The organism is Pseudomonas triclosanedens (genome assembly GCF_026686735.1).
Classification (GTDB): domain Bacteria; phylum Pseudomonadota; class Gammaproteobacteria; order Pseudomonadales; family Pseudomonadaceae; genus Pseudomonas; species Pseudomonas triclosanedens.
This window is the reverse complement of record NZ_CP113432.1, coordinates 4433799-4549141: the sequence shown is the minus strand read 5'-3', so window position 1 is coordinate 4549141 and position 115343 is coordinate 4433799. Positions and strand designations below refer to the sequence as shown.

Here is a 115343-nt window from a genome sequence, read left to right as displayed (position 1 = left end):
GGACCGCCTGGACGAGGGATCGCTTCCGCTGCCGCTGTTCATCGGCAGCATCCGTTCGCAGCCGCCGCATCGCGTACAGGGCACTGCCGTATTCCTCACCGCGCGCTCCGACGCCGTTCCCCACGCGCTGTTGCACAACCTGCTGCATAACCAGGTACTGCATGAGCAGGTGGTGCTGCTCACCGTGGTCAACGAAGACAGTCCGCGGGTTTCCCCGGACCGCCGCTTCGAGGTGGATGCCTACGGCGAAGGGTTCTTCCGCGTGGTGCTGCACTTTGGCTTCATGGAAGACCCGGACATTCCACAGGCGCTCAAGCTGTGCCACCTGAACGAACTGGACTTCAGCCCGATGCGCACCACCTATTTCCTCAGCCGCGAGACGGTGATCCCATCCAAGCTGATCGGCATGGCACGCTGGCGCGAAGCGCTGTTCGCCTTCCTGCTGAAGAACGCCAACGGCAACCTGCGCTACTTCAACCTGCCGCTGAACCGGGTGATCGAGCTGGGGACGCAGGTGGAAATCTGACCGTCCTCCGCGTGGACATGAAAAGGCGCGCCAATTGGCGCGCTTTTTCATTGGAGGCCGAGTGGTTTATTCGGGCCGCGCCTCGCCCTTGCCAGGCAGCATGCGCACCAGTGTGTTATCGCGGCTGATGTAGTGGTGGAACAGCGCGGCGACGGCATGCAGGCCGATCAGCCAGTAGCCGAGCACGGCGATGGTCTCGTGCCATTCCTTGACCTGCTTGGCCAGGTCCGGGTTCTTGCCCACCAGATGCGGCAGCTCCAGCCCCCAGAACGGCACGGGCTTGTCGGCGGCGCTGAGGATCACCCAGCCGGCCAGTGGCAGGCCGATCATCATCGCATAGAGCGCCAGGTGCATCAGTTTGGCGAGCGCCATCTGCCAGCTCGGCGGGGCGGGAACGATCGGCGGGGTGCGATAGATGAAGCGCGCGATAACACGCAACCAGACCAGCACGAAGACGCTCAGGCCAAGAATGAAGTGCCACTGCTTGAGTAGCTCGCGGGTCTCGCTGCCCTTCGGGAAGTTACCGCGCAGTTCGATGCAGGCGTACACCGCTGCGATCAGCAGGAGCATGATCCAGTGCATTGCGATCGACAGGCTTCCATAGCGGGAGGGGGTGTTGGTCGGGCTCATGACGGTTCCTTGTTCAGCTTCTCACGGTCCCCGCTCTGGCGACGGGGCTGACAGTGTCAGCATAGAGCCTTAAGCCAGCCTGAAGCAGCACGGGCGTGAAACGAGCGGGCCGCGATATGCGCCCCTGTTGATGGGGGTCAACCCTCGTCGTCGGCCGTCTGCCGCGAGCGGATGGCGTTCACCAGGCGCTTGGCCAGTGCCGGGTAGTTTTCGTCGAAGTGATGGCCGCCGGGGAGCTGGAGGTTCTCGCCCACCGATTGTGGCTGGGTGCAGCCGCTCTCGTCCTTCTCCTCGATGCCGTACACACAAAGCACCTTCGGAGCCGGCAGACGGGCCATTTCCGGGCCGGTGGCCGCTTCCTGGCCGGCCTTGCCCAGCCAGCCTTGCACTTCGATTTCGAAGCTGCCGCTACGGGCGAAGGCCAGCAGGATCACCGCGCTGACGTCCTTCTTGGCATCCGCCGGCAGGCGGTTGTAGATCGCCGGCAGTACATCGGCGCCGAACGAGTAGCCGGCCAGCACGAAGTGCTTGGCGCCCCACTTCTCGCGGTAGTGCTGCATCAGCACGGCGAGGTCGGCGGCGCTCTGCTCGGGGCTCTTGTGCTCCCAGAAGTAGCGCAGCGCGTCGACGCCCACCACCGGATAGCCCAGCTCGGCCATCTGCGCGGCAACATCGCGGTCCAGGTCACGCCAGCCGCCGTCGCCGGAGTAGAAGAGGGTGACGGTTTCCGAAGGCTTGGCGGCGGGTACTTCCACCACCGGTACGTTGTCGCTGCCGCCCTGCAGGAGGTGGCGCAACTGGTCGGCGAGGACCTTGGGCAGCGGAGTGTCGTAGTCGGTGATCACCGTCTCGGCATTCTTCAGGCCGCGGGCGAAGCGGGCGCTGGCGTCGTCCGGGTTGTCGTTCCAGGCTGCCATCCAACTGCCATGTGCAGCGCTTTGCGGCAGCGGCGGCGCCGCGCAGTCGGGTTTTTCCAGGGAGAAACCGACCGAGAGTGCCTTGGCCTTGTCGTCGCCCTGGCCGGCGAGCCAGCGCCACGCCCATGCGCCACCCGGGCCGATGCCGGCAACCAGGCTTGGCTGGCCGTCGAGCAGGTCGGTGGCGGCCTTGATACGCGCTTGCTGAGCTGCGCAATCCTTGTCCGGGAAGACGAACTGCACCACGCGGGCGCCGCTGTCATGAGCCAGCGCCAGCAGTTGGCCGTCGTCCAGCTTCTGGTCGGGTTGTACCGCCAGGAGGACCCGCGCGTTGGGCTGCTTGCCGGGAGTGGCCAGGCTGGCGGCGCTGCCGTCGGGCAACTGGCGGTGTTCGAGTGCCGCCTGGGAGGCGGGGCGGCTCCACAACAGCAGGCCCATGGCGATGATGACCAGCAGAAGGAGGGCGAGCAGGTGCCGCCAGCGACGTTTCAACATATCAGCGTTTCACCAATCCACTCAGGCCGCCGGCGATCAGCGCGGCGGTGTCGGCCAGTGCCACCAGCGGATCCAGTCCGGCGGGCACTGCCAGGTAACGGGGTTCCCAGTCGGGCTGGAACTTGTCCTTGAAGCGGCGCAGCCCCTGGAAATTGTAGAATTGCTCACCCCGGCGGAATACCAGTGCTCCCAGGCGCTGGGTCAGCGGTGCTCCACGGCGCGGCTGCAAGCCGGCCAGCGGCACCATGCCGAGGCTGAAGCGGGTGTGCCCGCTTTCCTTGTAATGCAGGATGAGACCGAGCATGAGAAATTCCATCGTCAGCTTCGGCGCATCGGGCGTCACGCGCATCAGGTCGATGCTGGCCAGCTCCTTGCTGCCGGTTTCCAGCAGGTTGGCGAAGGCCACGGCGCGGCCCTGGAAACGGACCACCACGACGCGGAAGTAGCGCAGGTATTCCGGGGTGAAGCGGCCAAGGGAAAACCCCTTTTCGCGGACATTCTTGCCGCCCAGCCAGGCGTCGGAGATCGCGCGCAGTTCGTCCATCGGCGCCTGGCCCGCGTCGTGGAACTCCAGGCTCAGGCCGTCGCGCTGGCCGCGGTTCCAGGTGTAACGCAGGTCCTTCATCTCCTTGCCCTTGCTCTCCAGGTCGAAGCGGCGCAGATCGACTCGCGCCTCCTCGCCGAGCTTGAGCGCGGTCAGTCCGATGTCCATGTACAGCGGCAGGTTTTCCGCGCGTACCTGGTAGAACACCGGGCGGGCATGATGCAGGTCGCAGAGGTCGCGGAACTGCCAGATCAGCTCGGCGCGGGCCTGGGGCGGTCCGACCGGGTCGAACAGCGCGACCAGGCTGCGGCCGCGGCGCGCATACATCAGGAAGGCGTCGTTGCCGGCATGGAACAGCAGGGCCTTATCGCCCGAGAGCGCCAGCCCGCCGTCGGGCTGGGATGACCGGGCGAGGATGGCCGCAGCGGTGTCCAGCTCCTCGCGAGTGGGTTCGAGGATCGCCGGGGGCTCGGTGCGCAGCAGCCAGTAAAGCGCCAGGGCCGCCAGCAACAGGCTGCTGCCCAGGGCGGCACGCAGGCCTCGCGGCGCATCTGCGTCCAGGGCGAATTGCCACCACAGTTCCTGGCTGTAAGGCACGTCCTGGTAGGCGAACAGCAGCAGCCAGATCGAAGCGGCTATGACGCAGGCCGCGGCGCCCAGGTATAGCGGCGAGAACGGCAGCTCCATGAGCCGGCTGCGGCGATAGAAGGCACTGCGGAATATCACCAGAAGTGCCGCGGTGAAGCTGAGGATCAGTGCCTCTTCCCAGTCGAACCCCTTGAGCAGCGACAACACGGCGCCGGAGATCAGCAATCCAAGGGTCAGCGCCCAGGCGGCGGAAAGGCGTCGGCGCAGGCCGTAGGCGAGCAGCAGGCAGAGCACGCCGATCAGGCTTGCGGCCAGGTGCGAGGCGTCGATCAGGCGGTGCGGGACGAGGAAGCCGATTTCTTCCAGGCGGGTATCGATGGAGGGCGTGGCGCCTGAGAACAGCAGCACCACGCCGGAAATGAACACCAGCAGCGAAAGAATCTGCGCAGCGAAGCCCGAGGCGACCCTGACCGCCTGCCTGGCGACGAGCACGCGGCGTGCTTCCAGGAACAGCAACAGCAGGCAGGCGACGATCAGCGGCAGGATGACGTAGATCAGCCGGTACAGCAGCAGTGCGGCGGCCAGCGGCGCGGCGCCCAGTTGACCGGCGAACGCGGCCAGCAGCACCGCCTCGAAAACCCCTACGCCGCCAGGCACATGGCTGAGCACTCCGGCGGCCAGGGCGATCAGGTAGACCAGCAGGAAGGCCCCGAAGGGCGGGGCCTCCGGCAGCAGCAGGTAGAGCACGGTGGCAGCGCAAGCGACGTCCAGGGCGGTGATCAGCAGTTGCAGCAGCGACAGGCGCAGGCCCGGCAGTCGCAGGGTGCGGCGGCCGATGCGGACCAGATGGCTGTCTGGAGACGGCTGTTCCGGCAGGCGGCGGCGTTCGATTCCCACCACCAGGAGAATGCACAAGGCGATGATGGCCAGGGCCATTACCGTCACCAGCCATTCCGGCAGGTGCAGTGCCAGCGAAGCATCGGACAGGTCGCTCAGGGCCGCGAGCGCCGCCAGTACCGGCAGCGCGCAGCCGAGCGACAGGCTGGCGAACAGTGTCATGCGCGCGACTTCTGCGGCCCCCAGGCCCTGGCGGGCATACAGACGGTAGCGCACCGAGCCGCCCGAGAGCATCGACAGGCCGACGGCGTTGCCGATGGCGAAGGCCGAGAAACCGCCGGTGAGCAGCGCCGAGGGCGATAGCTTCACGCCGGCGAAGCGGGTGGCGGACCACTCGTACCCCAGCAGGGTGATGAAACCGGCGATGGTGGCTGCGAACGCGCCTGCCAGCGAAGCGCTCGGCACGTCGAGAATGGCGTCGTGCAGCGAGTAGGCGTCGATATCGCGCAGCAAGTGATAGCAGGCGATCAACGCGAGGCTGAACAGCAGCAGCGTGACACCCAGGCCGAGGGCCTGACGATTGGCGTTGACCCAGTTGAGCCAGCCCGCACGTGGTGCGGCGGGCTCGGTGACAAGCTTATCGGATCCAGGTGGAGTGGCGCTCATCGGGCACCTCTAATGAGTCTGCGCGACAGAGTAGGGGCACTACCGCGAATTCCCAAGTCCCTGGAGAGTATTTTCGTCATTCGGCTGGCGCCACCCGTACGTGGTTTTTGCGCACAACGAAAAAAGCCACTCCTAAGAGTGGCTTTCTTCTTGATGTCTGGTTGCGGGAGCAGGATTTGAACCTACGACCTTCGGGTTATGAGCCCGACGAGCTACCAGACTGCTCCATCCCGCGGCGGCCATTCTACGCAGGCGAAGGCTCTTGTCAATCGATATTTCGTTTCCGATCAATAATTTAAAATTACGCGCAAACGAAAAAGGCCACTCCGAAGAGTGGCCTTTTTCATGTCTGGTTGCGGGAGCAGGATTTGAACCTACGACCTTCGGGTTATGAGCCCGACGAGCTACCAGACTGCTCCATCCCGCGGCGGCCATTCTACGCAGATGAAAGCTCTTGTCAATCGAAATTTCATTTTCGATCAATTATTTAAATCGTGTGCAAACGAAAAAGGCCACTCCGAAGAGTGGCCTTTTTCATGTGTCTGGTTGCGGGAGCAGGATTTGAACCTACGACCTTCGGGTTATGAGCCCGACGAGCTACCAGACTGCTCCATCCCGCGAAGGCCATTCTACGCCGATGGGGCCGCGTGTCAAATCCAAGGGGCGGAAAAGTCATTTCCAATCAGTTGGTTAGATGAGCCCAGGGAGCTGTGGCGTGTGCGTATCGTCGAGCTGGGCGGTTGGTCGCCGGGCCTGGTTCCTGGCGGGCAGTAGTCATCGAGCGGGGCGAGCGGCGGCCATTGGCTTCCTTGTTCGGCGCCCACGGTAAGGAAGTGCTCGGCATTCTGGAGCGAATCGGTCGATTGGCGGGGATGGCTCCGGGGGATTGGCCCAGACGCTGCATCCCGACGGATGGCAAGCCTGTGGATCGGGCCTGTTAATTGCGGCTTGTCACTGGCAGCCGACCTGCTCCGGTCACGGGCGCAGGAAGGCAGGGCCGCATTCTTCCTGATTCCGACGATGGAACCCCAGTGAACATGCGTCTCGAAATGGGACGCCGGAAATGCTGGAGGCCCATGACCGGGACGTGCTCTGGCAGGCGTGGCGAACAGTGGCGTTGGACCTTCCTTGAAGGCTGTATCATGGCGGGTCTCCTTCATCGAGATGGCAGGCGCGTCCGGTCAGCAGGCACTATGCGGCAACGAAAGATCATCCATATCGATTGCGATTGCTTCTATGCCGCCATCGAAATGCGCGACGACCCGGGCCTGGTGGGCAAGCCGCTGGCTGTGGGCGGCTCGCCGGACAAGCGCGGGGTGGTCGCTACCTGCAACTACGAGGCGCGCGCCTATGGCCTGCATTCGGCGATGGCGATGCGCACTGCCGTGAAGCTGTGCCCGGACCTGACCATCGTGCGCCCGCGCATGGATGTGTACCGCGAGACTTCTCGCGAGATCCACGCGATCTTCCGCGACTACACCGAGCAGATCGAACCGCTGTCGCTGGATGAGGCCTATTTGGATGTCACCGACAGCGAACGCTGCGGTGGCAGCGCCACGCGCATCGCCCAGGAAATCCGCCGGCGGGTCTGGGAAACCTTGCATATCACGGTGTCCGCCGGAGTGGCTCCGAACAAGTTCATCGCCAAGATCGCCAGTGACTGGCGCAAGCCCAACGGCCTGTTCGTGGTGACGCCGGAGGAGGTGGACGGTTTCGTTGCCGAACTGCCGGTCAAGAAACTGCACGGGGTGGGCAAGGTGACGGCGGAGAAGCTGGCGCGCCTGGGCATTCGCACCTGTGGCGATCTGCGCGAATGGTCGAAGCTGCAACTGGTGAAGGAGTTCGGCAGTTTCGGCGAGCGCCTCTGGGGGCTGGCGCGGGGAATCGATGAGCGCCCGGTACAAGTGGACAGCCGGCGCCAGTCGATCAGTGTGGAGAACACTTTCGACCGCGACCTGCCTGACCTGGCGGCCTGTCAGGACGAATTGCCGGCATTGCTGGGCGAGCTGGAGCGGCGCATGGCGCGGCTGGACGCCAGCTACCGGCCGGGCAAGCCGTTCATCAAGCTGAAGTTCCACGATTTCACCCAGACCACCCTGGAGCAGGCCGGCGCGGCGCGTGACCTGGAGAGTTATCGCCTGCTGCTGGGACAAGCGTTCCAGCGCGGCAACAAGGCGGTGCGGCTGATCGGCGTGGGCGTGCGTCTGATCGATCAGCGCGGCGCCCACGAGCAGCTCAGCCTGTTCTAGGGCTCAGCCCTCGGGCCACATGCGCATGGCGCGGCCGCTGACAGGCCAGAGGCGCAGCTCGCCTTCGTCGGTGAGGTCCCAGCGCTGGATCTCGCCGAGCATCTTGAGGAAGCGTCCTTCCTGTTCCATCAGCGCGTCGGCGCACATCTTGCGGGTGGAGCCGGCCGGGCCGAAGGTGAGTGTGTCGCCGTCGAGCGTGTAGCTGGCGAACCAGTGGTTGCAGCCGGCACTGCCGTACGCGCGGCCGTTGCCGTCGAGGGTCAGCGTGATATGGCTGTAGTCGATCAGCGGGCGTTCGCCGATCCACTCGACGCGGTAGGTCTGCTCGGCCTCGGGTACCGGCTTGCTGGCGCAACCGGCCAGGGCCAGCGCCACGCAGGCGCCGGCAATCAGGGCTTTCATGCGGTCTCCTTGCTCTGGCAGTTCGGGCAGAGGTGGCGGTCACCGACCTTCGCCCAACCCAGTTCGCCGATGCGCGCCTCGGCGGCCGGCTGCTGGGCGGCCTTGCCGAGCGTGGCGTCGACGGCGAATTCGAATTCCAGTGTAGCCGCGCAGCCGTCGCAGTTGACCTTCCATTCGTGAATCGCCAGTTCGCGGAACGCAGGGCCGCGGGCAACGGCCATCCACTGCCCCGGCGGGTTGATCAGATGGCGGACCTTTTCCACTTCCAGCGTCATGCTCAGGCTGCGGCTGCCCTTGAGGCTGACCAACAGCGTGTCGCCGGCCTGGATCGAGCCGCCAACGCCGGTGACCTGGTAGCGGCCCGGGGCCAGCGCGCGGCATTCGTTGAGGGTGAACTGCGGGTTGAGCAGGGTGTAGCGGAAATCGTGCTGAGCCATGAATCCTCCGGGAAAGCGCGGCATTCTAGGCCCGTCGAGGCCCCGATGCGAGTCAGCCGTCGACCAGGTTGGCCGGATTGCCTGAGTGCCACGCGGCGATGTTGGCCAGGGTGGTGTCGGCGATGGCGGCCAGCGCTTCGCGGGTGAGGAAGGCCTGGTGGGCGGTGATGATGACGTTGGGGAAGGTCAGCAGGCGCGCGAGAACGTCGTCCTGCAGCGGCAGGTCGGAGCGGTCGGCGAAGAAGATTTCCGACTCCTCCTCGTAGACGTCCAGGCCCAGATAGCCGAGCTGGCCGCTCTTGAGCGCCTCGATCAGCGCCGGGGTATCGACCAGCGCGCCGCGTCCGGTATTGATCAGCATCGCGCCATGCTTCATCTGCTGCAGGCTGCGTGGGTTGATCAGGTGCCGGGTGGCGTCGTTCAGTGGGCAGTGCAGGCTGATGATGTCCGACTCGGCGAGCAGTCGGTCCAGTTCGACGAAGCTTCCACCGAGCGCCTCGACGGCCGGGTTGGGGTACGGATCGTAGGCGAGGATATGGCAACCGAAGCCGCTCATGATGCGTGCGAATACCTCGCCGATCTGGCCGCTGCCGATCACGCCGACCGTGCGTCCGTGCAGGTCGAAGCCGGTCAGGCCATGTAGCGAGAAGTCTCCGTCGCGGGTACGGTTGTAGGCGCGATGCAGATGTCGGCACAGCGCCAGCACCAGGCCAACCGCGTGTTCCGCCACCGCGTGCGGTGAGTAGGCCGGGACGCGAACCACGGACAGCCCGAGCGCGTGGGCCGCGGCGAGGTCGACATGGTTGTAGCCGGCCGAGCGCAGAGCGATCAGGCGTGTGCCGCCGGCGGCGAGATGTTCGAGCACCGGGCGCGACAGGTCGTCGTTGACGAAGGCGCAGACCACCTCGAAGCCCATTGCCAGCGCCACCGTATCCAGCCGCAGTTGCGCCTGCTGGAAGTGCAGCTCGAAACCGTGGGAGCGGTTGGCGGCGAGGAAGCTGTCGCGGTCGTAGGTCTGGTTGCTGAAGAGGATGATGCGCATCGTCTGGCGGCCTCAGTGCGTGTCTTGCGGAAGCTCCGCGTCCGCCTCGGTGTCGCGGTTTTCCGTGGCCTTGGCCAGTGCGGCCATTGCCATGTCGAGCTCATCCAGGGCCGCCGGAGCATCGGGGTCGCCCTGCTTGATCGCGGTTTCCGCTCGCAGGCAGGCGACACGCAGCATGGGCACGCCACAGTAGCGGGTCGCGCCGTGCAGGCGGTGGATGCGTTCGAGCAGGGTGTTGCGGTCTTTGCGCTCGCGGGCCTGGCGGATCACCTGGCGGTCGGACGACAGCGATGCGAGCAGCATGCCGAGCATGTCGGCGGCCAGCTCCGGCTTGCCCGCGGCAAGGCGCAGGCCCTCGGCGGGATCGAGCACGCTCAGTGTTTCCAGGCCTGGTTCGGTGTCACGGTGATCCTCGATCGGCCCACCGAGGCGCATCCCGGTCCACTTCAGCAGTACCTGCGCCAGTTGGCGCTCGTCGATGGGTTTGGTCAGATAGTCGTCCAGGCCGCTTTGCATCAGCGCGCGCTTTTCGTTGGCCAGGGCATGCGCGGTGAGCGCGACCACCGGCACTGGGCTGACCTGGCGGTCGATCTCCCAGGCGCGGATCGCGTCGGTGGCCTGGCGGCCATCCATGCCAGGCATCTGCACATCCATGAATACCAGGTCGAAGCGCTCGCGCTGAACCCTCTCCACGGCCGCCTGGCCGTTGTCGACTGCGACGACTTCTGCGCCCATGTCGCCCAGCAGGGTCGTCACCAGCAGCAGGTTGGCCGGATTGTCGTCTACACACAAAATGCGCGGCGGACGCTCCAGCGGCGGGGGTGGCGGCTTGTCCTTGCGCGGTATCGGGCGCAACTGCAACAGTTCGGTGATCGCCAGTTGCAACTTGCGCGTGCAGACCGGCTTGCTCTGTACCTGATGGTCGGGCAGCACCGCGTTGTACAACGACTGCTCGATGGTGGGGCAGAACACCAGGGCCTTGCAGCCATACTGCTCCAGCTCGCGGATGGATTGCCGGAGCAGTTCCGGCGGGTGCGTGGCGGCAGTTACGCCCAGCATGGCCAGGGCGATCGGCGGCTTGTCCTTGGGGGCATCGGCCAGCGCCCGCGCCAGCGAGGCGAGATCGCGGAATTCGCTGACTTCCAGGCCGCAGTCCTCCAACTGATGGTGCAGGGCGGTGCGGGTCAGCTCGTGCGGCTCGTAAAGCGCCACGTGCTGGCCGACGGCCAATTCGGCCAGCAGGTTTTCTTCTTCGCCGCGGGCCTTGGGCAGGTTGAGGCTGATCCAGAATTCGGAGCCTTCGTCGGTGGTGCTGTCGACGCCGATCTCGCCACCCATCTGCTCTATCAGCCGCTTGGAGATGACCAGTCCCATGCCGGTGCCGCCGGCCTGGCGCGACAGCGAGTTGTCGGCCTGGCTGAATGCCTGGAACAGAGCGCGCAGGTCCTCGTCGGAGAGGCCGACGCCGGTATCCTTCACGCTGATGCGCAACTGCGCGCGGTCGTCGCTCTCGTCTTCGAGCATGGCGCGCACGGCGATACTGCCGTCCTGGGTGAACTTGATGGCGTTGCTCACCAGGTTGGTCAGCACCTGCTTGAGGCGCTGCGGGTCGCCGATCAGTTGCAGTGGGGTGTCGCGGTAGATCAGGCTGACCAGTTCCAACTGCTTTTCATGGGCGGAGGGGGCCAGGATGGTCAGGGTGTCCTGGATCAGCTCGCGCAGGTTGAACGGGATGTTCTCCAGGATCAGCTTGCCGGCCTCTATCTTCGAGAAGTCGAGAATCTCATTGATGATTCCCAGCAGGCTTTCGGCGGACTTGTGGATGGTGGCGAGGTAGTCCTTCTGGCGTGTGCTGAGGTCACTCTTGTTCAGCAGATTGGTGAAGCCGATGATGCCGTTGAGGGGCGTGCGGATCTCGTGGCTCATGTTGGCGAGGAATTCGGACTTGATCCGGCTGGCCTCCAGGGCCTCCTTGCGTGCCAGGTCCAGTTCGATGTTCTGGATCTCGATGGTCTCCAGGTTCTGCCGCACATCCTCGGTGGCCTGGTCGATGTTGTGCTGCATTTCCTCCTGGGCGCTCTGCAGGGCCTCGGCCATGCGGTTGATGCCGCCGGCCAGTTCGTCCAGTTCATGGCTGCCGAGGGAGGGCAGGCGGGTTTCCAGACGGCCCTCCTTTAACTGCGCCACGCCCTGGGCGATCTGCGCCAGCGGCGCATTGATCGCCCTGCTCATGCGCAATGCGAGCAGAGCGGTGACGACCAGGCCAGTAATGATCAGCATCAGGCTGGTGAACAGGCTGCGGTAGCTGCGCAGCAGTGTGCCGTGGTGGGAAAGTTCCAGTTCGACCCAACCCAGCAGTTTCTCGCCATCGGCGTCGGGATCGCCGGACAGGCTGCGGTGCTTGCCCAGCACCGGGAGGAGGAAATGGGTGGTGTCCAGGCTGCTGGCCATGCTCAGGTGAGCGCCGTCGCCACTGGGCATGGGCGTGAGGATGCTGGGGCCGGCGTGAACCAGTTTTTCCCGGTCGGCATCGAGGAAGGTGACGGCGCGCACGTCGGGCTGGTCCAGCGCTTCGTTGGCGATGCGTGCGAGCAGGCCGGTGTTGTTCTGCGCCAGCGCCGGGGCGGAAAGCGGCGCCAGTTGCTCGGCGATCAGTTGGCCGCGCTCGATCAACTGGGCACGCATGTCCGACAACTGCACCCAGGTGAAATAGCCGCCCAGCACCAGCGCCAACAGGCTGGTGGGCAGCAGGGTGAGCAGCAGTACTCGTCCCTTGATGCCGAGATCCTTGAACACGCGATTCCTCCGATGCGTTTATCCCCGGCAGTGTAGCGGTTCGGCCCTTCATCGTGAGCCTTTGCCTTGCCGAGATTGCATGGAATCGGGAATACTTCGCGCAATTGCTAATCACTCTTATTTGATATGAACGCATTTTCTTCCTCGGGGTTGCGCCTGCTCGCCATCGAGGACGATCCAACCCTGGGCGCCCACCTGTCCGCACACCTGAGCGGGCGCGGCTTCGACGTGACCTGGTGCCAGGACGGCGGCGAGGGCCTCGCCCAGGCCCGTGGCGGTGGTTTCGACCTGGTGCTGATGGACATCATGCTGCCGGGCATCGGTGGCCTGGATATCCTGCGCACCCTGCGCCGTGAGCGGGCGGTGCCGGTGATCCTGATGTCCGCGCTGGGCGCCGAGCAGGACCGCATCGCCGGTTTCTCCCAGGGGGCCGACGACTACTTGCCGAAGCCGTTCAGCCTCGCCGAACTCAGCGTACGGATCGATGCCGTGCTGCGCCGGGTGGCGCTGGAGCGTGGCCAGCAGGTGCCGGTGAGTGCCAGCGGCGGCCTGCAACTGGACGCCGACAGGACCGACGCCAGCCTGGACGGTCAGTGTGCGGGGCTGACCGCTACCGAGTTCCGCCTGCTGGAAACCTTCCTCGCCAGCCAGGGCGAAACCCTGAGCAAGCCGTTCCTCTATCAGCACGTCCTGCATCGCCCCTTTACCAGCCACGACCGCGCCCTGGACATGCACGTCAGCCACCTGCGCCGCAAACTGCAAGCCATCGGCTACCTGCGCCACCAGTTGCACACAGTGTGGGGCAAGGGCTACGTCTTCGCCGAAAGCGATGGCTAAGGTGCCTGGCCGTCATTCGCTGTTCTGGAAGCTGGCCGTCTCGCTGGTGGCCTTCTGCGTGCTGCTGATCTGGCTGTCCTGGTACTGGGGCAAGCAGGTCGAGCGCGACAGCTACTACCTCTCCGCCGAAGCCCGTGCGGTGCTCGGTGGCTATGCCGAGGAAGCCGAGCACGCCTGGCTTGCCGGCGGTGCCGCTGGCGTCGATGCCTGGCTGGCGAGCATGCGCCAGCGCGAACCTCAGAGCTGGATGACTGTCGTGGACGCTCGCCTGCAGGCCCTGGGCAGCGCGCCGCTGACGGTGCAAGAGGTCACTCGCCTGACCTTCCAGCGCGGGCTCGACTGGCCGGTGAGTTCGCGCTCGGTGAGCCTGCCCTACATCGGCATACCGTTCCCCGCCGACCCGCTTGCCGGTCGTCTGGTACTGCAATTGCCGGCGCGCTACCTGCCTGGCGGCTTCACCCTGATGCGCCAGTCGGTAACCCACGTGCTGGTGCCCGCCGTGCTGGCGCTGCTGCTCTGCGCCATGCTCTACCGGCATCTGGTGCGCCCGCTCGGGCGGCTGCGCGAGCACGCCAATGCGCTGCAGGCCGACGACCTTGGCTCGATGGCGGGGCAGGAACTCAGCCGCCGCCGCGACGAACTGGGCGAACTGGGGCGGGCGCTGGACCATATGGCCGAACGCCTGCGCGGTTACGTAGGCTTCCAGCGGCAGTTGCTGCGCGACCTGTCCCACGAACTGCGTACGCCGCTCAGCCGCCTGCGCGTGGCCGGTGAAAGCCCCATCGACGAAGCGGCATTGCGCCAGCGGGTCGAGCGCGAAGTAGAGGTAATGCAACGGCTGGTTGCCGACACCCTGGAACTGGCCTGGCTGGATACCGAACGGCCCCATCCGGCGCTGGAAGACATCGAGCTGCAACCGCTGTGGGAGCTGCTGGTGGAAGACGCCCGTTTCGAGGCCGGCTGGCCGGCGCAGCGCTTCCTTTATCAGGTGCCGGAAGGCTGCCGGGTACGCGGTCACCTCAATGGCCTGGCCCAGGCCCTGGAAAACCTGCTGCGCAACGCCATCCGCCATTCGCCCGAAGGTGGCCGCATTCGCCTGGGCGGGCATCTGGAGGACGCCGCTTGGCACCTGTGGCTGGAAGATGACGGCCCCGGCGTTCCCGAGGCTGATCTCGAACGCATCTTCCTGCCCTTCACCCGCCTTTCCGATGCGCGTAGCGGCGAAGGTTTCGGCCTGGGTCTGAGCATCGCCCGCAGTTCGGTGTGCATGCAGGGCGGCGAGCTGTGGGCCGACCGCGCGGGAGCGGGCCTGCGTGTGCATCTGCGTCTTCCCGCAGCGACAGGCGCCTAAGACTTTGCACACGGCTTGTTAGGAACTTTCGTATGGCATGTCGTGGTTTGCCGCTATCATAGGTGGCCTTTCCACTGTGTGCCCGAACCGAGTGCCTCCATGACTGTGCAGTACCCGACTATCGCCGATTGCGTCGGCAATACCCCGCTGGTGCGCCTGCAGCGCCTGCCTGGGGAAACTTCCAACACCCTGCTGGTGAAGCTCGAGGGCAACAACCCCGCGGGCTCGGTGAAGGATCGCCCGGCGCTGTCGATGATCACCCGTGCCGAACTGCGGGGCGACATCAAGCCCGGCGACACGCTGATCGAAGCCACCTCCGGCAATACCGGCATCGCCCTGGCGATGGCTGCGGCGATCAAGGGCTACCGCATGATCCTGATCATGCCGGACAACTCCACCGCCGAGCGCAAGGCCGCCATGACCGCCTACGGCGCCGAGCTGATCCTGGTGACCAAGGAGCAGGGCATGGAAGGCGCCCGCGATCTCGCCGACCAGATGGCGCGCGAAGGACAGGGCAAGGTACTGGACCAGTTCGCCAATGGCGACAACCCTGTGGCTCACTACGATTCCACTGGCCCGGAAATCTGGCGCCAGACTGACGGACGGATCACCCACTTCGTCAGCTCGATGGGCACCACCGGCACCATCATGGGCGTTTCGCGCTACCTCAAGGAGCAGAACCCCGATGTGCAGATCGTCGGCCTGCAGCCGATGGAAGGCTCGGCCATCCCCGGCATCCGCCGCTGGCCGCAGGAATACATGCCGAAGATCTTCGACTCCGCCCGCGTCGACCGCGTGGTCGACATGCAGCAAAGCGAGGCCGAGGACGTAATGCACCGCATGGCCCGCGAGGAAGGCATCTTCTGTGGCGTGTCTTCCGGCGGTGCGGTGGCGGCCATGCTGCGCCTGTCCCGCGAGCTGGAAAACGCGACCCTGGTGGCGATCGTCTGCGACCGGGGCGACCGTTATCTCTCCTCGGGCGTGTTCGATCCCCGCTGACATGGCCAAGCAGAGATCCGGCCTGCGCTTCCAGCCCAGCGGCGGAGCACGGAGCCCGGCGGTGCCGGTGGGCAAGAAGCAACGCCTGGCGATCGAGCGCCTGGCACATGATGGACGCGGGATCGCCCATGTCGACGGTCGTACCTGGTTCGTAACCGGTGCCTTGCCGGGCGAGTCGGTGGAAGCCCGGGTGCTGTCCGCCCGCAGCCAGGTGATCGAGGCGCGCAGCGAGCGCATTCTCACGGCCGCCGAAAACCGCCGCGCCGAGCCCTGCCCGGTGGCCGGCACCTGCGGCGGTTGCAGCCTGCAGCATCTGCCCCATGCAGAACAACTGGCGCTCAAGCAGCGCACCCTCGCCGAACAACTGGAACGCTTCTCCGGCATCGCCCCGCAAGCCTGGGCTGCGCCGCTGGTCGGCCCGGAGTTCGGCTACCGCCGCCGCGCGCGCATCGCCGTGCGCTGGGATGTCAGGAGCAAGCGCCTGGACGTTGGCTTTCGCGCCGTCGCCAGCCAGGCCATCGTCGCCTTCGACGACTGCCTGGTGCTGGTGCCCGCGTTGCAATCCATTGCCCGTGAACTGCCCGACCTGCTGCGTGGCTTCGCCAAGCCGCAGGCCCTGGGCCATGTCGAGCTGTTCCACGGCACCGCCAGCGCCTTGCTGCTGCGCCATGTAGAACCTTTGGCCGATAGCGACCTGGCGCGACTGCTGGAATTCTGTTCGGCACGCGATGTGCAACTGTGGTTGCAGGGCGACGGAGAACCGGCAGCGCATCCAGGTGCGCAGCATGGCGGGCTCGGTTACCGGCTCGAAGCCTGGGACCTGACGCTGGCCTACCAGCCGGGCGACTTCGTCCAGGTCAACGAACCGGTCAACGACGCGATGGTCGCGCAGGCGCTGGACTGGCTGCAGCCCAAGGCCGACGAGCGCGTGCTGGACCTGTTCTGCGGCCTGGGCAACTTCGCCCTGCCGCTGGCGCGCCAGGTGCGCGAAGTGGTCGGGGTAGAGGGCGTGCAGGCGATGGTAGACCGCGCCGCAGCCAATGCCCGGGCCAATGGCTTGGCGAATACTCGGTTCCACCAGGCGGACCTTTCGAAACCGCTTGCCGGCGCCTCCTGGGCGGCGGAGGATTTCACCGCCGTGCTGCTCGACCCTCCGCGAGACGGAGCCTTCGAAGCGGCGCGGCAGATGCGTGCACTGGGCGCGGAGCGGGTACTCTATGTTTCCTGCAACCCGGCGACCCTGGCGCGCGATGCGGGCGAACTGGCCAGACAAGGCTATCGCCTGACGCGCGCCGGCATCCTCGACATGTTCCCGCAGACGGCGCATGTGGAGGCCATGGCTTTGTTCGAGGCAGACTAGGACGGTTTGCGCAATCCGACCGGCTCAAGCAAGAAAGGCCGGCGCTGTGAGCGGTGCACTGTGGGGCACCGTGGGGAAGGGTAGACACGATGGTACAGGTGAGAGCGCACCAGCCGGTCAACACCGACGGCAGCATCAACCTCGAGGCCTGGCTGGACCATGTCCAGACCCTGGTTCCGGGACTGGATCGCAAGGTCCTGCTGGAAGCCTGCGAATTCGCCCGCGAGGTCGAAAACAAGGCGGTCAGCACGGCCGACAACTTGTGGGCGGAAGGCACCTCAAGCTTCCAGACAGGGCTTGAGATCGCCGAAATCCTGGCCGACCTCAAGCTTGACCAGGAGTCCCTGGTCGCCGCGGTGATCTACCGAGGCGTGCGCGAGGGCAAGGTCAAGCTGGAAGACGTCCAGCAGCGCTTCGGCCCGGTGGTCGCCAAGCTGATCGAAGGCGTGCTGCGCATGGCCGCCATCAGCACCAGCCTCAACCCGCGCCAGTCCCTGGTGCTCGGCACCCAGGCGCAGATCGAAAACCTGCGCAAGATGCTCGTCGCGATGGTCGACGACGTGCGCGTCGCGCTGATCAAGCTGGCCGAACGCACCTGCGCCATTCGCGCGGTGAAGAACGCCGACGAGGAAAAGCGCCACCGCGTCGCCCGCGAAGTCTTCGACATCTATGCCCCGCTGGCGCACCGCCTCGGCATCGGTCACATCAAGTGGGAGCTGGAAGACCTGTCCTTCCGCTACCTGGAGCCCGACCAGTACAAACAGATCGCCAAGCTGCTGCACGAGCGCCGGCTCGACCGCGAGCAATACATCGCCACCGTGATGCAGCAGCTCAAGGACGCCCTGGCCGCCACCGGCATCAAGGCCGACCTCTCCGGGCGCGCCAAGCACATCTACTCCATCTGGCGGAAGATGCAGCGCAAGGGCCTGGACTTCAGCCAGATCTACGACGTGCGCGCCGTGCGTGTGCTGGTGCCGGAAATGCGCGACTGCTACACCGCGCTGGGCATCGTGCACACCCTTTGGCGGCACATCCCCAAGGAATTCGACGACTACATCGCCAACCCCAAGGAAAACGGCTATCGCTCGCTGCACACGGCGGTGATCGGCCCCGAGGGCAAGGTGCTGGAAGTGCAGATCCGCACCCACGCCATGCACGAGGAAGCCGAGCTGGGCGTCTGCGCGCACTGGCGCTACAAGGGCACCGACGTCAAGGCCAGCTCCAACCACTACGAAGAGAAGATTTCCTGGCTGCGCCAGGTGCTCGAGTGGCATGAGGAACTGGGCGACATCGGTGGCCTCGCCGAACAGTTGCGTGTCGATATCGAGCCCGACCGGGTCTACGTCTTCACCCCCGACGGCCACGCCATCGACCTGCCCAAGGGCGCAACCCCGCTGGACTTCGCCTACCGCGTGCACACCGAAGTGGGGCACAACTGCCGTGGCGCCAAGATCAACGGCCGCATCGTGCCGCTGAACTACAGCCTGCAGACCGGCGAGCAGGTCGAGATCATCACCGGCAAGCAGAGCGGGCCGAGCCGCGACTGGCTGAACCAGAACCTTGGCTACGTCACCACCTCGCGGGCGCGGGCGAAGATCGTCCACTGGTTCAAGCTGCAGGCGCGCGACCAGAACGTTGCCGCCGGCAAATCCATGCTCGAACGCGAACTGGGCCGCCTGGCGCTGCCGCCGGTGGACTTCGAGAAGCTCGCCGAGAAGGCCAACTACAAGACCGGCGAAGACCTGTTCGCCGCACTGGGCGCCGGCGACCTGCGCCTGGCCCATGTGGTCAACTACGCGCAGCAACTGGTCGAGCCGGAACGCGGCACGGAGCAGCTCGAACTCATCCCGCGCAAGCCGAGCAAGATCGGCCACGGCAAGCGCGGCGACATCCAGATTCAGGGCGTCGGCAACCTGCTCACGCAGATGGCCGGCTGCTGCCAGCCGCTGCCGGGCGACCCGATCGTCGGCTATATCACCCTCGGCCGCGGCGTGACCATTCACCGCCAGGACTGCGCCACCGCGCTGCAACTGGCTGGCCGCGAGCCGGAACGGATCATCCAGGTGAGCTGGGGCCCGGTGCCGGTCAGCACCTATCCGGTGGATATCGTCATCCGCGCCTACGATCGCTCCGGCCTGCTGCGCGACGTCTCCCAGGTGTTGCTCAACGAGCGGATCAACGTCCTGGCGGTGAACACCCGCTCCGACAAGGAAGACAACACCGCCGTCATGCGCCTGACCATCGAGATTCCCGGCCTGGACGCGCTCGGCCGGTTGCTGGCGCGGATATCGCAACTGCCCAACATCATCGAGGCGCGCCGTGACCGCGCGAGTGGCAAGGATGTATAAGCTCGACGACCTGCTGCACCTCATGGCCCGCCTGCGCGACCCGCAGAACGGCTGCCCGTGGGACCTGAAGCAGAGCTACGCAACCATCGTCCCCTACACACTCGAAGAAGCCTACGAAGTCGCCGACGCCATCGAGCGCGGCGACTTCGACCACCTGCGCGAGGAGCTGGGCGACCTGCTCTTCCAGGTCGTCTACTACGCGCAGTTGGCGCGGGAAGAGGGGCGCTTCGAGTTCGACGCGGTGGTCGATGGCATCACCCGCAAGCTGGTGCGCCGCCATCCCCACGTGTTCCCCGATGGCGACCTGTACGGCGAGCCGGACCCGGCGAAGCTGGAAGAGGCCGCCGTCAAGCAGCGCTGGGAAGAACTCAAGGCCGAAGAGCGCGCCGCCAAGGCCGCCGAGCCGGTGCAACTGTCGCTGCTGGACGACGTGCCGGCTGCCCTGCCTGCGTTGAGCCGCGCCGCCAAGCTGCAGAAGCGCGCCTCCCAGGTGGGTTTCGACTGGGCCGATGCGCTGCCGGTGGTGGACAAGGTCCGCGAGGAACTGGACGAAGTCCTGGAAGCGATGGCCAACGACGACGAGCAGGCCCAGGCCGAGGAGGTGGGCGACCTGCTGTTCGTCGTGGTCAACCTTGCGCGCAAGCTCAAGGTCGACCCGGAAACCGCCCTGCGCGCCGCCAACGGCAAGTTCGAACGGCGCTTCCGCTATATCGAGACAGCCCTGCGCGAACAGGGCCGCAACCTCGAAGGCTGCAGCCTGGACGACATGGATGAACTCTGGGGCGAGGCCAAGCGCGCGGAGAAGAATTCGCTCGGCTGCGGCTGACCCAGGCTCGCATCGTTACCAGCCCGAGAGCGTGGGGCACCGCGCTTATTCAGGTATCACAGCGCCTTGCAACGAGGCGTTGTCCCACATGTCCGGTGTCTGGCCCGCCGCATCGCTGGCGAGGCAGTGCTTGGTTTCTTCATGCGCATGCTTCGTTTCTGTATGCGATCGACGTAATGGCTGTCGTTAGATTTTTCTTACTTCCATTCAGGATTCTACTTGGTTATTGAGTCGTAACGACTTCGTAACCTCCTCTGCGTTCCTAGCAGAAGTAATGATGTTTTTCCTTTCCTGCCCGGCTGCGCTGCATTGATAAGGTCCATGCAGGCTGTCCCGCTGCCTTTTGCTTCGAACAACTCCCGTAGTGAGGATTCGAGGCACTGTCATGAACAAGGTCTACAGCATTGTCTGGAACGCCAGCATTAGTGCCTGGGTTCCCGCTCCTGAGTTCGCCAAATCCCACGGAAAGCCTGGCCAGGGTGGTTGCAAGCGCAAGCTGCTGGTGGCGGCCATCGCCCTGGCATCCTCTCCCGCCTTCGCCAACACCGTGACCATCGGCGCCTACGACCCCAGGGTGAACGACAATATGGTAGGGGCCGTTACGGTGGCCAACGGGGGTTCCACCACGCTTACAGGGCCGGCGCGTTTTGTTCAGGGGCAGGTGGTCAACCCAACATTCATGACCATCCAGCAACTGCAGAGCGCCGGGCGGGTCACCTCCGGGGCGCCGGTAGGGCCTGGCCAGACTCCTCTTTCCTTTGGCCTCTCCACCCGCACTATCACTTACACTGACCCGATCACCGGCGATCCGCGTACCTTGCGGGTGCGCGCCGACAGCGACATCACGCTGGGCGCGGACGACTACAGCCGCCCGTTGACGAGCGGGTATCTGCCGGTTGGCAACAACCAGTACATCAATGCCCGTCTGGGGACGGTGGCCGCAACGGGCGGCAACCTGGACGTCAGCATTGGCAGCATCGGCAGTGCTGCCGCAGCGGCGGGCAATGCCATCTCCATCGTTGCCAAGCAAACCACCCTGGTGGTGGTGGATGGCAGTGGCAGCGCCGCGAGTACCGCCCACTGGCAAGGCCGCAACCGCATCGAGTTTGTCGACCCAGGCCCGCAAGGTTCGAGTACTGGCGGTTTCACGTTCCAGCGGGCAGCTTTCCCGGGCACGTTCAGCACCCCGGACGGCAACAGCCATACGGTCGTCGACCTGGCGAGTTTGCGTGCCTACAACAACTGGATTGTCGGCCAGATCGTTGCCGGAACCCTTTCTCCCGATCAGTACGGCACCTATCTCAACCTGGGGGGCAGCAATACATCGAACTATGTCTATTGGACGAATACGCCGCTTGGTACGAACGACGATGGCTCCAAAATTGGCTCTTGGGGAAGCGGTGCGCTGATTGAGGCCATCGGACCGCATGCCACTGGCTATGTGGATGCCCAGAGCCGGGTGGATGTGTCTGGTTTGGGATTCGGGTTGTACGCGCACGACGGTGCGACTGTGGTGAACAACGGCCGCATTGGGGGTGGATTCCATACCGGGGAGGCATTGATGTACTTGCAGGGTGGCGCCCACGGCATCAACAACGGCGTGTTGAGCTCCTTTGAAACTGCGGATATCGAGTCACCCCCGGCAATCGGCGCTCTCTTGCCCAGCGCTTACGTGCCTGTCTTGGTAAAACTCTATTACCCGGCGTCCTCGGCGCCTGATTTCAAGAACAACGGCATCATGAACGCCGCTGTCGGCGCTCCTAATGTCGGTGGCAGCTCAGCCATCGATGTATATGTTGGATCAGCCGAAAACGCCGGCATCATCAACGTGGGGATTGTGGACTCATCCGCAGCGGATACCTATCTCGCTGCCGTTCGAAACAGCGACCGCGGCACTTTCATCAATACTGGCGAAATCTACCTGGGGCGCTCGGCCCAGTTCAACGTGGCGAACCCGGAGAGCACGGTGGATACCGCCATCCTGCTGGGCGGGGCCATTGGCGTGTCTACCGGCGGAACAAGCGTCACTGAAAACAAGGGCGATATCACTATCGGCTCCCGGGCCGAGAACTCGATTGCGCTGAGAGCTCGCGGTACCGCCCAAGTAACCAACAGCGGCACCATCCACATCAACGGTCATGCCAGCGCAACGCCGCTGGTCAACATTGGCATGGATGGCAGTAACAGTGCTCAATTGAGCAACAGCGGCACCATCAGCGTGGCCGGGGTGAACGGCATCGGCATCCGCGTCACCGATAGTGCAACCGCCACCTCCACCGGCATCATTGATGTCGTCCGCGGCGTCGACGCCACCTCCGGCATCCGCAACTGGGGCGTGTACGTCGACGGCGCCGCAGCCAGGGCCAACCTCAACGGCGGAGGGGTGAACCTGATCGGCGACGGTGCCATCGGCCTGCATGCCCGCAACGGTGGCGAACTCAATGTGAATGGCACGTCGCTGGTGGCCTCAGGGGCCAACACTACCGCCATTCAGGCCGTGGGCAGCGGCACCAGGGTAAACCTGAACGGTATCGATATCACCGCTTCCGGCGCCGGCGCCAAGGCGGTGCGTATCGAGGGCGGGGCCGACGGCAGCATGGCGGGTGTGGGCAATATCACGCTCAACAATGGCGGCACGGCCGTGGTGGTCGATAACAACCGCTATGACCTGTCGGGCAGGGTCAGCGGCACGGGGCAGTCTTCCTTCACCAACAACGCAGCGCTGAATTTCAGCAGCGGCACGGGCGTGACCGCTTTCGGCGTGCAGAACGGTGCGCGATTGCAGAACAACGGCACGCTTCACGTTGCCAATGGTACGGGCATCGATCTTTCCGGCAGGGCTTCCGTGCTCGGTGGCACCGGGGCGCTGACGGTGGACGACGGCTTGGCGGCGCTTTACGTTCATGATGGCGCCGCGGCCAACGTGAACGGCAACATTACTGTGGATGGTTCGGCGGCTGGCGTGCTGGTGGATACCGATGCAGGCCGGGTGGTCGTTGGCCCGACTGGGCATATCACCGGGCGCGCATCCAGTTTTGGCAACCTGGTGGTGAACAGGGGCGCTCCGGGCAACCTGCTGGTGGACGGTGCAACCCTGGAGATGGCCGGTTCGGGCGCGGCCCTGTTGGCCGAACAGAACATCGATGCTGCCTCCCACGGCGCCGTTCTGGTGTCGAGCCAGACAAGTGGCAAGGGCATCGCGCTGTCCAAGGACGACGGTACGCAAACCAACGCAGACCTGAGCCTGGTCGGCATCTGGAGCATCGATGTCACCGGCAATGGCTCGGGGGTTTATGCCAACACAACCGGCGATGTCTCCGTTGCGGACGCTGATCTGACGGTCTCCGGGCCGGGCAAGGGTATCGAGGTGGCGGCGGCTGATACCGTGGCCATCCAGAGCGGTGCGGCGTTGACCGCAACCGATGCCGCAGCGGTGCTGGTCAGCGGTAATCCGAAAACCCTGATCAACCAGGGCACGCTAGCCGGGTTGGTGGGCTCGGATGCGGTGAGCCTGGATGATTCCGGGCATGATTTCCAGAATACCGGCGGTGGCTCCATCACCGGCAATGTGATCCTGGGTAACGGCACCAACACCGCTTTGCTGGAAGACAGCAGTATCGATGGCGATCTTGTCGGCGGCGCGGCCACCGATACGGTGACGATCCAGGGCAACGCCGTGCAGGTCACCGGCTTGATCGATGGCGGGGTAGGGGCCGGCAATGACACGCTGGTCTTCGATGGCGCGCAGTACGCTCTGGGCGTCGACGCCAACTTTGCACACTTCGAGAACATCAACCTGCAGAATCACTCGACACTCATAATGCAGCAGGCGATGGCACTGGGTGACGCAGGCGATGACCAGGGTTATGTGACGATCGATGCAGGCAGCACGCTGGAGGTGGCGCCCGGCAGCGCTTTCAGCCTGAACGACAAGTTGGCGGGCAACGGCACGGTACAGACCCACACTGGCGGTGAGGCCTTTGATTTCACTGCGAATGTTGGCAGTGCGTTTACTGGCACCGTTCAGCTCAATGACAGTACCTTTGCTCTGCAAGGAGCGAACACTGCCGCGTTGACCCACGCCACCCTGGAACTGGCGCAGGGCAGCGTGACGACCGTTGGCGCCGGGGTGCAGCAGATTGGCGGCCTGCGGTTCAATGGCGGTACAGCGCTGTTCGATGCAACGCTCCCGGCCGACACGATCGCTAACGGCAGCATCCAGGCCAATGCGCTGGACGCCAGCGGAACCGGCACCGTGGGCATCAATATTCCAAAGCCCTACGATGCCGTTACGCCGGCCGCTGGTACCCAGGCTTCGCTGCTGGAGCAGGACGACGGCAATATCGGCGTCAAGCTGATCGATGCACAGACGGTGACAGGCAGTGGCGGTGGCCTGGCGCTGGTGGATCAGGATGGCAACGCCATCAGCCAGCAGCAACAGGCGGACATCGCGCAGAACGGCCAGACCGTGGCGAAGGGCACCTATGACTACGGGCTGACTACTGCGCCGGGCGACGGTCTGTATGTGAACTACGGGCTGCGCCAGGTAGACCTGCTGGCCGGCCAGAGCCTCGATCTTGCGCCGCGCGCAGGCGCAACCGGCGCCGCCGCCGACCTGGCGGCGAAGGTAACGGGGGCGGGCAGCCTGTCGATCCACGCGGGCACCGGTGTTGCTTCTCTCTCCAACGCAACAAACGACTACACCGGCTCCACTTCGGTGGTCAGCGGGACGCTGCGCTCCGAGGCCGACAACGCGCTGGGTAATACCAGTGAGCTCGACCTGACAGCCAATACCACCTTCGATCTGAACGGCATGAAGCAGACCATCGGTACGCTGGACGGTGCGGCGGATTCGCAGTTGGATCTCAAGGGAGGTGAACTGACCATCCTCCAGGGCGGTACTTCTGCAGGTACTCTGCTGGGGAGCGGTCACTTGAATGTGGTGGGGGACACTCTGGATATCCAGGGCGCCAATACTGCCTTGAGCGCCACCACGTCTATTGCCTCCAATGCCACCGTGCATCTGAATAACCTGCAAGGGCTGGGTAGCGGTGCCATCACCGATAGCGGAACGCTGGAGCTGGATGCCGCGACGGGGACATTGGCGAATGCCGTCAGTGGCATAGGAGGGGTGGCGCTGTCCAATGGCGCCGATGTGCTGGCCGAGGGCGACAACAGCGGTTTCTCCGGCGCATACATTGTGGCGGGTGGAACCAGGCTGACCGTCGCCGCAGCGAGAAACCTGGGCTCGGCCAGGGTGGATGACGCCGGCCAACTGATCATCGACAGCCCTTCCGGCTGGACGCTCGATAATGCGGTTTCCGGCGTGGGCGAGCTGATCAAGAAGGGCGCTGGTGTGCTGACGGCAGGGCGTTCGCTGACCTACACCGGTGGTACGGATGTCCAGGCGGGCACGTTGATCGTCGGTGATGTGGCCAAACCGGGGGTTACCCTTGGTGGAGCGGCGGCCGGCCCTGTGAACGTTGCCAGTGGCGCGACGTTGGCAGGCCAGGGCACGGTGAGCGGGAGGGTCATGAACAGTGGCACCGTTGCCGCACTGAACGCCCTGCCCGGGCATGAAGGCGAACCGGTCAGCACCTTCACTCTTGCCAACGGCCTGAGCAACGCCGGTACCGTGAACCTGGCCGGTGGCCTGGCAGGCAATCAGTTGGTGGTCAAGGGCGACTATGTTGGTGATCACGGTGAGGTCGTACTGAGTACCTTCCACGGTGATGACCGCTCCGCCACTGACAAACTGGTGATCGATGGCGGTCGTGCCAGCGGTACCACTGACCTGATCATCCGGCATGCTGGCGGTAGCGGCGCCCAGACCGACAAGGGCATCCGCGTGGTGGAAACCCGCAACGGCGGTACGACTGGTATCGATGCCTTCGCTCTGTCGAACAAGTCCGATGGTTATCGCGCCGGTGCAGGGACCATCGCTTGCGGTGCCTACGACTATTCTTTGCGGCGCGGTGGCAATGGTGGCGTAGCGAACGACTGGTACCTGAGTTCGTCGACCAGAAGCGTTCCGGTCAATCCAATCGATCCGGTGACCCCGCCCGATCCTGCTGGCCCGGTCGATCCCGTAAAGCCGCCCGATCCGGTAAAGCCGTCCGATCCGGTAAAACCATCCGAGCCGGTAAGACCATCCAACCCTGTAAAGCCGTCCGGTCCGGTAAAACCTTCCAATCCGGTAAGACCAGCCAGGCCCGAGGTGCGTCCGGAAGTGCAGAGCTACATGGACAATCGAGTGTTTGCGCAGAACATGCAGTTTCATAGCCTGCAGGATCGCCATACGCAGATATCCGGCCAGATGGGCGACGATACCAACGGCTGGCTGCGCATCGTCGACAAGAACAGCAGTCGCGATGGCGTGCTACCTACCTCCGAGGACAGCTATCTGATTCATGGCGGTGCTGATTTCGCCGGCTTCAGCGATGGTGGCGACGGCAGCGTGCGTATTGGGGCGATGGGCTCGTACGGCAGGGGTAAGAGCCATGCGCATAACAGCCGACTGGGTTCGAAGGGCGAGGTGGATGGCTATAGCCTCGGGCTGTACGGCACCTGGTATGGCAACCAGGACATCCTTTCCGGCCCGTATGTGGATAGCTGGCTGATGTATGGCCACTTCGACAACACCGTGAAGGGACAAGGTCTGGCGAAGGAGCACTACGATTCGAACAACCTGGCGGCGTCGCTGGAGACGGGCTACTCGTTCCCGGTGTACGAGAGCAAGACTGGCCGGGCTTTCGTGGAGCCGCAGGCCCAGGTGATCGTCTCGGACTACCATGCAGATCGCCATACCGAAGGCAACGGTACCCGGGTCGGTGGGTTGTCCAGCCGCGATGTGACGACTCGTCTGGGCCTGCGTGTCCACGGCGACAGCAAGACGGCCGGAGGCCAGGGCCTGCATCCGTTCGCCGAGGTTGACTGGTGGCACGGGCCTGACTCGCAGGGTGCGTCGTTCGATGGCGTCAGGGTACACGACAAGCTGCCGGGCGACCGCATGGCGAGCAAGGTGGGTATCCAGGGCGACGTGAGCCGGCAGGTGAGCGTCTGGACCTCGGCAGGCTTCGAACTGGGCGGCCAGGACTACCACTCCAGCACGGTTCAGTTGGGCGTCAAGGTTTCCTGGTGAGGCCGGGCGGCGCGTCGCACGTTTCGACGCGCTGCAATCGCCGGATCGGAAATGAAAAAAGGCGCCGTGCGGCGCCTTTTTTCGTGCGTGGGGTTCAGCCGAACAGCCAGCGCAGAATCACTACCAGCAGCAGTACCGCCAGGATCGGGCGGCCGATACGGTAGGCCTTGGGATAGCGGCGCTTGAACACCTTCACTTTGCTGCCTATGGCATTGCCGAGACGGATCAGCACCGAGTAGGCCTGGTTGATGCCGCCAACGCGCTCGCCTTCGACGTTCTGCGGGGCGGTGGCGCGGCCGAGGAAGGCGCTTACGCTGCGGTTGATGCGGGTCAGCAGCGGCGACTTGAGCGGACGCTCGATGTCGCAGAAGAGGATCAGGCGCGATTCGTCGGTTTCGTTCTTCACCCAGTGCACGAAGGTTTCATCGAACATCACGTCCTGGCCGTCGCGCCAGGCATAGGGCTGGCCGTCGACGAAGATGCGGCACTCGTCCGAATTCGGTGTGGCCAGGCCCAGGTGATAGCGCAGCGAACCTGCGTAGGGGTCGCGGTGTTTGTTCAGGTGGCTGTGCGGCGGCAGGCGGGTGAACATTGCGCCCTTGACGTTGGGAATGCTGCTGACCAGTTCGACGGTCTTGGGGCAGAGCTGTTGGGCGGAGGGCAGGGGGCCGTCGTACCAGGTGAGGTAGAAGCGCGTCCAGCCCTTCTTGAAGAAGGAGCCGAAGCCGGCTTCGTTGTTGTTCAGGGCGTCGCGAATGTAGCCTTCGTCGAACAGCTTCTCGGCTTCCTCGCGGATCATTTCCCAGTTGTCGCGCAGCTTGTCCAGTTCCGGGAAGCGCTCGCGGTCCAGGTAGGGCTTGGACGGCACGCTGGAGTTCAGGTACATCAGCGAGTTGTACGGAGCGAACCAGGCGGAGTGGTTCACGACCTGGCGCAGGAACGGCAGGCGAACCTTGCCGCGCAGGTGTACATAGAGGATGGCCATGAGGAAGATGGCAAGGATCGCGAAGACGATGAGCTTGATCATGGGGGCCCTGGATGAGTGAAATCGAGCCGGGCACTTGCGCAGCGCCGGCACAGGCCCGAGGATTATACCCCCGTGGGGGCGAGTGCGGAGCCTTGTGCCCATCAGGAAATTTGTCCCGCGTCAATCAAGGGCTGTCGAGAGTCTTATCGAATGAGCATGTCGTTACGTGACCAGTTGCTGAAAGCCGGGCTGGTCAGCGAGAAGCAGGCCAAGCAGGCCGGCAAGCAGAAGCAGAAGCAGCAGCGCCTGGAGCACAAGAACCAGGTGCAGAAGGATGACAGCCAGCGGCAGGCGGCCTTGCAGGCGCAGGCTGAAAAGCAGGCTCGCGATCAGGAACTGAACCGTCAGCAACAGGAAAAGGCCGAGAAAAAGGCCAGGGCGGCGCAGATCAAGCAGTTGATCGAAGGTACCCGCTTGCCGAAGCTGGAGTCCGACGATTACTACAACTTCGTCGATGCCAAGAAGGTCAAGCGCATCGCCGTCAACGATCTGATTCGCGACAAGCTCAGCCGCGGCAGCCTGGCCATCGTCAGCTACGACGGTCGTTACGAGATCGTGCCGCGCGACGCCGCGCTGCGCATCCAGGAGCGTGACGAGCGCCGGGTGGTCCTGCTCAATGAGCCGAGCGGCGAGCCGGACGAGGACGACCCGTACAAGGATTACGTGGTGCCCGACGACCTCATGTGGTGAGGCCGTCGAGCGGGTAGAGCACTTTCCTGCCGAACTGCGCCGTTGTTTCCAGCGGCGTGACCGCATGCAGACGATCCAGCCGGAGTTCCCGGCTGGCGTCGTCCACGCGAACCTCCAGATATTCCTCCTGTTGCCCATCGGCGTCGCGTCGGGTGTGGGTGGTGAATGCCTGTGCGTCGAACGTCAGTCCGTCGCGCAGTTCGATGCGCAGCCAGTAGCGGTGGAGGCAGGCGATCTCCAGATAGTCGTGGAGATCGCACTGCAGTGGATGGTAGGCAGCCATGCCGTCAGTGGCCTTGCAGTTCGATGATGGCGTAGCCCTGCTGGCGCAGCGCCTCCTCCACCGGCGGCGAGGCGAACTCGCTGTGGCAGAAGTCGCAACGGCTCTGCTGTATGTCCTGGGCGCGTATGCCGCGCGCTTCCAGCCAGCGCAGGGTATACGCCGGGGCCTGGTCGGCATCGGCTGGCTCGACCAGCACGTCGAAGTGCAGGTAGCGGCCGTCCTGGGTGCGCACGTGGGTGTCGTAGACGCGGACCTGCATGGAGTCCTCCTTACTGCAGGTCGCCGATCGCGGCGCCAAAGTTCAGGTGCAGCACCTGGCCATCGACGACCAGCGCGGGAACCGAGCGAACGCCGGCCGCCTTGGCTTCGGCAATGCGTGGCGATTGTTCGCCCAGATGCACCACTTCGACTTTCAGAGTGCTATCGAGCAACGGCAGCAGGGCGCGTTCGGCTTCCACGCAGACAGGGCAGCCGGCGTGGTAGTAGGTGGCTTTGCTCATGGTGATCTCCTTGTGATTTAAGTATCGAATCGATACCGTTTCAGTCTGCTCGCGCGGTTGCACTTCTGTCAATCTGGTTTTTGATCGATACTATCTATCGGGAGGATTACCCATGACCGATACGACGCTGTACGACTACCTCGAACGCCTGACCAGCCTGATGCGCGCCTGGGCGAGGGAACAGCCGCTGATGGCCGATCTGCAGCCGATCCAGTTCAGCGCGTTGAGTTATCTGGCGCGCTGCAACCGCTATTCGAACACGCCGCTGGGTGTGACCGACTTCCTCGGTCTGACCAAGGGCACGGTGTCGCAGTCGCTCAAGGCGCTGGAGGCGAAAGGGTTGATCGATAAGCGCCCCGATCCACTGGACCGGCGCAGTGTCCATCTGGAATTGACGGATGAGGGGCGGGCGCTGGTTGAGGCGTTGGTGCCGCCGGCTTTCCTGCGTCGTGCCGAGGAGCGCATGGGCGAGCGAGGCGCGCAGTTGCAGGTATTGCTGCGCGAGCTGTTGAGCATGATCCAGCGCGAGGAAGATGTACCGGGGTTCGGGCTGTGCCGGACCTGCCGGTTCCATCAGCCCGGAGAAGACGGCGCGCTCTGCGGGCTGACGGGCGAGGCGCTGGCGCCAGCGGATGGAGATCTGATCTGCCGGGAACATCGCGATCCCGACGAGCAGGCATGAAAAAGCCGAGCATCGGCTCGGCTTTTTCATGTCGCGCAGATCGGCTATCAGAAGCGATAGGTCATCTGGGCGGTCAGGCCGTGGGCGCTGTTGTCGTACTTGGCGCTGTAGGCCGGCTGCAGGTTGACCGGGCCGAAGGTCTTGCCATCGGGCTGGTTCACGCTGGTGGTGCTTTCCCACAGGTAGGCGTAGGCCACGTCGATGGTCATGTCGGCGTTCGGCGAGTAACCGGCACCCAGGGTGAAGATCTTGCGATCGCCAACCGGGATACGCACGGTACGGTGCTCGTTGGTGGTCGGCGACGGGTCGTAGGCGAAACCGGTACGCAGGACCCACTGGTCGTTGAACTGGTAGGAGGTACCGATGGCGGCGGACCAGGTGTCATGCCATTTCAGCTCTTCGCCAATGGTGTCGAAGCTGGCCAGCGGCGCGCCGCTGTTGCGAACTTCGATTTCCTGCAGGCGGCTCCAGCGCGTCCAGGTGGTGCCGCCGTAGACGGTCCAGCGGTCATCCAGCTTCTGGGTGATGGACATGTCCAGGGATTCCGGCAGGGTGATGTCCAGCTTGGCGTTCATGCGCGAGTCGAACATGCCCAGCGGCGAGTCGGAAATGTTGGTGTGGCCGCTCAGCTTGTAGTCGACCTTGGAGTGGTAGGTCATACCCAGCGAGGTGCTGTCGGTCGGGGTGACCAGCACGCCGACGTTGTAGCCGACCGCGGTGTCATCACCCTTGATGCTGACCTTGGTGTCCTGCTTGGCGCCCGCCACGCCGGTGGTGGCCAGGTAGTTTTCCAGCTTGCCGTCGATGCGGTTGATGGTCGGGCCGAAGCCTACCGAGACCACGTCGTTGAACTTGTAGCTGATGGTCGGCTGGACGGTGATCACCTGGACCTTGCTGTAGGAGCCGTGGGAACGGCCCTGGAAGCCACCTTCATAGTCGTTGATGATGCCGTAGGGCACGTAGATGCCCAGGCCGACGCTGACCTTGTCGTCCAGCGGGGTGGCGAAGTAGCCGAACGGCACGGCGGCCAGCGGTACGGAGTCGCCCTTGTTGCTGCCGGTGGCGCTACTGTGGGCCTGGCTGATGTCGTCCTTGGCATCGACTACGGCGAGACCGCCGCTGATTTCGGTGCGCTTGAGCTTGGACAGACCTGCCGGGTTGCCATAGATGGTGCTGGCGTCGAGTGCGGAAGAGGCACGGCCTGCATAGGCGGTACCGGCGCCGCTGGCGCTTTGCTCGTTGATAGCGATGCCGTTGGCGAAAGCCTGGGCAGAGGCGGCGCCAATGGTCAGTGCGAGCGTGGTCTTAAGCCATGTTGTTTTCATTGTAAGAGCAACTCCTGTGTTTAACGGCGCGCACGCTATCAAGATTCCCAGGTCTTGGGTAGTACCACGAAAGCGCTCTAACTAGGGCTTCAAAGCTCAAACGATCGTTCCACGGGGCGTTTGCCGTTCGTCGCTGTATGTAAACAAAAGCTGACCGATCAGTCATCCACGGCTCGATGGTTCAGGCGACCTGGCTGAGATTGCCGATGTAGCTGTGCCACGCATCGACGAAATCGTGCAGGCGCCCGTGGGGCTGGAATACGCGTCGCCAGACCCGGGCGAGGCCCAGCGGATCGTCCGCGTGAGGCAGGGGAATGCGTTCGGCCTCTACCATCATCCAGGCGATGGCTGTGCTGTAGCGCAGGTTTACGGTCAGTTCCAGGTGTGGCGCACCAAGGAAGGCATGCTGGCTGGCCAGCCCGCGAACCCGGCTGGCCAGCTCCGGGTCGCAGGCAAGGTAGCAGTCCCAGAGGCTCTGGTGACGGCTTTCACCGATGCGATACAGCCCGTGGCCATGACTGTCTTCCAGCGCGCTCCCCAGCGCCGACTGACAGGCTGCTGCCCCCAGCAGCAGCGCTTCCGCTGCGACGCTGTGCCGCTCCAGGTAATGCAGGGTGGGGCGGATTACGTACTGGCACAGGTCGTTGGCGGCAATTCCCATGACGTCCTCGTCCTCGGTGACCGGCGGGGCGGGGCGACTTGGCAGCTTCTAATGATGTTCCTGGCCCCGCCGGAAGCGGACTTAGCCGCTCGATTTGAAGTGTAGTGCGACAAATCTGCTGTAAAGGACTGTTTTTAAATTGTTTTGATGGCGTAGCTATAATCCATATTCCGTATGGCAATTAGATGCTGGGCGGCAGTTCCGGCATTTCCGAGAGTCGCTCCTCGGCTTCCTCATGCCCCTGGTCCGCCGCCCGTTGGTACCAAATGCGCGCCTGGGCGGGGTTCTTCGCCACGCCACGGCCCTTGGCGTAGCTTTCGGCCACGGCGAACTGCGCGTCTGCGTCGCCCTGTTCGGCAGACTTGCGATACAGCGCGAAAGCCTTCTTGTAGCTGCGAGTCACCCCGGTTCCGTTCTCGTACATGATCGCCAGGTTGTACTCGGCGTCCTTGTCGCCCTGGTCGACGGCCTTCTGGTACCAGTACACGGCCTTTACCGGGTCCTGTTCGACGCCGTCGCCGCTGTCGTAGGCGTTGCCCAGGTTGTATTGGGCGCAGGCGTGCCCCTGTTCCGCGGCCTTGCGGTACCACTGTGCGGCCAGCTCGTAGCTCTGTTCGAACTCGTCGCTGCCGGAGTCGTATTCCAGGCCGAGGCTGTACTGGGCGGTGGCATGGCCGGCGTTAGCCGCGGCCACCAGCTCGTCGCCGTACAGGTCGGACCACTGATCCACGATGGCGCAGGGGGTGGCTTCGAGCGTAGCGGCCTGGGCCGGTGAAGCGACCCACAGGCACAGCAGTGTGCCTACGATCAGGGTGCGGCGGATGTTGGCGGGCATGGCAATCACTCCTGTGAAAAATGGGCATGAGTCTGATACATGCCCGGCTACCTATCCATCGGAACGCAAGCGCCCGGTGTGACGTACCTTGGGTTTTCGTGGGCTCAGTCGCCGGTGGCCACAGGACGCTCCGCATCGGTGATCCATTCGCTCCAGGACCCGGCGTACAGGCGGCCCAGCGGATAGCCGGCGAGGCTCATGGCGAACAGGTTGTGGCAGGCGGTGACGCCGGAGCCGCAGTAGGCCACCAGGTCTTCGGCCGGACGCCCGCGCAGCAGGCTGGCGAAGCGCTGGTGCAGGTGCTCCGGGCGCAGGAAGCGGCCATCGCTGCCGAGGTTGTCGGTGAAGGCCGCGCACTGGGCTCCGGGAATGTGGCCGGCCACCGGGTCGATGGGCTCCACTTCGCCACGGAAGCGTGGCAGGCCGCGGGCATCGATGAGTGGCAGGTCAGGCTCGCCGAGTCGCGCGCGGAGTTGGCGGGCGTCGATCAGCAGGCTGTCGTCCGGCTCGCCTTGGAAGTCGCCCAGGCGCTGCGGCGTCTCGGCAGTGGTCAGGCTCAGTCCGGCAGCCCGCCAGGCGCCGAGGCCGCCGTCGAGCAGGTAGACGCCCTCGCTCTTGCCCAGCCACAGCAGCAACCACCAGGCGCGGGCGGCGAACGCTCCGGGGCCGTCGTCGTACAGCACCACTTCGCTTTCCGCCTTCAGGCCCCAGCCGCGCAGGCGCTCCAGCAACTGCTGCGGATCGGGAAGCGGATGACGCCCGGTGACGCCGGGAACGACGGGGGAGGAGAGGTCCTGGTTGAGGTCGGCGTAGTGTGCGCCGGGAATGTGGTTCTCCTGGTAGCTGCGTGCCCCGTAGGCGGGGTCATCGAGTGAGAAGCGGCAGTCGAGCAGTACGAGGTTCGGGTCATCGAGGCGGGCGGCCAGTTGCTCGGGGGTGAGCAGGCGGGCATGAGTCATGGGCGCATTCCTGTGTCGTGACGGGGTTATGGCGCATCATAAGGCTTGTATCGCGAACAAGTTACTGTTGGTGGGAGTTGGCGAAGATGCTCAACCTGCAATCGGAACCGCGCAAGGCGGGCCCGCTCCGCGTCGCCCTGGTAGGCGTCGCGACCGTCCTGATTACCCTGGGCTACAGTGTTCGGGTGCTGGCGCTAGGGGCCATTGGCCGGCTGCGCCGCAGCAAGGTGGATGGCTTTACCCGTGACTGGTCGAGCCGGCTGCTGCGCCTGACCGGCATGCGTCTGAGCCGTCACGGCGAGGTGCCGGATTTCGGCGACGGCCGCCGTTACATGATCCTTTGCACTCATTCGAGTTTTTACGATATCCCGGCGATCTTCGTGACCATGCCCGGCTCGATCCGCATGCTGGCCAAGAAGGAGTTGTTCGCCGTACCGGTGTGGGGAGCGGCGATGCGTGCGGCGGAATTCCCGTCCATCGACCGGCACAACCGCCACCAGGCCATGAGCGACCTGGCAAAGGCCCGGGAAATGATGGAGAGCGGCATCGTGCTGTGGGCCGCGCCGGAAGGCACGCGTTCCAAGGATGGGCGTTTGCAGCCGTTCAAGAAGGGCTGCTTCCGCCTGGCCCAGCAGACTGACGCGGTAATCGTTCCGGTGGCGATCCGGGGTATTCAGCAGGTGTTGCCGGCCGGAGGGCTGAACCTCAACCTGGGGATGCCGGTAGAGGTGCATGTGGGCAAACCCATCGACTCGACCGACTACGCAGAGCAGGGCGTGGATGCTCTGATGGATGAGGTGCGCGGACGCATGCTCGACCTGCTGGAGGCCGACGCCGCGCTCGGCCAGGCGACCACCCGCGAGGAGCGGTCGCTGGCGTGAGCGATCAGTGCAGTTGGAGCCGGCCGATGCGGTCGTTCTCCAGGCTGCCCAGGTAGAGCGAGTCACCCACCGGTTTCACCGAGGTGATCATGCGCAGATGCTGGCCGCTGGTGTCGTGCAGGCTGCGCACGATCTCGCCTTTCTCGTTCACCGCGACTACCAGCCCATAGGGTACCGGTTTGGGCAGGAAGCTGCGCGGCAGCTTGGTCAACTGGCGCTTGAGCCAGGGGAACTGCTGGATCAGGTCGGCATCGGCTTTGCGCGGCGATGGCAGGGCTACCCAGAACGTCCCCTTGCGGTCGCTGGCGAGATTGTCCGGCAGGCCCGGCAGGTTATCGATGAAGACATCGCTCTGGCCGGCTTTCGGGCCTTTGAGCCAGTAGCGGGTGATGCGATAGCGGTAGGTCTCGTTGACCAGCACGAAGTCTTCCTGCGCCGACAGTGCGACGCCATTGGCGAAGTACAGATCCTTGAGCAGCACCTCGGTCTTGCCGTTCGCCGGGTCGTAGCGCAGCAGGCGGCCATGTGGACGCGCTTCGAGCAGGTCGAGGACGTAGTCCGGCTGATGGAAGCGGCTGGAGGCGTCGCTGAAATAGATGCGTCCGTCGCTGGCGATGTCCAGATCGTCGGTGAAGGCGAAGGGCACCCCGTCGGCGGAGTCTGTGAGTGCGCGGATGCTGCCCTGCGGGTCGATCTGCAGCAGCCCCTTCCAGGCATCGGCGACGATCAGGTTGCCGTGGGCGTCGAACGCCATGCCCAGCGGCCGGCCGCCGGTTTCGACGAAGGTTTGCGCCTGGCCATCGCTGTCGATGCGGACGATACGGCCGTCATCCAGCCCAGCGAACACGCGGCCCTGGGCATCCACCGTGGTGTCTTCCGGGCCGCGAATCTGGCCCTGGGCGAGCAGTTCGGCCTTCATCAGGGTGTCGTTGGGTTCCATCACCCCGGTCATTGGCGGCGCCTTGGCTGGCGTCCAGGCCAGCGGGTCGATGGGGCTGGGCGTGAGCGCCAGGTAGATCGCCAGCGCTGCGACAAGCAGGGCGAGCAAGCCGAATAGCTTCTTCATGAAGAGCTGCCTTGTTGTTGTTATGAGGGGCGGGCACAGACTAGTCGCTGCGTGCGGCAGGACACAGAGCAATGGCCGAGTGGAATGCTCGCACATCAAGCATCTCTATATAATGCGCGGCACCGAAACGAAGGAGATGTTCGTGAGCGCACTCGATATTCAGTGGATTCGCGACGATGCCAGCCTGGCTAGCAAGTGCCAGTACTGGAAAGAACTGCCGTACCTCGCGCTCGATACCGAGTTCATGCGTGTCGATACCTTCTACCCCGAAGCCGGCCTCGTGCAGGTGGGCGACGGCAATGCCGTGTGGCTGATCGACCCGCTGCTGATTCGCGACTGGTCGTCGTTCGCCGAAGTGCTGGAGGCGCCTCATGTAGTCAAGGTCTTCCACGCCTGCGGTGAAGACCTGGAGGTCTTCCTGCGCCTGACCGGCAGCCTGCCGCAGCCGCTGTTCGACACCCAGCTGGCGGCCGCCTACCTGGGCATGCCGCACTCGATGGGGTATTCCAGGCTGGTACTGGAGATTCTCGGCCTGGACCTGCCCAAGGACGAGACCCGCTCTGACTGGCTACAGCGCCCGCTGACCGACATGCAGGTGCGCTATGCCGCCGAAGATGTGCAGCATCTCGCCGAAGTCTACGTGAAGCTGGCTCCGCGTCTGAGCGAGCGCAAGCTCGAATGGCTGCTGGCCGATGGCGCCGACCTGGCCAACAACCAGACCCGCATCAGCGATCCGCAGGAGGCTTACCTCGACGTGAAGCTGGCGTGGAAGCTCGGGCGCCAGCAACTGGCGGTGCTGCGCGAACTCTGCGCCTGGCGCGAGCAGCAGGCGCGCCTGCGCAACCAGCCGCGCAACCGTGTGCTGCGCGAACACACCCTGTGGCCGCTGGCGCGCTTCCAGCCGACGGACAAGGTGGCCCTGGCGCGCATCGACGACATGCACCCGCGCACCGTGCGCCAGGACGGCGACACGTTGATCGCGCTGATCGCCCACGCGGCGAAGCAGCCCCAGGAGCAGTGGCCGCAGACGCTGCCGGAGCCATTGCCCCGGGAAGTCACGCCGTTGCTCAAGAAGCTGCGCGAAGTCGGCCAGAAGGAAGCCGAGCGCCAGGGCATGGCGCCAGAGCTGATGGTGCGCAAGAAAGTCCTCGAAGCCCTGCTCAAGACCGGCTATCCCGATGGCCCCTACGAATTGCCCGAATCGCTGCAAGGCTGGCGCCGTGAACTGATGGGGCAGGCCCTGCTGGACTGCCTTGCCGTCCAGCCCAACGAATAACGCGGAGACCCCATGAAACGCATCTGCTCCATCTACAAGAGCCCGCGCAAGAATGAGATGTACCTATACGTCGACAAGCGCGAAGCCCTGACCCGTGTGCCCGAGGCGCTTATCGCCGTGTTCGGCCCACCGCAGCATACCTTCGACCTGGTGCTCAGCCCCGAGCGCCAACTGGCGCGCGAGGACATCAACAAGGTGCTGGAGAACATCGAGAAGCAGGGCTTCCACCTTCAGATGCCGCCGACCGAGGAGGAGTACATCGAACACCTTCCCGAAGAACTGCTGCGGATGAACGATCCGCTCTGATCTCCGGCATCGCGCCACACTTCTCAGGCCGCGGATCTGTATCAGTGCTGGCACTGTGCAAGTTCGCGGCTTGAGCGCATTATGCGCGGAGAAAAAGGGTTCAACGGAGCGGAACGCTTGGTCTTTGGCTGTGTCTATAGCCGCCTGTCTTCCCACGAACTGATGCCGATAGCCTCGGGAAGCACACTTGAAGCGAGCCCAGATGCGCCAGCCGCAAACGTTCCACCGATCGACGCGAAGGTCCTGACTCATGCGCCTACTCGTTCTCGATCGAGACCACGCCCTCTACGCTGCCCTGATCATGGCGGCGGAGCCCCGGATTTCCGTAGTGTCGGGTGACGACCCGGAAAAGCTCCGCGAAGCTGCCGCCGATTGCCCTGTATGGCTTGCCCAGCCTGATTTCGCCGCGCAACTGTTGCGCCTGGGCGTCCACCCGGTGTGGATCCAGTCCAGTTGGGCCGGTATCACGCCGCTGCTGGCCGACGGCCTTCCCAGGGATTACGCACTGACCCGCGCCGTGGGCATCTTCGGCCAGGTCATGACTGAATACCTGCTCACCTACATGCTTGCCCACGAACGGCAGATGCTCGGCCGGCTGGCCAGCCAGGTCGGCGTACAGTGGGATGACCGGCTGCCGGGCAGCCTGCATGGCCGCCAGGTGTTGATCGTCGGTACCGGCGAGATCGGCCAGGCCGTGGCGCACATGCTGGCGCCGTTCGGCGTGGAGCTGCTGGGTGTGGCGAAGAATCCGCGTTCGCTGCTGCCGTTCAGCCGTGTGGGCTCGCTGGATAACCTGCCGCGGCTGGTTCAGACCGCCGATTACGTGGTGAACCTGTTGCCCGATACCACGGAAACCCGCGATATCTACAACTTGCCGCTGTTCAACCGGATGAAGCCAACGGCGTTGTTCATCAACGCCGGCCGTGGCACCTCGGTAGTCGACGACGATCTGGTGTCGGCGCTGGAGGCCAACCAGATCGCCGGCGCGGTGATCGATGTCTGCCGCGTGGAACCGCTGCCGCCGCAACATGCGTTCTGGCATACCCCGCGTTTGCTGCTGACCGGGCATACCGCCGCGCCGACATTGCCGGGAGCGCTGATCGACCTGTTCCGCGATAACCTGACCCGCTTCTGGGCCGGCCAGGAAATGCGTGGTGAAGTGGACTTCGAGCGGGGTTACTGATCACGCCGCCGAACATGAAAAGGCCCCGCAAGGGGCCTTTTTCGTTGGCGGCATCGCTTACAGCGAGAAATCGCCCTCGGCGACGATTTCCGCCAGCGGGCGGCGTGCGTTGGGGACTTCGCGGGTCTGCAGGCTTTCCGGAAGGATCGACTTGTCGCCAAGCTTGCCCACGGCGATCACCGCGTGGATCTCGTGGTCCGCTGGCACCTTCAGTTCGCTGCGCGCCAGTTCGCGATCGAAGCCGGCCATGCCGTGGGTATGCCAGCCTGCGAGGCTCGCCTGCAACGCCAGGAAGCCCCAGGCCGAACCGGTGTCGAAGCTGTGCCAGAGGGCGGGCTTCTCTTCGCTGGAACCGGGCGGTGCGAAGGTAGTCTTGGACAGCACCACCACCAGCGCCGAGGCGTGTTGCGCCCAGCCGCGATTGAACTCGCCCAGCAGGTTCAGGTAGCGCTGCCAGTTCGGCGTGTCGCGGCGCGCATAGAGGAAGCGCCAGGGTTGCGAGTTGAATGACGAGGGCGCCCAGCGCGCCGCCTCGATGAAACTCAGCAGGGTGGTTTCCGGGATGCTCTCGCTGTTGAAGGCGCGGGGCGACCAGCGATTGATGAACTGCGGGTCGATCGGGTGCTCGGCAACGCGGGGGTTGGCGCTCATGAAAGCTCCTGTGGCTAGGGGGAATGCCGATGGTGCCGTGGACGGCCGGGCATCGAGGATGCGAAGGGCTCGGCTGCTGGTGGCAGTTGGCGAGTGAATTGCGAGCGCTCTGGAATCGGCCCGCAGGTGGGCAAAGCTACCCAGCGTGGCTCGCTCTGGCAAGCATCGCGCGGTCAATGGTCGCCTGCGCTTGGCCCCGGAGCGCACCGGGCTTAGACTTGGCGCCCCGTGAAATAGCCCCTGTACAAAAAATGGCCGCCAAAGTCGAACCCTTCTGGAAACGCAAGACCCTCGACCAGCTCGATCAGGACGAGTGGGAATCGCTGTGCGACGGCTGCGGCCTGTGCTGCCTGCAGAAGCTGGAAGACGAGGACGACGGCGCGGTGTACTACACCCGTATCGCCTGCAAGTTACTGGACCTCAAGACCTGCCGCTGCACCGACTACGCCAACCGCCGCGCGACGGTGCCCGACTGCATCCAACTGACCCCGGCCCAGGCCGACGAATTCCAGTGGCTGCCGCCGACCTGCGCCTATCGCCTGGTGGCGGAGGGCAAGGACCTGCCGTTGTGGCACCATCTCGTCTGCGGCGATCCCGACGCCGTGCACCATGAGCGTATCTCGCAGTCTGGCCGGATGCTCAGCGAGAACTCTGTCGCCGAAGACGACTGGGAAGAGCACCTGATCTTCCGTGCCGGCTGATCCTTCCAGCCCATACTCAGCGCGACGTCCGCAACCAGTAGCAGGCTTCCTCGCCGTACAGCGGCGCTTCGTCATCCGGCAACTTCACGCGTTTCTCCCATAGCGGGAACCAGCGGTCGTCCTTCACATCGTCGATGGTCGGCGGACGAGCCTGGGTGCGGAAGCGCCGCTCGCAGGCGCCCCATTGCACGTAGTTGACCTGCGCTTCGATCAGGCTTACCGCGTTGGCGCCGCCGCGCGCGTCGGGGAAGCAGAGTTGCAGGTGGTCGTCTTCCCAAAGGCAAATTTCACAGATTTCGTATGACCCCGGAGGGTCGCCGAAACTGAAATGGCCACAGCAGGGGCAGGTGTAGAGCATCAGCCGTGGGTTTCCTGGCCCAGCACCTTGAGCAGGAAGGCGTACTCCAGCGCCACGTCCTTGAGCCCCTGGTAGCGCCCGCTCATGCCGCCGTGGCCGGCACCCAGGTCGGTCTTGAGCAGCAGCAGGTTGCCGTCGGTCTTGCTTACCCGCAGCTTGGCGACCCACTTGGCGGCCTCCCAGTACTGTACGCGGCTGTCGTTGTAGCCTGCGACTACCAGCAGCGCGGGGTAGTCCTGGGCACTGACGTTCTCGTAGGGCGCGTAGGCGCGGATGCGTTCGTAGACCTCCGGTTCCTGCGGGTTGCCCCATTCGTCGTACTCGGTGACGGTCAGCGGCAGGTCGGGGTTGAGCATGCTGTTCAGCACATCGACGAAGGGGACCTCGGCGATGGCCGCGGCGAAGAGTTGCGGACGCTGGTTGAGTACTGCACCGATCAGCAGGCCGCCGGCGCTGCCACCGCTGATCGCCAGGCGCTCCGGTGTGCTGTAGCCGTGGGCCAGCAGGTGTTCGGCGCAGGCGATGAAGTCGCTGAAAGTGTTCTGCTTGTGTTCCAGTTTGCCGGCGCGATACCAGGCTTCGCCCAGCTCGCCGCCGCCACGCACGTGAGCGATGGCGAAGACGAAGCCGCGCTCCAGCAGGCTCAGGCGCGCATGGGAGAACCACGGATCTAGGCTTTCGCCATAGGCACCGTAGCCGTACAGATAGAGCGGCGCGGGTTCGCCACGGGCGATGCTCTCCAGCACATCGCGGCGGCCTACCAGGCTGATCGGCACCTGCACGCCGTCCTCGGCGTCGGCCCAGAGGCGGCGGCTTTCGTAGGCATCGGCGTCGAACGGGCCTTCCACCGGGGTTTCCTTGAGCACTTTCTGCTCGCCGCCGGAGAGCTCCAACTGGCGAATCTGCGCCGGGCGGTTAAGGGCTTCGTAGCGCAGACGTATGACTGGGCTGTCGAATTCCAGGCTGTCCTGCACATAGAGGTTGTAGGCGGCATCCGGCAGATCGACGCGATGCGCCGGCTGTCCGTGCGGATGTACCTCGATGATCGGCAGGCCGCCTTCGCGCAGGCTCAGGGTCAGAGCCTCGGCATTGAGGGTGACGCCTTCGAGCATCACTTCATCGCGGTGCGCCACCAGTTGCCGCCAGTGCGGGCGAGTGGGGTGCGCCTGGTCGACGAGGAACAGGGCGAAGTTGATGCCGGTCTGGTTGCTGCGGATAAGCCAGGCCCAGTCGCCGTTCAGGCGGCCGTGATCCGGGTAGTACTCGTGGCCTTCCTCGCGCGGCGCCAGGCACTGGAACTCGCCTTGCGGCGTGTCGGCATCGAGCACCCAGGCTTCGCTGGTGGTCTTGCTGTTCAGCAGCAGGATCAACTGGCGTTCCGAGCTTGAGCGATAGCAGTGCAGGAAGAAGCGGCCGTCGCGCTCCTCGAAGACCTGCTCGGCGCCCGTTTCGCCCAGGCGATGGCGGTAGAGCTTGTGGGGGCGATGGGTGTCGTCCAGCTCGCCGAAGAACAGCGTGCGGTTGTCGTTGGCCCAGGTCAGGCTGCCATCGCAGCCTTCGAAGGGCAGGGTGCGGACGCTGCCGTCGGCGAGGTCCTTGACGTACAGCGTGTAGATCTCGTCGCCACTGGTGTCCAGGCTGTAGGCGAGCTTCGAATGGTCGGGGCTGATGCTGAAGGCGCCGACGGAGAGGAAGTCGCCGCCGGCCAGGGCGTTGGGATCGAGCAGCAGTTGTTCCGCACTCTGATCCACCGCCAGCGACCCGTCCGCCGGCCGCGGGCAGCGATAGTGGCGCGGATATTCGTCGCCGGCGGTGGTGCGCTGGTAGTACAGCCACGGGCCCCACGGCGTGGGCAGGGACAGGTCGGTTTCGCGGATGCGTCCCTTGATCTCCAGGAACAGTGCCTCGCGCAATGCGGCTTGCGGGGCGAGCTGCTCTTCCAGGTAGGCGTTCTCCGCCTTCAGGTAGTCGAGGACATCCTCGGCGTCGCGGTTCTCCAGCCAGGCGTAGGGATCGGCGGCGGCTTCGCGGCGGGCGATGGGGGGCTGACGGTCGGACATGGCGGCTCCTCGGCACGGCATGGATGACGCCCGGCTGCGCACCCATGAGTAAAAGCGGCTATCATAAGCCCCCCTCCGCCGCCACCGCACGCACGCGCATGAACGAACACGATTACATGATCGCCTGGGGCGCCTATCTCGGCGCCGGCCTCGGCCTCACGCTGGTTTGGTTCCTGATGACCGGCTGGATGTGGCGGTGGCTGCGCGAGCCGCTGCGAGTCATCGTCGTCGTGCTGCTGTTCACCCCGACGCCGGTGGACCCGGCCAACAATCTGTACGCTCCAGCTATCGCCATCACCGCGCTGGACGTAGTGTTCAAGGTTGGCAACAACGCCTGGCGCGCGGTGTCGGACCTGGCCCTGGTGCTGCTGGCAGCGTTTGGCGTGTACCTGCTGTTCGTGCTCGTCCGTTGGCCCATCGAGCGCTCGATGAAGAAGCGCCGCAAGGAGCCGGACCCGGAAGACGAGCCGACCCTGCGCCAACTGATGCAGCCGGAGCTGATGCCTGGCGTGGACAGCCGTACCGACGAGCGTGGCGACCGTCGCATGCGCATCGAGCCGCGTCTCTGATTCGCGCCTTGCATCGCGACCAACACGCGTCCAGCATGAACTGAACGGCCTTTCGAGGAGTTCTCATGGACTGCGTGTTCTGTGCCATAGCGGCCGGTCGCGTGCCGGCTCACGTCCTCTACGAAGACGATCGATTCATCGTGCTGCTGGATATCTATCCGCTGCGTCCCGCTCATCTGCTGGTGGTGGCACGGGAGCATGCGCCGTTCCTGCACCAGTTGTCGGAGGACGCACAGGCCGGGCTGATGCCACTGGCCGAGCGTATGCAGCGCGTGTTGCGCCGGGCTGGCTATGGCCGGGTCGGTATCAATCTGCTGGTCAACGACGGCCCTGCCGCCAACCAGCACGTACCGCATTTTCATCTGCACCTGATTCCGCGAGAGTTGAGCGACCTGCCGGCACTGCTGGTGCGCGTGCTCACGCGGTTTCTGCCGCTGGGCCGGCGGAGGATGCAGGACCGCCTGTCGCGCGAGCTGCACCAGTTGCGCGAGGCACTGATGGAGGAGAACTGATTCATGTGCGAGTTGCTCGGCATGAGCGCCAACGTCCCCACGGACATCGTGTTCAGCTTCACCGGGCTGATGCAGCGTGGTGGTGGCACCGGTCCGCACCGCGATGGCTGGGGGATCGCATTCTATGAAGGACGGGGCGTGCGGCTGTTCCAGGACCCGTCGGCGAGCATAGATTCGGAGGTCGCGCGCCTGGTGCAGCGCTACCCGATCAAGAGCGAGACGGTGATTGGACACATCCGCCAGGCCAACGTCGGCAAGGTCTGCCTGTCCAATACGCATCCCTTCGTACGCGAGATGGGCGGGCGCTACTGGACCTTCGCCCACAATGGCCAACTGGCCGACTTCCACCCCGAGCCGGGGCTGTACCGCCCGGTGGGCGATACCGACAGCGAGGCGGCCTTCTGCGACCTGCTCAACCGTGTGCGCCGGGCCTTTCCCGAGCCGGTTCCGGTCGAGGTACTGCTACCGACGCTGGTAGGCGCCTGCGCCGCGTTCCGCGAGAAGGGGGTGTTCAACTGCCTGCTCAGCGATGGCGACTGGCTGTTCTCGTTCTGTACCACCAAGCTGGCCTGGATCACCCGGCGCGCGCCGTTCGGCCCGGCGCGGCTGAAGGATGCCGACCTGATCGTGGACTTCCAGTCAGAGACCACGCCGGACGACGTGGTCACGGTGATCGCCACCGAGCCGCTGACCGACAACGAGAACTGGACCCTGATGCAGGGCGGCGAGTGGATGCTCTGGTGGCGCGGCGAGATCGTCGACCAGGGAAGGATCTGACGTCTCTCTTCGCCCGGCCGCCCTGGGAGGCTGTCGCTGGGCGATTTCATCACGACAAGAACCAAGGGGGAGAAAATGCTGCGCAGCTACATTCGCATGGTGTTGTTTGCGCTGGGCCTGATGGTGGCGGTACAGGTGCCCGGTTTCATCAAGGATTACGCGCAGCGCGTGGATGCTCACCGCATCGAGGCGGCGCAGGCCCTGCAGGGCTTCAGGGACACCGCAGGACAGTTCTTCAAGGGCGACCTGAATGCCCTGGTGGCGCACTATCGCGGCAGTGCCGACCCCGTGTTCCAGCGCGACGCCGACAACATCGAGCGCCTGTTGCGCCGTGCGCAACTCTTCGAGAGCCAATGGCTGGCGCTACAGGGCAACTGGTACCAGCGCGCCTTGCACATGGTCAGTGCGCCGAACCATGAACTCTTGCAGGAAACCTACGAAAACTACCGGTACCAGGTGGTTCTTGAACCGGAGGCCATCGGCTGGGCGCTGGCCGGCGGGCTGCTGCTGGCGTGGATTGCCGAGGTGCTGATGACTTCGGTGGCGGCGCTGGTCGGCTTCGGTGACAACCGCCGCGCCTCGCGTCGGCACTGGAACTGATGCTTTCGCATGCCGGATCTGACGCCAGACCCTTCGAGGCGGCAGCTCCTGCGAAAGCATTGCGTGCCGGGATCTGCGCCATCGGACAGCCGTTCCCGCGCGGCGAACCAGTCGGCTTACCGCGCTAGCGCCTCTTCCGGCGACTCGTGGCGCCGGTACGGGAACACGTCGATCACCTTGCCCGCGCGAATCTGCGCCTGCAGGCCCTTCCAGTAATCCGCGTCGAACAGGTTGCCGTGCAGTTTGGCGAACTGCCTGCGCAGCTTCAGGTCGACGAACAGGAAACGCGGAAACTCCTCCGGGAACACGTCCATCGGCCCCACCGAGTACCACGGCTCGGAAGACATCTCGTCCTCCTCGTAGCGCGGTGGCGGGATGTGCCGGAAATTCACCTCGGTGAGATAGCTGATTTCGTCGTAGTCGTAGAACACCACGCGGCCGTGACGGGTGACGCCGAAGTTCTTCAGCAGCATGTCGCCGGGAAAGATATTCGCGGCAGCCAGTTGCTTGATCGCCAGGCCGTAGTCGTTCAGTGCTTCGGCCACCTGCGCCTCGGTGGCGTGTTCCAGGTAGATGTTCAGCGGCGTCATCCGGCGCTCGGTCCAGCAATGGCGGATCAGCACCACGTCGCCCTCCTGCACCACGGTGGAGGGAGCTACCTCCAGCAATTCGCTCAGGCAGTCCGGATCGAATTTGCTCACCGGGAAGCGGAAGTCGGCGAACTGCTGGGTGTCCGCCAGGCGGCCGACGCGGTCGTGGTTCTTCACCAACTGGTACTTCTGGATCACCGTGGCGTGGTCCACGGTCTTGGCCGGGTTGAAATTGTCCTTGATGATCTTGAACACGGTGTTGAAGCCGGGCAGCGTGAACACGCTCATCACCATGCCGCGTACGCCGGGGGCCATCACGAAGCGGTCGTCGGTGGTCGCCAGGTGGTTGATCAGCGCGCGGTAGAACTCACTCTTGCCCTGCTTGTAGAAGCCTATGGAGGTGTACAGCTCGGCGATGTGCTTGCCCGGCAGCAGGCGTTTCAGAAACGCCACCATTTCCGCCGGCACCGGCGCATCCACCATGAAGTAGGAGCGGGTGAAGGAGAAGATGATCGAGACTTCCGCTTCGTCGGTGATCACCGTGTCGAACTGGATGCCGCGCCCTTCGTGGTGGACCAGCGGGAAGACCAGCGGCCATTGTTCGTCCGGGGTGAACAGGCGTCCCACCAGATAGGCGCCCTTGTTGCGGTAGAACACCGAGCCGATCAGTTCGATGGCCAGTGTCGGATCCTTGCAGACCCAGTCGGGCAGGCTGGCGCGCAACAGGCTGTCGATGCGCTCCAGATCGCGCTCGCGGTCGTCGTAGTCCACGGCGAAGCGGTAGTCGTCGAAGATACTTTCCAATGCCCGGCGCAGGTTGCCGCCGGGCCGGTACAGCCGCGTGTGCGGGTCCCGCGAATGGGCGCGCAGCGATGGTCGGGTGGTGTGCACGAACATCGTGCCATCACTGATGTTGTCGTGGCTGAACAGCCCGCAGAAGATCGAGTTGAACCAGGTTTCCGCCAGTTCGTCGTCCAGGCGCGGATCGATCAGGGTGATGTATGCGCTCTTGGCGATCGGCCAGCGCTCCACGTCCACCAGGTCGATATGGGACATGGTGCGGGTGAGACGCTCCACGGTCTCGGCGACCATCTCCTCGTACAGGTTGATCCGCTGGGCGGAAGCAGCCTGGGCTTCCTGCCAGAGCGCCTGCTCGAAGCGCGCCGGGGCGCCGGCGGTGATCTGGTGGAACTTCGCACGGTAATCGTCGAAGCCTTCGAGTATCTGCGTTGCGATCTCGGTCGCCGGCCAGTGCTGAGTCATGGGAGCGCCCCTGCGCAGTCGTTGTGCAGCGAGCTTAGCCACGGCGCACGGGGAGGGAAAGAGCGAGTCGCCGCAGGTTTCGTGCGGGCCTCCGGCCTATGCTGGTCGGCCTCGCGGGTGTGGCGGTGCTGACTGGCGCGGGACCGGTGCCGCTGGACGCCGCTGTATTGTGGGGTGCCGCCGCCTGCCTGGTGGCGACCACCTGCTATGGCTTCGCCGGCTTTGCCACCAGGCGCTGGATCAACGATCGGGGTGGCATGGACTCCGGCGTCTCGGCCCTGGGCAGCCAGACGGGGGCGACGATGTGCATGCTGCCGGTATTTCTCGGCAGCAGCCTGGACATGCCGCTGGCGCCGCTGGCCGAGCCGAAGATACTGTTGGCGCTGGCCGGGCTGGGCCTGCTCTGCACGTCGTTCGCCTATGTTCTTTACTTCCGCCTGCTGGCCAGCATCGGCCCGCTCAAGACCATGACCGTGACCTTCCTCATCCCGCCGTTCGGTGTGCTCTGGGGCGTGCTGCTGCTGGACGAGTCGCTGTCCTGGGCGCACCTGCAGGGTGGCCTGCTGATTGCTCTGGCTCTCTGGCTGGTGCTCAAGCCAGCGCCGCTGCCGAAGGCGGAAGCGGCCAACTGAAAACGCGCAGGCGAGGCTCCCCCCCGCCTGCGTGCTTTCACCCTCCGATCAGTTGTCCACAACCCGCGCGGGCGACTCGTCGCGTGCCGTGCTGCCGGGCTTGCGGAACACCAGCATCAGGCCGAGCACGATCAGCCCCATGCCCAGCAGGCCGAGGGCGGACAGGCGATTGCCGAACACCAGGTAGTCCATCAGCGCAGTGACCGCCGGTACCAGGTAGAACAGGCTGGTGACGTTCACCAGATTACCGGCTGCGATCATCCGGTAGAGCAGCACGGTAGCCAGCACCGAGACCATCAGCCCCATCCACAGCGCACTGAGGATGAACTCGGCGTTCCATTCCACATGCAGCGGCTGGAAGGGCGCGACCGCCAGGCATAGCGCGAGGCCGGCGATGTATTGCAGAGGCAGGGTGCCCAGCGGGTTCTCGCGGATGTTCTTCTGCAGAATCGAGCCGCCGGTGATCGACAGCAGCGCCAGCAGGCAGCAGGCCAGTCCGGCGAAGGTCAGGCCCGCCAGCCCGATGCTCTGGTACACCACCATCACCAACCCGGCCAGACCTAGCGCCAGGCCGCCCAGGCGCGGCGCGGAGTGCCGGCGCTCCAGCAGAAAACTGGTGAGCATCGGCTGCACGCCGAGCACCGTGGCGATGACGCCGGGGGTGACGTGCAGGTCCAGCGCCAGCAGGTAGAAGATCGGGTAGATGCCCAGCATCACCAGCCCGGTGAGCACCGCCTGGCGGATCTGCCGGGGTTCGCGGGGCCAGCGCAGGCCGATCAGAGGCGAGAGGACCAGCAGGGCGGCCAGCGCGGTGCCGAAGCGCGCGATGAGGAAAATCATCGGCGATGCGTGGGCCAGGCCCCATTTGCTGATGATTGCGGCACTGCTCCACAGCAGTACGAAGAGGGAAGTGCTGGCCAGGCCGACCAGCGTGGAACGGTTGAACGAAATCATGGAATACACCTGTCGTCAGGCAGATCACGACCGGCCTTCTGTTGGCCGGCCACACGCCGGGTGCCGCGTCAGATGAGCGCGGAAAACCGGATGCAGGGAAACGCGTTGGGCGTCAGTGGCGCACGCCGGGCGGCGGATAGGCCGCGCCGGGAGGCGGAGGCGACGCGATGGCGACGACAGGCGGAGGAGGGCAGGCCGCACCCGCGCCGCGTGCCGGGAAGGCTGCAGCGATGATTGCCGGATTGGGCAATGGGTGTCGGGACATGAAGGCGAACCTGTTAAGTGAGGCAGCGAAGGGCTGCGTGGACAGACTATAACTGCTGTGGCCGGCCGAGGCGAGCGCTGCGCGAGTCGGACGGCAAAGCGGGAGCCCCACGACAATCGGGGCGTACCAACGAAAACGCGCGGCCGGGGCCGCGCGTCGTCAGGCAAGGATGGTGCTTACTTGCCGGTCTTGATGGTATTCCAGGTGCGGGTACGCACACGGTCGATCTTCATCGGCATGGATTCGAGGGCGAACAGCTTGGCCATCTTGTCCTGCGGCGGGTAGATCGCCGGGTCTGCCTTGATTTCCTTGTCCACCAGCGCGTCGGCTGCCAGGTTGCCGTTGGCGTAGTGCACGTAGTTGCTGACGTTGGCCATCACTTCCGGGCGCAGCAGGTAGTTCATGAAGGCATAGGCGGCCTTCTCGTCCGGCGCGTCGTTCGGCATGGCGATCATGTCGAACCACAGCGGCGAGCCTTCCTTCGGAGTGGAGTAGTGGATTTCCACGCCGTTCTTGGCTTCCTTGGCGCGGGTGGCGGCCTGCAGGATGTCGCCGGAGAAGCCGACGGCTACGCAGATCTCGCCGTTGGCCAGGTCGCTGACGTACTTGGAGGAGTGGAAGTAGCGGATGTACGGACGCACCTTCATCAGCGCTTCCTCGGCCTTCTTGTAGTCATCCAGCTTCTGGCTGTGATGCGGCAGGCCCAGGTAGTTCAGGGTGATCGGCAGCAGCTCCGGACCGTTGTCCAGCACTGCTACGCCGCACTTGGACAGCTTCTCCATGTACTCGGGCTTGAAGAAAATGTCCCAGGAGTCGATCGGCGCGTTGTCGCCCAGCACTTCCTTGATCTTCGCCGGGTTGTAGCCGATGCCGGTGGTGCCCCACAGGTAGGGGAAGCCGTGCTCGTTGCCCGGGTCGTTCACTTCCAGCGCCTTCATCAGCACCGGGTTGAGGTTCTTCCAGTTCGGCAACTGGCTCTTGTCCAGTTTCTTCAGGGCGCCGGCCTGGATCTGCTTGGCCATGAAATGGTTGGACGGCACCACGATGTCGTAACCGGATTTGCCGGTCATCAGCTTGCCGTCGAGGGTCTCGTTACTGTCGTAGACGTCGTAGGTCGCCTGGATGCCGGTTTCCTTGGTGAAGGTCGGCACGGTGTCCGGGGCGATGTAGTCGGACCAGTTGTAGATCTTGACGGAATCGGCCTTGGCGGCGCCGGCGGCCACGGCGAGGGAGAGTGCAAGTGTGGAGAGCAACGGGGCGGAAATTTTCATTCTTGTGTTCCTGACATCGGTGCGGGGTGCCCGGTCATCTTCGACGAGATGGCGACGCGCGGTCGTGGGCTGCGCAAGAATTAACCATTTTGCCGGAACATGGCCAGTCGCGGTGGCTGCCTGCGGGTCCGCAGACAGCGCACATGAGCGACGTCGCACCTGATCTGTGCGGCCATTGGGGAAGCGCCCCGCAAGGGGGCGGGAGGAAGTCTTACTGAACCAGTTCCTGATCGTCGAACAGGCCGTCGAACAGCATGCTCGACAGATAGCGCTCGCCGGAATCAGGCAGGATGACGACGATGGTCTTGCCCTGCATGTTCGGCTCCTCGGCGAGCTTCACCGCCGCGGCCATAGCGGCGCCGCTGGAAATGCCACAGAGGATGCCTTCCTCCTGCATCAGGCGCAGGGCCATGTTCTTGGCATCGTCGTCGGTGACGGTCGCAACACGGTCGACCACGGACAGGTCGAGGTTCTTCGGCACGAAACCGGCGCCGATTCCCTGGATCTTGTGTGGGCTGGGCTTGACCTCTTCGCCGGCGAGGGTCTGGCTGATCACTGGCGAGCCGACCGGCTCCACGGCCACCGAGAGGATCGGCTTGCCTTTGGTGTTCTTGATGAACCGCGACACGCCGGTGATGGTTCCGCCGGTACCGACGCCGGCCACCAGCACATCCACCGCGCCATCGGTGTCGTTCCAGATTTCCGGGCCGGTGGTCTTCTCGTGGATCGCCGGGTTGGCCGGGTTATCGAACTGCGCCGGCATGAAATACCTGGCAGGGTCGCTGGCGACGATTTCCTCGGCCTTGGCGATGGCGCCTTTCATGCCCTTTGCCGGCTCGGTCAGCACCAGTTCGGCACCCAGCGCCTTGAGCACCTTGCGGCGTTCCAGGCTCATCGAGGAGGGCATTGTCAGGATCATTTTGTAGCCACGGGCGGCGGCGACGAAGGCCAGGCCGATGCCGGTGTTGCCGGAGGTCGGCTCCACGATGGTCATGCCCGACTTGAGGCGACCGCCGGACTCGGCATCCCAGATCATGTTGGCGCCGATCCGGCACTTCACCGAGTAGCCGGGGTTGCGCCCTTCGATCTTGGCCAGGATGGTGACGCCGCGCGGGGCGATGCGATTGATCTGGACCAGCGGCGTGTTGCCGATGGACTGCGCGTTGTCTGCGTAAATACGGCTCATGATGAGGGTCCTTGTCGCTCGAAGGTAATCAGAGAGCCTATTCCCAGCCCACCTTCCAGTCCAGACGCAGAACCGGCGGAAAGATCGGTCGTCGCTCCGCCCGGATCGGTACTCAATGGACGCCGTGGGGGCCGATGCCGCGCGTGGCTGGGCCAAGCGTGACTGGGCATTCAGTGACTGAATGCCCGTCCTGCGTTCACAGTCGAGAGCCATGCGCGTTATAGTCGCAGTCTCCCAAACGCACATTTCCGCCCGGGCCTGTCCCCGGCCGCTACCGTTCGAGGATTTCCCGATGAAGTTCGAAGGCACTCAGTCCTACGTCGCCACCGACGACCTCAAGCTGGCGGTCAACGCCGCCATCACCCTGCAGCGCCCGCTGCTGGTGAAGGGCGAGCCGGGCACCGGCAAGACCATGCTGGCCGAGCAGTTGGCGGAGTCCTTCGGCGCCAAGCTGATCACCTGGCACATCAAGTCCACCACCAAGGCCCACCAGGGGCTCTACGAGTACGACGCGGTGAGCCGCCTGCGCGACTCCCAACTGGGCGTGGACAAGGTCCACGACGTGCGCAACTACATCAAGAAGGGCAAGCTCTGGGAGGCCTTCGAGGCCGAAGAGCGCGTTATCCTGCTGATCGACGAGATCGACAAGGCCGATATCGAGTTCCCCAACGACCTGCTGCAGGAACTCGACAAGATGGAGTTCTTCGTTTACGAGACCAACGAGACCATCAAGGCCAGGCAGCGCCCGATCATCATCATCACCTCCAACAACGAAAAGGAACTGCCGGACGCCTTCCTGCGCCGCTGCTTCTTCCACTACATCGCCTTCCCCGACCGCGAGACGCTGCAGAAGATCGTCGACGTGCACTACCCGAAGATCAGCGGCACGCTGGTCAGCGAGGCGCTGGATATCTTCTTCGACGTGCGCAAGGTGCCGGGCCTGAAGAAGAAGCCTTCCACCTCCGAACTGGTGGACTGGCTGAAGCTGCTGATGGCCGACAACATCGGCGAAGCCGTGCTGCGCGAGCGCGACCCCACCAAGGCCATCCCGCCGCTGGCCGGTGCGCTGGTGAAGAACGAGCAGGACGTGCAACTGCTGGAGCGTCTGGCGTTCATGAGCCGCCGCGCCAGCCGCTGATTCGAATCTCCGGATGGATCTTTCCAGGATTGCGCGCAAGCGCCAGAAGAGCGTTCAAGATCAGAACGCTCTTCTGCGGGAGTCCATTCGCAAGTGCGCTGCGGATTTCCGCGAGGCGCCCGGACATATCCCGCCGGTGCTGATCGACGTGGCGCGTGAGAGAGATGTCGACTGGTCGAAGGCTATCCTTCTGCACCTCGGTGTTTGTGAGCCGGGCTGTTCATCCCTGATGGGACTGTTGCTCGATCAGGCCGGACGCTTTATCGAGTTTGAACTGGATGCGACGGATGATTTGAGCTGCCTGCTGGAGCTGTACGTCTGGAAGGACGTTTCGGCAGAGCAGAATTGCTCGCAACACAATCGCGGTATTGGCGTGGGCTATGGAGCCCTGGCGCTTGCGGTGCAAGCCGATCTGAACCGGCCTCAGGGCCTGCTGCGTGTCAGCGAAGAATGAGAATCTGATCATGCTGCTCAACCTGTTCAACGAAATGCGCGCGGCCAAGGTGCCGGTGTCGGTGCGCGAGCTGCTCGACCTGATCGATGCGCTCAAGCACCGCGTCGTGTTCGCCGACATGGACGAGTTCTACTACCTCGCCCGCACCATCATGGTGAAGGACGAGCGCCATTTCGATAAGTTCGACCGGGCCTTCGGCGCCTATTTCAAGGGCCTGGAGAAGCTCGACGACCACCTCAAGGCGCTGATTCCCGAAGAGTGGCTGCGCAAGGAGTTCGAGCGCCTGCTGACCGACGAGGAGCGCGCGCAGATCCAGTCCCTGGGCGGCCTGGACAAGCTCATCGAGGAGTTCAAGAAACGTCTCGAAGAGCAGAAGGAGCGCCACGCCGGCGGCAACAAGTGGATCGGCACCGGCGGCACCAGCCCGTTCGGCTCCGGCGGCTTCAACCCCGAGGGCATCCGCGTCGGCGACGCCGGCAAGCGCCAGGGCAAGGCCGCCAAGGTGTGGGACCAGCGCGAGTACAAGAACCTCGACGACCAGGTCGAGCTGGGCACGCGCAACATCAAGATCGCCCTGCGGCGCCTGCGCAAGTTCGCCCGTGAGGGCGCGGCGGAAGAGCTCGACATCGACGGCACCATCGACCACACGGCCAAGGACGCCGGCCTGCTCAACATCCAGATGCGCCCGGAGCGCCGCAACACCGTGAAGCTCCTGCTGCTGCTGGATATCGGCGGTTCCATGGACGCCCATGTGAAGGTCTGCGAGGAACTGTTCTCGGCCTGCAAGACCGAGTTCAAGCACCTGGAGTACTTCTACTTCCACAACTTCATCTACGAGTCGGTGTGGAAGAACAACCTGCGCCGCTCCAGCGAGCGCACTGCCACCTTCGACCTGCTGCACAAGTACGGGCCGGACTACAAGGTAGTGTTCGTCGGCGACGCCGCGATGGCTCCCTACGAGATCACCCAGGCCGGCGGCAGCGTCGAGCACTGGAACGAGGAAGCCGGCTACGTCTGGATGCAGCGCTTCATGGAGAAGTACAAGAAGCTCATCTGGATCAACCCGTATCCGAAGGACACCTGGAACTACACCGCCTCCACGGGCCTGGTGCGCGAGCTGGTGAAGGAGCAGATGTATCCGCTGACCCTGAGCGGGCTGGAAGAAGGCATGCGGTTCCTCTCCCGCGGTTGAGCTGGTACACCGCTTTCGAGCCCCAGAACGGTGCGCTCGCACCGCCCCGGTGTCCGCAAAGGTAACCTGCGCGCGGACGGAAGAATTTCCGCTCCGCATCCCGGACCCCGTAACATGGGGATCGATCCGGCCACGCTGGGTGGCCGGCACACAACTTGCCTGCCCTTGGGCTGCGCCTGAACCGGTAACACCTGGTGGCGCACCGTAGCGTCTACGATGGGCACGACATGAATCCTCTGACCTTCTCCCGCTCTACCTGGCTCAACTCCCTGCACATGACTTCCCTGACCGTCGCGCTGATGGAATCGGAAGGGCACAGCCGCGAGGCTATCCTCGAGGGCAGCGGCATCACCGGGGACGATCTGCTCGATCTGCGCCGGCTGGTCAGCCCCTGGCAGGAGCAGCAGGTTTTCGCCAACGTGCAGAACCTTGCCGGCGAGCCCGCTCTCGGCCTGCGCCTGGGCGTGCGCACACGCATCACCGCCTACGGCCTGCTCGGTTACGCGCTCTTGTCCGCGCCGACCCTGGGCGAGGCGTTGCGCATCGGCCTGAGCTACCCGGTGCTGCTGGGTACCTATTTCCACCTGGCGCTGGAGGTGGACGGCGACATGGCGTGGCTGGTCGCCACCGGCTATGGCGAGGAAGAGGCCATGCGCCCGTTCAACACCGAGTTGTGCCTGGGCTCGCTGAAGGTGGCCTGCGCCGACCTGCTCGGCCAGCCGTTGCCGCTGGTGCGTGCCGAATTCGACTACGAAGGCCCGGCGGAACGCCGCGCCGCCTACGCCACGCTGTTCGGCTGCCAGCTGAGCTTCGATTGTCCGCGCAGCGCCATCGGCTTCCCCGCCAGCTGGCTGGAAATGCGCCTGCCACTGGCCGACGCCGTGACCCACCGCGAGATGCTCGAACAGTGCCGCCGCCAGAACATCGACCTGGCCGCGCGCCGTGCCTGGCTCGACAAGGTCCGCGCGATCCTCGGCGAACGCCTGCAGGAGCCGCCGGGCCTTGAGGAACTCGCGCGGCGCCTGAACTGCTCGTCGCGCAGCCTGCGCCGGCATTTGCAGCAACAGCAGACCAGCTACCAGCAACTGCTCGACGAACTGCGTTTCGCCCGCGCCAAGGAGCTGCTGCAGGGCGGCGACATGCCGATCTACCGAATCGCCGAGGAACTCGGCTTCAGCGAAACCGCCAGCCTGCGCCATGCCTTCCAACGCTGGAGCGGCCAGCCGCCAAGCCATTTCCGGGCCTGAAATTTCCTGCGCTTGTCTCAGATCAAAGTGTCGCGGCGTAGTGGGGGCATAGCCTTCAAGGATCCCACACGGAAGCCGAGGCGCTGTCATGGCCAAGAAATTCCCCCTCAACCCGCCGCATCCCGAGCGCATCTGCTGGGGTTGCGACCGCTACTGCCCATCGACCAGCCTGGCCTGCGGCAACGGCGCCGATCGCACCATGCACCCGGCCGAAATGCTCGGTGATGACTGGTACCAGTACGGTGACTGGAATATCGACGTGCCGGAGAAAATCGAAGTGCGGCTGGAGCCTTCCAGCTGACGCGCGGCCCGCGCCGTTGCGGCGTGGGCCGGAGCGGCGCGCATCCCGGCCGGGATGCGCGCGCAGGTGTCAGCCCTTGGCGGGGGTGATGCCGTAGATCTTCTGGAACCTGGCAATCAGGCCGACCGGTTTGGTCTCTTCCTTCTGCATCAGGTAGACCACCCGCTCTCCATTGGGGCCGCTGGCGATCTCGGTGTGGCGGAAGATCGGCTCGCCCAGGCCATTCATGTCGACCATGTCACCGTAGCGCTGGGCCACGTAGATCACACCGTCCTTGCGGATTTCACCGTAGAAACCGGCGGCCGGCGGCAGGCTCTGCTTGAGGAACTGGTAGCCGGCGATCTTCTTCACGTCCTTGCTCTGATCTTCGGCGCGCACCACCAGGACGATGTTCTGGCCGAACTTGTCCTTCTCGCCCACATCCTTGGTGTAGGTGGTCTTGCCGGTTACCAGGTAGTCGCGGTAGACGGTAGCGTCGTCGAAGACATAGAGGGTTTCGTCGGTACGCACCAGGTACCAGTCGTCGTTGTTCGGCGTGGCTTCCTTGCTGGCTACCGGCGGCTGTATGGCGCAACCGGCGAGGCCGGCGACGAGCAGGGCGATGGATGCGGCTTTGTACAGGTTCTTGTTGGACATCGGTTTACCTCCCCAGGTTGAAAGCCAGGGAGTTTCGCCAGTGCCTGTAACGGAATGATGACTGGCAGATGAACGATTTGTGCGTCCCGGCGCGGCCTTTGCAGTCGACTGCGCCGGGGCGTCGCCGTGGCTCAGGCGCGGGCCTCCAGGATCAGATTGAAGGGGGTCTGCGCCGCGCGGCGGAAGCTGCTGAAGCCGGCCTCCTCGAACACCTTGCGCAAACGGCCTTCGCCGGCCTGGGCGCCCAGCCCGAGACCGACTTCCTGGGACAGTGAGTTGGGTGTGCAGATGAAGGTGGAAGCCGCGTAGAACAGCCGGCCGACCGGGTTCAGGTTGTCTTCCAGGTGATCGTTGGCGAACGGCTCCACCAGCAGCACTGTGCCGCCGGGCTTGAGCGCCTGCCTGGCGTGGCGGGCAGCGCCCACCGGGTCGCCCATGTCGTGCAGGCAGTCGAAGAAGCAGATCAGGTCGTAGTCGCCGGGGTAGTCCTTGGCGCTGGCGCGCTGGAAGCGGGCACGCTCGGCCACGCCGGCCTCGCGGGCACGCTGGTTGGCGGTGTCTATAGACGGTGCGTGGTAATCGAACCCGACGAAGCGCGAGCCGGGGAATGCCTGGGCCATGATCACCGTGGAGGCGCCGTGGCCGCAGCCAACATCGGCGACCTGTGCGCCGCGCTGGAGCTTTTCCACCACGCCTTCCAGCGCGGGTAGCCATTCACTCACCAGGTGCGCGCGGTAGCCGGGACGGAAGAACCGCTCGGTGCCGGAGAACATGCAGGGGTGGTGGTCGCCCCAGGGGAGCGCGCCATCGCCACGCATGGCGGCCACCAGCTTGTCCTTGTCATGGAACAGCGCGGCGACCACCACCGCGCCGCCGGCGACGTAGACCGGCGAGTCTTCCACCGCCAGCGCCAGGGCCTGTTCTTCCGGCAGGCGGAATTGCCCGTCGCTGTGCTCCATGTAGCCCGAGGCGGCGTGGGCGCTCAGCCATTCGCGCACCAGCCGGGCGTTGCAGCCCGTGCGTTCGGCCAGGGTTTCGGCGCTGACCGGCAGGCTGTCGGCCATCGCGCGGTACAGGCCAAGTTCTTCGCCGAGGATGATGTTGGCGAGCATCGCAGCGCCGCCCATGTCGGTGACCAGCTTGCCCATGAATTCGTTGAGTCTGGCTTCGTCCATGACGCGATCTCCTGCGCAGAACCACCGTGCATGCGTCGGCCCGACGGTGATCGGGGAGAAGCGGCGCAACGCGCATGCCGGATGGGCGCACACCGGGCCTGACGGCGGGCGCGTCGGCCCGCTGCGTCGTCACGCGATGAGGCTTTCCCGGGCGGGAGCATCGCGCGCTAGCCGGCTGAGACTGAGCGCACCGGCACCGACGGTCTTGCGCTCGACCGCAGGCTCAGCGGGCGAACCCCCGTGCGGGGGCTGTTATTCAGTCTAGATTCGCCCCATCCGCCGGGCGCGATGACCGACCTGCGGTCCCGGCTCATTCGCTGCCCGGCTCGCCGGCTGGATCGGCCGGTGCCGGCGGCTGCTGGAGCACCATCGTCTGCGGTGACGATAGCGCGATGCCCAGCTCGCGCAGGCGCCCCAGAATGGTGAAGAGCAGGTCGCTGCGCGCCCCGGCGACCGAGCGCGGGCTGTTCACGTAGCCGGAGACACTGAGCGTCAGGCCGGTCGCGCCCAGCTCCTTGAAGGTCACCGACGGCGCCGGGGTATCGATGATCGCCGCGTGTTCGCTGAAGGCGTGCAGCAGCAGCTCGCGGACCTTGAGTACGTCGGTATCCAGCGGCAGCGTCAGGTTGATGCTGACCACACCGAGGGCGTTGCCCATCGTCACGTTGCGCACGTTCTGCGAAATGAACTGCGAGTTGGGGACGATCACCGTGGAATAGTCGGACATCTGGATTTCCGTAGCGCGCACGTTGATGCGGCGGATGTCGCCCTCCACGCCGCCGGTCAGGCTGACCCAGTCGCCAACCTTCACCGGGCGCTCGGTCAGCAGGATCAAGCCGGAAATGAAGTTCTGCACGATGGCCTGCAGGCCGAAGCCGATGCCCACCGACAGGGCGCTGACTACCCATGTAAGGCTGGTCAGGTTGATGCGCAGGGCCGAGAGCACCAGCAGCACCAGGATGACCATGCCGATGTAGCCGACGAGGGTTACCAGCGAGGCGCGCATGCCGGCATCCATGCTGGTTTCCGGCAGCAGTTCGTCGGCCAGCCAGCGCTTGAGCAGACGCAGGCCGAACAGGCCGGCCGCGAGGGTAGCGAGGGCCAGCAGGATGTCCTGCGGGACGATGTTCAGGCGGCCCAGCGACTGGCCGCTTTCCACCAGGTGCAGCATGCCCTGCAGCAACTCGCCGGGGCTGGTGCCCGTGGTGGAAAAGGCCACGAGCACAGTCGAAAGCACCAGCAGGGTGCGGCCGATGCCGGTGAGCAACGTGGCTGCCTGTGCCTGGTGCCGCGGGTCGACCCCGAGGTTGTGCGCCAGGCGTTCGCCGATCGGGTGCCTGGGGGACAGCAGTGCTTCGCAGAGGTCGCCGAACAGCGCGGTGAGCAGGTAGCCGCTGGCGCAGATGACGCTGGCCCAGAGCAGCTTGCCGGCGAGGAAATAGGCCAGCGACAGGTAGCCGGTGACCAATGCCAGGACGATCAGCAGCACGGTCACCAGCATCGCCAACACCAGAATGCCCGCCAGCGCGGAGGTCTCGTGTCCTTCGGCTTCACGGCGCGCGCGGCGGTAGCGATACAGCGCTATGCCGTACAAAACGGCGGTCGCCAGGGCCGTGATGCCATTGACCGCCACGGTCAGCGCGAGGCTGGCGCCGCTGACGCTGTTCAGGCGTTCCTGGGTGCCCAGCAGCAGGAGCATCCAGGCCATCAACCAGGGGAAGGGCGAGAGCGCGCTGGCGACGGGGTCGGGCAGGTCCGGCAGGCGCCAGGATGGCCGCTGCACGGCCAGCAGGGCGCGGCCGAGGCCGGCGGTGAAGGTGCAGAAGATCACCAGCGCGAGCAACTGATCCGCCAGGTTGGACATGCCTGGGGTGAGCTGCTCGTTCCAGTCCAGCCCCTCGCGGATCAGGCCGGCGGCGCCACCCAGGGTCACGATGGTCGCCAGGCTGACCGACAGCGCCAGGGCGCTGCGCCGCAGCCGCCCGACCGGAATCCAGCGGATCATCGCCTTGGTCAGCAACTGCTCCAGCAGGCGCCGGCCCGGTACCCACAGCAGCACTGCGGCGATCAGGCAGGCGATGAAGGGCGCCCGGTTGCCCGGTAGCCAGGCATCGGCGATGGCGTTGCCGACCTGGTTGTGGACAGTCTGGAGACGCCTGAGGTCGTCATCAGTGGGGCGGATCAGGCTCGACCAGAAGCGCGGACTCAGCGGTGGCGGGTAGCGCGTGGCGATCTGTGAGTTGAACTGGCTGCGGCGCAGGTTGACGATCTGCGCGGCGAGGTCCTGGGCGTCCTTGTCCAACTGGTTGGCACGCGCCAATTGTTTCTGCAGGTCCTTCTGCGCATCCGTCAGGTCGTTGCGCTGCTTGCTCAGGCTCTCGGCCTCGTTGGGTGTGGCGGGGCCGAGCACCTTGAGCTGGTCCTCGGTGCGCGACAGCGCTGCGCCGATGTCAGTGGCGTTCTGCTCCGCATGGGCCTGCACGGCCAGCGCGGACTGCCGCAGGTTGGACAGCAGGCCGTCGTCGCTGTCGGCGGAGACGCGTTGGCGGATCAGCTCCAGGCGGGCGCTGAGCTGGTCGACGCCGGCATCCTCGGGCAGGTCCGGCAACTGGATGGAATCGCCGGCCTGGACGTCGGTAGGCTCGTCCGCCAGCACCAGGCTGGCGCCGGCCAGCGACAAGGCCAGCATCAGCAGCACGCGGCTGCAGGTGTGTACGAAGGTTCCCCGCATGTTCCCCCATCCTGTGGTCAAAACGCTTGTCGGTGTTCGACCGGCTGTTGGCCGGGACAATTCCCTGGAGCATAGCGCCGCTCGATCTGGCTTTACTGGCGGGAGTGACGCAAACCGGCATGCAGATGGTTAATGGTCATAAATTCTGGCCATATCGATCCCCTTTTGGCCGCTTCCGCTGTTCTGTGCCGTGCGGTCGCTGGGCAGAATCCTTGTCACTGGACAACAAGAATCCTTCAGAGGGTACCCCCATGCTTACCGTGTACAGCGATGATCACCGCCTGCATTTCGGCCAGTCCGAACTGGTCGACGGCAAACTCCAGCCTTGCTTCGAAATGCCCAGCCGCGCGGACACCGTGCTGGCCCGCGTGAAGTCGCAGAACCTGGGTGAGGTCATTGCGCCGAAGGACTTCGGGCTCGAACCGATCCTGCGCACTCACAACACCCGCTATGTCGAGTTCCTCAAGGGCGCCTGGGCCCGCTGGGCGGCCGAAGGCCATACTGGCGACCTGGTCTCCACCACCTTCCCGGGCCGCCGCCTGCGCCGCGACGGGCCGATCCCCACCGCGCTGATGGGCGAGCTGGGCCACTACAGCTTCGACACCGAAGCGCCGATCACCGCCGGCACCTGGCAGGCCATCTACAGCTCCGCGCAGGTCGCGCTGACCGCCCAGGACCACATGCGCCAGGGCGCCAACATGGCCTTCGGCCTGTGCCGTCCGCCGGGCCACCATGCCGGCAGCGACTTCATGGGCGGCTACTGCTTCCTGAACAACGCCGCCATCGTCAGCCAGGCGTTCCTCGACCAGGGCGCCAAGCGCGTGGCGATCCTCGACGTGGACTACCACCACGGCAACGGCACCCAGGATATCTTCTACCGCCGCAACGACGTGCTGTTCGCCTCGATCCACGGTGATCCGCTGGTCGAGTACCCATACTTCCTCGGCCACGCCGACGAACTGGGCGAGGGTGCCGGCGAAGGCTACAACCACAACTACCCGCTGGCCCACGGCACCGGCTGGGATGGCTGGTCCGCCGCCCTGGACGACGCCTGCCGCAAGATCGCCGCCTATGCGCCGGACGCCGTGGTGGTATCGCTGGGCGTGGACACCTACAAGGACGACCCGATCTCCCAGTTCAAGCTGGACAGCCCGGACTACCTGCGCATGGGCGAACGCATCGCCGCGATGGGCATCCCGACGCTGTTCATCATGGAGGGCGGTTACGCGGTCGAGGCCATCGGCGTGAACGCGGTGAACGTGCTGCAAGGCTACGAAGCCGCGGCCCGCTAAGCGTTCGCCGACGATCCTGTGCGGGTCGGAGCCGCTGCGGCTCCGGCCCGTGGGGTCACCGCATGTTGCGGGGGGCGGCCATGCTGCCGCCCGGTTTCATTACTGCTCGCGAAAACTTCTGCGAGCGCATCAACTGGGGAAGGACATGAACAAGAACAACGCGCTGCGCGGCCTGTTCGCCGCGGCCACCCTCGTCACCGCCTGTGGCGCCAGCGCCGCGCCGGAAGTGCGCATCTACAACTGGTTCGACTATATCGGCCCGGACACCCTCAAGGGCTTCCAGCAGGAAACCGGCATCCGCCCGCAGTACGATGTTTACGACAGTAACGAAGTGCTGGAAGCCAAACTGCTGTCCGGCCACTCCGGCTATGACGTGGTCGTTCCCAGCGACGGCTTCCTTCCCAACTACCTCAAGGCCGGCGTTTTCCAGCCGCTGGACAAGAGCAAGCTGCCGAACTGGAAGAACCTCAATCCGGCGCTGCTCAAGGTGTTGGAGAGCAAGGACCCCGGCAACCAGTACGTGATGCCCTACATGTGGGGCACCAACGGCATCGCCTACAACGTGGACAAGGTCAAGGCCGTGCTCGGCGACAACGCGCCAGTGGATTCCTGGGACCTGGTGTTCAAGCCGGAGAACCTGGCCAAGCTCAAGTCCTGCGGCGTGGCCTTCCTCGATTCGCCCACCGAGGTGATTCCGCAGGTGCTGCACTACCTGGGGCTGCCGCCCAACAGCCGCAACCCGGACGACTACAAGAAGGCCGAGGAGCTGCTGACCCAACTGCGCCCGAACATTACCTATTTCAGCTCCTCGAAGTTCGTTACCGACCTCGCCAACGGCGACGTCTGCGTGGCCCTGGCCTGGTCCGGCGGTGCGATGCAGGCTGCCAGCCGCGCCAAGGAAGCCGGCAACGGTATCCACATCGAGTACCGCATTCCCAAGGAAGGCGCCGCAGCCTGGTTCGACGTGCTGGCGATTCCGAAGGACTCGAAGAACGTCGAGCAGGCCCATGCCTTCCTCAACTACCTGTTGCGCCCGGAAGTGGTGGCGCCGATCTCCGACTACGTCTCCTACGCCAACCCCAACCAGGCGGCGGACGGTCTGATCTCGAAGGAACTGCACGACAACCCCAACGTCTATCCGCCGGCCGATGTGCAGGCCCGGCTGTATTCGGTGGAGATGCTGCCGCCGAAGCTGGAGCGCATCCGTACGCGCACCTGGAGCCAGGTGAAGTCCGGCAAGTGATGTCGCCCGTGGCTGGCTGAATGGCGGATTTCCGTTGGCGGCCGGCCGCCGCGAACTGGCATGATCGGCGGACCTTCTGTTTCGAGGCCCGCCGATCGTCTTTTGGGGCCCCTTTTTCTGCCGAGCCAGCCATGACCCGCCTGGAACCCGTCTATCCCGTATCGCTCCTTGTACCCGGGGGGCGCCAATGATCGCCGAGCGCAAGAGCGCCGATGCCTTCGCCATTCAGGTCATGACCGGCCTGTGCGTGATCTGGGGTATCCAACAGGTGATGGTGAAGCTCGCAGCCCCGGATATAGCGCCGATCATGCAGGCGTTCGGGCGCAACCTGGTGGCCGCCGTGGTCGTCGGCCTGATGATGTGCTGGCGCGGCGGCTGGGAAGGGCTGCGCCAGGGCACGCTGAAGGGCGGGGCGCTGGCGGGCCTGCTGTTCACCGCGGAGTTCTTCTTCATCGCCCAGGGGCTGGTCTACACGTCGGCCTCGCACATGGCGGTGTTCATCTACACGGCGCCGATCTTCTCGGCGCTGGGGCTGCATTTCCTGCTGCCCAGCGAGCGCCTGCGGCCATTACAGTGGCTGGGCATCGCCGTGTGCTTCGGCGGCATCGCGCTGTGCTTTGGCGGCGGTTTCAACCTCGCCGGCATGGACAGCCGCCTGTTGCTGGGTGATGCCTTCGGCGTGCTCGCCGGGTTGTCCTGGGGGCTGACCACGGTGGCAGTGCGCACCACGCGGCTGTCCGAGGCGCCGCCGAGCCTGACGCTGTTCTACCAGTTGTTCACCGCCGCGCTGCTGCTGCCGTTCGCGGCGCTGGCGCTGGGCAAGACCGACGATGTGAGTTTCACCGCCATTGGCGTGGGCAGCGTGCTGTTCCAGGGGCTGGTGGTGTCGTTCTTCAGCTACTTCACCTGGTTCTGGCTGCTGCGCCGCTACCTGGCGTCGAATCTGGCAGTGTTTTCCTTCATGACGCCGATGTTCGGCATCGCCTTCGGCGTGGTGATCCTGGGCGAGCCGCTGACCCTGAACTTCGTCGGTGGCGCCGTGCTGGTGCTGATCGGCATCACCCTGGTGAGCAGCGAGCAGTGGGTGCGCAAGACGCTGCGCCGCCGATAGGTCAATCGTTCCGCTCTTGATTCAAATCAGCGGGCGCCGGGGATGAAGCGCATAGGCTTTGTATCAAGGAGCGAGTGGCACGGGCGGAGAGTGGGACGCCGGGCTACTCTGTTCCTAGGGCGGCTCATGGTGGTAACGGGCCGCCCGACCCGAATTTCGACAAGGAGGCACTCCATGAAACTCTGGCTGCACAGCATCGCGTGGAAACTTGGCATCGCGCTTGGCCTGATCGAGCCTCCGCGTCTGCAACCGATCCCTGTCCCCAGCGACGAGCAGCGTCGCCTGATGGAGCAGCGCCGTCGCTACTGACCGCGCCCTCACCAACCCAAAGAAGAAACCCGCCTGATGGCGGGTTTTTTCTTGCCTGTCATTCGTGGGCCTCGAACCAGTCGTCGATCATGGTCTTCAGCCGTTCCCCGGAGAAACTGGGGAAGTGCCCGCCATGCACTGTGCGTACCGGCAGCGAGCGCAGGCGCGCGAGGCTGGCGGCGTAGTCGTCGAGGTTCGAGTGGTAGGCATCCTCGATCAGCGGGCCATCGTAGATGATGTCGCCGGAGAACAGCGTCTGCGTCCGCTCTTCCCAGAGGCTGATGCCTCCGGGCGAATGGCCGGGCGTGTGCAGCACCTGCAGGGTACGGTCGCCGAGATCGAGTACATCGCCTTCGTCGATGGTGCGAGTGGCCGGTGCGGCCTTGATGCGGTACTCGGCGTAGCACAACGGGCAGTCCGGGTGCGCGTCGAACATCTCGTCGCCGAGAAAGGCGGTAGCCAGCGTACGTTCGCCATCGGGCGAGGCGAGGACGTCGGCTTCGGAGGGGTGCACCAGCCGTTCGTCGAACTCGTGATGCCCGGCGATGTGATCGAAATGCGTATGGCTGGCTACCGCGAGCAGCGGGCGTTCGCTGAGCCACGGCAGTTGTTCGCGCAGGCTGACCACGCCCGAGCCGCTGTCCACCAGTACGTCGCGGTCACGCCCCTGGATGTGCCACATGTTGCAGCGATAGAACGGACGGACGTACGGCTCGTGGATCAGGCTGACTCCGTCGTAGCAGTGACGGATCTCGAACCAGCGGTCGCGGGTGACGATTTTCATGGTTTCGCTCCTGCAGGAGACAGTGCTTCCACCCTAACCTCCCCCGGAAGGAGAGGGAACCGCCCGGAACCTTGGAAGATTGAAGCGGCGTCGCCGGTAGCTGCGCTGCCGCCCGATTCTGGCGGGTTCCCGCTCTTGCGGGAGAGGGCTGGGCGGCGGGACGGGGGCGTGGATGAACCGCCCCGCCTTACGGGTGGCGCAGGGCGGATAACCGCAAGCGATTATCCGCCAGTTGCCGTGGCGCACTGGCTGACGGCCTATGGTACCGGCGTGTTTGGGGGCACCGTCACGGCACGAACGGCGCTGCTTCCATCACTTCGACGATCAGCGGGCGATCGCTCGGTGCGTTGCGCAGCAGTTCCTGCAGGTGCGCATGGTCGCGGGCGCGTTCCGCGGCGCAGCCGAAGCCCCTGGCGATGGCGAGGAAGTCCGGGGTGTAGATGTCCACGCCCAGCGGGGTGATGTCGCGGCGCTCCATGTAGCGCTTGATCTCGCCGTAGCCGTGGTTGTTCCACAGCAATACGACGATCCCCACCTTGGCTTCCACGGCGCTGGCCAGCTCGGTCATGGTGAACTGCAGACCACCGTCGCCCATCAGGCTGATAACCGGGCGGCCCGGTTCGCCGAGCTTGGCGCCGATGGCTGCCGGCAGGCCGTAGCCCAGGGTGCCGTAGCCGGTGGAGGCGTTGAACCAGCGGCGGCCGCCGTCCAGCTCCACCAGGTGGTTGCCGCTGTAGACGGTCTGGGTCGAGTCGCCGACGAAGCGCGCATCGGGCAGGACTTCGAGGATCTTGTCGAACAGGGTGCGGTAGTGCGCCCAGCCGCTGAAGTCTTCGGCCAGTTGCGCCCGTACCCTGGCCGCGCGCTGGGCACCGGGGCTGGCGGCATCGGCCTGGCGGGCCGGCAGCAGTTCCAGCAGGGCGCGCATGGCGGTGCGGGCGTCTGCCTGGATGGCGATGCTCGGGGCGAAGTTGCGCATCAGCTGCTGTGGGTCGATGTCGATGCGGATCAGCTCGCCGCCGATCTTGAAGTTGCCGTCGAACACCACGTCGTAGTCGGTCTCGCCCAGCTCGGTGCCGATGGCCAGCACCACGTCGGCTTCCTGCGCCAGTTCGCGGACCGGAATCAGCGACTGGTTGCTGCCGACCAGCAGTGGATGGTCGGGCTGCAGCAGGCCCTTGGCGTTGATGGTGAGCGCGGTGGGCGCGTCCAGGGCGATGGCCAGTACGCGGGCTTCGGCCTGGGCTTCGACGCAACCACCACCGAGCAGCAGCAGCGGATTGCGGGCCTTGGCCAGCCTGGCGGCGGCTTCGTGCAGCGGCGAGCGCGCGGGAGCGGGGCGCGCCAGCTGCACGCGCGGCTGCACCTGCATGTGCCCGGCGGGGGCTGTGATGATGTCCAGCGGCAGTTCGATGTGTACCGGGCGCGGGCGTTCGCTGTCGAACACGGCGAAGGCACGGGCCAGCACGGCCGGGAGTTCCTCGACGCTCATCAGGGTGTGGCTGAAGGCGGTGACGCCGGCAGTCATGGCGCGCTGGTTGGGTAGCTCGTGCAGGTAGCCGTTGCCGTGGGCCAGGCGCGAGCGCTCGTTGACGCTCGAAATCACCAGCATGGGGATCGAGTCGGCGTAGGCCTGGCCCATCGCGGTGAGGATGTTGGTCATGCCTGGGCCGGTGATGATGAAGCACACGCCCGGCTTGCCGGTGACGCGAGCGTAGCCGTCGGCCATGAAGCCGGCGCCCTGTTCGTGGCGCGGGGTGATGTGGCGGATGCCGCTGTGGGGCAGGCCACGATAGAGCTCGACGGTGTGTACGCCGGGAATGCCGAATACGGTGTCGACGCCCCAGGCTTCGAGTTGCTTGACGAGGAATTCGCCGCAGGTGGTCATGGCAGTTTCCTTGGATTCAGGGTGGGAAATGAAAGGGGGCGCGGTGATCGACTCGCCGCGCCCCTTTTTATCGATTGCTTCGCAGTCAGGCGACGCTGGCGGCGGTCGCCGGGCGGCGCGACAGCAGGCTGACGGCGACGAAGCTCACCAGGCCGATGGCCAGGCTGTAGTAGATCGGGGTGTTGGCGTCGAAGCCGTCCTTGAGCATGAACACCAGTGCGGTGATGAAGCCCAGGGCCATGCTGGTGATGGCGCCGGCGGTAGTGGCGCGCTTCCAGTAGATGGCACCGATCAGCGGGATCAGCATGCCGCCCACCAGCAGGTTGTAGGCCAGGGTCAGGGCGCTGATCACGTCGTTGACGACCAGGGCGATGATCAGCACCAGCAGGCCGGTCAGGGCTGTGAACAGGCGGCTCATGCCCAGGCTGGACTCCCTGCCGCCACGCAGCTTGGGCAGCAGGTCTTCGGTGATGGTGGTGGAGGCGGCGAGCAGGCCGGCGCTGGCGGTGGACATCATCGCGGCCAGGGCAGCGGCGATCACCAGGCCGCGTATGCCGTCGGGCAGGGCGGACTGAACGATGGCGGCGAAGGCGTTGTTGACGTTGTCCAGGTCGGGCAGCAGCACCTTGGCACACATGCCGATCAGTGCGCCGACCAGACCGTAGATCACGCAGTAGATGCCCGCGGTGGTGCCGGCGTACTTGGCGACGTTTTCGTTACGCGCGGTGAACACACGCTGCCAGATGTCCTGGCCGATCAGGATGCCGAAGAAGTAGATCAGGAAGTAGGTGATGATGGTGTCGTAGCCGATGGTGTGGAAGCTGAAGGCACTGGCCGGCAGCTTGGCCACCAGCTCATCCCAGCCGCCCACGCGGTACAGGCAGATCGGCAGCAGGATGAACATCAGGCCGACGGTCTTGATGATGAACTGCACGATGTCGGTGAGGGTCAGCGACCACATGCCGCCGATGGTGGAATACACCACGACCACGCCGCCGCCGAGCAGGACCGAAACCCAGAACGGCAGGCCGAACAGCACCTGCATGACGGTGCCGATGGCCAGGGTGGAAACCACGCCGATCATCAGCGCGTAGGCGAACATGATCACCGCGGAAGCCTGGCGGGCCATCGGGTTGTAGCGGCGCTCCAGCACTTGCGTGACGGTGAAAATGCGCAGCTTAAGCAGCGGCTTGGCCAGGAACAGGTTGAGGGCGATGATGCCGGCACCGAGCGCGGCGCACAGCCAGAAACCGGAAATGCCGTGGACATAGCCCAGGCGTACAGTGCCGACGGTGGACGCACCGCCCAGGACGGTGGCTGCCATCGTGCCCATGTAGAACGACGGGCCGAGGTTGCGACCTGCCACCAGGAATTCCTCGTGGGTCTTGGCCCGGCGCATGCCGTACCAGCCCAGGACCAGCATGCCGGCGGCATAGATCAGAACAACGAATATATCCAAGGCCATGATCGGCTCCTCACGCTTGCTTTGTCATTGTTGCCGCACGCTTGTGGCGCGCGGTGGGTCATCGGACCGGTGGCAACCGGTCCGATGGTGTCCAGGGGTATTGCAGGGATTGCTTCGCCTTCAGGCAGGCGAGTGGATCAGGCTGCGGGTTCGCTGATGCCCTGTAGCGGACGATCGTGGCTGCCGACCCAGCGCGGGCCTTTGGGGCCGTAGACGCCCGCCGGTTCCGGGAACAGCATCAGCAGAGTCACGTACAGCAGCGCGGCGGTACCGAGGGTGATCGGCAGGCTGATGTCGATGCCGCCGGCCAGGTTGCCGAGAGGGCCGACGAACTGGCCTGGCAGGTTGACGAAGCACAGGCCCAGGGCCGCGCTCGGGATCCATGCACCCAGGCCGCGCCAGTTCCATCCATTGTGGAACCAGTAGGCGCCGCCCTTCAGCCCGCGGGTGAACACCTGCAGGTCGTCGGCGTGGTAGAAGCCACGGCGGATGACCAGGCCGAGGATCATGATCACCATCCAGGGGCTGGTACAGGTGATGATCAGCACGGCGAAGGTGGACACGCTCTGTACCAGGTTAGCGGCGAAGCGGCCGATGAAGATGAAGGCGATGGACAGCAGGCCGATCAGCAGGGTGGCCTGCACGCGGTTGAGCAGACGCGGGAACACGCTGGACATGTCCAGGCCGGTGCCGTACAGCGAGGTGGTGCCGGTGGACATGCCGCCGATCACCGCGATCAGGCACACCGGCAGGAAGAACCAGCTCGGCGATACCGCCAGCAGGCCGCCGACGTAGTTGTTCTGGGTGATGTAGTCCGGGGCGCTGACCGCGACGATGGTTGCGGTGGCCAGGCCGAACAGGAACGGGATCAGGGTGGCCAACTGGGCGCAGATCACCGCCAGCATGATGCGCTTCTGCGAGGTCTGGCGCGGAATGTAGCGAGCCCAGTCACCGAGGAAGGCGCCGAACGATACCGGGTTGCTCATGGCCAGCAGGGCGGCGCCGATGAAGGCGGCCCAGAAGCCTTCGCTACCCATCTGCACGGTGCCGGCGTAGCTGGCGTCGAACGGACCTGCGAAGGCGAACAGGCCGAGCAGGAACAGCAGGCTCGCGGCCCACACGGCGATCTTGTTCACCATCAGCATGAAGCGGAAGCCGTAGATGCAGACGATCAGCACCAGCACGGCGAACAGGCCATAGGCCAGGCCCAGGGTAAGGTCGGTCTCCGGCAGGTCGAACAGGCGCTTGGCGCCGCCGATCAGCGCATCCCCCGAACTCCACACGGAGAGCGAGAAGAACGCCACGGCGGTGAGCAGCGACAGGAACGAACCGACGATCCGCCCGTGTACGCCAAAGTGGGCGCCGGATGAAACTGCGTTGTTGGTGCCGTTGAGCGGACCGAACAGGCTCATCGGGGCGAGGATCAGCGAGCCGACCAGCACGCCGAGGACGATGGCCCAGACGCCGGCCTGGAACGACAGCCCGAACAGAACCGGGAAGCTGCCCAGCACCGCTGTGGCGAAAGTGTTGGCGCCGCCGAAAATCATGCGGAACAGGTCGGTGGGCGTGGCGTTACGTTCGTTATCAGGGATCTGCTCGACCCCGAATGTCTCGATCGTTGTAATTGCGTGTGCGTTGTTCTTGTTATCCATGACTTCCTCCCGGGGAGCCCTGTCTTTATGGCGTCGGAGACGGTGACAGGTGCTCGTGCGTGGCCAGCCAGCGGCCCTGTTTCGGATCACGGCGGAAGATGATGGTCTCCCGTTCGTGGTTCAGGCTTTCCTCTCCCTGGATGCGCAGCCGCGTGGCGACGTCGTGGCAGAACACCGCCACATCGTCACTCTGCAGGCTCACAAAGGTGTTGCTCGATTGGCAGTCAAGGACTTCGAAGCCATCGTCACGCAGCCAGCCTTCCCACACCTCGCGGTACGCCGCGCGCGAGAGCAGCGGCTGCGGCCAGGTATGGAAGATGAAGCTGGCGTCTTCGCTGAAGGCAGCGAAGTAGGCTTCGGTGTCGGTGCGCGCGAAGGCTGCCACGAGAACGCGGGCAGCCTCCAGCACCTGTGCTACGCAGGCGTCGTTATTCATGTTTTTGCTCGTGCGCTCAGCGGCGCTCTACGCCCGGGAGGATGCAGAGCATTTCGTACAGCAGATTGGCGCCGAGCAGCGAGGTGTTGCCGGTGGTGTCATAAGGCGGGGAAACTTCCACCAGGTCGCAGCCGATGATGTCCAGGCCCTGGCAGCCGCGCACGATTTCCATCGCCTGGATGGTGGTCAGGCCGCCGATTTCGGGGGTGCCGGTGCCGGGCGCCCAGGCCGGGTCGATGCCGTCGATGTCGAAGGACAGGTAAACCGGGCCGCCGCCGACTTTCTCGCGGACTTCGGCCATCAGCGGTTCCAGCGATTTGTGCCAGCACTCTTCGGCCTGTACTACGCGGAAGCCCTGCTTGCGGCTCCAGTTGAAGTCTTCGGCGGTATAGCCCTGGGCGCGCAGGCCGATCTGCACCACGCGGTCGCAGTCCAGCAGGCCCTCTTCCACTGCGCGGCGGAAGGTGGTGCCGTGGGCGATCTTCTCGCCGAACATGTGATCATTGACGTCCGCGTGGGCGTCGATGTGCACCAGGCCGACCTTGCCGTGCTTCTTGTGGATGGCACGCAGGATCGGCAGGGTGATGGTGTGGTCGCCGCCCAGGGTCAGCGGGACGATGCCGTGGTCGAGGATCTTGTCGTACGCCTCCTCGATGATGCGCACGGCCTCCAGCAGATTGAAGGTGTTGATCGCCACGTCGCCGATGTCGGCGATGTTCAGCGAGTCGAACGGTGCGGCACCGGTGGCCATGTTGTACGGACGAATCATCACCGATTCGGCGCGGATCTCGCGCGGTCCGAAGCGGGTGCCCGAGCGAAGGGAGGTGCCGATGTCCAGCGGTACGCCGACGAAGGCAGCATCCAGCTCGTTGAGCTGTTCGGGGGACTGGATATGCGGCAGGCGCATCATGGTGGCGATGCCGCCGAATCGCGGCATTTCGTTTCCGCCCAGGGGCTGATGAAGTTTCTTGTCCATGGGGAAGGCCTCACGCGTTGGTCGCTGTTTTCGTGGAAACAGGCTTGTTGATACTGGGACCGGATTCTCGTCAGGCCGGGTAGTGGGAAAAATCTCTGGCTACAAATAATTAGTTCAGAGTTTTCTAAACTATCCGGGGTGGATAGACTGCGCCAGCTTGCCGCAGGACCCGGTACGACAGGCTCATGGCCTGTGGCTCCTGAATAGATAGCTGGCTTGCTATCATGTTTTTTCCTGGTATAGAAAGTACTGAACTAGAGCGGCCTGGCCGCCCTTTGCGGAGTCGTCATGAGCGCCAGTGCACTGCCTGACGTGAAGCTGCTGCGGATATTTGCCTGCGTAGTGCGCAGCCAGGGCTTCGCCGCGGCCCAGCAGGAGCTGAACCTGTCTACCTCGGCCATCAGCACCTACATGAGCCAGTTGGAGAACCAGTTGGGCATCGTCCTCTGCCATCGCGGTCGCGGCGGCTTCGGGCTGACCAGCAAGGGCGACCTGTTCTATCAGGAAACCCTGCGCATCCTCGGTGAACTGGAAGGCTTCGAGCGATACGCCGCCGCGCTCAAGGGCGAGCTGCGCGGCACGCTCAACCTTGGCGTGCTCGACTCCACCGTGAGCGACCCGGCGTTGCCGCTGGCGGAAGTCATCGGCTCCTTCAGCAGCCTGCACCCGGCGGTCCACCTGCACTTGCAGGTGCAGAGCCCCTACGAGCTGCAGCTTGCGGTACTCGACAACCGCCTGGACCTGGCCATCGGCTCTTTCTTCAGCCGGATGAACGGCCTGGTCTACCAACCCCTGTATAGAGAGCAGCACTGGCTGTACTGCAGCGACCGCCATCCGCTGTTCGATGGCCGGCGCATTCCCGCCGAGGTGATCACCCAGCAGCGCATGGTCGGCCGCGGTTACTGGAGCCAGGCGGAACTGGCCCGGCACGGCTTCAAGCACAGTGCCGGCACGGTGGAGAGCATGGAGGCACAACTGATCCTGATTCTCTCCGGCGGCTACATCGGCTACCTGCCCGAGCACTACGCGCACCCCTGGGTGGACCAGGGCCGCCTGCGCGCCTTGTTGCCGGCCACCTTTGGCTACCAGGCGCCGTTCTCGCTGATCCTGCGCCGCGGCCGTTCCCGCGAGCCACTGATCCAGAACTTCCGCGACCTGCTTCGCACCCAGCCGAGCCAGACATGAGCCGTGCCCGTTGCCCTCGCTGCGAGCGGCCGCTGGACCATTGCCTGTGTGCGCTGATCCCGCGCCTGGACAACCGCACGCGCGTACTCCTGCTGCAGCACCCCAGCGAAGTCGGTCATGCGCTCAATACCGCTCGCCTGGCGGTGCTGGGGCTGATGAACGCCGAACTGCGCGTGGGCGAGGATTTCACCGATCTCGACCTCTCGACCTGGGATGCGTGGCTGCTGTTTCCCGGCGAGTCCGCCGTGGCGCTGGCCGACCTGGCGGAGCGACCTGTGGATAGACCCCGCCTGCTGGTGGTGCCCGACGGCACCTGGCGCAAGGCGCGCAAACTGCTGCACCTCAACCCGAACCTCGCCGCGCTGCCGCGGGTGGTGCTGCCGCAAGGGCTCACTTCGCGCTACCGCCTGCGCAAGGCGCCGGCCGAGGGTGCGCTGTCCACTATCGAGGCGGTGGTCCACGCCCTCGACGCGCTGGATGCGCCGCAGTCCCATGCTGACCTGCTGCGGCCATTCGATGCGCTGATCGAAGGGCAGATCGCCGCGATGGGCGAGGAGACCTTCCAGCGTAACCACGGGCAGCGCTCTTCCTCCTGACGGCAGAGCTTTTCCCCGATCCTGCGTGCAGTCCTGTCCCGGCCTGCTCTGCCTACGTAGGAGCAGACACCATCACCAGCCCACCCTGTAGGAACACCGTCTTTGGCACGTTCGTAGGATGGGTGGAGCGAAGCGATACCCATCGCGCATCGCACTCCGACGTTGATGGGTATCGCAGGCTCCACCCATCCTAGGGCTGACGCCAATGCTGGCGTTCGATGCCTTCGCAGGAGCGGACACCATCACCAGCCACCCGCAGGAGCACCGTCTTTGGCACGTTCGTAGGATGGGTGGAGCGAAGCGATACCCATCGCGCATCGCACTCCGACGTTGATGAGTATCGCAAGCTCCACCCATCCTGCGGCTGACGCCAATGCTGGCGTTCTATGCCCGTGAGCCGGCCGATGGCGGGTTCGTTAATGCGCCCTACGGCGCATTGCCCGAGCAGCGAGGCACGCTGCTGGTGGCGTCCCATGACGCGGCGTTTCTGGCCCGGCTGGCGCTGGGTCGTCGGGTGACGCTTTACCTGCCGGGAGGGGGCTGGGTAGGATCGACCTCCCTCTCTTTCCGGCTGCCTCTGCCGTGCTCCGCCCAGGCGTTGATTCGCGAAGCGGGCATTCATGCTGCCGACGCTCCAATCGCCGTCACCTGTGTGACGTGCTATCCCTTGGTGATCTGTTGAATCAGGATGAATCCATGCTCATTCGCCAACGCATCGCCGCGGATAACCCGCGGCTGCTCGATATCTGGCTAGGCGCCGTGCACGCGACGCACCACTTCCTCCAGGCATCTGACATCGATGACCTGTTGCCCCAGGTCCGCGATCTCTACCTGCCCGCCGTCGAGGTGTGGGTAGCGGTGGACGATGACGACCTCCCGCTGGGTTTCATCGGGCTCAATGAGCAGCATGTGGAAATGCTCTTCATCGATCCGGGCTGTCGTGGCCGCGGCCTTGGCCGTGCGCTGCTGGATTTTGCGCGCGAATTGCGCGGCATGCTGAGTGTCGACGTCAATGAACAGAATCCTCAGGCGGTGGGGTTCTATCTGCATTACGGCTTCGTCCAGACCGGACGCTCGCCGACCGATGGTGAGGGAAGGCCATTCCCCCTGCTGCACATGAGTCTGGCGGCCTCGGCGTAACGAACGCGCCCTTGCCGGATGGGTGGAGCGCGGCGATACCCATCCGGCGCACTGCGTGGGACGCGCTACAGGGCACGCTCGGTTTCCCCGCTGCTGAAGCGAATGCTGCGGACGCCGAGCTTCAGCAGGCTTTCGGCGAACAGCTCGGTGTAGGTCGCGCGGCAATCCCACGCAGCCTCCCAGTCCTCCTTGCGGCGCCAGTGCAGACGGCCGACCAGGCGCTGCGGGTCGCCCTCGGCGTGCAACTCGCTGGCGAGGTAACCGGGGCGCAGGTAGAACAACTGCTGCAGGTGCTCCAGATAGTCCCCCAGCTTTGCGGCGATATGCGGGCGCTGTTGCGGCGTCACGTCGATCTCGATCTGCAGGACGAAGTGCGGATTGTCCACGCAGGCGTGGGCGTGGATCGGGCTGGGCTGGGTCATGGGTTCTTGGCTCCTGTCTTGAACCGAATGCCAGGCGAGGGTAAAACCTCAACTTAAGTTGAGGTCAAGAGCCCGTCATGAAGAAATCTTCCTCCTGTTCCATGCACCGTGACCTGAGCGTCGGTGAGCTGGCCAAGCGCGCCGGCGTGGCCGTTTCCGCGCTGCATTTCTACGAGGCCAAGGGCCTGATCGGCAGTTCGCGCAATGCCGGGAACCAGCGCCGCTATTCCCGCGACACGCTGCGCCGGGTGGCGGTGATCAAGGTCGCACAACGCGTTGGCATTCCCCTGGGGGAGATCGCAGAGGCGCTGGCGTCGCTGCCGACCGGGCACAACCCGACGGCGGCGGACTGGGCGCGGTTATCGGCGCGCTGGCGGGATGATCTGAACGAACGCATCGAGAAACTGCTGTTGCTACGCGACCAACTGGACGGCTGTATCGGTTGCGGCTGCCTGTCGATGGAGGCTTGCCCGCTGCGCAACCCGGGAGACTGCCTGGCTCAGGAGGGGCCGGGCGCGCACTGGCAGGTGGAGGAGGAGTGAGCTGAACGCCGCTGACCTCAGCGTTCCCGCAGCGCTTCCCAGCGAGCCTTGAGTACCGGCTTGAGGATGTAGTCCAGCACGCTCTTCTCGCCGGTGATGATGTCCACCGTCGCCACCATGCCGGGAATGATCAGCAGCGGCTTGGCGTCGGTGCCCAGGTGGTTCTTGTCGGTGCGCACCTGGATCAGATAGAAGCTGTTGCCCTTGTCGTCGGTGATGGTGTCGGCGCTGATCAGCTCCAGCTTGGCCTTCAGCCCACCGTAGATGGTGTAGTCATAGGCGGTGAACTTCACGGTCGCCGGCTGGCCGGGGTGGAGGAAGGCGATGTCCTGCGGGCGTACCCGCGCTTCCACCAGCAGGTTGTCTTCCAGCGGGACGATTTCCACCATGTCACTGCCTGGCTGCACCACGCCGCCGATGGTGTTGACCTTGAGCTGCTTGACGATACCGCGCAGGGGCGCGACCACCAGGGTGCGGTTGACCTTGTCGTCGATGGCGCGGCTGGTGGCGGTCAGCTTGTTGAGCTCGGTGCGAGCTTCGTTCAGCTCCTTGAGCGCGTCGCTGCGAAAGCCCAGCCTGGATTCCTCGACCTTGCGCTGGATTTCGTTCACCGCCGCCTCGGCGCGGGGAATCGCCAGGTTGGTGGCGTTGAGGTCGCCGCTGATCTCCACCGCGCTGCGGCGCAGGCGCAGAAGCTCGACGGGCGACACGGCGCCGGCCTTCACCAGCGGCTCGGACATGTTGATCTCCTGCTGCACCAGGCCCAGGCTCGAACGGTATTGCTGGGTCTTGGCGCGGAATTCCTGGAGCTCCTGGCCTTTCTGCCGCAGTTGTTCCTGGAGGATATTCAGCTCGCTGTTCTGCCGTTGCTGGCGGGTCTGGTAGAGCGCCATCTGGTCTTCCACCACTTGCGGGGCGTCTTTCTTCAGCTCGTCGGTGAACACCGGAGGGCGGCCTTCCGCTTCTGCGCTCAGGCGTTCCACGCGGGCCTCCAGGGAGTTGCGATCGGCTTCGGTCTCGCCCTTGTTGGAGGAGAAGCGGGTGTCGTCCAGGCGCAAAAGAGGCTGGCCCTTTTCCACCACCTGGCCCTCGCGGACGAAAATTTCCGAGACGATGCCGCCCTCCAGGTTCTGGATGGTCTGCACCTTGGAAGAAGGGATGGCCTTGCCTTCACCCTTGGTCACCTCCTCGATGTTGGCGAAATAGGCCCAGGCGATCGCTACCACCAGCAGCGCGAGGGCCGCCCACAGGGTGATGCGGGTGGCATTGGGCGAGTCTTCCAGCAGGGTGCCTTGCACCTCGGGCATGAATTCGGTGTCGCGGGCGCCGTTGCCGCCCAGGTAACCGCGGATCGATTGCGTGAGCTGCATGGCGATTACCCCGCTGCCGGGCCGACATGGCCCTTGCGCAATGCTTCGATGACCGAGTCTTTCGGGCCGTCGGCGACGATCCGGCCACTGTCGAGCACCAGCAGGCGGTCCACCAGGCTGAGCATCGAGGTGCGGTGGGTGACCAGCAGTACGGTCTTGTCGCGGCAGACGTCATGCAGGCGCTTGCGCAGGATTTCCTCGCTGCTGTTGTCCATTGCGCTGGTGGGCTCGTCGAGCAGCAGGATCGGCGGGTCCAGCAGCAGCGCGCGGGCCATCAGCACCGCCTGGCGCTGGCCGCCGGAAAGCAGCTGGCCGCGCTCGCCCACCGGGCGGTCGAAACCCAGCGGGTGCTGCCGGGCCAGCTCGTTCACGCCGGTCATCTCCGCCACCTCCAGCATCCGTGCGTCGCTGATGTAGCGCGCGCCGAGGGTGAGGTTGTCGCGCAGGCTGCCGGCCAGCAAGGGCAGGTCGTGGGCGACATAGCCGATCTGTTGGCGAAGGTCGGCGACATCGATCTGCCGCAGGTCCAGACCGTCGAGCAGGATCTGGCCTTCATCGGGATGGTAGAAGCCCATCAGCAGGCGCCCGAGGGTGCTCTTGCCCGAGCCGCTCCTGCCGATCAGGCCGACTTTCTCCCCTGGCGCCAGGCGCAGGCTGATGTGGTTCAGCGCGGGGCCGCTCTGGCCCGGATAGGTGAAGCCGAGCTGGCGCACTTCCAGCGCACCGTGCAACTGCGTGCGCTCCAGCGGCCGCTGGCGCGGCTGGCGTTCCTGCGGCAGGGACATCAGGGCATCGGTACTGGTCATTGTCAGGCGTGCCTGCTGGTAGCGCGTGATCAGTCCGGCGATCTGCCCGAGGGGCGCGAGCACGCGGCTATTGAGCATGTAGCTGGCGACCAGCGCGCCGACGCTGAGATCGCCGGCGAGGATGCTGTAGACGCCGGCGACGATCATCGACATGCCGGCGAACTGTTGCAGGAACAGCGTGCCGTTGGTGGCGAGCGCGGAGAGGAAGCGGGCGTGATTGTCCAGCCGGGCCAGCGCGCCGTGGGTGGCTTCCCAGCGGTACTGGCGCTCGCTTTCCGCGCCGCAGGCCTTGAGGGTTTCCAGCCCGCCAAGGGTTTCGATCAGCAGGGCCTGGCGCTCGGCGCCCAGGGTCAGGCTCTTTTGCACGGTGTCGCGCAGGCGGCTCTGGATGATCAGGGCGAAGACGACGGTGAGCGGGAAGGCCAGCAGCGGGATTGCGATCAGCCAGCCGCCGAGCAGGCCGATGACCAGGATCATCAGGATCGAGAAGGGCAGGTCGATCAGGCTGGTCAGCGTCAGCGCGGTGAGGAATTCGCGCAGTCCCTGGAAGTCATGGATGCTCTGCGCGAAGCCGCCGATGGTTTCCGGCCGGGCCTTCATCGACATGCCGGTTATGCGCTCGAACAGGGTCGCCGAGAGCACCACGTCGGTCTTCTTGCCAGCCATGTCCAGCAGGTTGGAACGCAGTACCCGCAGCAACAGCTCGAACATCGTCCCCAGCAGCAGGCCGACGACGAGCACCCAGAGGGTCGAGGTGGCCTGGTTGGGCACCACGCGGTCGTAGGTCTGCATGACGAACAGCGGCACCAGCATGCCCAGCAGGTTGATCAGCAGGCTGGCGACCAGGGCGTCGGTATACAGCCAGCGCGACAGCTTCAGGGTGTCGCGGAACCAGGCTTCGACGCGCGGTACCAGCGGTTTGCGCGCTGCTTCCAGCTCGTGCCGCGGCCGGGCGAACAGGGCCTGGCCGCTGTACTGGGTGGCCAGTTCCTCGGCGGAGACGCTCTGTTCGCCGCCCTCGGTCTCGCACGGCAGGATCAGTGCGTGGCCGTCGTCGCGCCACTGGCGCAGCACCGCACTGCGGCCATCGTTGAGCAGCAGCAGGACGGGCAGATTAAGATTGGAAATGCTCTTCAGCTCGCGGCGCAGCAGGCGCCCCTGGAGCCCGGCACGGGCCGCCGCGCGGGGTAGCAGGCTGGCGGACAGGCGCTGATCGGGCAGCGGCAGTCCCGCCGACAGGCTGTTGCGGCTGACTGCGCAGCCATGCAGGCGGCAGAGAATCAGCAGGCCGTCGAGCAGGGGATCGTCATGGCTCAGGCGCGGGTCGCCGGGCGCCGGTGTGCCGCGCTCCTGGATGATCATGGTCACGCTACTTCCTCCCGGGCCGGGTCGCCGCCTGGCGTCGTGGCGCACCGGCGAGCCCTGGAGGCATGCACCGGCCTGTCGCCGCACGACGGCACCTTGCCCTTTCGTATCGCTTCACGGCTGCGCCCCGCTGCCTGATGGCACGGGGCGGCAAGGACAGCCGTGAGCGACTTTCTTATTTCAGATCAGGCAGGCGTGCCTCGTTCTTCACATCCGAGAGCGCAACCGACTCGTGCGGTGCCACCACGTGCTGGGACTTCAGCAGGTAGCCCATGCTGGCAAGCACGCGGTACATCGAGTACTCCTCGGTGTAACGCACTTCGGTGTAGCGGCGGTTGGCGGTGAACAGTTCGTTCTCGCTGTCCAGCAGGTCGAGCAGGGTGCGCTGGCCCAGGGTGAACTGCTGCTGGTACGCCTCGCGCACCTTGCGGGTGTAGTCGGCGTACTCGCGGGCCGGCTGGGTCTGCTTGCGCGCGTTCTCCATCGCATCCCAGGCCAGCGAAAGGTTCTCGTTGAGCAGCCGCAAGGCGTTGTTGCGCACGTCCTTGGATTCGTCGATCTGGTGTGAGGTGGCGTTCAGGTGAGCCTTGTCGCGCATCCCGTTGAACAGGTTGTAGCGCATCACCACCTGGGCCTCCCAATAGTTGTAATGGCCTTCGTCGCCGTCGACGTTGTTGTTGGCTGCCTTGGCCAGCTCCAGGTCGAAGCGCGGGTAGAAGGGCGCCTTGGCGGCCTCGTACTGGCTTTCCGCGGCGTTCACGTCAGCCTGCGCCGATTTGAGCAGTGGGTTGTCGCTGACCATCGTCTGGCGGGCCGCCAGCATGTCCGCCGGTACTTGTGCCTTGACGGTGGAGGGGGCCTCCAACTGGTCCGGCATCTTGCCGGTGGCGCTATAGAAGTTGGCCTCGGCGTCGGCCAGGTTCACTTCCTCGGTATAGAGATTGTTCTGCGCCAGGGCTAGACGGGCGATGGCCTGGTCGTTGTCGGCGGTGCTGCCGACGCCGCGCTCGCTGCGCAGGCGGATCTGGTCGCCGATACGTTCGTGAGCCTGCAGGTTGTTCTTGGCCAGGGTCACCATCTCGCGGCGCTTGAGCACTTCGAGATAGACCTCCACGGTACGCAGGGCCGCGGTCTCCGAGGTGCCGAGAATACGAAATGCCTTGGAGTTGACGTTGGCTTCGTTGCGCTTGACTTCGTTGGGCGTACCGAAACCGTCGAACAGCATCTGCCGCAGGCGGATTTCAGCATCGCCGCGGTTCATGGTCTCGTCGTTGTGATTGCCGATGGCCCGGGTCGATGGGCTGTCGGTGTTCTCCCGACCGTAGCCCAGAAGAAGGTCGACCGATGGCAGATAGCCCCCTCGGGCGAACTTGAGTTCTTCATCCGCAGTCAGGCGGCTGTTCACGCTCTGACTGATTTCCGGGTGGTACTGCAGTGTGCTTTGAATAGCTTCGGTCAGCGTCATGGCCTGCCCATGAGCGCAAGACACCGCCATAAATACACCGCTCCATAGTGCCGCGTTACGACTGCGCATGGCTTTGCTCCTGGTGTTCTCGTACTTCGATGCTCTTGAATCGCCAATTTATTGGCTTTTTTCTCTTATCAAGCGTTTCACGCCTGTAACATCAGAGCTAAGAACAACTTTTCGAGAAGCTCAGAAGAATTTCTCACATGATTTATTCGGAAAAAGTCTTATGAGGCATGTGAAAAGCAGCACATTGTTAAAGCCTGCAAGCCCTCGAATTTCCTGGGTATGGGCCGGACAGGCGCTTGCAGACGAAGCCAGGTACGGTTTGTAGCAGTTAGGGCGGGGACCACCGCAGAAGGACAAGAAAAAGCGTGGCCAGCATGACAAAAAATTGTCGCTGGCTTTTTGATACCCAAGCGCTAGCAGTCCTTCCGCCTCCTTCGCAGCTTTCTTCGCAACATCCGGAATACAAGCGTGCCGTGGCCTGTTTCGGATACATGCGCGCCGGTGGAGCCGGTGTTGGCAGTGGAGCGGAGGAAGGACTCATGGCTACGTTGATGGGTGTCGTCAGTAAGGTGGTCGGCGAGGTGTTTGCGGTAGCCGCCGATGGATCGCGTCGTCCTTTGGGCCAGGGAGACAAGGTGTTCGTCGGCGAACAACTGGTCACCGGTGCCAACGGTGCGGTAGCGCTGAAGATCGCCGGTGGAGGCGAGATCACGCTCGGGCGCGACAGCTCGCTACCCATGACGCCGCAGTTGCAGGCGGCAGCTCACCACCTGGACGGCGGCGACCAGGCCGTTGCCCAGCAGCCGGTGGCGCCGTCGCAGAAAGACGTTACCGACGTGAAGGCCCTGCAGGCGGCCATCGCCGCGGGCGCCGACCCGACCCAGGCAGCCGAGGCCACCGCCGCCGGCCCCAGCGCTGGCGCCGCCGCCAACGGCAAGCCCGGTGGCGGTCACTCCTTCGTACTGCTGACCGAGACCGCCGGCCACGTTTCACCGGACATCGGCTTCCCCACCGGCCCTATCGGCGGCGGCCCGCTGTTCCCCCATCATGAAGTGGCCGCTCCGTTCGAGCGGGCCGCGACCGAAGCACCCGTCACCCCGCCGCCGGAAGTGCCGCCGCCCACCGAACCGCCGGTGGATGGGCGCCCCAGCGCGGGTCCCGGTGCCGTCGACATCTTCGAAGACAGCCTGCCCGGCGCCGTGCCCGATGGCCATTCCTCGACCCTGGCCGGCAACCTCAGCTACAGCTTCGGCCCCGATGGCGTGGGGGGCTTCAGCTGGAGCACCGCCGGCCTGCCGAACCTGACCTCCGGTGGCGTACCGCTGACCTACAGCCTGAGTGCCGATGGCCATGTGCTGACCGCCAGCGCCAACGGCTCGCCGGTGTTCACCCTGACCCTCACCAATATCAATACCGGCGCCTATGAACTCACCCTGCTGCAGCCGGTGGATCACCCGGTCAAGGGCGTCGAGGACACCCGCAACTTCGGCGTCGGCTTCACTGTCACCGATGGCAATGGGACCACCGCTGGCAGCACGCTGACCGTCGGCATCGTCGATGACGCCCCGCGCGCCGGCCTGTCCGCCTCCAACGAGGTCGACGTGCTACTGCACACCCATGACGCAGACACCATCGGCTCTGCCTTCGACACCTCGACCGCCGACTACAGCTCGGCCTTCCAGGTCTCCGCTGGTTATGGCGCGGACGGCGCCGGCAGTACCGTGTTGACCTACAGCCTGAAACTGGTGGGCGCCGATGGCACTGATTCTGGCCTCACCAGCGGCGATTCCCCTATCTATCTGTACAGCGTGGGCGGCGTGATCGTCGCGTCGACCTCGGCCAGTGCCGCGGGCATCACCAGCGAGAACACCATCTTCTCCCTGTCGGTGAACAGCGGCAGCGGCGTGGTTACGCTGACCCAGTACGGCGCCATCGACCATCAACTGCCGGGCAGCACCTCCAACTACGCCTCGCAGAATGCCGTGCTCGACTCGGGCCTGGTGAAGCTGCAGGGCGACCTCGTGGTCACCGACCGCGATGGAGACAGCGCCAGTTCTTCGAGCTCCATTGATCTGGGCGGACGCGTCTCCTTCTCCGACGACGGCCCGGAAATCCATCCGAGCCCCGAGGCTGACATCAAGCTGCAAGTGGACGAAACCAAGCTGGGTGTCGATGCCAGGATCGATGACGTGTCGACCCTGTTCAACGCCCACTTCGGCGCAGACGGTGCGGGCAAGATCGAATACCAGATCAGCACCACCAACGGCACCGACAGCGGCCTGACGGACACCGCCACCGGCCACCGCATCCTGCTGTTCAACGACGGCAATGGCGGGGTGGTGGGGCGTGTCGAAGGCACCAGCTTCACCGCCTTCACCCTGACCCTGAGCGGCGGTGTGATCACCCTGGATCAACAGCGGGCGCTGGTGCATCCGGTCACTACCAACCCCAATGATCCGCTGAGCATCGACGACGGCAAGATCACCCTCACTGCGACCATCACCGACAAGGACGGCGACAGCGACAGCGCCCAGATCGACCTGGGCAGCAAGCTCACTTTCCTCGACGACGGCCCGTGCATCAAGCCGTGCACCGAGGCCGACATCAAGCTGCAAGTGGACGAAACCAAGCTGGGTGTCGATGCCAGGATCGATGACGTGTCGACCCTGTTCAACGCCCACTTCGGCGCAGACGGTGCGGGCAAGATCGAATATCAGATCAGCACCACCAACGGCACCGACAGCGGCCTGACGGACACCGCCACCGGCCACCGCATCCTGCTGTTCAACGACGGCAATGGCGGGGTGGTGGGGCGTGTCGAAGGCACCAGCTTCACCGCCTTCACCCTGACCCTGAGCGGCGGTGTGATCACCCTGGATCAACAGCGGGCGCTGGTGCATCCGATCACCACCAACCCGAACGATCCACTGAGCATCGACGACGGCAAGATCACCCTCACCGCGACCATCACCGACAAGGATGGCGACAGCGACAGCGCCCAGATCGACCTCGGCAGCAAGCTCACCTTCCTCGACGACGGCCCGTGCATCAAGCCGTGCACCGAGGCCGACATTCGCCTGGAAGTGGACGAGAGCACCCTCAACAGCGATGCGCGTGTCGAGGCCGATGAGGTGGCCAAGCTGTTCACCGCGCACTTCGGTGCGGACGGTCCCGGTAACATCACGCTGCAGGTGCGCACTGTCGATGGCACCGACAGCGGTGTGCGCGAGTCCGCCACTGGCCATCGCATCCTGTTGTTCAACTATGGCAACGGTGTGGTTGGCCGAGTCGAGGGCAGCGGTGAAATCGCCTTCGAGGTCAAGCCCAATGGCGGTGCGCTGGAGCTCGACCAGCGGCTGGCTCTCGTGCATTCGAACAGCAATGATCCTGATGACACGCTAAGCCTGGACAAAGGCAAGATCAGCCTGGTCGCCACCATTACCGACAAGGACGGCGATTCGGATTCGGCGCAAGTCGATCTGGGCAGCAAACTGGTGTTCTATGACGATGGCCCGACCATCAGCCTCGCCGGCAACTTCAGTGGCCACCTGATCGTGGACGAAACCCATCTGGGCGACGACGCTACCGCAAATTTCAGCACCGCGTTCAAGGTGAACACAGGCGCCGACGGCGGCGGCGTGACCTATAGCCTGAGCTCCGCCGCCAACGGCACGCTCACCGGGCTGCAGACCACCGCCGGGCAGAACATCGTGCTGTTCAAGGTCAGCGATACGCAGATCGAGGGCCGCGTCGGCAACATCAATGGCGCAACAGCCTTCACCCTGACCCTCAACAGCAGCACTGGCGACTTGACGCTTGACCAGCAACTGGCGCTCAAGCACCCCAACGGCAGTGACCCGAACGATGCGCTGCACCTGGCCGATAACAAGATTTCGCTGAATGCGACGGTGACCGATGGCGACCTCGACTCCAGGAGCATCAGCCTCGACCTGGGCGGCAAGCTGACTTTCCGCGACGACGGCCCCACCGCGGTGGACGACTCGCCGCGTTGCCTGGTACAGCAGGCGCCGCCGGCGGTGAACCTGACCCTGGTGGTGGATATCTCCGGCAGCATGGCTGGCAACAAGCTGGTGAACGCCAAGGCGGCGCTGGTGAGCATGCTGCAGCAGTACGCGGCAATGGGCATCGCCATCCATGTTTCGCTGGTGACCTTCGAGTCCTCTGCCAGCGACAAGGGCGACTTCAACTTCAGCAGTGCCAGCGACTCGCAGTTCACTTCGCTGGTGAACACCATCAATGGCCTCAGCGCTGGCGGCAACACCAACTACGAGGCGGCGCTGAACCTGGCCAAGTCCAATGTGACTGCCGACATCACCGCGCCGGGGCACGATCCGGCGGCGATCAATCGGGTGTACTTCATCTCCGATGGTGAGCCGACGGTGGGCAATACCAACACTGCCATCACTCAGTGGAAGGCCTTCCTGGCCAACCCCGATGGCGACGGCAACGACAGTACCAACCACGTGGATGCCTTTGCCGTCGGCCTGGGCACCTCGATCACCGATGCGGATCTGGTGGGCATCGACAGCAAGGGCACGCCGATCATCGTCAGTCAGCCCAGCGACCTATCGGCCACGTTGCAGAGCCTGGTGACGGTGGATTCGGTCAGCGGCAACCTGCTGGCCAACGACCTGCCGGTGAGTGCCGACGGCACGGTGCGCATCACCCAGGTCGAGTTCGGTGGCGAGAAGTTCGCTGTCGACACCAACGGCGTGCTTACCAACGTCAACCCCAACGCCACCACGGCCACGGCCACCTACAACTCGACCACCGGCCTGCTGACAGTGCAGACCGCCAACGGCACGCTGACGGTGTACCTCAAGGACGTTGCCGGCCACCAGGCAGGCGACTACACCTACGCCTCCAAGGCTGGCGCGCAGTTCCCGGAGAGCGGGCAGATCAGCGAGGTGTTCAAGTACACCATCATCGACGGCGATGGCGACACCGCCTCGGCCAACCTCAACATCTGCCTGAAGTACGGCCAGTCGATCCTGGTGGTGGGCAGCAACAGCGGCGACGTGGACGGCTCCAGCGTCCCGCACACCGTGCCCAGCCCGCTGGATACGGACAAGGCCGGGCAAATCAACGGCGCGGGCGGCAACGACGTGCTGATCGGCGATGCCGGCGGAGTGTCGGTCTATACCCAGCCGGGCAAGAACTACAACATCTCGCTGATCGTCGACACCTCGGGCAGCATGGCCGACCCGTCCGGCAGCGGCATGTCGCGAATGGAACTGGCCAAGCAGGCACTGACCAACCTGGTGAACCAGATCAAGGGCCACGACGGAGTCATCAACATCAGCCTGGTGTCGTTCAGCGACTCGTCGCACATCGCCACCTACAACGGTCTCAGCGCTGCCAATGTCACCGCGCTGCTGGCCGCCATCAACGCCCTCGGTGCCGGCGGCGGCACCAACTACGAAGCGGCGATGAAGGATGCCAACGGCTGGTTCAAGACCCAGGTAAGCGGCAGTGCGGACGCCGCCCACGGCTATGTCAACCTGGCGTTCTTCCTCACCGACGGCAACCCGACCGTGTACACCGGCGACAACGGCAACACCGGCACCGTCACCAACTACAACGACATCAACAACGCCCTGGTGGCCGGCAACGACATGCTGCACCACGCCGGCACCCTGAGCGGCGCCAACGAGGTAGACGTCAACGCCATCGGCATCGGCAATGGCATCAACAGCAACTACCTGAAGTTCTTCGACAACACCGACAGTACCGGCACCGGCACCCTCATCCTCGACAGCAAGACCATCAGTGCCAGCGTCGGCGAACCGCAGATCATCAACACTGCCGAGCAGTTGCAGGCCGCGTTGCAGGAGGGCTTCAGCACCAGCACGCCGGTAACGGTGGGCAACGACCATCTGGTCGGTGGCGCGGGCAATGACATCATTTTCGGCGACGTGATCAACACCGACCAGTTGGCGTGGGCCGGGCATGCCGCCGGTTCGCACAACGGGCAGGGCTACCAGGCGCTGGTGGATTACCTCACCGCCACCAATGGCAGCGCGCCTACGATTGCCCAGGTATCGAACTACATCGTCCAGCATGCCCAGGACTTCAACGTCGCTGGCGACACCCGCGGTGGCGACGACATCCTGGAAGGCGGAGCCGGCAATGACCTGATGTTCGGCCAGGGCGGCAACGACAAGCTGATTGGCGGACCGGGCGACGACATCATGTTCGGCGGCACCGGGGCGGACGAGTTCATCTGGAAGTCGGGCGACACCGGCCACGATGTCATCAAGGACTTCTCCTTCACCGAAGGCGACACACTGAACCTTGCCGACCTGCTGCAAGGCGAGAGCGAATCGGCCTCGTCGCTGGCGCACTACCTGACCTTCTCGGTCAGCAGCGGCACTACCTCCATTGGCGTCAGCCCCACCAGCGGCGGCACCGTGACCCAGACCATCGACCTGGCCAACGTCGACCTCTCCGCCAAGTACCTGGGCCATGCCGGCAACGGCGTGCTCTCGGCGGGGGACACCCAGACCGTGCTCAACGGCCTGCTCGGCGACCACGCGATCAAGACCGACACCGTCTGATCGCCGTCAAGCCAATGAACGCGCCGCCTCCGGGCGGCGTTTTCATGGGCGGCTGACCAAGGTGGGGCAGGGCGGCGCTATACGGCTGGTGAATGATCGTCGCCTCGCGTCCTCACTGGCGCCTATGCTCGGGCCACGCCTTTCCCTCAATCGAACAACAAGCAACGAGGTTTCCCATGCGCGAAGTGGTGATCGTCGACAGCGTCCGTACCGGCCTGGCCAAGTCCTTCCGTGGCAAGTTCAACATGACCCGTCCGGACGACATGGTCGCCCATTGCATCGACGCGCTGCTGGCGCGCAACGACCTCGACCCGCTGCTGGTGGACGACTGCGTGGTCGGCGCCGGCTCCAACGAGGGCGCCCAGGGCCACAATATCGGCCGCAATGCCGCCGTGCTGTCGCGCCTCGGCACCCATGTCGCCGGCATGACCCTCAACCGCTACTGCTCCTCCGGCCTGCAGGCCATCGCCATCGCCGCCAACCAGGTGGCCTCCGGCTGCAGCGATATCATGGTGGCCGGTGGCGTCGAGTCCATCAGCCTCACCGCCGGCAAGCAGAACCGCGACAACTTCGTCAACCCGCGCCTGGAGGCCGAGTTCCCCGGCATCTACTACCCGATGGGGCAGACCGCCGAGATCGTCGCTCGCCGCTACAACGTCACCCGCGAGGCGCAGGACCTGTACTCTCTGCAAAGCCAGCAGCGCACCGCCCGCGCCCAGGCCGAAGGCCTGTTCAGCGACGAAATCGTGCCGATGAGCGTGAAGTACCTGGTAGAAGACAAGGCCACCGGCGAAAAGAAAGTGCTCGACGGCGTGGTCGACCGCGACGACTGCAACCGCCCCGATACGACCCTGGAGGGCCTGAACTCCCTCAAGCCGGTCTTCGCCGAAGATGGCTCCGTCACCGCCGGCAACGCCTCCCAGCTCTCCGATGGCGCGTCCATGACTCTCATCATGAGCCTGGACAAGGCCCTGGCGCTGGGCCTGAAGCCCAAGGCATTCTTCCGCGGCTTCACCGTCGCCGGCTGCGAGCCGGATGAAATGGGCATCGGCCCGGTGTTCTCGGTACCCAAACTGCTCAAGGCCAAGGGCCTGCAAGTCGCCGACATCGACCTCTGGGAACTCAACGAAGCCTTCGCTTCGCAGTGCCTGTACGCCCGCGACCGCCTGGGCATCGACAACCAGAAGTACAACGTCAACGGCGGCTCCATCTCCATCGGCCACCCCTTCGGCATGACCGGCTCGCGCCAGGTTGGCCACCTGGTGCGCGAACTGCAACGCCGCAACCTGCGCTACGGCATCGTCACCATGTGCGTGGGCGGCGGCATGGGCGCCACTGGCCTGTTCGAAGCGGTGCGCTGAGGCACTCGGCCCTCCCCACGCAGGAGGACCGAACGCAAAAAGCCCCGGCAGCGATGCCGGGGCTTTTCTTTGGCCTCGTTTCGGCCCAGTTCCTGTCGCTACGCTGCGCCTTCGCATACAGGCGCTGGCTATCGGTTGCCAGCAACTCCAGGCAGGCCAGTGTGCCACCCAGCAGCTCAGTTGAAGGCAAACCCAGGTCGGGCGCGCCGGCCAGCCCGTGAAGCACGTTGCGCAAGGTGTCGTGGCGGCATCGCAAATCGCCAAATGTGAGTTTGCGGCCGGAGGATGGAGCAGGGCGTACCGGCCTGGGGTTCCGGCGCATCCGAAGATGCCCTGCACGGCCCGCCCATAACGCAGGTGCAACCGCACAAGGCGTGGAACGCCGGCTCCACGCCTGTTCCGGAATCAGGACGCCAATCCCGAGCCGCCCAGGAGGGGCGGCGCAGCCACGTTAGGGAGTCGCATTGAGGCTATCAATTGAACGGCTCGGCAAAGGCATGGCCTGGGTTTTGCGCCGCGAGGGTGTTTCCGGACAAAAGAAAACCCCGGCCGCCGAGCCGGGGTTTCCTTGGCGCAGGACGGACAATCAGCGCGCGGCGCGGGCGAACAGGCCGGATGCCTGCTGCATGCGGGCGATGTACTGCATCACCTCGCGCTCGGCGTCGAAGCGGGTGAAGTAGGGGCCTTCCAGCGTTCCTTCACGGGTCGAGAAGAAGTACTGGCCATTCACCGCGCTGATCCGGTCGCTGCGGTAATGGGTGGAAGACTGGGTGTCACTGGACCGTTGCCCGAACATGGAGTCGCCTCCTGTACCTAAAGGATTATTACTTCCGAGTGTATGCGGCAAACCCGCGTGTTTCCTGGCTTGCGACGAACGGCAGGGTTCCGTATCAGCGGTGAGACACTTCCCCGGATGGCGACGTTGTCTATGCTCAGAGGCCGGCAGTGTCTGCCGCCGATAGAGCTGAAAGATTTGTTTTGGTTATAAGAAAATCAAAATATATTCTTTTTAACGTATTAAAACCTTGTGCATAGTTGACCTCAACACGAACAAGGAGAGACCCATGAGCTTGCGACTTGGCGACATCGCCCCCGACTTCGAACAGGAATCCAGCGAAGGACGCATCCGCTTCCACGAGTGGCTTGGCAATAGCTGGGGCATTCTGTTCTCCCACCCCGCCGACTTCACTCCGGTGTGCACCACCGAGCTGGGCCTGACCGCCAAGCTGAAGGATCAGTTCGCCGCCAAGGGGGTCAAGGTGATCGCCCTGTCCGTCGACCCGGTGGATTCTCACGTCAAATGGATCGAGGACATCAACGAGACCCAGAACACTGTGGTCAATTTCCCGATCATCGCCGACGCCGACCGCAAGGTGTCGGAGCTGTACGACCTGATCCACCCGAACGCCAACGACACGCTCACCGTGCGTTCGCTGTTCGTCATCGATCCGAACAAGAAGGTGCGCCTGACCATCACCTACCCGGCGAGCACCGGACGCAACTTCAACGAGATCCTGCGGGTGATCGACTCGCTGCAACTGACCGACAACCACAAGGTCGCAACGCCCGGCAACTGGCAGGACGGCGACGATGTGGTGATCGTGCCCTCGCTCAAGGACGAGGATGAAATCCGACAGCGTTTCCCCAAAGGCTACCGCGCGATCAAGCCGTACCTGCGCCTGACGCCGCAACCGAACAAGTAACCCGTAGTGCGCGCGCCGGCCAGCCTGACTCTGGCGTGCGCACCGGGTTCCGACGCTTCAACCTCGAGCAGGGTAATCGGGCCGGTCCTCCGGCCCATTTTTTTCCGTTTCATGCGCGGACCACGCCGCGCTTTTTTATTCAGTTCTGACTCGTCCGCCAGACGGAGAGAAGACGTCAGCCCCCCACGCCAAGGAGAACGACCATGCGTCATTCGAACTGGCGCCGCAGCCTGGCCGTCGCTCTCTTCGCGTGCCTGCCGCTCGGTGCCTACAACAGCTCTGCCCAGGCCGCCGATGCACCGAAAGAGGTGCGTCTGGACTACGCCTACTACGCGCCTACCAGCCTTGTGCTCAAACATTTCGGCTGGCTGGAGGAATCGCTGAAGCCGCAGGGCACCGAGGTGCGCTGGGTATTCAGCCAGGGCAGCAACCGCTCGCTGGAATACCTCAACGCCGGCAGCACCGACTTCGCTTCCACCGCGGGCCTGGCCGCCGTGCTCAGCCGCGCCAACGGCAGCCCGCTGAAAACCGTCTACATCGCCAGCCGCCCGGAGTGGACCGCGCTGGTGGTGCCCAAGGACTCGCCGATCAAGTCCGTCGCCGACCTGAAGGGCAAGAAAATCGCCGCAACCAAGGGCACCGATCCTTATCTGTTCCTCCTGCGCAGCCTGCAGCAGTCCGGTCTGGACAAGAACGACGTGGAGATCGTCCACCTGCAGCACCCGGATGGCCGCGCCGCGCTGGAACAGGGCCGGGTTGACGCCTGGGCGGGGCTGGACCCGCACATGGCGGCGAGCGAGGTGCAGGCCGGCTCGCGGCTGCTCTATCGCAACGTCGGCTTCAACAGCTTCGGCGTGCTCAGTGTCAGCGAGAAGTTCGAGCAATCGCAGCCCGAACTGATCAAGCAGGTGATCGTCGCCTATGAGCGTGCGCGCCAGTGGGTCATCGCCCACCCGGACGAGACCGCCAGCCTGCTCGCCGAGGAAGCCAAGCTGCCGCTGGAAGTGGCCAGGCTGCAACTCTCGCGCACTGACTTCAGCCAGCCGCTGCCGGGCGCAGAGCAGATCGCCGCGCTGAAGGCCGCCGCGCCGATCCTGGTGGATGAGCAACTGGTGCGTCCGGGCACCGATGTGAACAAGGTGGTGGATCAACTGATCGACCCGCAGCTTGCCGGCGATGTCATCGGCAAGCCGCCGCTGGCTCAGGCGGGGCAGTGAGCCATGTCGTCCCAGAGCCTTGCCGCGGGCGCCGAGCGCCGCCGTAGCTGGCGTCCGCGCTGGCCGCGGGCGAACTGGCGGGCCTGGCTTTTGCCGGCGGTGCTGTGCGCGCTGCTCGAATTCGCCGTGCGCATCGGCTGGTTGGCCGAACACCAGATGCCGGCCCCCAGCAGTGTTGCTCTGACGCTCTGGCAACTGGCCCAGGGCGAGCTCTGGCGGCATCTCGCCGCCAGCCTGGCGCGGGTCGCGGCGGGGTTCTTCATCGGTTCGGCAGCGGCGCTGCTGGTCGGCACCTGGGTGGGCCTCAGCCGGCGCGCCGAGGCTTATCTGGAGCCAACCTTCCAGGCGCTGAGGGCAATCCCCAGCCTGGCGTGGGTGCCGTTGCTGCTGTTGTGGCTGGGCATCGACGAGGCGCCGAAGATCGTGCTGATCGCCCTGGGCGCGTTCTTCCCTGTCTATCTCTCGCTGGTGTCGGGTGTGCGCAACGTCGATCGCAAATGGGTCGAGCTGGGCCGCCTGTATCACCTTTCTTCCTTCGCTCTGGTACGGCGCATCCTGCTGCCGGCGGCGCTGCCCAGCCTGTTCACCGGCCTGCGTGGCGCGCTGAGCCTGAGCTGGATGTTCCTGGTAGCCGCTGAGCTGATCGCCGCCACGCGCGGGCTGGGCTACCTGCTCAGCGACGGCCGGGAAACCTCGCGGCCCGACATCGTCATCGCCGCGATCCTGGTGCTGGCGGTGCTCGGCAAGCTCAGCGACGGTCTGCTCAAGGCGCTGGAACAGCGTGCGCTGGCCTGGCGCGACAACTTCATCGGCACGGGAGAGCAGGGATGAGCGCGTTGCTGGAATTGCGGGATATCCGCAAGAGCTTCTCCGGTGTGCGGGTGCTGGACGACGTCAGCCTGAGTCTGGCGGCGGGGGAGGTGGTCAGCCTGCTCGGCCCCAGCGGCTGCGGCAAGAGTACCTTGCTTCGCATCGCCGCCGGGCTGGACGCCGAGTTCACTGGCGAACTGCAGCGCAACCCGCTGCTGGGCTTCGGCCCGGACGGCGACAGTGGCCGTGGCGGTGGGGGAGTCGGCGTGGTGTTCCAGGAACCGCGCCTGCTGCCCTGGCTGACGGTTGCGCAGAACGTCGGTTTCGCCGACGGCTGGCTGGCCGACGATGCCCGCATCGCGCACCTGCTGCGTGACGTCGGGCTGGAAGGCAAGGGCGAGCTGCTGCCCAAGCAACTCTCCGGCGGCATGGCCCAGCGTGCGGCAATTGCCCGCGGCCTCTACGGTCGTCCACAGGTACTGCTGCTCGATGAACCGTTCAGCGCGGTGGATGCTTTCACCCGCATCCGTCTGCAGGACCTGGTCCAGGAGCTGGCAGTGGAGTACGACATCGCCATCCTGCTGGTCACGCACGACCTCGACGAGGCGTTCTACCTGAGCGACCGCGTGCTGCTCCTGGGCGGCACGCCCAGCCGCCTGCGCCGCGAATTCCCCGTCCCGCTGCCACGCCCGCGCGACCGCCGCGCCGTGGAGCTGGCCTACCTGCGCGGCGAAGCGCTGACCGAGCTGCACCAGTCCCACATCATCTGAGGCTCGCTACCCGTCACTGGGTAGCGCTGCGCTCCAGCCATCCCGCGAATTGCGGGCGGTCTTCCCTTTGCCATGCGCCGTGAGTTCTTGGGCTGCTAAAAAAATCGCATAACTAAATGAATAAATAACATTTATTGGAATATGCGATTGCCTGTTAAGGTCTATGCACATTGGTTAGCAGAGCTCTATCAGAATCGCTCTGTAGGTTATAAGGAAGCGTGCAATGTATGTGGTCACCCTTGCCGGCAGTCCCAGCCAGCGTTCCCGTTCCGGCGTGTTGCTGGACATCGCGCGGAACTGGCTGCACCAGCGCGGCGCCGAAGTGCGCTCCTACGCAGTGCGGGATTTCCCGGCGGAAGACCTGCTCCACGCGCGTTTCGATAGCCCGCGGGTGATCGAGTTGATCGAGCAGGTGGCCCGCGCCGACGGCCTGGTGATTGCCACGCCGGTATACAAGGCATCGATTGCCGGCGCGCTGAAGGTTCTGCTGGACCTGCTGCCCGAGCGGGCACTGGCACACAAGGTGGTGCTGCCCCTGGCTACCGGCGGCAGCAACGCCCACATGCTGGCGGTGGACTACGCGCTCAAGCCGGTGCTCGCCGCGCTCAAGGCCCAGGAGACCCTGCATGGCGTGTTCGCCGAAGACAGCCAGGTGCAGTACCCCGAAGGCGATGTCCCGGCTCGCCTGGACCCGGCGCTGGAGTATCGCCTGCAGGACGCCCTGGAACAGTTTCATGGCGCACTGGCGCGGAGGCCGAAACCCATTGACCCGAACCTGCTCAACGAACGGCTGATCAACGCCCGCTGGAGCATCTGACCACTCATTCGACGGAAGCGAACGCCAAGCCCCGACCCGGCAGGCATCGATCTCCGTACAACAAGAAAAGGCCCTCACCGTCCCGTCAACGGGACCGCAGGACCGGCAAGCACACTCGACGAAGGAGCACTCCCATGCGGACCCTCACTTTGCGTAGTGGACTGGCGGCCCTGCTGATTGCGGCCCTGTCCTATAACGCCCAGGCGGATGAACAGCCCGGTACCCTGCGTATCGGCTACCAGAAGTACGGCACCCTGGTGCTGCTCAAGGCTCGCGGCACGCTGGAGAAGCGTCTGGCCGAGCAGGGCGTCAAGGTGCAATGGACCGAATTCCCCGGCGGCCCGCAACTGCTGGAAGGGCTGAACGTTGGCAGCATCGACTTCGGCGTCACCGGCGAAACCCCGCCGGTCTTCGCCCAGGCCGCTGGCGCCGATCTGGTCTACGTCGCCCACGAACCGCCGGCGCCGACCAGCGAAGCGATCCTGCTGCCCAAGGGCTCGCCGATCAAATCCGTCGCCGAGCTCAAGGGCAAGAAGGTCGCTCTGAACAAGGGTTCCAACGTGCATTACCTGCTGGTGCGCGCGCTGGAAAACGCCGGTCTGAAGTACAGCGACATCCAGCCCGTCTACCTGCCGCCGGCCGACGCCCGCGCCGCCTTCGAGCGCGGCAGCGTGGATGCCTGGGTGATCTGGGACCCCTACCAGGCCGCCGCCGAGAAGCAGCTTTCTGCCCGTACGCTGGTGGATGGCACCGGCCTTGTGGACAACCACCAGTTCTACCTCGCCACCCGCCCGTATGCCGAAAAGCATCCGCAGGTGATCACCAGCCTGATCGACGAAGTGCGCTCGGTGGGCGAGTGGTCGCAGCAGAACCCGCAGCAGGTCACCGACCAGGTGGCGCCGCTTCTCGGCCTGCCGGCGGACATCACCCTCACCGCGGTTAAACGGCAGGGCTACGGCGCTCAGCCGATCACCCCGGAAGTCACCGCCGCGCAACAGAAGATCGCCGACACCTTCACCGACCTGAAGCTGATTCCCAAGAAGCTGAGCATCAAGGACGTGGTGTGGACGGCTCCGGCCAAGGTCGCCGCCAGCCAGTAACGCTTTCGCAGGGGCGGGCTCCGCTCCTGCGCAAACAGCACGACGTACACGAATCCCTTCATCGCGCGGCTACGCCACGCCGGCGCGCTCAATCTGGAGTTATTGCGATGAGTCTCGACATCTTCTGGTTCCTGCCGACCCACGGCGACGGCCATTACCTGGGCACCGCCGAAGGCGCCCGCGCCGTGGACCACGGTTATCTGCAGCAGATCGCCCAGGCCGCCGACCGTCTCGGTTTCGGTGGCGTGCTGATCCCCACCGGCCGCTCCTGCGAGGACTCCTGGCTGGTCGCCGCCTCGCTGATCCCGGTGACCCAGCGCCTGAAGTTCCTGGTCGCCCTGCGTCCGGGGATCATCTCCCCGACCGTGGCCGCACGCCAGGCGGCAACCCTCGACCGGCTTTCCGGCGGGCGCGCGCTGTTCAACCTGGTGACCGGCGGCGACCCGGACGAGCTGGCCGGCGACGGCCTGCACCTGAGCCACGCCGAGCGCTACGAAGCCTCGGTCGAATTCACCCGTATCTGGCGCCGCGTACTGGAAGGCGAGACCGTCGACTACGATGGCAAGCACCTGCAGGTGAAGGGCGCCAAGCTGCTCTACCCGCCGATCCAGCAACCGCGCCCGCCACTGTATTTCGGTGGCTCCTCCGATGCCGCCCAGGACCTCGCCGCCGAGCAGGTGGAGCTGTACCTGACCTGGGGCGAACCACCGGCCGCCGTTGCCGAGAAGATCGCCCAGGTACGCGAGAAGGCTGCGAAACAGGGCCGCAGCGTGCGCTTCGGGATTCGCCTGCACGTGATCGTCCGCGAGACCAACGAGGAAGCCTGGAAGGCCGCCGACCGCCTGATCTCGCACCTGGACGACGACACCATCGCCCGCGCCCAGGCCTCGCTGGCGCGCTTCGACTCCGTTGGCCAGCAACGCATGGCCGCCCTGCATGGCGGCAACCGGGATAACCTGGAAGTCAGCCCCAACCTCTGGGCCGGCGTTGGCCTGGTACGCGGCGGCGCCGGTACCGCGCTGGTAGGCGACGGCCCGACCGTGGCGGCCCGCGTGAAGGAGTACGCGGACCTGGGGATCGACACCTTCATCTTCTCCGGCTACCCGCACCTGGAAGAGTCCTACCGGGTCGCCGAGCTGCTGTTCCCGCACCTGGACCTGGCCCAGGCGCAGCAACCGCAGGCGCGCGGCTATGTCAGCCCGTTCGGCGAAATGGTGGCGAATGACATCCTGCCCAAGGCGGCTGCGGCGAGCTGAAGAAAAACGTAGGGCGAATAACGCGCAGTGTTATCCGCCGCCGATGAGCAACGGCGGATGAAGCGTGCCGCTTCATGCGCCCTACGACTGGGGCCCCGCGTTCGCGGGGATGACGGCAGCGCGGTATCTCCGTCCCGTCGCTCCCGCGAATGCGGGAGTCCAGAAACGATGCACAGGTAGAAGCGAAAATGGGAAAGAACTCTCTGAATACAATCGCCCAGCGCCTCGCGCCCTGGGCCCTGCCGGTGGGCCTGGTGGTCATCTGGCAGCTCGCGGTGGAATTCGGCTGGCTGTCCAGCCGCATCCTGCCCGCGCCCAGCGCGGTGGCCGAGGCCGGCTACCACCTGGTGGTCAGCGGCGAGCTCTGGCAACACCTGGCGATCAGTACCTGGCGCGCCGCCGTGGGCTTCCTCATCGGCGGCAGCATCGGCCTGGCCCTGGGCCTGATCACCGGCCTGTCGACGTGGGGCGAGCGTTTCCTCGACAGCTCGGTGCAGATGATCCGCAACGTGCCGCACCTGGCGCTGATCCCGCTGGTGATCCTGTGGTTCGGCATCGACGAGTCGGCGAAGATCTTCCTGGTCGCCCTCGGCACGCTGTTCCCGATCTACCTCAACACCTACCACGGCATCCGCAACATCGATCCGGGCCTGCTGGAAATGTCGCGCAGCTACGGGCTGTCCGGCTTCGCCCTGTTCCGCCAGGTGATCCTGCCCGGTGCGCTGCCCTCGATCCTAGTGGGCGTGCGCTTCGCCCTGGGCTTCATGTGGCTGACCCTGATCGTCGCCGAAACCATTTCCGCCAACTCCGGCATCGGCTACCTGGCGATGAACGCCCGGGAGTTCCTGCAGACCGACGTGGTAGTGCTGGCAATCCTGCTCTATGCGGTGCTCGGCAAACTGGCCGACCTCGCTGCGCGCGGCCTGGAGCGTGTCTGGCTGCGCTGGCACCCGGCCTACCAGGCCAAGGCAGGTGTGGCATGAACGCTATCAACCAACTGCCGCAACAACTCAAGCAGGGCATTCCACTGGTGGTGGAAGGCGTAGCCAAGCGCTTTGGCGACCGCGAGGTGCTCAAGGACATCGACCTGCGCATTCCCGCTGGCCAGTTCGTCGCCATCGTCGGCCGCAGTGGTTGCGGCAAGAGCACGCTGCTGCGCCTGCTGGCCGGTCTCGACACGGCCAGCGAAGGCCAGTTGCTGGCCGGTTCCGCCCCGCTGGAGAGCGCCCGCGAAGGCACTCGCCTGATGTTCCAGGATTCGCGCCTGCTGCCGTGGAAGCGCGTCATCGACAACGTTGGCCTCGGCCTGAAGGGCGACTGGCGTGGCCAGGCGCTGGAAGCCCTGGAAGCGGTCGGCCTGGCCGATCGCGCCAACGAGTGGCCGGCGGGGCTCTCCGGCGGACAGAAACAGCGCGTGGCGCTGGCTCGCGCACTGATCCACCGGCCACGCCTGCTGCTGCTCGACGAGCCGCTGGGTGCGCTGGATGCACTGACCCGCATCGAGATGCAGCAATTGATCGAGCGCCTCTGGCAGCGCCACGGCTTCACCGTGCTGCTGGTGACCCATGACGTCAGCGAGGCGGTCGCCGTCGCCGACCGGGTGATCCTCATCGAGAACGGCGAAATCGGCCTGGACCTGTCCGTCGACCTGCCCCGGCCGCGCGTTCGTGGCTCGGCGCGCCTGGCCGCGCTGGAGGCCGAGGTGCTCGAACGCGTGCTGTCGCTACCAGCCCAGCCGCCCGAGCCGGAACCTGTTTCCCCACTGCCCACGCAACTGCGCTGGGCACTTTGATCCAACGTTCATCCGTATCACGACATTCCCCCAAGGAGCATCGCCATGACCATCAAAGCCATCAACGTCCGCAACCAGTTCAAAGGCACCATCAAGGAAATCGTCGAAGGCGATGTACTGTCGGAAATCGACGTGCAGACCGCCGCCGGCATCGTCACCTCGGTGATCACCACCCGTTCCGTGCGTGAGCTGGAACTGGCCATCGGCAGCGAAGTGATCGCCTTCGTGAAGTCCACCGAGGTGTCCATCGCCAAGCTCTGAGTGCGGCGCTGGAAAAGAACGGGCAGTCCGGCGACGGGCTGCCCGTTTTCTTTTGTGGCAGGTGACTGTCGAGCCGCGCCTGGCGCTTTCGCAGCATGGGTATCGCAAGCTCCACCCATCCTGCGAAGAGCCAACCTTTGTGCCGGGGATACCTGGCTAGAGTAATTGCTCTACTTCCCCTAGACTCCGCTCAAACCAACAAGAACAAGGAGTCCCGCATGTCCCTCAGCCCCTCTGCCTTCGCTCTGCTCGGCCTGATCGCCTGGACCGTGCTGCTGGTGCTGCTGCTGGTCAACCAGCGCGGCCTGCTGGTGATGACCGGCCGCATGAAGGTCAACATCTTCGCCGCCGACGGCAGCAACACGCCGGGCGCGTTCGGCCAGCGCCTGGTGCGGGCGCACGCCAACTGTGTGGAAAACGTCCCGCTGTTCGCCGCTGCGCTGCTCTACGCGATGGTCAGCGGCCAGAGCGTGGTGACCGACCCGCTGGCGCCGACCCTGCTGGCAGCGCGCATCGTACAGTCGGTGGTGCACCTGATCAGCACCTCGGCACTCTTCGTCTGGCTGCGCTTCGCTGCCTTCTTCGTCCAGTTGCTGATCCTGATCTGGTGGCTGCTGCGCCTGTCCGGCCTGATCTAGAGGCTTGGAGAACCGACCGGAACAGTTGCACGCCGCAACTGTTCCTATGGTGTGTTGGCGCCATGACATAGCATGGCGAACCGCACACGCGTCGAGGCTCCCATGCACGTTACATCCGGCCGCTGGCAATTCGGCCTGTTCCTCGCCCTGGTCACCGCCGTACTCTGGGGCATCCTGCCGATCAAGCTAAAGGAAGTCCTCAAGACGATGGACCCGGTCACCGTGACCTGGTTTCGCCTGGTGGTCTCCGGTGGCCTGCTGTTGATCTACCTGGCTTTCACCCGCCAGTTGCCGCGCTTCTCGCCGTTGGGCCGGCGCGGAGGGGGGCTTGTGCTGGTGGCGATCCTGGGCCTGACCGGCAACTACGTGTTCTACCTGATCGGCCTGCGCATGCTCACCCCGGGCACCACCCAACTGGTGATCCAGATCGCCCCGATCCTCCTGCTGCTGGGCAGTCTGTTCCTCTTCAAGGAAAGCTTCAGCATTGGCCAGGGCCTCGGCCTGGCGGTGCTGATCGCAGGCTTCGGGTTGTTCTTCAACCAGCGTCTGGCCGAGCTGTTCGGCTCGCTGGGCAACTACACCACTGGCGTGCTGATCGTGGTCTTCGCCGCCTTCGTCTGGACCTTCTACGGCCTGGCGCAGAAGCAACTGCTGACGCAGTGGACCTCGGTGCAGGTGATGATGGTGATCTACCTCGGTTGCGCCGCCCTGCTCACGCCCTGGGCGCACCCGCTGGAAGCGCTGCAGCTCAGCCCGCTGCAAGGCTGGCTGCTGCTGGCCTGCTGCCTGAACACCCTGGTCGCCTACGGCGCCTTCGCCGAGGCGCTGGTCCACTGGGAGGCGTCCCGCGTCAGCGCCACCCTGGCCATCACGCCGCTGGTGACCTTTGCCTCGGTCGCACTCGCCGCCTCGCTGTGGCCCGACTACGTGCACCCGGAAAACCTCAACGGCCTGGCCTACATCGGTGCATTGCTGGTAGTCAGCGGCTCGGCGCTCACGGCGCTGGCGCCGTCGCTGCTGCGCACTTACCGCGCGCGCCGCCAGCGGGTGGTGGATGTCTGAAGGCTCCCAAGGAGCGCGCGTCGGGCCATTGCTCCGGCACGCCTCCTCTGGGCGCTGTGGCGTAATGCCTCGTTTGCCAGAGTGGTGAGCGAATCCATCCAGCGAAAATGTCGCAGGATGAACGGCCACACGCCAATGAGTACAATCGCGCCTTTGTCATTTTCAGGCCAAGGCACACGCAATGATTACCGGGGAACTCAAGAGCCAAGTCGACGCCGTCTGGAACGCCTTCTGGACCGGCGGTATCGCCAACCCCATGGAAGTGATGGAACAGCTCACCTACCTGCTGTTCCTGCGCCGCCTCGACGAACTGCACACCCTCGAACTGAACAAGGCCGCCCGCCTGGGCCGCGAGATGGAGCGCTGCATCTTCCCCGACGGCCTCGACCCGCGCGGCTGCAACTACAACGACTACCGCTGGAGCGTGTTCAAGAACCTGCCCCCGGCGGAAATGTACGAAGTAGTCAGCCAGCACGTCTTCCCCTTCCTCAAGACCCTCGGCGACGACGGCTCCACCTACAGCCACCACATGCGCGATGCGCGCTTCACCATCCCCACGCCGCGCCTGCTGGCCACCGTGGTCGACCTGCTCGACCGCATCCCCATGGAAGACCGTGACACCAAGGGCGATATCTACGAATACATGCTCGGCAAGATCGCCGCCGCCGGGCAGAACGGCCAGTTCCGCACCCCGCGGCACATCATCCAACTGATGGTCGAGCTCACCGCGCCCAAGCCCAACGACGTGATCTGCGATCCCGCCGCCGGCACCTGCGGCTTCCTGGTGGGTGCTGGCGAATACCTGCGCCGCGAATATCCCGCGCTGCTGCACGATGCCGCACAGAAGCAGCACTTCCACCACGGCCTGTTCCACGGCTTCGACTTCGACAACGTCATGCTGCGCATCGGCAGCATGAACATGCTGCTGCACGGCGTGGAAAACCCCGACATCCGCTACCGCGACTCCCTGGCGGAAGACACCGCCGGCGAAGCCGAGCACTACAGCCTGATCCTCGCCAACCCGCCGTTCGCCGGCAGCCTGGACTACGAAAGCACCGCTCAGGACCTGCAACGCATCGTCAAAACCAAGAAGACCGAACTGCTGTTCCTCGCCCTGTTCCTGCGCCTGCTCAAGCCCGGCGGCCGCGCCGCGGTAATCGTGCCCGACGGCGTCTGTTTCGGCTCCGGCAAGGCGCACCGGGATATTCGCCGCCTGCTGGTGGACGAGCACAAGCTCGACGCCGTGGTGAAACTGCCCAGCGGCGTATTCAAGCCCTACGCCGGCGTCGCCACCTCCATCCTGCTGTTCACCAAGACCAACTCCGGCGGCACCGACCACGTCTGGTTCTACAACGTCGAAGCCGACGGCATGAGCCTGGACGACAAGCGCAACCTGCTGCTCGATGAAGCCAAGTTCGGCGTGCGCCCCGAGCAGGCATTGGATGAGGCGGACCACGCGAAGAACAACCTGCCCGACGTGCTCGCTCGCTGGCACGAACGCGCCACCAGCGAACGCAACCGCCCGCGCACCGCGCAAAGCTTCTGCGTGCCTCGTGAGGAAATAGTCGCCAATGGTTATGACCTGACGCTCAACCGCTATAGGGAAGTGGAGCACGAGGTGGTAGAGCATCGCAGCCCGGCTGAGATTCTCGATGAGCTGGAGAAACTGGAAGAGGAAATTCAGCAGGGGATGACGGTGCTGCGGGGGATGCTCAAGTGAACGCTACTTGGGAGAAATTACCATTTCTTGACGTAGTGAATGACGTTTCGAGTGGTAACGAAAAAGTTCCGCAGACTGAGTATCTAAAGTCAGGAGCATACCCTGTAATTGACCAAGGTAAGGATTTGATTGCGGGTTATGTAAATGATGAAAGGATGCTTTGGAAAGGCGAGCTTCCTGTTGTGGTTTTCGGTGATCATACCCGGAATCTAAAATACATTGATTTTCCATTTTGCATTGGGGCGGATGGCGTCAAAGTTCTATCTCCCAAAAAGGGAGATGCAAGGTATTTATATCATTTTCTTCGCTCTATTAAAATCGAGAGTGCAGGTTACTCACGCCATTTTAAATTCTTAAAGGAGTTTGATGTGGTTGCTCCTTTGGAAGAGAAGGAGCAAAAACGCATTGCAACTATTCTAGATCAAGCCGAATCCCTGCGCGCCAAACGCCGTGCTGCGCTTGAACAGCTGGATGCGCTGGCTCAGGCGATTTTTATTGAGATGTTTGGACATCCGACGCGTGGTCCGAAAGATCGCAAAATGGTTTCCCTAGGGGAACTTGGCGCATGGAGGACTGGCGGCACGCCTCCCAGAAGTGAACAGCAGCATTTTGAAGGCGACGTACCTTGGTTTTCTTCTGGAGAGCTAGAGGGGATGTATATCTCTGAAAGCCAGGAGAAGATATCAAAAGAGGCATTGCAGAAAACGTCAGCCAAGCCGGTCTTGGCTGGATCCATTTTGATCGGGATGTACGACACTGCTGCGCTTAAGGTAAGTATTTCCGCGATTGATTGCTCCTGTAATCAAGCCATAGCGTTCTCAAGTTTGGATGAGAATTTGGTTGATGCAGTGTTTGTTTACTTCTCGATTTTGATAGGGCGGGAAGACTATCGCAGGATGCAGCGAGGCGTTCGTCAACAGAACTTGAACCTGTCAATGATTAGAGAGTTGAAAGTTCCCTTGCCTGATGTAGCGCTGCAGAAAAAATTTTTAAATCGGATAGAGACAATTCGGCAGTCTAGACAGGTGCTGTTAAAGCAATTGAAGGAATTGGATAACCTATTCCACTCCCTCCAACACCGCGCCTTCCGCGGCGAGCTCTGACCCATGCGCGGCTCCCTGCTCGCTGTCTGGCCCCGCCTGGGCCGCGAGCTGTGGGGGCCGCTGGCGCGGCGGGCGCCGGGAGATTTCTACTGCGAGCTGTTCCGCGCCATCGTTCCGGCCCTGCGGGTAAGCCCCGGCCCGACGCCACTGGCCGACCTCCTCGGCGACCCGGCGGCCAGCCGCCGCGCCTTCCGCGCGCTCAAACCCGAGGCGCTGACCGGTGAAGCGGCGCTGACAGACTTTCTCCAGCGCCTGCACGGCGCGCTGGATGAACTGGGCGGCGAGGCCCTGGCCAATGCCTACTTCAACCGCCTGGCCGCGTTGATCGATACCTATAACCTGCAGTACGAACTGCGCCGCCCGTGCAAGCTGTACCCCACGCTGCCGGGCCTGTTCGCCGGCCTGCTGGCGCAACTGCGCGAGCACAGCGCCAGCCACCCCAGCCTGCCGACCCTGCTGCGCGACTTCGACGATGCCTTCCGCGACCTGCACGACGCGCCCAGCCAGGGCCGCATCAAGACCTGTCTGCACAAGCAGATGAACCTGCTGGAGGCGCTCGGACGCAGCAACCCGTACGTCAAGGAGTACGCCCTGTCGAGCATCTGCGATCAGATGCCGCTCTGGCCGCACCGCAAGGTGCGCGAGGCGCTCAAGCTGCTGTATGGCTTCACCTGCGACTACCCGGGCATCCGCCACGGCGGCAAACCCGCCAGCGTAGAAGGGGAGTTGGGGATGCGCGACATGCTGGCACTTTGTATTCTGTTCGTCGGTTTCACCCCGTACTTGAGCGGCCGCATCGATGCGGAAGCCCTTTTCCAAGGACGTTGACATGAAAGCATCGGAAGCCAAGTTCCTCGATTTCCTGAAGAAGTCTCCGCAGTTCGTCATCCCCATCTACCAGCGCAGCTATTCCTGGACGGAAAAGGAATGCCTGCAGCTCTGGGCCGATGTGTTGCGGGTGGGCAGCGATGAGCAACTGGCTTCGCATTTCGTGGGTTCCATCGTGTATGTGGAGAAGGGCCTGTCCAACCTGACCAGCATCGAGCCGCTGCTGGTGATCGACGGCCAGCAGCGCTTGACCACGGTGACTTTGCTGCTCACCGCGCTGGCCCGCACGCTGGAGGCCCTGCCGGAAGGCGAGCGTGAGCCGCTGGACGGTTTCGCCCCGCGCAAGCTGCGTAACTGGTATCTGCTCAATGCCGAGGAGGAGGGCGAGCGGCACTTCAAGCTGCTGTTGTCGCAAACCGACAAGCAGTCGCTGCTGGCCCTGGTGGCCGGGCGCGATCTGCCCGAGGCGCGGTCGCTGCGGGTTTGCGAGAACTTCGCGCTGTTCCAGTCGCGTATCGCCGCCTGTAATGCCGAGGAGTTGCTGGCCTTGTGCAAGGGGCTGGCCAAGCTGGTGGTGGTGGATATCGCGCTGAACCGCGCGCAGGACAACCCGCAGCGCATCTTCGAAAGCATGAACTCCACCGGCCGCAAGCTGAGCCAGGCCGACCTGATCCGCAACTTCATCCTCATGGGGCTGGAGCCGGCGTTGCAGACGCGGCTTTACGAGGAGTACTGGCGGCCAATGGAAGTGGGCTTCGGCCAGGAAGCTTATGTGCAGTATTTCGATGCCTTCATGCGCCATTACCTGATCGTCAAGACCGGTGAAATCCCGCGCCAGGACGAGGTCTACGACGAGTTCCGCAACCACGCGCGGCGATTGGAGGTGGAGCAGGCGGGGGTAGAGGCGCTGGTGCGGGAAATTCGCGACTACGCCCGCTATTTCGGCGCGATGGCGCTGGGCGCGGAGAGCGATGCCGAGCTGCGCCTGGCTTTCCACGATCTGCGCGAGCTGAAGGTGGATGTGGCCTATCCCTTCCTGCTGGAGCTGTACCACGACTACGTGGGCGGCGACCTGAGCAAGGCGGACCTGTTGGCCGCGGTGCGCCTGGTGGAGGGCTATGTGTTCCGCCGCGCGGTCTGCGCTATCCCTACCAACTCGCTGAACAAGACCTTCGCGACCTTCAGCCGTGCGTTGAACAAGGCGCGCTATCTGGAAAGCATTCAGGCCCAGTTCCTGATGTTGCCGTCCTATCGCCGCTTCCCGTCTGACGATGAGTTCTGGCGTGAGTTGCAGACGCGCGATCTGTATCACTTCCGCAGCCGCAGTTATTGGCTGCGCCGCCTGGAGAACTTCGGGCGCAAGGAGCGGGTGTCGGTGGATGAGTACAGCATCGAGCACATCCTGCCGCAGAACCCGGCGCTTTCCGCTGCCTGGAAGGCTGAGCTGGGCGCAGACTGGGAACGCGTGCAAGGCACCTGGCTGCATACCCTCGGCAACCTCACGCTGACGGGCTACAACTCCGAGTACAGCGACCGGGCCTTTGCCGAAAAGCGCGATATGGTTGGAGGCTTCCGCGAGAGCCCGCTGCGCTTGAATGCGGGGCTGGGGGTGGTGGAACACTGGGATGAGGCCGCGATCAAGGCGCGGGCGGAGCGTTTGGCTGATACGGCTGTTCAGGTGTGGGGGGCGCCGATACTGGGGGCTGAACTCCTGCAAAGCTACCAGCCGAAGAGTACTGCTGCGGTGTACGGCATCGAGGACCATCCGCAGTTGCTGCAAGGGCGGGTTTCAGACCTGTTCCATTATTTCCGTCAGTCTGTCCTGCAGCTTGATCCATGCATCAACGAAGAATTCCTCAAGTTGTATGTGGCTTACAAGGCGGAGACCAATTTCGTCGATGTGGTGCCGCAAGCTAATCGCCTGCGTCTGTCGTTGAATATGCCGTTTGCCGACATCAATGACCCGTGGGGTATTTGCCAGGATGTGACTGGGTTGGGGCGTTGGGGCAATGGCGATGTGTCGGTATTTCTTGAGGATATGGACGATGTGCCCTACATCATCGGGCTGGTCCGTCAGTCTTTGGAGCGTCAATTGGGCAATGGAGCCGATGCATGAGTAACTTCGCCTTCCTCAAGGCCGAATGGCCCAACCTGCACGCCGAGGCGACCAAGGCGGAGGCCAATGTACTGGCCGACCCGCGCTCGGCCTGCTTCTACTCCCGGCGCACGCTGGAGCTGCTGGTAGCCTGGTTGTTCCAGGCCGACCGCAGCCTGAAGCTGCCGTACAAGAGCGATCTGTCGGCCTTCCTTTTCGAGCCGAGCTTCAAGGCGCTGGTGGGGCCGATGCTCCACGCGAAGATGGAGATCATCCGCAAGCGCGGCAACGATGCGGTGCACAGCCAGCGGGAAGTGCGCGAGCGCGATGCCCAGGCAGTGGTCAGCGAACTGTTCCATGTTGCCTACTGGTTGGCGCGTACCTACGCGCGCACGGCAGCGGGAAGGCCCGGCGGTAGTCTGCGTTTCGAGGCTATTTTGTTGCCGGTGCCTGCCGCGCAGGCAGCGCTACAAACCCAAGCGCAGTTGCGACAGCTGGAGGATGAGCTGGCGCAGCGCGACGAGGCGCTGGCCAAGGCCCAGCAGAGGAACGCCGCGCTGGATGAGGAGCGCGCCCGGCTGCGTGCCGAGGTCGAGGCTGCCAAGGCTGCCAATAAGGCCATTCCCGATAGTCACGACTACAACGAGGCTCAGACTCGCGATCTGTTCATCGACCAGTTGCTGCATGAGGCCGGCTGGACACTGGATAGCGTCCAGGACCGTGAATTCGAAGTCAGTGGCATGCCTAATCAGCAGGGTGTCGGTTTCGTCGATTACGTGCTCTGGGGCGATGATGGCAAGCCGTTGGCGCTGGTCGAAGCCAAGCGCACCAGCCGTGATGCTCAGGAGGGGCAGCAGCAGGCCAAGCTGTATGCCGATTGCCTGGAACAGCGCTATGGGCAGCGCCCGCTGATCTACTACAGCAATGGATATGAGCATTGGCTGTGGGATGACGCGATGTATCCGCCGCGCCTGGTGCAGGGCTTCCACAAGAAGGATGAACTGGCATTGCTGGTACAGCGACGCAGTAGCCGCAAGCCGCTGGGTGAGGCGACCATCGATCCGGCCATCGTCGAGCGCCATTACCAGCAGCGCGCCATTCGCCGAATCGGCGAGACCTTCGAACACGACCGTCAGCGCAAGGCCCTGGTGGTAATGGCCACCGGTGCCGGCAAGACGCGCACGGTGATTGCGCTCACGGACCTGCTGATGCGCTGCAATTGGGCCAAGCGCATTCTCTTCCTCGCCGATCGCGTGGCGTTGGTGAACCAGGCGGCCGGGGCGTTCAAGAAATTCCTGCCGGACGTGGCGCCGGTCAATCTGGTGACCGAGAAGAACACCGAAGGGCGGGTCTACGTCAGCACGTACCCGACCATGATGGGGTTGATCAATGAGAAACAGGAGGGGCCCAAGCGCTTTGGTATCGGACACTTCGACCTGATTGTCATCGACGAGGCGCACCGCTCGGTATACCAGAAGTACCGGGCGATCTTTTCTTACTTCGATGCGCTGCTGGTGGGGCTGACGGCCACGCCGAAGGACGAGATCGACCGCAATACCTATAGCCTGTTCAACCTGGAAAGCGGTGTGCCCACCGACGCCTATACCCTGGATGACGCCATTGCCGAACGTTATCTGGTGAAACCGCGCGGGGTGTCGGTGCCACTGAAGTTTCAGCGTGGTGGCATTCGTTACGACGACTTGAGCGAGGACGAGAAAGACCAGTGGGACGAACTGGACTGGGGCGATGAGGAAGAGCCGCCGGAAGAGGTGAACGCCGAGGCGGTCAACCGCTGGCTGTTCAACGAAGATACCGTGGACAAGATGCTGCAGGTACTGATGGAGCGCGGCCACAAGGTGGCCGGCGGCGACCGCCTGGGCAAGACCATCATTTTCGCCAAGAACAATGATCACGCGGATTTCATCGCCCGGCGCTTCGACGCTAACTACCCGGACAAGGCCGGTGCCTTCGCTCGCACTATCACCTACAAGCTTGAGTACGCACAGACGCTGATCGACGACTTTTCCATCAAGGACAAGGCGCCACATATCGCTATTTCCGTGGATATGCTCGACACCGGCATCGACGTGCCGGAAGTGGTCAACCTGGTGTTCTTCAAGCTGGTGCGCTCCAAGGCCAAGTTCTGGCAGATGGTCGGGCGTGGTACCCGGCTCTGCAAGAACCTGTACGGGCCTGGGCCGGAGCCGGAGAACGACAAGCAGGATTTCTACATCTTCGACTTCTGCCAGAACCTGGAGTATTTCAACCAGAATCCCGAGCCTACTGATGGCTCGCTGACTGAGCCGTTGGGACAGCGACTGTTCAAGACTCGCCTGGAGTTGCTGTCCGCACTGGATTGCCGCCGCGCCAGTAGTGAAGCGCGCGAAACCTGCGGCGCTTATGGGGCGCTGTACAGCGACGAGCTATTGCGTGAGGAAACTGCGGTGATGTTGCAGGAGCGGGTGGCGGGCATGTCGTTGGACAATTTCCTGGTGCGGCCCAAACGCCGCTGGGTGGAGCGCTTCGCCCAGATGGATGCCTGGAAAACCCTGGATGACGGCAGCCTGCGCGACCTGGGGGAACATGTCTCCGGGCTGCCCAGTACGTTGCCTGACGAGGATGAAGAGGCCAAACGCTTCGACCTACTGTTGCTGCGTTTGCAGTTGTGCGTGCTGAACGCCGAGCCGGGGTTTGCCCGCTTGAGCGAGAAGGTTCGTGAAATCGCCGGGGCGTTGCTTGAGCAGACCAGCATTCCGGCCATCGCCGAGCACGTGCTACTGATTGAGGCCGTGGCGGGTGAGGAGTGGTGGCGGGATGTCACCGTTTCCATGCTGGAGCAGGCCAGGCGAAAGCTGCGAGCGCTGATCAAGCTGCTGGAGAAGCGCAAGGGGGCGGTGGTGTACAGCAATTTCGAGGATGAGCTGGGTGATATCAGCGAGGTGGTCATGCCATCGATGGTCAACCCCGCCAGCTTCGAGCGCTTCCGCGAGAAGGCCCGTGCCTTCCTGCGCGCCCACGAGGATCATTTGTCCCTGCGCAAGCTGCGTCGTAATCAACCTTTGACGCCGACGGACCTTGAGGCACTGGAACAGATGCTGGTGGAGAGCGGAGGCGGAGCTGGCGACATTCATCGCGCCAAGGAGCAGGCCCACGGCCTGGGGCTGTTCATCCGTTCGCTGGTTGGTCTGGACCGCGAAGCGGCTAGCGAGGCACTGTCCAGCTTCATCGGTGGCAGGGCGATGAGTGGGAACCAACTGGAATTCGTCAACCTGGTGATCCAGCACCTGACCGAGCATGGGGTGATGGAGGCGCGGTTGCTTTATGAGTCGCCGTTCACCGATCTGACGCCAGCCGGGCCGGAGGGCTTGTTCAATACAGCGCAGGTCGATGAGCTGTTCGCAGCATTGGCCAAGGTCAAGGCGTCTGCCGAGGCGGCTTGATGGCAGCGGCGGATAACCCGTTCCGGGTTATGCGCCCTACACGGATTTAATCGACGGTGTAGGGCGAATAACGCCTCAGGCGTTATCCGCCGTTCCATCAGACCAGCGTGCCCAGTTGCTCCGCCCGGCGCAACCAGCCCTGGCGCTGTTCCTCGCTGGAGCCGCGCACCGGGCTGAATTCTTCCAGGTGGCGCAGGCCGATGCCGCACGGCGCGAGGATGCAGCGGCTCATCTGCCGATGTGCCGGCGCGCCCTGGCGCAGGCGGTAGTGCCAGTGGGTCTGGTCGTGGCTGACCAGCAGGTCGGCGCTGCGTCCGCCCAGCAGCGGCTCGAACTCGCGGGACTCGGCTGCACGGTAGCGGAAGGCGAAGCCTGGCTGCAGCACACGGTCGAAGAACCCTTGCAGCAGTGCCGGCAGCCCGCCCCACCAGATCGGGTAGATGAACACCAGGTGCTGCGCCCAGTGGATCTGCCGCTGCGCTTCCAGCACGTCCGGCTCCAGGTTCTGGCTCTGCTCGTAGCCGCCGCGCAGCACCGGATCGAAGTTCATTTCGCCGAGCTTGATGCTATGCACCACATGGCCCCTGGAGCGGGCGCCCTGGGCGTAGGCTTCGGCCAGTGCGTGGCAGAAACCGCCGGGCTTGGGCGAGCCAAGCAGCAGCAGGATGCGCTTGCCGTCGCCTTCGATGGGCGTGGCGCCGGACTTGGCTGCTTCAACCATTCTGGCCCGCCTCCAGCATGCTTTCCGGGCGCACCCACTGGTCGAACTCGGCGTCGGTCAGGTAGCCCAGCTCCAGCGCCGCTTCGCGCAGGGTCTTGCCTTCGGCGTAGGCTTTCTTGGCAATTTCGGCGGACTTGTCGTAGCCGATGTGCGGGTTGAGGGCGGTCACCAGCATCAGGCCACGGTCGAGGTGTTCGCGCATCTTGGCGGCGTCCGGCTCCATGCCTGCCACACAGTGGGTGTTGAAGTTTCGGCAGCCGTCGGCGAGCAGGCGCACCGATTCGAGCAGGTTGTGGATGATCACCGGTTTGAACACGTTGAGCTGCAGGTGGCCCTGGCTCGCGGCGAAGGTGATTGCGGCGTCGTTGCCGAACACCTGGCAGGCGAGCATCGACAGGGCCTCGCACTGGGTCGGGTTGACCTTGCCGGGCATGATCGAGGAGCCCGGTTCGTTGGCCGGCAGCTTCACTTCGGCGAACCCTGCGCGCGGGCCGGAGCCGAGCAGGCGCAGGTCGTTGGCGATCTTCATCAGGGCAGTGGCGAGGGTTTTCAGTGCGCCGGCGAGGGTGACCAGCGGTTCGTGGCCGGAGAGGGCGGCGAACTTGTTCGGCGCCGAGACGAAGGGCAGCCCGGAGAGGTCGGCCAGTTCGGCGGCGATGGCGTCGGCGAACTCTTTCGGGGCATTCAATCCGGTTCCCACGGCGGTACCGCCCTGGGCCAGCTCGTAGACGGCCGGCAGGGCGGCGCGAATCGCGCGTTCGGCGTAGTCCAGTTGGGCGACGAAGGCCGAAAGCTCCTGGCCGAAGGTGATTGGCGTTGCGTCCATCAGGTGGGTGCGGCCGGTCTTCACCAGTTGCGAATGGCGGGCAGCCTGCTGGGCGAGGCCTCCGCTGAGTTCTGCGATGGCCGGCAGCAGATCGTCATGCACCGCGCGGGCGGCGGCGATGTGCATGGCGGTGGGGAAACTGTCGTTGGAGCTCTGGGCACGGTTGACGTGGTCGTTGGGGTGCACCGGTGTCTTGCCGCCGCGCGGGTTGCCGGCGATTTCGTTGGCGCGGCCGGCGATCACTTCGTTGACGTTCATGTTGCTCTGGGTACCGCTGCCGGTCTGCCAGACCACCAGCGGGAACTGGTCATCGTGCATGCCGGCGAGGACTTCGTCGGCGGACTGTTCGATCAGGCTGGTGATGCTCTCCGGCAGTTCACCCAATTGCGCGTTCACCCGGGCGGCGGCCTTCTTGATCAGTGCCAGGGCATGCACCACGGCGAGCGGCATGCGTTGTCCGCCGATGGCGAAGTTCACCAGCGAGCGTTGGGTCTGGGCGCCCCAGTAGGCATCGTCAGGGACTTCGATAGGGCCGAGGCTGTCGGTTTCTGTGCGGCTCATGATGCGTTCTCCTGGATTGACTCGGGCAGTTTAGGCCGTTGTCGGCGTTCCGGGTTCCGCAGTGGATCAATCGCCGCGATAGAGAGGCTGAGGAGGCGTCACCAGCGTGCGTTGGTGGCGCCGATCCAGCCCAGGGCCTTGCGCACCGGCACGCGCTCGCCGTCGAGGCTGCGCAGGAAGCCGTCGAAGTGGCCGAACCACTGGCTGGTCTCGGCGAACAGCGGGCCCAGGCGTGGGCAGGCGCGATGCAGCTTGCGCGGGGTGAAGGTGAGGTCGACACGCTGGCACTGGCTGAGCAGCCGCCACGGCGCCAGGGCGTCGAGGGACGGACGCTGGATATCGACCTCGCCAGACAGGCGCTGCAGCTCGCCGCCGAACCAGAGGGCGTTTTCGCTGAGGTCGGTGTGGTCGGTCCAGCCGCTGCCGAAGTTGCCGGCGATGCCGCCGGGCGCGGCGAAGGCGGCGCGGGTCCAATGGGTGCGGAAGGGCCAGACGCCGCGGCCGAAGTCCAGCGCGGCAAAGCTTGCGCCTTCGCTGCACTGGAAGGTGCGGTGGCCGAGTTGCAGGCTGCCGCGCACGGGCAGGCCCATCTGCCGGCTGCAGGCGTGGAAGCAGCGGCCGGCCATCGGTACGTTGAGGTTGACCGACTCCAGATGCGCGGGACGCCGGATTTCCAGCGCAAGGTCCAGCGGCTGGCCGCCGAGATCGGGTGCGCTGGCGGTGATCCGCAACTGGCCGGGCTGTTCGCTGAAATTCAGGCACAGGTCGCCATGCTGGAAACCGTGGCTCTGGTTGGGAACGTCGGGCAGGTCGCAGCCCAGGCCGAGCGGGGTTATCTGTGTGCGATGTACCGAGCGGCCGGTTTCCAGGTCGAGGAAGTAGATGGCGCCGTAGCCCAGGTAGTCGAGGTCGGCGATGGTCAGCGAGAGCATCCAGCCCGGCGCGTTGATGCACCAGTGATTCCAGCGTTTGCGCCGGCCGGTGTTGCCGGGCAGGCTGCAGAGTGTCTGCGGCCGGCTCGACCAGCCGACGGCATCGGCATTCAGGCGGCCGCGGGCGTCGCACAGCGGCGGTGAGTTCGCGTATGGCGGCAGATAGGTGAAGGTGTTCATTGGACACATCCATGTGGCAACGCGTCGCAGCATGCCGGTTTGCCGTGAAGTCGACAAGATAAGTGGTTCATTTCTCCGTTGCTCGGCGGTCACTTGAGGGCTTTCCGAACTTAGGCGCAGAATGTCGGGTCCCACGGACACCCCTTCAGACTCAAGGACCGCCCCATGACCGCTCTTCGTAAGCTCTGCACCGCAGCACTACTGGTTGGCTTCAGCTCCGTCGCCCTGGCAGACGCCAACGCCGAGGCGGAGAAATTCCTCAAGCAGGTTCACGCCGACAAGCTCACCGTGCCGGTCTATGCGCAGGTCCAGCAGATGCTCGCCCAGCGTTTCGCCCAGGCCAAGGCGCCGGACAGCAAGAAAGCCGTACTGGATCGCTACCAGGCCAAGGCCAACGCCGAACTGGACCGCGCTGTGGGCTGGGACAAGCTCAAGCCCGAACTGGTCAAGCTGTACACCAGCAACTTCAGCGAGTCCGAACTCAAGCAGTTGAACGATTTCTACGCCTCGCCGCTGGGCCGCAAGGTGCTGGAGAAGATGCCGCGCCTGACCGCCGAATCCGCGCAGCTTACCCAGGCCAAGTTGCAGACCGCAGTGGAGCCGGTGAACAAGCTGATGGCTGACATGGACAAGGAGCTGGGTGTGAAAGCGCCGGCCGCTCCGGCCAAGAAGCCCTGATCCAGCCAACCTGATCGAGATCGAAGATGAGCATGCGTGACCGTATTCAGACCGCCCTGGGCGCCCTCGAACCGCTGCACCTGGCGGTGCTCGACGAGAGCCATATGCACAGCCGCGGGCAGGAAACGCACTACAAGGCCGTCGTGGTCAGCCCGGTGTTCGCCGGGCTGAACGCAGTGAAGCGACACCAGAAGGTCTACGCGACCCTGGGGGAGCTGATGGGCCAGTTCCATGCCCTGGCACTGCACACCTACACCCCCGAGGAGTGGGCGGAGCAGGGGCAGGCGCCGGATTCGCCGACCTGCCGTGGCGGTAGCAAGCACGACCTCTGAGAGCAGCAGCGTTGGAAGCCGGCCGAAGTCGCTCACATGAACCCCTCACTTCGCTTGGCTTCGCCGTACATGGCCCCGGTTCGCGACGCCTGACTACAGGAATGCTCGACAGGCACCGCTCCGTGTAGAATGCGATACCCAGCGCCGGCTTCAGCCGGCGCTGTCATTTTCAGCTTTCGTTTCAAAGAGCCCGGTCCGCCCTTTACGCGGGCGACCACTGGAGTGATACATGACCACCGATCGAATCGTCGTCGCGGCGTTGTACAAGTTCGTCTCCCTGCCCGACTACGTCGCCCTGCGCGAACCCCTGCTGCAAATCCTGCTGGACAATGACGTGAAAGGCACCCTGCTGCTCGCCGAGGAGGGCATCAATGGCACCGTATCCGGGACCCGCGCAGGCATCGACGCGCTGCTGGCCTGGTTCCGGCTCGACCCGCGCCTGGCCGATGTGGACCACAAGGAGTCCTACTGCGATGAGCAGCCCTTCTATCGCACCAAGGTCAAGCTGAAGAAGGAAATCGTCACCCTCGGTGTTCCGGGCGTGGATCCGAATGCCAGGGTCGGCACCTACGTCGAGCCCAAGGACTGGAACGCCCTGATTTCCGATCCTGAAGTGCTGCTGATCGACACCCGTAACGATTACGAAGTGGCCATCGGCACCTTCGAGGGCGCCATCGACCCGAAGACCAAGTCGTTCCGTGAGTTCCCCGAATACATCCGCGAGCATTTCGACCCGGCGAAGCACAAGAAGGTCGCGATGTTCTGCACCGGCGGCATCCGCTGCGAGAAGGCTTCCAGCTACATGCTCGGCGAAGGGTTCGAAGAGGTGTTCCACCTCAAGGGCGGCATTCTCAAGTACCTGGAGGAAGTGCCCGAGGCCGAAACCCTCTGGCGCGGCGACTGCTTCGTCTTCGACAACCGCGTGACCGTGCGCCACGATCTCTCCGAGGGCGACTACGATCAGTGCCATGCCTGCCGCAACCCGATTTCGGCGCAGGATCGCGCTTCCGAACATTACGCGCCGGGCATCAGTTGCCCGCATTGCTGGGACTCGCTGCCGGAGAAGACCCGCGCCAGTGCCCGCGAGCGGCAAAAGCAGATCGAGCTGGCGCGCGCGCGCAACCAGCCGCACCCCATTGGCCGTGATCCCCGAGCGGAGACCTGATACGTGACCAGCCGCCTGCTCTATGTGATGGACCCGATGTGCTCCTGGTGCTGGGGGTTCGCCCCGGTGGCGCGGGCGCTGGTAGAGCAGGCGCGCGCCGCCGGCGTGCCGCTGGCGCTGGTGATGGGCGGCCTGCGCACTGGCCAGGGCGCAGCGCTGGAGCCATCCACCAAGCGCTATATCCTCGAGCACTGGCACGCGGTGCATGACGCCACCGGCCAGCCGTTCCGCTTCGAAGACGCATTGCCCGACGGTTTCGTCTACGACACCGAGCCTGCCTGCCGCGCGGTGGTCAGCGCTCGCCGTCTCGACGAAGACTGCGCCTGGGCGCTGGCCGGCGAGATCCAGAAGGCGTTCTACGCCGAAGGCCGTGATGTCACGCAGGCCAGCGTCCTCACCGAGCTGGCCGAGCGCGTCGGGCTGCCGCGCATCGAGTTCGCCGATGCCTTCGACAGCCAGGAAAATCACCTGACGACGCTGGCGGACTTTTCCTGGGCCCGCGACCTGGGCATCGCCGGCTTCCCCACGTTGCTCGCCGAGCGCGATGGGCAACTGGCCCTGCTGACCAACGGCTACCAGCCGCTGGAACAGCTCGCCCCGCTGCTGGAGCGCTGGCTGGAGCGCGGGCGGCATGCCTGAGGCGGTAGCAGACCGCCTGAGCTGGGCGGAGATTCGTCGGCTCGCCTTCCACCACCGCAAGGCCCTGATCCTCGCCAACCTGGTCGCCGTGCTGGCCACTGCGTGCAGCGTGCCGATTCCGTTGCTGCTGCCGCTGCTGGTGGACGAAGTACTGCTGGGCAAGGGCGACGCGGCGCTACAGGTGATGAACAACTGGCTGCCGCAGGCGTGGCACAAACCGGTGGGCTATATCGGCCTGATGCTGGTGGTCACGCTGCTGCTGCGCAGTTGCGCCCTGGTGTTCAACGTACTGCAGGCCAGGCTCTTCGCGCGGCTGTCCAAGGATGTGGTGTACCGCATCCGGCTGCGCCTGATCGAGCGCCTGAAGCGGATCGCCCTGGGCGAATACGAGACACTGGGCGGCGGTTCGGTCAGCGCGCACCTGGTGACCGACCTGGACACCCTCGACAAGTTCGTCGGCGACACCCTGAGCCGCTTCCTGGTGGCGCTGCTGACGCTGTGTGGCACCGCGGCGATCCTGATCTGGATGCACTGGCAACTGGCACTGCTGATTCTGCTGTTCAACCCGCTGGTGATCTTTGCCACGGTGCAGTTGGGCAAGCGCGTCAAACACCTGAAGAAGCTGGAGAACGACAGCACCGCTCGCTTCACCCAGGCGCTCACCGAGACCCTGGACGCGATCCAGGAGGTACGCGCCGGTAATCGCCAGGGTTTCTTCCTCGGCCGCCTGGGCGTGCGTGCCCGCGAAGTCCGTGACTACGCCGTCGCCTCGCA

The 115343-nt window shown here is 64.7% G+C and carries 97 protein-coding genes, 3 tRNA genes and 3 pseudogenes (2 of these 103 cut by a window edge); 60 read left to right on the top strand and 43 right to left on the bottom strand.

Annotated features, from left to right (window positions below):
- Positions 1–526: the end of a potassium transporter Kup gene (locus OU419_RS21055; RefSeq protein ID WP_254470805.1), read on the top strand. It extends 1379 nt beyond the left edge of the window; 526 of the gene's 1905 nt are visible here — the last part of the coding sequence; its start codon lies beyond the left edge, outside the window; its stop codon occupies positions 524–526.
- A 66-nt stretch (positions 527–592) separates the two neighbouring features.
- On the opposite strand, the gene OU419_RS21050 is transcribed toward OU419_RS21055, so the two are convergent.
- The 6 genes from OU419_RS21050 to OU419_RS21025 all read right to left on the bottom strand — a co-directional run bounded on the left by OU419_RS21050 (position 593) and on the right by OU419_RS21025 (position 5823).
- Positions 593–1156 (bottom strand): cytochrome b, encoded by a 564-nt coding sequence (locus tag OU419_RS21050; RefSeq protein ID WP_254470806.1) that lies wholly within the window; start codon positions 1154–1156, stop codon positions 593–595.
- A gap of 137 nt (positions 1157–1293) precedes the next feature.
- Positions 1294–2568, bottom strand: coding sequence for a virulence factor family protein (locus tag OU419_RS21045; RefSeq protein WP_254470807.1), 1275 nt, complete (start codon positions 2566–2568; stop codon positions 1294–1296).
- Position 2569: 1 nt separating this feature from the next.
- Positions 2570–5203, bottom strand: a complete 2634-nt coding sequence (gene mprF, locus OU419_RS21040) for a bifunctional lysylphosphatidylglycerol flippase/synthetase MprF (RefSeq protein WP_254470808.1) — start codon at positions 5201–5203, stop codon at positions 2570–2572.
- Between the two features lie 158 nt (positions 5204–5361).
- Positions 5362–5438 (bottom strand) — tRNA-Met (locus OU419_RS21035).
- A 115-nt stretch (positions 5439–5553) separates the two neighbouring features.
- Positions 5554–5630: transfer RNA gene (locus OU419_RS21030), tRNA-Met, on the bottom strand.
- Between the two features lie 116 nt (positions 5631–5746).
- Positions 5747–5823: transfer RNA gene (locus OU419_RS21025), tRNA-Met, on the bottom strand.
- A gap of 573 nt (positions 5824–6396) precedes the next feature.
- Here OU419_RS21025 and dinB point away from each other — a divergent pair.
- Positions 6397–7452: a DNA polymerase IV gene (gene dinB / locus OU419_RS21020; RefSeq protein WP_254470809.1), complete on the top strand. Its 1056-nt coding sequence runs from the start codon at positions 6397–6399 to the stop codon at positions 7450–7452.
- 3 nt (positions 7453–7455) lie between these two features.
- Here the strand turns inward: dinB and OU419_RS21015 are convergent, their stop codons facing one another.
- Genes OU419_RS21015 through OU419_RS21000 form a run of 4 tightly spaced genes read right to left on the bottom strand, consistent with a single transcriptional unit; the run spans position 7456 to position 12129 of the window.
- Positions 7456–7854 carry an META domain-containing protein gene (locus OU419_RS21015; RefSeq protein WP_254470810.1) on the bottom strand — a complete coding sequence of 133 codons (399 nt, stop codon included), beginning with the start codon at positions 7852–7854 and terminating at the stop codon, positions 7456–7458.
- Entirely contained in the window at positions 7851–8291 is a 441-nt protein-coding gene (locus OU419_RS21010) for a hypothetical protein (protein WP_254470811.1), read from the bottom strand. Before OU419_RS21010 ends, OU419_RS21015 begins: the two co-directional genes overlap by 4 nt.
- A gap of 52 nt (positions 8292–8343) precedes the next feature.
- Entirely contained in the window at positions 8344–9333 is a 990-nt protein-coding gene (locus OU419_RS21005; RefSeq protein ID WP_254470812.1) for a 2-hydroxyacid dehydrogenase, read from the bottom strand.
- A 12-nt stretch (positions 9334–9345) separates the two neighbouring features.
- Positions 9346–12129, bottom strand: a complete 2784-nt coding sequence (locus tag OU419_RS21000) for a response regulator (protein WP_254470813.1) — start codon at positions 12127–12129, stop codon at positions 9346–9348.
- A gap of 126 nt (positions 12130–12255) precedes the next feature.
- Between OU419_RS21000 and OU419_RS20995 the strand changes: the two genes are divergently transcribed.
- From OU419_RS20995 to OU419_RS20965, 8 genes and pseudogenes are all read left to right on the top strand, one after another.
- Positions 12256–12966: a response regulator transcription factor gene (locus OU419_RS20995; protein ID WP_254470814.1), complete on the top strand. Its 711-nt coding sequence runs from the start codon at positions 12256–12258 to the stop codon at positions 12964–12966.
- Positions 12959–14317: a HAMP domain-containing sensor histidine kinase gene (locus OU419_RS20990; protein WP_302328847.1), complete on the top strand. Its 1359-nt coding sequence runs from the start codon at positions 12959–12961 to the stop codon at positions 14315–14317. The genes OU419_RS20995 and OU419_RS20990 overlap by 8 nt, the downstream gene beginning before the upstream one ends.
- Before the next feature lie 99 nt (positions 14318–14416).
- Positions 14417–15316 carry a cysteine synthase CysM gene (gene cysM, locus OU419_RS20985; RefSeq protein ID WP_254470815.1) on the top strand — a complete coding sequence of 300 codons (900 nt, stop codon included), beginning with the start codon at positions 14417–14419 and terminating at the stop codon, positions 15314–15316.
- A gap of 1 nt (position 15317) precedes the next feature.
- Entirely contained in the window at positions 15318–16676 is a 1359-nt protein-coding gene (gene rlmD / locus OU419_RS20980; protein ID WP_254470816.1) for a 23S rRNA (uracil(1939)-C(5))-methyltransferase RlmD, read from the top strand.
- 89 nt (positions 16677–16765) lie between these two features.
- Positions 16766–19024, top strand: coding sequence for a GTP diphosphokinase (gene relA / locus OU419_RS20975; protein ID WP_254470817.1), 2259 nt, complete (start codon positions 16766–16768; stop codon positions 19022–19024).
- Complete coding sequence (gene mazG / locus OU419_RS20970) at positions 19017–19850, top strand: nucleoside triphosphate pyrophosphohydrolase (protein WP_254470818.1); 834 nt, start codon at positions 19017–19019, stop codon at positions 19848–19850. Before relA ends, mazG begins: the two co-directional genes overlap by 8 nt.
- Positions 19851–20235: 385 nt before the next feature.
- Positions 20236–20316 (top strand): annotated as a pseudogene (locus tag OU419_RS29055) (ESPR-type extended signal peptide-containing protein); the annotation flags it as partial.
- An 81-nt stretch (positions 20317–20397) separates the two neighbouring features.
- Complete coding sequence (locus tag OU419_RS20965; protein WP_268172129.1) at positions 20398–26991, top strand: autotransporter outer membrane beta-barrel domain-containing protein; 6594 nt, start codon at positions 20398–20400, stop codon at positions 26989–26991.
- A gap of 94 nt (positions 26992–27085) precedes the next feature.
- Here OU419_RS20965 and OU419_RS20960 read toward each other — a convergent pair whose 3' ends face one another.
- Positions 27086–28018, bottom strand: coding sequence for an aspartyl/asparaginyl beta-hydroxylase domain-containing protein (locus OU419_RS20960; RefSeq protein ID WP_254470820.1), 933 nt, complete (start codon positions 28016–28018; stop codon positions 27086–27088).
- 150 nt (positions 28019–28168) lie between these two features.
- Between OU419_RS20960 and OU419_RS20955 the strand changes: the two genes are divergently transcribed.
- Complete coding sequence (locus OU419_RS20955; protein ID WP_254470821.1) at positions 28169–28708, top strand: DUF2058 domain-containing protein; 540 nt, start codon at positions 28169–28171, stop codon at positions 28706–28708.
- On the opposite strand, the gene OU419_RS20950 is transcribed toward OU419_RS20955, so the two are convergent.
- The 3 genes from OU419_RS20950 to OU419_RS20940 are packed head-to-tail and all read right to left on the bottom strand — an operon-like array spanning position 28698 to position 29491.
- Entirely contained in the window at positions 28698–28991 is a 294-nt protein-coding gene (locus tag OU419_RS20950) for a Rho-binding antiterminator (RefSeq protein ID WP_254470822.1), read from the bottom strand. The genes OU419_RS20955 and OU419_RS20950 overlap by 11 nt on opposite strands.
- 4 nt (positions 28992–28995) lie before the next feature.
- The gene (locus tag OU419_RS20945; RefSeq protein WP_254470823.1) at positions 28996–29250 is read right to left on the bottom strand and encodes a DUF2024 family protein; all 255 of its coding nucleotides are present in this window, start codon (positions 29248–29250) and stop codon (positions 28996–28998) included.
- A 10-nt stretch (positions 29251–29260) separates the two neighbouring features.
- On the bottom strand, positions 29261–29491 hold the full coding sequence (locus OU419_RS20940) for a glutaredoxin family protein (RefSeq protein WP_254470824.1): 231 nt from the start codon (positions 29489–29491) through the stop codon (positions 29261–29263).
- 112 nt (positions 29492–29603) lie between these two features.
- Here OU419_RS20940 and OU419_RS20935 point away from each other — a divergent pair, with 112 nt between their 5' ends.
- Positions 29604–30173, top strand: a complete 570-nt coding sequence (locus OU419_RS20935; RefSeq protein WP_254470825.1) for a MarR family winged helix-turn-helix transcriptional regulator — start codon at positions 29604–29606, stop codon at positions 30171–30173.
- Positions 30174–30220: 47 nt separating this feature from the next.
- On the opposite strand, the gene OU419_RS20930 is transcribed toward OU419_RS20935, so the two are convergent.
- From OU419_RS20930 to OU419_RS20915, 4 genes are all read right to left on the bottom strand, one after another.
- Positions 30221–31498 carry an outer membrane protein transport protein gene (locus tag OU419_RS20930; protein ID WP_254470826.1) on the bottom strand — a complete coding sequence of 426 codons (1278 nt, stop codon included), beginning with the start codon at positions 31496–31498 and terminating at the stop codon, positions 30221–30223.
- A gap of 181 nt (positions 31499–31679) precedes the next feature.
- Entirely contained in the window at positions 31680–32159 is a 480-nt protein-coding gene (locus tag OU419_RS20925; protein ID WP_254470827.1) for a hypothetical protein, read from the bottom strand.
- Positions 32160–32340: 181 nt separating this feature from the next.
- Entirely contained in the window at positions 32341–32994 is a 654-nt protein-coding gene (locus OU419_RS20920; protein WP_254470828.1) for a tetratricopeptide repeat protein, read from the bottom strand.
- 104 nt (positions 32995–33098) lie between these two features.
- Positions 33099–33953, bottom strand: a complete 855-nt coding sequence (locus OU419_RS20915; RefSeq protein WP_254470829.1) for a sulfurtransferase — start codon at positions 33951–33953, stop codon at positions 33099–33101.
- 86 nt (positions 33954–34039) lie between these two features.
- On the opposite strand from OU419_RS20915, the gene OU419_RS20910 reads away from it, so the two are divergent.
- A complete protein-coding gene (locus tag OU419_RS20910; RefSeq protein WP_254470830.1) occupies positions 34040–34834 on the top strand; it encodes a lysophospholipid acyltransferase family protein in 795 nt (264 codons plus the stop codon).
- Between the two features lie 4 nt (positions 34835–34838).
- On the opposite strand, the gene OU419_RS20905 is transcribed toward OU419_RS20910, so the two are convergent.
- The gene (locus OU419_RS20905; RefSeq protein WP_254470831.1) at positions 34839–35900 is read right to left on the bottom strand and encodes an SMP-30/gluconolactonase/LRE family protein; all 1062 of its coding nucleotides are present in this window, start codon (positions 35898–35900) and stop codon (positions 34839–34841) included.
- A 142-nt stretch (positions 35901–36042) separates the two neighbouring features.
- Here OU419_RS20905 and rnd point away from each other — a divergent pair, with 142 nt between their 5' ends.
- From rnd to OU419_RS20890, 3 genes are all read left to right on the top strand, one after another.
- Positions 36043–37176 (top strand): ribonuclease D, encoded by a 1134-nt coding sequence (gene rnd, locus OU419_RS20900; RefSeq protein WP_254470832.1) that lies wholly within the window; start codon positions 36043–36045, stop codon positions 37174–37176.
- Between the two features lie 12 nt (positions 37177–37188).
- Positions 37189–37482 carry a YcgL domain-containing protein gene (locus OU419_RS20895; protein WP_254470833.1) on the top strand — a complete coding sequence of 98 codons (294 nt, stop codon included), beginning with the start codon at positions 37189–37191 and terminating at the stop codon, positions 37480–37482.
- Between the two features lie 250 nt (positions 37483–37732).
- The gene (locus OU419_RS20890) at positions 37733–38665 is read left to right on the top strand and encodes a D-2-hydroxyacid dehydrogenase (protein ID WP_254470834.1); all 933 of its coding nucleotides are present in this window, start codon (positions 37733–37735) and stop codon (positions 38663–38665) included.
- 57 nt (positions 38666–38722) lie between these two features.
- On the opposite strand, the gene OU419_RS20885 is transcribed toward OU419_RS20890, so the two are convergent.
- Positions 38723–39316, bottom strand: a complete 594-nt coding sequence (locus tag OU419_RS20885) for a nitroreductase family protein (RefSeq protein ID WP_254470835.1) — start codon at positions 39314–39316, stop codon at positions 38723–38725.
- 251 nt (positions 39317–39567) lie between these two features.
- Here OU419_RS20885 and OU419_RS20880 point away from each other — a divergent pair, with 251 nt between their 5' ends.
- Positions 39568–40017: a YcgN family cysteine cluster protein gene (locus OU419_RS20880; protein ID WP_254470836.1), complete on the top strand. Its 450-nt coding sequence runs from the start codon at positions 39568–39570 to the stop codon at positions 40015–40017.
- A gap of 16 nt (positions 40018–40033) precedes the next feature.
- On the opposite strand, the gene OU419_RS20875 is transcribed toward OU419_RS20880, so the two are convergent.
- The gene (locus OU419_RS20875) at positions 40034–40375 is read right to left on the bottom strand and encodes a CPCC family cysteine-rich protein (RefSeq protein ID WP_254470837.1); all 342 of its coding nucleotides are present in this window, start codon (positions 40373–40375) and stop codon (positions 40034–40036) included.
- Positions 40375–42435 (bottom strand): S9 family peptidase, encoded by a 2061-nt coding sequence (locus OU419_RS20870; RefSeq protein ID WP_254470838.1) that lies wholly within the window; start codon positions 42433–42435, stop codon positions 40375–40377. Before OU419_RS20870 ends, OU419_RS20875 begins: the two co-directional genes overlap by 1 nt.
- A gap of 98 nt (positions 42436–42533) precedes the next feature.
- Here OU419_RS20870 and OU419_RS20865 point away from each other — a divergent pair, with 98 nt between their 5' ends.
- The 4 genes from OU419_RS20865 (at position 42534) to OU419_RS20850 (ending at position 44893) form a co-directional block, all read left to right on the top strand.
- Complete coding sequence (locus OU419_RS20865) at positions 42534–43004, top strand: MFS transporter (RefSeq protein WP_254470839.1); 471 nt, start codon at positions 42534–42536, stop codon at positions 43002–43004.
- Positions 43005–43069: 65 nt separating this feature from the next.
- On the top strand, positions 43070–43516 hold the full coding sequence (locus tag OU419_RS20860) for an HIT family protein (RefSeq protein ID WP_254470840.1): 447 nt from the start codon (positions 43070–43072) through the stop codon (positions 43514–43516).
- A gap of 3 nt (positions 43517–43519) precedes the next feature.
- The gene (locus OU419_RS20855) at positions 43520–44293 is read left to right on the top strand and encodes a class II glutamine amidotransferase (protein ID WP_254470841.1); all 774 of its coding nucleotides are present in this window, start codon (positions 43520–43522) and stop codon (positions 44291–44293) included.
- A 75-nt stretch (positions 44294–44368) separates the two neighbouring features.
- Entirely contained in the window at positions 44369–44893 is a 525-nt protein-coding gene (locus OU419_RS20850) for a DUF2937 family protein (protein WP_254470842.1), read from the top strand.
- A gap of 116 nt (positions 44894–45009) precedes the next feature.
- Here OU419_RS20850 and aceK read toward each other — a convergent pair whose 3' ends face one another.
- On the bottom strand, positions 45010–46746 hold the full coding sequence (gene aceK / locus OU419_RS20845; RefSeq protein WP_254470843.1) for a bifunctional isocitrate dehydrogenase kinase/phosphatase: 1737 nt from the start codon (positions 46744–46746) through the stop codon (positions 45010–45012).
- Between the two features lie 98 nt (positions 46747–46844).
- Between aceK and OU419_RS20840 the strand changes: the two are divergent.
- A pseudogene (locus OU419_RS20840) lies at positions 46845–47378 on the top strand (DMT family transporter); the annotation flags it as partial.
- A 48-nt stretch (positions 47379–47426) separates the two neighbouring features.
- Here OU419_RS20840 and OU419_RS20835 read toward each other — a convergent pair.
- The 3 genes from OU419_RS20835 to cysK form a co-directional block, all read right to left on the bottom strand.
- Positions 47427–48332, bottom strand: a complete 906-nt coding sequence (locus OU419_RS20835; protein WP_254470844.1) for a DMT family transporter — start codon at positions 48330–48332, stop codon at positions 47427–47429.
- Positions 48333–48773: 441 nt separating this feature from the next.
- Entirely contained in the window at positions 48774–49868 is a 1095-nt protein-coding gene (locus OU419_RS20830; protein ID WP_254470845.1) for a polyamine ABC transporter substrate-binding protein, read from the bottom strand.
- A gap of 211 nt (positions 49869–50079) precedes the next feature.
- Positions 50080–51054: a cysteine synthase A gene (gene cysK / locus OU419_RS20825; protein ID WP_254470846.1), complete on the bottom strand. Its 975-nt coding sequence runs from the start codon at positions 51052–51054 to the stop codon at positions 50080–50082.
- A 292-nt stretch (positions 51055–51346) separates the two neighbouring features.
- Here cysK and OU419_RS20820 point away from each other — a divergent pair, with 292 nt between their 5' ends.
- From OU419_RS20820 to OU419_RS20800, 5 genes are all read left to right on the top strand, one after another.
- Positions 51347–52192, top strand: a complete 846-nt coding sequence (locus tag OU419_RS20820) for an AAA family ATPase (RefSeq protein WP_254470847.1) — start codon at positions 51347–51349, stop codon at positions 52190–52192.
- A gap of 13 nt (positions 52193–52205) precedes the next feature.
- Positions 52206–52646: a hypothetical protein gene (locus OU419_RS20815; protein ID WP_254470848.1), complete on the top strand. Its 441-nt coding sequence runs from the start codon at positions 52206–52208 to the stop codon at positions 52644–52646.
- A 10-nt stretch (positions 52647–52656) separates the two neighbouring features.
- Positions 52657–53838: a vWA domain-containing protein gene (locus OU419_RS20810; protein ID WP_017518512.1), complete on the top strand. Its 1182-nt coding sequence runs from the start codon at positions 52657–52659 to the stop codon at positions 53836–53838.
- A 227-nt stretch (positions 53839–54065) separates the two neighbouring features.
- A complete protein-coding gene (locus tag OU419_RS20805) occupies positions 54066–55085 on the top strand; it encodes an AraC family transcriptional regulator (protein WP_254470849.1) in 1020 nt (339 codons plus the stop codon).
- An 88-nt stretch (positions 55086–55173) separates the two neighbouring features.
- On the top strand, positions 55174–55386 hold the full coding sequence (locus tag OU419_RS20800; RefSeq protein WP_254470850.1) for a DUF3079 domain-containing protein: 213 nt from the start codon (positions 55174–55176) through the stop codon (positions 55384–55386).
- A gap of 69 nt (positions 55387–55455) precedes the next feature.
- On the opposite strand, the gene OU419_RS20795 is transcribed toward OU419_RS20800, so the two are convergent.
- The 3 genes from OU419_RS20795 to OU419_RS20785 all read right to left on the bottom strand — a co-directional run bounded on the left by OU419_RS20795 (position 55456) and on the right by OU419_RS20785 (position 59928).
- The gene (locus OU419_RS20795) at positions 55456–56022 is read right to left on the bottom strand and encodes a hypothetical protein (protein ID WP_254470851.1); all 567 of its coding nucleotides are present in this window, start codon (positions 56020–56022) and stop codon (positions 55456–55458) included.
- 131 nt (positions 56023–56153) lie between these two features.
- Positions 56154–57197, bottom strand: coding sequence for a class I SAM-dependent methyltransferase (locus tag OU419_RS20790; RefSeq protein WP_254470852.1), 1044 nt, complete (start codon positions 57195–57197; stop codon positions 56154–56156).
- Positions 57198–57507: 310 nt separating this feature from the next.
- Entirely contained in the window at positions 57508–59928 is a 2421-nt protein-coding gene (locus OU419_RS20785; protein ID WP_254470853.1) for a DUF3772 domain-containing protein, read from the bottom strand.
- Between the two features lie 251 nt (positions 59929–60179).
- Between OU419_RS20785 and OU419_RS20780 the strand changes: the two genes are divergently transcribed.
- The 4 genes from OU419_RS20780 to OU419_RS20765 all read left to right on the top strand — a co-directional run bounded on the left by OU419_RS20780 (position 60180) and on the right by OU419_RS20765 (position 63883).
- The gene (locus OU419_RS20780) at positions 60180–61220 is read left to right on the top strand and encodes a histone deacetylase family protein (protein ID WP_254470854.1); all 1041 of its coding nucleotides are present in this window, start codon (positions 60180–60182) and stop codon (positions 61218–61220) included.
- 145 nt (positions 61221–61365) lie between these two features.
- Complete coding sequence (locus OU419_RS20775) at positions 61366–62463, top strand: extracellular solute-binding protein (RefSeq protein WP_254470855.1); 1098 nt, start codon at positions 61366–61368, stop codon at positions 62461–62463.
- Between the two features lie 187 nt (positions 62464–62650).
- On the top strand, positions 62651–63574 hold the full coding sequence (locus tag OU419_RS20770) for a DMT family transporter (RefSeq protein ID WP_254470856.1): 924 nt from the start codon (positions 62651–62653) through the stop codon (positions 63572–63574).
- Between the two features lie 174 nt (positions 63575–63748).
- Entirely contained in the window at positions 63749–63883 is a 135-nt protein-coding gene (locus OU419_RS20765; RefSeq protein ID WP_268172112.1) for a PA1414 family protein, read from the top strand.
- Positions 63884–63941: 58 nt separating this feature from the next.
- On the opposite strand, the gene OU419_RS20760 is transcribed toward OU419_RS20765, so the two are convergent.
- From OU419_RS20760 to speB, 6 genes are all read right to left on the bottom strand, one after another.
- Positions 63942–64667, bottom strand: a complete 726-nt coding sequence (locus OU419_RS20760; RefSeq protein WP_254470857.1) for an MBL fold metallo-hydrolase — start codon at positions 64665–64667, stop codon at positions 63942–63944.
- 286 nt (positions 64668–64953) lie between these two features.
- Positions 64954–66555, bottom strand: coding sequence for a 5-guanidino-2-oxopentanoate decarboxylase (locus tag OU419_RS20755; protein WP_254470858.1), 1602 nt, complete (start codon positions 66553–66555; stop codon positions 64954–64956).
- Positions 66556–66640: 85 nt separating this feature from the next.
- On the bottom strand, positions 66641–68020 hold the full coding sequence (locus OU419_RS20750; RefSeq protein ID WP_254470859.1) for a sodium:solute symporter: 1380 nt from the start codon (positions 68018–68020) through the stop codon (positions 66641–66643).
- 137 nt (positions 68021–68157) lie between these two features.
- Positions 68158–69672 carry a purine-cytosine permease family protein gene (locus tag OU419_RS20745; RefSeq protein WP_254470860.1) on the bottom strand — a complete coding sequence of 505 codons (1515 nt, stop codon included), beginning with the start codon at positions 69670–69672 and terminating at the stop codon, positions 68158–68160.
- 25 nt (positions 69673–69697) lie between these two features.
- A complete protein-coding gene (locus OU419_RS20740; RefSeq protein ID WP_254470861.1) occupies positions 69698–70108 on the bottom strand; it encodes a YybH family protein in 411 nt (136 codons plus the stop codon).
- Between the two features lie 16 nt (positions 70109–70124).
- Positions 70125–71084, bottom strand: coding sequence for an agmatinase (gene speB / locus OU419_RS20735; protein ID WP_254470862.1), 960 nt, complete (start codon positions 71082–71084; stop codon positions 70125–70127).
- A gap of 288 nt (positions 71085–71372) precedes the next feature.
- On the opposite strand from speB, the gene OU419_RS20730 reads away from it, so the two are divergent.
- The 4 genes from OU419_RS20730 to OU419_RS20715 all read left to right on the top strand — a co-directional run bounded on the left by OU419_RS20730 (position 71373) and on the right by OU419_RS20715 (position 74005).
- The gene (locus OU419_RS20730) at positions 71373–72269 is read left to right on the top strand and encodes a LysR family transcriptional regulator (protein WP_254470863.1); all 897 of its coding nucleotides are present in this window, start codon (positions 71373–71375) and stop codon (positions 72267–72269) included.
- Positions 72266–72865: a tRNA-uridine aminocarboxypropyltransferase gene (locus tag OU419_RS20725; RefSeq protein WP_254470864.1), complete on the top strand. Its 600-nt coding sequence runs from the start codon at positions 72266–72268 to the stop codon at positions 72863–72865. Before OU419_RS20730 ends, OU419_RS20725 begins: the two co-directional genes overlap by 4 nt.
- Before the next feature lie 373 nt (positions 72866–73238).
- The gene (locus tag OU419_RS20720) at positions 73239–73547 is read left to right on the top strand and encodes a hypothetical protein (RefSeq protein ID WP_254470865.1); all 309 of its coding nucleotides are present in this window, start codon (positions 73239–73241) and stop codon (positions 73545–73547) included.
- Between the two features lie 14 nt (positions 73548–73561).
- Positions 73562–74005 carry an acetyltransferase gene (locus tag OU419_RS20715; RefSeq protein WP_254470866.1) on the top strand — a complete coding sequence of 148 codons (444 nt, stop codon included), beginning with the start codon at positions 73562–73564 and terminating at the stop codon, positions 74003–74005.
- A gap of 65 nt (positions 74006–74070) precedes the next feature.
- Here the strand turns inward: OU419_RS20715 and OU419_RS20710 are convergent, their stop codons facing one another.
- Positions 74071–74427 (bottom strand): antibiotic biosynthesis monooxygenase, encoded by a 357-nt coding sequence (locus OU419_RS20710; RefSeq protein WP_254470867.1) that lies wholly within the window; start codon positions 74425–74427, stop codon positions 74071–74073.
- Between the two features lie 77 nt (positions 74428–74504).
- Here OU419_RS20710 and soxR point away from each other — a divergent pair, with 77 nt between their 5' ends.
- Complete coding sequence (gene soxR, locus OU419_RS20705; protein WP_254470868.1) at positions 74505–74969, top strand: redox-sensitive transcriptional activator SoxR; 465 nt, start codon at positions 74505–74507, stop codon at positions 74967–74969.
- A gap of 17 nt (positions 74970–74986) precedes the next feature.
- On the opposite strand, the gene OU419_RS20700 is transcribed toward soxR, so the two are convergent.
- The 3 genes from OU419_RS20700 to OU419_RS20690 form a co-directional block, all read right to left on the bottom strand.
- The gene (locus OU419_RS20700; RefSeq protein ID WP_254470869.1) at positions 74987–76339 is read right to left on the bottom strand and encodes an HlyD family type I secretion periplasmic adaptor subunit; all 1353 of its coding nucleotides are present in this window, start codon (positions 76337–76339) and stop codon (positions 74987–74989) included.
- A 5-nt stretch (positions 76340–76344) separates the two neighbouring features.
- Complete coding sequence (locus OU419_RS20695; protein ID WP_254470897.1) at positions 76345–78507, bottom strand: type I secretion system permease/ATPase; 2163 nt, start codon at positions 78505–78507, stop codon at positions 76345–76347.
- Positions 78508–78685: 178 nt separating this feature from the next.
- A complete protein-coding gene (locus OU419_RS20690) occupies positions 78686–80044 on the bottom strand; it encodes a TolC family outer membrane protein (RefSeq protein WP_254470870.1) in 1359 nt (452 codons plus the stop codon).
- 479 nt (positions 80045–80523) lie between these two features.
- On the opposite strand from OU419_RS20690, the gene OU419_RS20685 reads away from it, so the two are divergent.
- Both OU419_RS20685 and OU419_RS20680 read left to right on the top strand, forming a co-directional pair.
- Positions 80524–86562, top strand: coding sequence for a retention module-containing protein (locus tag OU419_RS20685; protein ID WP_254503826.1), 6039 nt, complete (start codon positions 80524–80526; stop codon positions 86560–86562).
- A gap of 176 nt (positions 86563–86738) precedes the next feature.
- Positions 86739–87923, top strand: coding sequence for a thiolase family protein (locus tag OU419_RS20680; RefSeq protein WP_254474606.1), 1185 nt, complete (start codon positions 86739–86741; stop codon positions 87921–87923).
- A gap of 586 nt (positions 87924–88509) precedes the next feature.
- Here the strand turns inward: OU419_RS20680 and OU419_RS20675 are convergent.
- On the bottom strand, positions 88510–88719 hold the full coding sequence (locus OU419_RS20675; RefSeq protein ID WP_254474607.1) for a DUF6316 family protein: 210 nt from the start codon (positions 88717–88719) through the stop codon (positions 88510–88512).
- Positions 88720–88987: 268 nt separating this feature from the next.
- On the opposite strand from OU419_RS20675, the gene OU419_RS20670 reads away from it, so the two are divergent.
- The 17 genes from OU419_RS20670 (at position 88988) to OU419_RS20590 (ending at position 108535) form a co-directional block, all read left to right on the top strand.
- Positions 88988–89626 carry a peroxiredoxin gene (locus OU419_RS20670; RefSeq protein ID WP_254474608.1) on the top strand — a complete coding sequence of 213 codons (639 nt, stop codon included), beginning with the start codon at positions 88988–88990 and terminating at the stop codon, positions 89624–89626.
- A gap of 203 nt (positions 89627–89829) precedes the next feature.
- Positions 89830–90843 (top strand): aliphatic sulfonate ABC transporter substrate-binding protein, encoded by a 1014-nt coding sequence (locus OU419_RS20665; RefSeq protein ID WP_254474609.1) that lies wholly within the window; start codon positions 89830–89832, stop codon positions 90841–90843.
- Positions 90844–90846: 3 nt separating this feature from the next.
- Entirely contained in the window at positions 90847–91674 is an 828-nt protein-coding gene (locus OU419_RS20660) for an ABC transporter permease (RefSeq protein ID WP_254474611.1), read from the top strand.
- Positions 91671–92423: an ABC transporter ATP-binding protein gene (locus OU419_RS20655; protein ID WP_254474613.1), complete on the top strand. Its 753-nt coding sequence runs from the start codon at positions 91671–91673 to the stop codon at positions 92421–92423. The genes OU419_RS20660 and OU419_RS20655 overlap by 4 nt, the downstream gene beginning before the upstream one ends.
- 223 nt (positions 92424–92646) lie before the next feature.
- Complete coding sequence (gene ssuE / locus OU419_RS20650; RefSeq protein WP_254474616.1) at positions 92647–93240, top strand: NADPH-dependent FMN reductase; 594 nt, start codon at positions 92647–92649, stop codon at positions 93238–93240.
- Positions 93241–93374: 134 nt separating this feature from the next.
- Complete coding sequence (locus tag OU419_RS20645; RefSeq protein ID WP_254474618.1) at positions 93375–94340, top strand: sulfonate ABC transporter substrate-binding protein; 966 nt, start codon at positions 93375–93377, stop codon at positions 94338–94340.
- Between the two features lie 107 nt (positions 94341–94447).
- A complete protein-coding gene (gene ssuD, locus OU419_RS20640) occupies positions 94448–95596 on the top strand; it encodes an FMNH2-dependent alkanesulfonate monooxygenase (RefSeq protein ID WP_254474621.1) in 1149 nt (382 codons plus the stop codon).
- Positions 95597–95784: 188 nt separating this feature from the next.
- A complete protein-coding gene (gene ssuC / locus OU419_RS20635) occupies positions 95785–96579 on the top strand; it encodes an aliphatic sulfonate ABC transporter permease SsuC (protein WP_254474623.1) in 795 nt (264 codons plus the stop codon).
- Complete coding sequence (gene ssuB / locus OU419_RS20630) at positions 96576–97388, top strand: aliphatic sulfonates ABC transporter ATP-binding protein (protein WP_254474626.1); 813 nt, start codon at positions 96576–96578, stop codon at positions 97386–97388. Before ssuC ends, ssuB begins: the two co-directional genes overlap by 4 nt.
- 45 nt (positions 97389–97433) lie before the next feature.
- Positions 97434–97649 (top strand): TOBE domain-containing protein, encoded by a 216-nt coding sequence (locus OU419_RS20625; protein ID WP_152224774.1) that lies wholly within the window; start codon positions 97434–97436, stop codon positions 97647–97649.
- Between the two features lie 218 nt (positions 97650–97867).
- On the top strand, positions 97868–98287 hold the full coding sequence (locus tag OU419_RS20620; protein WP_254474628.1) for an MAPEG family protein: 420 nt from the start codon (positions 97868–97870) through the stop codon (positions 98285–98287).
- 102 nt (positions 98288–98389) lie between these two features.
- Entirely contained in the window at positions 98390–99349 is a 960-nt protein-coding gene (locus OU419_RS20615) for a DMT family transporter (protein ID WP_254474630.1), read from the top strand.
- Between the two features lie 181 nt (positions 99350–99530).
- Entirely contained in the window at positions 99531–101069 is a 1539-nt protein-coding gene (locus OU419_RS20610; protein ID WP_254474632.1) for a type I restriction-modification system subunit M, read from the top strand.
- Positions 101066–102172, top strand: coding sequence for a restriction endonuclease subunit S (locus OU419_RS20605; protein ID WP_254474634.1), 1107 nt, complete (start codon positions 101066–101068; stop codon positions 102170–102172). Before OU419_RS20610 ends, OU419_RS20605 begins: the two co-directional genes overlap by 4 nt.
- A 3-nt stretch (positions 102173–102175) precedes the next feature.
- Positions 102176–103000, top strand: a complete 825-nt coding sequence (locus OU419_RS20600) for a type 1 glutamine amidotransferase family protein (RefSeq protein WP_254474636.1) — start codon at positions 102176–102178, stop codon at positions 102998–103000.
- 1 nt (position 103001) lies between these two features.
- Positions 103002–105116, top strand: a complete 2115-nt coding sequence (locus OU419_RS20595) for a DUF262 and DUF1524 domain-containing protein (RefSeq protein ID WP_254474638.1) — start codon at positions 103002–103004, stop codon at positions 105114–105116.
- A complete protein-coding gene (locus OU419_RS20590) occupies positions 105113–108535 on the top strand; it encodes a DEAD/DEAH box helicase family protein (RefSeq protein WP_254474640.1) in 3423 nt (1140 codons plus the stop codon). Before OU419_RS20595 ends, OU419_RS20590 begins: the two co-directional genes overlap by 4 nt.
- A gap of 97 nt (positions 108536–108632) precedes the next feature.
- Here the strand turns inward: OU419_RS20590 and OU419_RS20585 are convergent, their stop codons facing one another.
- From OU419_RS20585 to OU419_RS20575, 3 genes are all read right to left on the bottom strand, one after another.
- Complete coding sequence (locus OU419_RS20585) at positions 108633–109256, bottom strand: NAD(P)H-dependent oxidoreductase (protein WP_254474642.1); 624 nt, start codon at positions 109254–109256, stop codon at positions 108633–108635.
- Positions 109249–110643, bottom strand: a complete 1395-nt coding sequence (locus OU419_RS20580; RefSeq protein WP_254474645.1) for a class II fumarate hydratase — start codon at positions 110641–110643, stop codon at positions 109249–109251. The genes OU419_RS20585 and OU419_RS20580 overlap by 8 nt, the downstream gene beginning before the upstream one ends.
- Before the next feature lie 98 nt (positions 110644–110741).
- A complete protein-coding gene (locus tag OU419_RS20575) occupies positions 110742–111755 on the bottom strand; it encodes a DUF2804 domain-containing protein (RefSeq protein WP_254474647.1) in 1014 nt (337 codons plus the stop codon).
- A 121-nt stretch (positions 111756–111876) separates the two neighbouring features.
- Between OU419_RS20575 and OU419_RS20570 the strand changes: the two are divergent.
- The 5 genes and pseudogenes from OU419_RS20570 to OU419_RS20550 form a co-directional block, all read left to right on the top strand.
- Positions 111877–112433 (top strand): annotated as a pseudogene (locus OU419_RS20570) (DUF2059 domain-containing protein).
- A 26-nt stretch (positions 112434–112459) separates the two neighbouring features.
- A complete protein-coding gene (locus tag OU419_RS20565; RefSeq protein ID WP_254474649.1) occupies positions 112460–112765 on the top strand; it encodes a BolA family protein in 306 nt (101 codons plus the stop codon).
- 229 nt (positions 112766–112994) lie between these two features.
- The gene (trhO, locus tag OU419_RS20560) at positions 112995–113930 is read left to right on the top strand and encodes an oxygen-dependent tRNA uridine(34) hydroxylase TrhO (RefSeq protein WP_254474651.1); all 936 of its coding nucleotides are present in this window, start codon (positions 112995–112997) and stop codon (positions 113928–113930) included.
- A 3-nt stretch (positions 113931–113933) separates the two neighbouring features.
- Complete coding sequence (locus tag OU419_RS20555; protein WP_254474653.1) at positions 113934–114569, top strand: DsbA family protein; 636 nt, start codon at positions 113934–113936, stop codon at positions 114567–114569.
- Positions 114562–115343, top strand: partial view of an ABC transporter ATP-binding protein gene (locus OU419_RS20550; protein WP_254474655.1) — the 5' portion only. The gene runs 1012 nt beyond the window's last position; 782 of the gene's 1794 nt are visible here — the first part of the coding sequence; its start codon is at positions 114562–114564; its stop codon lies beyond the right edge, outside the window. The genes OU419_RS20555 and OU419_RS20550 overlap by 8 nt, the downstream gene beginning before the upstream one ends.

Excerpts from the sequence above, each read along its gene's own strand:
- OU419_RS20800 (WP_254470850.1), top strand. The coding sequence starts at position 55,174 with ATGGCCAAGAAATTCCCCCTCAACCCGCCGCATCCCGAGCGCATCTGC.
- OU419_RS20905 (WP_254470831.1), bottom strand. The coding sequence starts at position 35,900 with ATGAAGAAGCTATTCGGCTTGCTCGCCCTGCTTGTCGCAGCGCTGGCG.
- OU419_RS20995 (WP_254470814.1), top strand. The coding sequence starts at position 12,256 with ATGAACGCATTTTCTTCCTCGGGGTTGCGCCTGCTCGCCATCGAGGAC.
- OU419_RS20665 (WP_254474609.1), top strand. The coding sequence starts at position 89,830 with ATGCGTCATTCGAACTGGCGCCGCAGCCTGGCCGTCGCTCTCTTCGCG.
- OU419_RS20615 (WP_254474630.1), top strand. The coding sequence starts at position 98,390 with ATGCACGTTACATCCGGCCGCTGGCAATTCGGCCTGTTCCTCGCCCTG.
- dinB (WP_254470809.1), top strand. The coding sequence starts at position 6,397 with ATGCGGCAACGAAAGATCATCCATATCGATTGCGATTGCTTCTATGCC.
- cysM (WP_254470815.1), top strand. The coding sequence starts at position 14,417 with ATGACTGTGCAGTACCCGACTATCGCCGATTGCGTCGGCAATACCCCG.
- mazG (WP_254470818.1), top strand. The coding sequence starts at position 19,017 with ATGTATAAGCTCGACGACCTGCTGCACCTCATGGCCCGCCTGCGCGAC.
- OU419_RS20595 (WP_254474638.1), top strand. The coding sequence starts at position 103,002 with ATGAAAGCATCGGAAGCCAAGTTCCTCGATTTCCTGAAGAAGTCTCCG.
- OU419_RS20575 (WP_254474647.1), bottom strand. The coding sequence starts at position 111,755 with ATGAACACCTTCACCTATCTGCCGCCATACGCGAACTCACCGCCGCTG.
- OU419_RS20880 (WP_254470836.1), top strand. The coding sequence starts at position 39,568 with ATGGCCGCCAAAGTCGAACCCTTCTGGAAACGCAAGACCCTCGACCAG.
- OU419_RS20885 (WP_254470835.1), bottom strand. The coding sequence starts at position 39,316 with ATGAGCGCCAACCCCCGCGTTGCCGAGCACCCGATCGACCCGCAGTTC.
- OU419_RS20940 (WP_254470824.1), bottom strand. The coding sequence starts at position 29,491 with ATGAGCAAAGCCACCTACTACCACGCCGGCTGCCCTGTCTGCGTGGAA.
- OU419_RS20695 (WP_254470897.1), bottom strand. The coding sequence starts at position 78,507 with ATGATCATCCAGGAGCGCGGCACACCGGCGCCCGGCGACCCGCGCCTG.
- OU419_RS20755 (WP_254470858.1), bottom strand. The coding sequence starts at position 66,555 with ATGACCACCTGCGGCGAATTCCTCGTCAAGCAACTCGAAGCCTGGGGC.
- OU419_RS20990 (WP_302328847.1), top strand. The coding sequence starts at position 12,959 with ATGGCTAAGGTGCCTGGCCGTCATTCGCTGTTCTGGAAGCTGGCCGTC.
- OU419_RS20680 (WP_254474606.1), top strand. The coding sequence starts at position 86,739 with ATGCGCGAAGTGGTGATCGTCGACAGCGTCCGTACCGGCCTGGCCAAG.
- OU419_RS20835 (WP_254470844.1), bottom strand. The coding sequence starts at position 48,332 with ATGATTTCGTTCAACCGTTCCACGCTGGTCGGCCTGGCCAGCACTTCC.
- OU419_RS20855 (WP_254470841.1), top strand. The coding sequence starts at position 43,520 with ATGTGCGAGTTGCTCGGCATGAGCGCCAACGTCCCCACGGACATCGTG.
- soxR (WP_254470868.1), top strand. The coding sequence starts at position 74,505 with ATGAAGAAATCTTCCTCCTGTTCCATGCACCGTGACCTGAGCGTCGGT.
- OU419_RS20810 (WP_017518512.1), top strand. The coding sequence starts at position 52,657 with ATGCTGCTCAACCTGTTCAACGAAATGCGCGCGGCCAAGGTGCCGGTG.
- OU419_RS20670 (WP_254474608.1), top strand. The coding sequence starts at position 88,988 with ATGAGCTTGCGACTTGGCGACATCGCCCCCGACTTCGAACAGGAATCC.
- OU419_RS20915 (WP_254470829.1), bottom strand. The coding sequence starts at position 33,953 with ATGACTCATGCCCGCCTGCTCACCCCCGAGCAACTGGCCGCCCGCCTC.
- OU419_RS20785 (WP_254470853.1), bottom strand. The coding sequence starts at position 59,928 with ATGCGGGGAACCTTCGTACACACCTGCAGCCGCGTGCTGCTGATGCTG.
- OU419_RS21010 (WP_254470811.1), bottom strand. The coding sequence starts at position 8,291 with ATGGCTCAGCACGATTTCCGCTACACCCTGCTCAACCCGCAGTTCACC.
- OU419_RS20700 (WP_254470869.1), bottom strand. The coding sequence starts at position 76,339 with ATGCAGCTCACGCAATCGATCCGCGGTTACCTGGGCGGCAACGGCGCC.
- ssuB (WP_254474626.1), top strand. The coding sequence starts at position 96,576 with ATGAACGCTATCAACCAACTGCCGCAACAACTCAAGCAGGGCATTCCA.
- mprF (WP_254470808.1), bottom strand. The coding sequence starts at position 5,203 with ATGAGCGCCACTCCACCTGGATCCGATAAGCTTGTCACCGAGCCCGCC.
- OU419_RS21050 (WP_254470806.1), bottom strand. The coding sequence starts at position 1,156 with ATGAGCCCGACCAACACCCCCTCCCGCTATGGAAGCCTGTCGATCGCA.
- OU419_RS20925 (WP_254470827.1), bottom strand. The coding sequence starts at position 32,159 with ATGGGAATTGCCGCCAACGACCTGTGCCAGTACGTAATCCGCCCCACC.
- cysK (WP_254470846.1), bottom strand. The coding sequence starts at position 51,054 with ATGAGCCGTATTTACGCAGACAACGCGCAGTCCATCGGCAACACGCCG.
- OU419_RS21045 (WP_254470807.1), bottom strand. The coding sequence starts at position 2,568 with ATGTTGAAACGTCGCTGGCGGCACCTGCTCGCCCTCCTTCTGCTGGTC.
- OU419_RS20655 (WP_254474613.1), top strand. The coding sequence starts at position 91,671 with ATGAGCGCGTTGCTGGAATTGCGGGATATCCGCAAGAGCTTCTCCGGT.
- OU419_RS20950 (WP_254470822.1), bottom strand. The coding sequence starts at position 28,991 with ATGGCTGCCTACCATCCACTGCAGTGCGATCTCCACGACTATCTGGAG.
- OU419_RS20625 (WP_152224774.1), top strand. The coding sequence starts at position 97,434 with ATGACCATCAAAGCCATCAACGTCCGCAACCAGTTCAAAGGCACCATC.
- OU419_RS20610 (WP_254474632.1), top strand. The coding sequence starts at position 99,531 with ATGATTACCGGGGAACTCAAGAGCCAAGTCGACGCCGTCTGGAACGCC.
- relA (WP_254470817.1), top strand. The coding sequence starts at position 16,766 with ATGGTACAGGTGAGAGCGCACCAGCCGGTCAACACCGACGGCAGCATC.
- OU419_RS20715 (WP_254470866.1), top strand. The coding sequence starts at position 73,562 with ATGCTCATTCGCCAACGCATCGCCGCGGATAACCCGCGGCTGCTCGAT.
- OU419_RS20910 (WP_254470830.1), top strand. The coding sequence starts at position 34,040 with ATGCTCAACCTGCAATCGGAACCGCGCAAGGCGGGCCCGCTCCGCGTC.
- rlmD (WP_254470816.1), top strand. The coding sequence starts at position 15,318 with ATGGCCAAGCAGAGATCCGGCCTGCGCTTCCAGCCCAGCGGCGGAGCA.
- OU419_RS20685 (WP_254503826.1), top strand. The coding sequence starts at position 80,524 with ATGGCTACGTTGATGGGTGTCGTCAGTAAGGTGGTCGGCGAGGTGTTT.
- OU419_RS20745 (WP_254470860.1), bottom strand. The coding sequence starts at position 69,672 with ATGGATAACAAGAACAACGCACACGCAATTACAACGATCGAGACATTC.
- OU419_RS20790 (WP_254470852.1), bottom strand. The coding sequence starts at position 57,197 with ATGGACGAAGCCAGACTCAACGAATTCATGGGCAAGCTGGTCACCGAC.
- OU419_RS20675 (WP_254474607.1), bottom strand. The coding sequence starts at position 88,719 with ATGTTCGGGCAACGGTCCAGTGACACCCAGTCTTCCACCCATTACCGC.
- OU419_RS20740 (WP_254470861.1), bottom strand. The coding sequence starts at position 70,108 with ATGAATAACGACGCCTGCGTAGCACAGGTGCTGGAGGCTGCCCGCGTT.
- ssuC (WP_254474623.1), top strand. The coding sequence starts at position 95,785 with ATGGGAAAGAACTCTCTGAATACAATCGCCCAGCGCCTCGCGCCCTGG.
- OU419_RS20850 (WP_254470842.1), top strand. The coding sequence starts at position 44,369 with ATGCTGCGCAGCTACATTCGCATGGTGTTGTTTGCGCTGGGCCTGATG.
- OU419_RS20720 (WP_254470865.1), top strand. The coding sequence starts at position 73,239 with ATGCTGGCGTTCTATGCCCGTGAGCCGGCCGATGGCGGGTTCGTTAAT.
- OU419_RS20870 (WP_254470838.1), bottom strand. The coding sequence starts at position 42,435 with ATGTCCGACCGTCAGCCCCCCATCGCCCGCCGCGAAGCCGCCGCCGAT.
- ssuD (WP_254474621.1), top strand. The coding sequence starts at position 94,448 with ATGAGTCTCGACATCTTCTGGTTCCTGCCGACCCACGGCGACGGCCAT.
- OU419_RS20730 (WP_254470863.1), top strand. The coding sequence starts at position 71,373 with ATGAGCGCCAGTGCACTGCCTGACGTGAAGCTGCTGCGGATATTTGCC.
- OU419_RS20565 (WP_254474649.1), top strand. The coding sequence starts at position 112,460 with ATGAGCATGCGTGACCGTATTCAGACCGCCCTGGGCGCCCTCGAACCG.
- OU419_RS21015 (WP_254470810.1), bottom strand. The coding sequence starts at position 7,854 with ATGAAAGCCCTGATTGCCGGCGCCTGCGTGGCGCTGGCCCTGGCCGGT.
- OU419_RS20945 (WP_254470823.1), bottom strand. The coding sequence starts at position 29,250 with ATGCAGGTCCGCGTCTACGACACCCACGTGCGCACCCAGGACGGCCGC.
- OU419_RS20795 (WP_254470851.1), bottom strand. The coding sequence starts at position 56,022 with ATGTCCAACAAGAACCTGTACAAAGCCGCATCCATCGCCCTGCTCGTC.
- OU419_RS20920 (WP_254470828.1), bottom strand. The coding sequence starts at position 32,994 with ATGCCCGCCAACATCCGCCGCACCCTGATCGTAGGCACACTGCTGTGC.
- OU419_RS20875 (WP_254470837.1), bottom strand. The coding sequence starts at position 40,375 with ATGCTCTACACCTGCCCCTGCTGTGGCCATTTCAGTTTCGGCGACCCT.
- aceK (WP_254470843.1), bottom strand. The coding sequence starts at position 46,746 with ATGACTCAGCACTGGCCGGCGACCGAGATCGCAACGCAGATACTCGAA.
- OU419_RS20775 (WP_254470855.1), top strand. The coding sequence starts at position 61,366 with ATGAACAAGAACAACGCGCTGCGCGGCCTGTTCGCCGCGGCCACCCTC.
- OU419_RS20820 (WP_254470847.1), top strand. The coding sequence starts at position 51,347 with ATGAAGTTCGAAGGCACTCAGTCCTACGTCGCCACCGACGACCTCAAG.
- OU419_RS20865 (WP_254470839.1), top strand. The coding sequence starts at position 42,534 with ATGAACGAACACGATTACATGATCGCCTGGGGCGCCTATCTCGGCGCC.
- OU419_RS20660 (WP_254474611.1), top strand. The coding sequence starts at position 90,847 with ATGTCGTCCCAGAGCCTTGCCGCGGGCGCCGAGCGCCGCCGTAGCTGG.
- OU419_RS21005 (WP_254470812.1), bottom strand. The coding sequence starts at position 9,333 with ATGCGCATCATCCTCTTCAGCAACCAGACCTACGACCGCGACAGCTTC.
- OU419_RS20590 (WP_254474640.1), top strand. The coding sequence starts at position 105,113 with ATGAGTAACTTCGCCTTCCTCAAGGCCGAATGGCCCAACCTGCACGCC.
- OU419_RS20780 (WP_254470854.1), top strand. The coding sequence starts at position 60,180 with ATGCTTACCGTGTACAGCGATGATCACCGCCTGCATTTCGGCCAGTCC.
- OU419_RS20645 (WP_254474618.1), top strand. The coding sequence starts at position 93,375 with ATGCGGACCCTCACTTTGCGTAGTGGACTGGCGGCCCTGCTGATTGCG.
- OU419_RS20955 (WP_254470821.1), top strand. The coding sequence starts at position 28,169 with ATGAGCATGTCGTTACGTGACCAGTTGCTGAAAGCCGGGCTGGTCAGC.
- OU419_RS20620 (WP_254474628.1), top strand. The coding sequence starts at position 97,868 with ATGTCCCTCAGCCCCTCTGCCTTCGCTCTGCTCGGCCTGATCGCCTGG.
- OU419_RS20860 (WP_254470840.1), top strand. The coding sequence starts at position 43,070 with ATGGACTGCGTGTTCTGTGCCATAGCGGCCGGTCGCGTGCCGGCTCAC.
- OU419_RS20935 (WP_254470825.1), top strand. The coding sequence starts at position 29,604 with ATGACCGATACGACGCTGTACGACTACCTCGAACGCCTGACCAGCCTG.
- OU419_RS20750 (WP_254470859.1), bottom strand. The coding sequence starts at position 68,020 with ATGGCCTTGGATATATTCGTTGTTCTGATCTATGCCGCCGGCATGCTG.
- trhO (WP_254474651.1), top strand. The coding sequence starts at position 112,995 with ATGACCACCGATCGAATCGTCGTCGCGGCGTTGTACAAGTTCGTCTCC.
- OU419_RS20960 (WP_254470820.1), bottom strand. The coding sequence starts at position 28,018 with ATGATCAAGCTCATCGTCTTCGCGATCCTTGCCATCTTCCTCATGGCC.
- OU419_RS20710 (WP_254470867.1), bottom strand. The coding sequence starts at position 74,427 with ATGACCCAGCCCAGCCCGATCCACGCCCACGCCTGCGTGGACAATCCG.
- OU419_RS20765 (WP_268172112.1), top strand. The coding sequence starts at position 63,749 with ATGAAACTCTGGCTGCACAGCATCGCGTGGAAACTTGGCATCGCGCTT.
- ssuE (WP_254474616.1), top strand. The coding sequence starts at position 92,647 with ATGTATGTGGTCACCCTTGCCGGCAGTCCCAGCCAGCGTTCCCGTTCC.
- OU419_RS20815 (WP_254470848.1), top strand. The coding sequence starts at position 52,206 with ATGGATCTTTCCAGGATTGCGCGCAAGCGCCAGAAGAGCGTTCAAGAT.
- OU419_RS20690 (WP_254470870.1), bottom strand. The coding sequence starts at position 80,044 with ATGCGCAGTCGTAACGCGGCACTATGGAGCGGTGTATTTATGGCGGTG.
- OU419_RS20830 (WP_254470845.1), bottom strand. The coding sequence starts at position 49,868 with ATGAAAATTTCCGCCCCGTTGCTCTCCACACTTGCACTCTCCCTCGCC.
- OU419_RS20585 (WP_254474642.1), bottom strand. The coding sequence starts at position 109,256 with ATGGTTGAAGCAGCCAAGTCCGGCGCCACGCCCATCGAAGGCGACGGC.
- OU419_RS20805 (WP_254470849.1), top strand. The coding sequence starts at position 54,066 with ATGAATCCTCTGACCTTCTCCCGCTCTACCTGGCTCAACTCCCTGCAC.
- OU419_RS20600 (WP_254474636.1), top strand. The coding sequence starts at position 102,176 with ATGCGCGGCTCCCTGCTCGCTGTCTGGCCCCGCCTGGGCCGCGAGCTG.
- OU419_RS20895 (WP_254470833.1), top strand. The coding sequence starts at position 37,189 with ATGAAACGCATCTGCTCCATCTACAAGAGCCCGCGCAAGAATGAGATG.
- OU419_RS20725 (WP_254470864.1), top strand. The coding sequence starts at position 72,266 with ATGAGCCGTGCCCGTTGCCCTCGCTGCGAGCGGCCGCTGGACCATTGC.
- OU419_RS20770 (WP_254470856.1), top strand. The coding sequence starts at position 62,651 with ATGATCGCCGAGCGCAAGAGCGCCGATGCCTTCGCCATTCAGGTCATG.
- OU419_RS20930 (WP_254470826.1), bottom strand. The coding sequence starts at position 31,498 with ATGAAAACAACATGGCTTAAGACCACGCTCGCACTGACCATTGGCGCC.
- speB (WP_254470862.1), bottom strand. The coding sequence starts at position 71,084 with ATGGACAAGAAACTTCATCAGCCCCTGGGCGGAAACGAAATGCCGCGA.
- OU419_RS20580 (WP_254474645.1), bottom strand. The coding sequence starts at position 110,643 with ATGAGCCGCACAGAAACCGACAGCCTCGGCCCTATCGAAGTCCCTGAC.
- OU419_RS20760 (WP_254470857.1), bottom strand. The coding sequence starts at position 64,667 with ATGAAAATCGTCACCCGCGACCGCTGGTTCGAGATCCGTCACTGCTAC.
- OU419_RS20890 (WP_254470834.1), top strand. The coding sequence starts at position 37,733 with ATGCGCCTACTCGTTCTCGATCGAGACCACGCCCTCTACGCTGCCCTG.